This window comes from Bacillus tequilensis (assembly GCF_012225885.1).
Lineage (GTDB): Bacteria > Bacillota > Bacilli > Bacillales > Bacillaceae > Bacillus > Bacillus tequilensis.
This window is the reverse complement of record NZ_CP048852.1, coordinates 793,143-906,492: the sequence shown is the minus strand read 5'-3', so window position 1 is coordinate 906,492 and position 113,350 is coordinate 793,143. Positions and strand designations below refer to the sequence as shown.

Below are 113,350 nucleotides of genomic sequence, written 5' to 3'. Positions count from 1 at the left end.
ACGGACTGAATGTTCCAATACCCGTGCGCTTATCTTCTGAAAAGAAGATGCGCTCTACCTTCACGTCCTCAATTCTTCCTCTGTACTCGTCCTCAAGCCTCATGACATTTAAAGGAGAAAGACTTCCTTCTATTCGAATGCCGTATTCTCTGTAAAAGTCATCGCGCAAATGATAGGGGATTAAATGCAGAGGATCTTCGTGCATCGGGCAGCCTTTAATCGCATATACAGCGCCATTATCCGTCAGGGTATACGCTTCTAAACCTTTTTTAAGCATCGTAACCAGCGTTGATTTACCGCCGCTCACAGGTCCCATCAGCAATAGAATCCGCTTTCTGACATCAAGCCGTTTCGCGGCCGGATGAAAATACTCTTCCACAAGACGCTCTAGAGATTCTTCAAGCCCGAACAGCTCACGGTCAAAAAAGCTGTACGTCTTGCGTCCGTCATTCTCCTCTATCCCGCTGTCTTTTATCATATTAAAAACACGAGAATGAGCAGATTGCGCGACCATTGGATTTTCTTTAATGATCTCCAAATAATCGGCGAATGTTCCTTCCCATTTCAGCCGCTGCTCTTCCTCTCTGTACTGTTCAATTTTCTTTAATATATCCATAAGGACCTCCTCTATCATGTTTGATACGCTATGCAAATAAGGTACTTTAATTACACTCTATGCCGCCATCTCGTGATACATGCTTTGGTTTCTTAAAAATAAAGATACTTATACGGCGTTGACAAGGCAGACAGCGACCGTTCATAATAAAGAAACATACAAAATCATCCAGACTCGGACAGCACGGAAAAATTGAAGAGGAGGAGAGACGGTGAAAACAATCATTATGATGGGTGTCATTGTCACTTTTTTAGTATCAATTTTTACCGCAGGATACGAAAGCAAGCCGGGGAAAGAATAAAAAAAGGTGCTCCTGATAAGGGCACCCTTTTTTATAACAGAACAATGTTTTACAGCTTGTGTTTTTCTTTAATTTTTGAATGCTGATCACATTCGCATGTGTTTTTGTATTCAATCGTTCCGATGCTGCAGCCCGGCCCGATCACCACTTCTTTTCCTCTGACAACCGCGGCTTCTGTATTCTCCAAATAAATTTGATCTCCTTCAATGAGGTCGGCGATCAGTTTTACTTTCTTTCGGTTAAATAAGCCGGTGCGGCTTTTCACAGCAATTGAGGTTCCGCCGATTTCACGCACATAGCTTACATCATGGCCCAATCCAAGCTTGATATCACCCGCATTTAATAAACCTGATACATCAACACAGCCTGTGACATGGAACATTTCCGTTTCACAATTGCCTTTAACGTCGAGCTTCCCTTTCACATCGCACGATTCTCCAGTCATATTCCCGCGAATTTCAGTCAGGCCTTTCAGATTGAATTGATTAAATTGAAGTGAGCCGCTGACTTTCATTGTGCCGTAAATAGTGATTCTGCCGGCTGTCAGATCGCCTTTAAACTCACTTTCTCCGAATACGCGCAGCCGCTCAGTCTCTGCCTTTCCGAGAAAAAGCCCTGTTCCGAATACGCGGCAGCCCGCAGCAGACAGCCCTTCACCTACCACACCCTCGCCTTTGATGCTGACATGGTGATACGCGCCTCCTGCAGCGTGTCCGGCGCCATATAATTTTAAATTTCCCAGTTTTGTTATCTCCATTACAATCCTCCTCACATCTTCGTGCATGTTTCTACCGTTGCGCTCGGATCACAAGTATAGTCCCCGCTGTATTCAACAGTTTCAATCTGGCAATTCGGGCCGATTTTGACTTGATTTCCACGTACCGTTATCGCCTTTGTGTTTGTCAGTTCAATCACGTCACCTTCGATCAGTTCAGCTGTTAAAACAGGCTGGGGCATCAATCTCAGTAATGTCAGCATACCTTTTCTGGCGGTCACTTGAAGATGGCGGCAGCCGATCTCACGCACATAGCTTTCCCCGGAAGAAAGCTTAATGTTCACCTGGTCAGCGTTCAAAAGCCCGCTGATTTTGCATTTCCCTTCTGATTGAAAGGTTTCCGTTTCACAATCCGCTTCCATGACAGCTTTTCCGCTAATGTCAATGCCATCAGCCTTGACAGTGCCGCCAAATGTTGATGATCCAGCGATTTTCAATTGTTTTGCGGATACCTCTCCTTTAATAAAGCCGGTACCATGAATTCGAATTGATTCTGCTTCAACGTCTCCATGTATCTTTCCTGAACCGCTGATAGTTACCGCTTTCGCTTTGACGCTGCCGTCAGCTTTTCCAGTTCCATTAAAAGAAAAAGTATCACACTCCACGTCCCCGGCGACTGTTCCGCTGCCGTTAATCTCGACTGATTGAAATGTTCCGCCCTTTGAACTTCCCGATCCGTTTATCACCAGCTTTTCCATTACATCCATTGATGGCCCTCCTGCATATATGTTGTTTTTAATTCTTCTGATGCCTTTACTAGATCTACCCGTTCCACGACCTTGACGGACGATTCAAACAGAATGCCGTCCGCCGCAGCCGCTATAAAACAAGTGGTGACACCGAGCTTCCGCAGCACGATCAGCTCTGTCTGGCTCTTGATCTCTTCAGTGTCATGCTGCTTTAGCACCTCCGCAGCGATTTTCGCTTCTGCCAGACTGACATTTCCGGATTGCAGCAGCCCTTCAAGCACATAAAGCGAAAGCAGATCGCGGGAAGAAAACACCGAATTTCCCCCGCCTTCAGAAAAAACATCAAGAACAGACCTTGAAATTAAACCTTTCTGAAGCAATTCATCAGCGGTCATGCTGACATCCTTCATTTTTGGCGACAGCATTTCCCTCATTTCATCCAGAGACAAATTTTCCTTCATCTTTTGAATCATTGAAATGCGTTTTAACATATCCTCTCTCGGAAAAAACGTCTCCTGCCCTGTAAATGTGGATTTGCGAATAAACCATTCCTCGGGAATTAAGTTTTTCCGCTTCCATCGATACAGCTGACCGTATGAAATCGACGTTCTTTCTAATAATTCTTTTTTAGAGATTAATTGTTCATCCATAAGTCCAGCTCCTTTGATAGGTACATTGTAACATAACACTGTTACGTTGTTAAGTCCCGAAACAAAGCAGCACAAAAAAATCCGCCCATCATCATGAGCGGATTTTTTCCTATTTTAAATCACGGTAATTTTGCTGGCGCAGCGCTTCATAAACGAGAATCGCAGCAGTGTTGGACAGATTTAACGATCTGACGTGCTCTGTCATCGGAAGACGCAGGCAGCGGTCCATATTACTTTGAATTAAATCCTTCGGCAAACCGCTTGTTTCTCTTCCGAACACGAAGAAATAATCTTCATCAAGATCAGTGTAATCAAACGATGTATGAGGCTGCTGGCCGAATTTCGTTATAAAGAAAAACTGGCCTTTTTGATATTCCTCAAACAATTCTTCTAACGAATCATGATATACAACATTCACAAACTCCCAATAATCAAGTCCGGCACGCTTCAGCATTTTATCATCCGTTGAAAAGCCGAGCGGACGAATCAGGTGGAGCGTTGTATTAGTTGCTGCACAAGTGCGTGCAATATTCCCTGTATTAGCGGGAATTTCTGGTTGATATAAAACGACATGTAATGCCACAATGTTCACCTCTGTTTTTCTTATCCGCCCATCATTATATCATTAATTACTCTTTTGTCGTATCATCAACGATATGAAAAAAAGCATATCGTATTGACGGCGTGTATGCCGTAGAATCCTCATATGACCAATATCTCATCCGGCTGTCATAGGTCTGGGCGTTGACAAGCGGCATATTGCCTTTGTCTTTTGCCACGACAATGGTTGTATGATTAAACCGGCCGTCTCCTTCAAAATCATAGCAAATCACATCACCCGGCATCAGCTCTTCTGCAGATTTCACCCGCACCGCACGCAATCCGGCCTTTGAATTCGACAAGTACATTTTCATAGAATGAGCCACCGTCCAGCTGTAGCTCCATGAGCTTTGTTTCATCCACCAGCCTGACCCCCTGTTCGGGTGGCCGCGCATCGGCGCACTCCCCGCATGAAGACACTGAGAAATAAAATTCGTACAGTTATCACTGAAATTTTTATAAGCCGGATTGCGCTTGTTCCAATATTTCTCGGCATATTGCACAGCGCCGAGACGATCGTATTGAAAGGCTCTGCCAAATGCTTCTCTTTCCTCTTGAGAATAGTCAATAATACTGGTCCCTTCATGAAATCCAGCCGGCTTCTTCGCAATTTCCTGATCACTAATCAAAATATGATCATACAGGAAGGCCATTCGTTCCTCCATATGCTCTTCCATATACAAGCTGTCGTCCTGTTCCTTACACACGTATTCGTAATGGATGGTATACGTAAGACAGGTCGTTCCGTCATCCTCAACCTGCACATGACCGATGACGGCCTTTGCTTTTGCTTTTACGATGTCAACTTTTCGTTTTTCCAGAAGCTTCTTTTTTCGATCCATGACTTCAAGATCTCCAACTTCAGGATCCTGTCTCATCGCATGCCCGTTAACCAGATAGCATAGCCGCTCCTCCGCTAATTGTTCTAAAATGTGCTTCAAGGCTCACCCCACCCGCCATACTTTTTTATAGAGAAAAAACACTTGGATGATCTCAAGTGTTTTTTCCTTCTGTTCTATACGTATGTCAGGACAGGCCTTGTTTAGTCATGCCTGTAGCTTTTAGCAACTCAATTCCTTTTTCAATTTCCAGCTTTGCCTCTTCATCCGTCTCTTTTTCCAGTGCTTTCTCAAGCTCCTCTGCGTATGCGGGGTCTCCGATTTTCCCGATCGCCCATGCAGCTGTTCCTCTGATAACAGGACGCGGATCCTTATGCATCAGATCCGTCAATTCAGGCAGAGCGGAAGCATCCTTAAAGTGGGCAAGGGCGAGAATGGCGTTTCGCTGAATCGGTTTCTTCCCGCGCCAAGATCCTGAGACATGGCCGAATTTCTCCTTAAATTCACGGTTGCTGATGGTCAGGAGCGGCTTCAATAACGGTTTGGCTATCTCTGGATCAGGCTCCATTTCCGGATGAAGATGAAAGTCCTTCCCTTTATTGAGAGGGCACACCGTTTGGCACGTATCGCACCCGTACAGGCGGTTTCCGATCTTTGTCCGGAATTCATCAGGCAAAAATCCTTTCGTCTGGGTCAGAAAAGAGATGCAGCGCTGCGCGTTCAGCTGTCCCGGATTTACAAGTGCTCCCGTCGGGCAGGCATCCAGACATTTCGTGCAGGACCCGCACATATCTTCAATCGGCACATCAGACTCAAAAGGGATATTTGTGATCATTTCCGCCAAATACACGTAAGAGCCGTACTCAGGAGTAGTGATCATACAGTTTTTCGCGCTGAATCCGATTCCGGCCCGCTCTGCAACGGCGCGATCAGACAATTCACCTGTGTCAACCATAGACTTAGTTCTGATATCCTCATGCTTGCTTTTCAGAAATTCCTCCAGCAGATCGAGCTTTTCCCTCAGCACATCGTGATAGTCTTTTCCCCAGGAGGCTCTGCAAAAAATGCCCCTGCGCTCAGTTCTCGTGCTTCTCGGCGCGTCCTTCATTCTGGAAGGATATGCGAGAGCAATTGCCACAATTGATTTCGCTTTCGGCAAAAGCAGCTTCGGCGTCACCCTTTTCTCAATATCGGGCTCTTCAAAGCCCGAGAGATAGCCGAGTGATTCTTGAAGAATCAAACGGTCTTTTAAACTGTCAAAAGTATCAGCGGTCGTAAAACCAATCTTGTCCACGCCAATGCTTTTCGCGTATTCAATTAATTCTTCTTTGAGCTGATAAACGTTCATGTTTTGCACAGCCTCCTTTCTTTGTGATAAAACGATACAGCGTATATAATAGGTTGATATCATGTAACTGGAGTGAATGCTGGTGAATATCAAACTTGATTCTGTTATTACTGACCATGCGGACGGCTTGCTTGCGGCGGCCGTTGTGTATGAGAATATCGAAGTCGGCTCCTCTCCGCAAATGCTGAAAGGCAGGCTTCGCCTATTTCAGGAATCCCTGTTTTTTGACTATGCGGACGGCGGAATATCCAATGAACCCTTCGTCAAAGAATGGAGGGAACTCTTTAAACAGCTTAACCCTTCATTTGAGGAAGAAACAACCCCAATGGAGGACATGCTGATCCCGATATCCAACGAACAATTCATGGAAAGTAAGGATTCAGCCCATGATACCATTGATTTTTTCGCATTAAAATATTCTTTGCCCATTATGATTTATGATGCCGGCAAGCTTCATGAGCCAGTCCGCATCTCATTGGGAGAAAAAGAAAACATACTGATTTTCTCTGATGAAAACGGCATATTTGGCGATTTTAAAAACAGCATCAATCGCTATCCCGTTTCAAACGAGACCAGAAACATGCTCCAAATCATCTTTTTCCCGCCATCCATTGAAAAAAACAGCGCTGTTAAACTCTTATCATCATTAACGAAAATGTTTGAACAAATTCACGGCGGTACCCATACAGTACATTGGCTTACGTAAAAGAACACGAATGACGTGTTCTTTTTTACATAAAAAAACGCAATACTTCGTTTATCTGAGAAACGAAACACTGCGTTAATAACGTATGTATGGAGCGGGTGATGAGAATCGAACTCACGACATCAGCTTGGAAGGCTGAGGTTTTACCACTAAACTACACCCGCATTTGCGATTGTCAGAAACAGTACCGTTCTGACTTGTCTAATATTACACGTTTATTGATTTTTCGTCAAGGGAATGTGAAAATTTTGTCGAAAAAATATTACCTTTTCGTAAATTTGTTAAGTTGCATTTACATAATGTTAAGTATACTATACAATGTAATCAAATGAGATAGTGAAAGGGACAGACGTCATGATGAAAAATAAAGTAAAAGAGCTGAGGGCACGCTTGGGCTATTCTCAAGAAAAACTCGGAGAAATAGTCGGCGTCACAAGACAAACGGTGGCTGCAATTGAAAAAGGCGACTATGTTCCCTCACTGCTGTTAGCACTGAAAATCTGCAAAGCCTTCTCCATGAAAATGGAGGAAGTCTTTTGGTTAGAGGAGGAAAACTAAGATGAGCATGAAAACAAAAGCAGCTTTTCAACTTGTATTATTTGGCCTTGCATGCTGGACGCTGATTGCATACTTTGAAGCTTCAGAAGGCATTGCATCCTTTTTCCGCACAAAAAGCGGCGAGATGGCGTTTGAATTAAACCTCACCCCCTTTATTTTGTTTGTTGCGGCGTCTGCGGTTTATTTGCACTTACAGAAAAAAAAACGCCCTGCTGCCAAACAGCTTCTACTGCCTGATGAATTTGAAGAGCAGGACGAGAGAGAGAAGATGATGACGGCAAAAGCATGCCGCGCGTCATATATCGCCGTCTACTTCTCGCTGCCTGCCGCAGCGCTTCTTCTCATTTTTTATCCGCTTTTCCAAGCACGGATTCCGTTTTTCCCTATTATTATTGTGTTTATCATCATGATCATCCAGCACCTATCCTACGTCATCTCTTTCAAGAAAAACGAAAAAAACTCCGGCGCGCTGTAAGCGGCCGGAGTTTTTTCTTACCAGCTCGCTTTTTTCACACCGGGAATCTGGCCTTTATGGGCCAGCTCCCTGAAAGCGATTCTGGACATGTTAAACTTCCTCATATATCCTCTCGGGCGCCCCGTTACCATGCAGCGATTGTGGAGTCTTCCCGGTGCTGAATCTCTCGGCAGCTTGCTGAGTGCCTCGTAATCTCCTTTTTCCTTTAATTCACGTCTCATTGCAGCGTATTGTTCAACGAGCTGCTGGCGTTTTGACTCTTTTGCCACTTTAGATGTTTTAGCCAAGACATAGCCCCCTTCTTTAAATCGAAATGATTACGGTTTAAAATGTATCATGCACCATTCAAAAAGGCAAGCATAGCGCTTTGAAAAACAGACGGCCTGAAGCCGCCCGTTTCTAATGATGCAATTCCACATAATACAGCAACGCATCTTGATGCTTAATGAGCTCTTTTTTATGTTCAGACGTACGTAATCGCTCATCAGTCCCTTTTATACTACTGCCGATCAATACAGGTTTTTCGAAAGCAATTGATTCCGCTGATGAAATATTCTGAGTCATTTCCTGTGTTGCGCTCTCGTCACGTTTCACTGATGAATCAGCCGCTATATTTCCTTGTTTATCCACAATGCCAAAACGTATGGTGGTATGTTTATTCTTTCCTTCTCCCTCTTCATTCTCAAAATAAACAAATTGTATAGTATCGGGTTTCTTCTCTGAATAATCTGCACGAACCGGTCCAAGCCGCTCAACAAGTTTTCCCTTTTGATAATGTTCGATATACATGTCAGCTGAAGAAATGCCTTCACCGATATTGACGGTTTCGGCAGTGAATGCATGTGAAGCTGCAATACCCATTCTGTTTTTTTCAAGATCTGATATGTCCGCCGCTTTGATTTCCATCTGCTTTGATTGTCCGCATGCTGACAGCATGGCTATCAGGCAAATAGCTGCGGCGCTTATGAATATTTTCAGAAAAAACAGCCCCTTTTTTGAGTATCATATCATGTTCAGGGGCTGTATTTGCTTAAACTGACGCATTTTTCTCTTTGACAAAATAAGAGTTCCCGACCGCTTCTCCCCTTTTGTTCTGAAGCTTTCTCGTCCGCTCATTTTCAAATGGCAACAGCGGAAACACAAGCTCCGCAAAATAATACGCTTCTTCTAAATGCGGATAGCCGGAGAAAATAAACGATTCTATGCCGAGTGACTGGTATTCCGCTATCCGATCGGCAATCGTCTGCGGATCACCGACAAGAGCTGTTCCTGCCCCGCCTCTGACAAGGCCGATCCCCGCCCAAAGATTCGGGCTGATTTCAAGCTTTGTCCGAACGCCTTGATGAAGAACAGCCATCCGCTGCTGGCCTGAAGAATCATAACGGCTCAAAGCCGCCTGCGCTTTGGCAATGGTGTCATCATCTAAATGGCGGATTAAGCGTTCAGCAGCTTCCCAAGCCTCCTGTTCGGTTTCACGGACAATGACATGCAGCCTGATGCCGAAGCGAACCGCTCTCCCCTCTTTTTCCGCTTGCTTTTTGACTCTCTCAATTTTTTCTTTTACTTGTTTTGGCGGCTCGCCCCACGTCAAGTACACGTCTGTATGCTTAGCGGCTGCCTCAATACCCGCCTGTGACGATCCTCCGAAATAGATAGGCGGATGCGGCGCTTGCTGCGGCGGGAAAAGCAGATTGCTGTTTTCCACTTTTATATGCTTTCCTTCATAGGTAACCGTTTCTCCCTGTAAAAGTCCCCGCCAAACAGTTAAAAATTCGTCTGTCGCTTCATAGCGTTCGTCATGACTGATAAACAGACCGTCACCTGCCAGCTCGTAAGGGTCGCCTCCTGCCACAACATTGATCAGCAGACGGCCGTCTGAAATGCGGTCTAAGGTGGAGGTCATTCTGGCTGCCAGAGAAGGCTGCATTAAACCGGGCCTTACCGCGACTAAAAACTTTAAGTCCTTTGTTTCTCCTGCCAGCGCCGATGCTGTAAGCCACGGGTCCTCGCACGATCTTCCCGTCGGCAGAAGAACACCCGTATACCCCAGCCTGTCAGCTGCCTGTGCGACTTGTTTAAAGTAAAGATGATCCGCAGTCCGTCCACCGCTTTCAGATCCTAAATATCTCGTGTCTCCATGAGTTGGTATAAACCAGAGAATTTCCATATCCATCTCCCCTTTATGTTAACCTTCGTAACTGTTTCTCCACTTTAAAAGCTTTCGTTCAAGCAGCCTGACAAAGGAATCTGTCAGCTTGCCAACCACTGCAAAAATGATAATCCCGGCAAAGACTTTGTTCGTTTGTGAAAACTGTCTCGCATCCATAATCATATAGCCGACTCCTGAGCTTGAGCCCATCAGCTCTGCTACAACAAGCCCGAGCCATGCAATACCGAGCGATAAGCGAATGCCAAGCAAGATATTTGGCAGGGCTGCCGGCAGAATCACTTTGGAAATCTGCTGATGCCATTTAAATTCAAGCACCCGGGCGACCTCGAACAGTTTTGCGTCTACGCCGCGGATGCCGTTAAACGTATTGATATAGACAGGAAAGAAGGCGCCGAGCGCAATCAGCAAAATTTTAGCTGCTTCGTCAAATCCGAACCATAAAATAAACAGCGGTGTGACCGCCAGATGAGGTACGGTTCTAAGCATTTGCAATGACGGATCAAGGTACAGCTCCGTCCGTTTGGAGAATCCGGCCAAAATCCCGATGACCAAGCCGAGCCCAGCACCAAGCAAAAATCCAAGCGCCGCCCGGTAAATGCTGATTTGCAGATGCCCGAACAGCTCACCAGACAAAATAAGCTCTTTAAACGTCAGGACGATCGCAATGGGCGTGGGCAGCACTGTAGCTGACACCACCCCAAGGCTGCCGATGATCTGCCAGATGGCAATAATGACAGCGGGCAGCAAAAGTCCCTTCATCCAGCCGAATGTCATCCTTTGGGGCTTTTTTTGCTTCGTTTTCACATCCGTTTTCGGCAGCGAGCCTGCAGCCTCTGCTTTCATCATTGATCACCTCCTGCGGAACTTTCCTTTAACGCTTTTTTAATAAATGAGTTATCCACAACCTCTTTCACATTGATCTTCTTGTCTATCGCCTTCGCTTGATATTGAAAATCCGCTGTCTCCTGCTGTGCTTTCACAATGTCGTCACTAATGACCTCATTTAGAGGCTCAGTATTTTTCAGCACATTTTCAACGACCTTTTTATCGAGATCTTTAATGTCTGCATACAAGTCTGCTGCTTCATCCGGATGTTCCTTTTGCCATACAACGGCTTTATTAAACACCTTCAGAAAACGGACCACTTCGTCTGGATGCTCTTCAGAAAACTTTGTTCTTACTAAAGTAAAGCCCGGTGAATATAAATCTGTGCTTTCTCCGTTCACAAGGATCTTTGCTCCGTGTTTCATTGTTTCTAAGGACAAGTACGGCTCCCAAATGGACCAGGCATCAACAGATCCATTTTCAAACGCAGAAGCCGCTTCATCGGGCTGAAGCTGAATGATCGTCACATCATGAGCTGACAACCCCACTTGATCAAGCGCTTTATATAGAAAATCAAAACCGCTGCTGCCTTTGGCGACTGCGATTTTCTTTCCCTTTAAGTCCTTAACGTCCTGAATGCCGCTGTTTTGATTCACAAGGATGCCATTCGCTTTCAACCCATCCTGAGATAAACCAATTTCTTTAAAATCAATGCCTGCCGCCTGACCTGCGATCACAGGCGAATTGCCGACTTGAGAAAAATCAAGTTTGTCTGCCGCAAGGCCTTCAAATTGGGGCGGACCGCTTTGAAACTCCACCCATTTCACTTTGATGCCGTCTTTATCAAATGCATCCTCAAACCAACCTTTTTCTTTCGCAATCAAAAGCGGGCTCAAGCTTTGCTGAATACCGATTCGAATTTTTTTCAATGGTTTGTGATCACCGCTGGCTCCATTTGCTCCGCAGCCTGCCAGCAGAAATAAAGCAGTAATCAATACAATAAGTCCTTTTTTCATTTCTGCTTCCGCCCTTTCTATATCCCTGATCCTTCAGCGTACTCCAAATCTTCTGTTTTCTCGAATTCCGACAGCACTTTCTGTCTGATCGCTTGGAAATCCGGAGTTGTTCTGTTTCGCGGATACGCCAAATGGATGGGCATCAGCTTATGGATGTTTCCTGGCTTTGCTTTAAGAATTGCAAGCTCATTTCCTAAATAAACAGATTCATCTATATCATGAGTGACGAGAATCATAGTTGTTTTTTTCCTCCGCCATATATCCAGCAGCACGTCTTGCAAGTGTTTTCTTGTAAAAGCGTCGAGCGCGCCAAATGGTTCATCTAAAAGCAGCACCTCAGGCTCCCGCAGAAGGGCCCGTGCGATAGCGACTCTTTGTGACATACCGCCTGACAGCTCACGGGGGTATGCTTTCTCCGACCCTTTTAATCTGACAATCCCGATCAATTCGTCCACCTTCTGTTTGACTTTTGGATCTTTCAAGTTCAAATCGGCGGCAATATTTTGCTCTACCGTCAGCCATGGAAAGAGGCGGTGCTCCTGAAAAATAAATCCTTGCCGAATACCCGGAGCTGTTACGCTTCGTCCGTTAATCTCAACACTCCCGTCATAATCAGAATCAAGCCCTGCAATAATCTTTAACAACGTGCTTTTCCCGCACCCGCTCGGTCCAATGACTGTTAGAAATTCACCTGGTGCGATTGATAATTGAATGTTCTCTAAGACCGTTGTTTTGCGGCCCTCTTGATCAAATGCCTTTTCTTTGATACTGATGGTTACAGCCACTTTTATCCCTCTCTTTCTGCCAACCCGCCTTCTAAAAAACAAAAAGGCCCCCATCTCTGTTCTTGTAGAGATGAGAGCCTTCGGCGGTCCGATCAGCTGCCCATTTGTTTTTTGTTTGAATATCATGTTAATTCAAATTATTCCGATATGTCAACTCTTTTTTTTAGTGAGTTTTTTGTATCCTTGTTTATCACTTACTCTTCTTGTTTCGCAAATAGAGAAGAAAAAATATTACTTCAAAAAACTTTATTCTTCGTCATAAGCTGATATAACAAGGGTTTATCAAGATTTTCAATACTATATATCGCTTAATAGAGATAACTATTTTATAATAATTATAAAATAATATTGACTTTTTAATTAGAGATGATATTATATTTTTATAAATTCCAAGAGGTGATCACATGAGTTCAAATAAACTGACAACTAGCTGGGGTGCTCCGGTTGGAGATAATCAAAATTCGATGACTGCCGGTTCTCGCGGACCCACTTTAATTCAAGATGTACACTTACTTGAAAAATTAGCCCATTTCAATCGAGAACGTGTTCCAGAACGTGTTGTTCACGCCAAAGGCGCAGGCGCTCACGGATATTTTGAAGTGACAAACGATATAACAAAATACACGAAAGCCGCTTTCCTATCTGAAGTCGGCAAACGCACACCGTTGTTCGTCCGTTTCTCAACAGTTGCCGGTGAACTTGGCTCGGCTGACACAGTTCGCGATCCGCGCGGATTTTCTGTTAAATTTTATACTGAAGAAGGAAACTACGACATCGTCGGGAACAATACACCGGTATTCTTCATCCGCGATGCGATTAAGTTCCCTGATTTCATCCATACACAAAAAAGAGATCCAAAAACACACTTGAAAAACCCTACAGCTGTATGGGATTTCTGGTCCCTTTCACCAGAATCACTGCACCAAGTGACAATTCTGATGTCTGATCGCGGAATTCCTGCGACACTTCGCCACATGCACGGCTTCGGAAGCCATACATTCAAATGGACAAATGCTGAAGGCGAAGGCGTCTGGATTAAATATCACTTTAAAACAGAACAAGGCGTGAAAAACCTTGATGTCAATACGGCGGCAAAAATCGCCGGTGAAAACCCCGATTACCATACAGAAGACCTTTTCAACGCAATCGAAAACGGTGACTTCCCTGCATGGAAACTATATGTGCAAATCATGCCTTTAGAAGATGCAAATACGTATCGCTTCGATCCGTTTGATGTCACAAAAGTGTGGTCCCAAAAAGACTATCCGTTAATCGAAGTCGGACGCATGGTTCTAGACAGAAATCCAGAAAACTACTTTGCAGAAGTAGAACAAGCGACATTCTCACCTGGAACACTCGTGCCCGGTATTGATGTTTCTCCGGATAAAATGCTGCAAGGCCGGCTGTTTGCTTATCATGATGCACACCGCTATCGTGTCGGCGCAAACCACCAAGCGCTGCCAATCAACCGCGCACGCAACGAAGTGAACAACTATCAGCGTGACGGACAAATGCGCTTTGACAACAATGGCGGCGGATCAGTTTATTACGAACCTAACAGCTTCGGCGGTCCGAAAGAGTCACCTGAGGATAAACAAGCAGCATATCCAGTACAAGGAATCGCTGACAGCGTAAGCTACGATCACAACGACCACTACACACAAGCCGGCGATCTCTATCGTTTAATGAGCGAAGATGAGCGCGCCCGCCTTGTTGAAAATATCGTGAACGCTATGAAGCCTGTAGAAAAAGAAGAAATCAAACTTCGCCAAATCGAGCACTTCTACAAAGCGGACCCCGAATACGGAAAACGCGTGGCTGAAGGCCTTGGATTGCCGATTAAAAAAGATGCTTAATAGAGATGCAAAAACCCGCTGTCATTAGCGGGTTTTTTTATACTTGTTACGCACTGCCGTATGCTTCTCATCAATCTTCATATAAATTTCCTCCATGAGCTCCGCACTGTTCATAATCTCTCGTTTGTTTTTTTCGATCAGAAGCTCCAGCGGCAAAATCTGATTTCCGTATGTTTTTCGCTTCTTGAATCGTTTTCTCCCCTTCTCTTTTTTGATTCCCATCACTGTTCCCTCCTTTTTCATACAAAAAGGCCCTTATCTAAAAGATAAGAGCCTTCGGTGTCCCGATCGGCATATGCTGGAAATGTAGATTAGATCTATTAAAACGCAATCCATTTCGCCTGTCAATCTATTATGTATACAGCCGGCTGCCTTGATTCACAAATTCTTCGGCTTTTTCTTTCATCCCCTCTTGGATCGCATCCGAGTCACTCAGCTTTTTAGCCTTCGCATAATCCCGAATATCCTGAGAAATTCTCATGCTGCAGAACTTCGGTCCGCACATGGAACAGAAGTGAGCGGTTTTAGCTCCTTCTGCCGGGAGGGTTTCATCATGATATTCAAGCGCTCTTTCCGGATCAAGAGACAAATGAAACTGGTCCCGCCAGCGGAATTCAAAGCGGGCTTTTGATAACGCATCATCTCGGATTTGCGCTCCGGTATGCCCTTTTGCAAGGTCCGCAGCGTGCGCAGCAATTTTATATGTAATGACTCCTTCACGAACATCATCACGGTTTGGCAGCCCCAAATGCTCCTTTGGCGTTACATAACAAAGCATCGCTGTCCCATACCAGCCGATCATCGCCGCTCCGATCGCTGAAGTAATATGGTCATATCCCGGCGCAATATCTGTCGTCAGCGGTCCCAATGTGTAAAAAGGCGCTTCTTTGCAAATGTCCATTTGTTTATCGACGTTCTCTTTGATTTTATGCATCGGAACATGTCCAGGACCCTCAATCATCACCTGAACATCATGCTTCCAGGCAATTTGCGTCAGTTCTCCAAGAGTCTCTAATTCAGCAAACTGCGCCTCGTCGTTAGCATCTGCAATTGATCCGGGGCGAAGCCCATCTCCAAGAGAAAACGCAATATCATACGTTTTCATGATTTCACAGATTTCTTCAAAATGAGTGTATAAAAAGCTTTCCTGATGATGAGCCAGACACCACTGAGCCATAATCGCTCCTCCGCGTGACACGATTCCCGTTGTCCGTTTGGCGGTTAATGGCACGTACCGCAGCAAAACACCCGCGTGAATCGTAAAATAATCCACTCCCTGCTCTGCCTGCTCGATCAGCGTATCGCGATAAATCTCCCACGTTAAATCCTCCGCTACGCCGTTTACTTTTTCAAGCGCCTGATAAATCGGAACCGTTCCCACAGGCACAGGGCAATTGCGGATAATCCATTCACGCGTCGTATGAATGTCTTTTCCGGTAGAAAGATCCATCATCGTATCCGCTCCCCAGCGGATGGCCCACGTCATTTTTTCGACTTCTTCTTCGATAGATGACGTAACTGCTGAATTCCCGATATTCGCATTAATCTTCACATGAAAATTCCGGCCGATAATCATCGGTTCACTTTCAGGATGATTAATATTTGAAGGAATGATCGCCCGGCCGCTGGCTACCTCGTCTCTTACAAATTCGGGAGACACATGCTCACGTATTGCGATAAACTCCATCTCAGGCGTAATGATGCCTTTTCTGGCATAGTGCATTTGAGTGACATTTTGGCCCTCTTTCGCCCGCAGCGGCTTCCGCTGCAGCCCTGGATAGCTTATATTTGGATTTGCCTTTTTATAACCGTTATCTTCTGGTTTTATAGCTCGGCCTTCATATTCTTCAACATCGCCGCGCTCATTGATCCACTTTTGCCGGAGCGGCTTTAATCCTTCTTCAATATTAATCGTCACATCAGGATCTGTGTACGGCCCGCTTGTATCATAGACACGCACAGGCGCGTTTTTCTCTTCACCGAACGATCCTGTCGTCGGACTCAATTCGATCTCCCTCATCGGCACTTGGATGTCCGAAGTTGAACCCTCCACATATACTTTCTTGCTCCCCGAAAAACTCGACATAATGGAAATATTGGCTTGCTGCACTGAATTGTTTTGCATACTTATCCTTCCCCTCTCTTCGTTTGAAAGGACAAAATCAAGCCCATAACCAGCACAAAAAACCGGATTCAAATGAATGAACCCGGTTACAGTCAGAAAGTAACATATTATTGCCCAGCACGACAATAATAAAAGCAATTCCTCTACTTCCCCACGCTGGTACGAACCAGATCAGGTCCAAAGGGTTAAGAAGCTTACCTTCTCTCTCAGCCCGAAAGCGGGCACCCCCAGTAACTATTGATTTCGGACTCATCTTAACATAAAAGCATTCGAATAAAAAGAGGAATTTATAAAATATTCAGCTAATTCAACCCAAATATTTGACCGGCAGCGGGGTTTCCATGATTTCATGTTCACCCATCATCACCCGATATGCCTTTGCAACCAGTCTTGAACTCACTGCCTGAAACAGCTGATCATCTATGAAATGCAGAGCTGCTCCATCGTCCGCCGCATAGCCATCGCACAAAAACCCGTTAGCTATCAGCTGGTGGTATATCGGTCTTCGATCCTTTTCGCCGTCATAGTGAGGACAAAAGCTCCCTTGCAAAAACCCTAAACTTTTCATACTGGTCAGCGGCCCGGCGGAATCCGTCACACCTTCTTCAAACCAGCAGATCGCACCGGCACTTACTCCAGCTAAAATGACATCGTTCTTCCATGCTTCTCTGAGGATGAGATCCAGCCCCCACTCCTTCCACAACACAAGCATATTCCGCGTATTTCCCCCGCCGACATAAATCACGTCCTTTTCCATAAGAAAAGAAATTAAATCTGTTGACGGCGGCTTAAACAATGACAAATGAGACGGCACACAATCTAGTGATTGAAATGCAGTATAAAACCGCTGCACATAATTTTGAGAATCACCGCTCGCCGTCGGCAAAAAACAAATACGAGGCGACTTCCGCTCTGATTGATTGATGATATATTGATCGAGTGACAAATGGTCCGGCTCCATCGAAAACCCTCCGCCGCCCATCGCAATAATCTGTCTCATCATCCTACCCCCTGGAAACATTTGTTGTTCATTATAGCATTTTGTATAAATGCAGGGTAAATCCTTTCTGAACAGGGGAATCTACAAAATAAAGTCCACCTGACATTAATAGGAGATGAAGCCATTGAACGATTTCTCAGGCCAGATCATACCTGTAACAGTTCTTGATTGCTTAACAACAATCAAAACCAGCATTAAAAAGTATACTGCCGCAATAAAAGAAACCGCAAACCCGGGCCTTAGAACAGCGTTGCATGATCAATTAGATGCAGCTGCCCATCTGCATGGTGAACTGTCAGAATTCCTCTTGGAAAAAGGGTGGCTCATAGATAAACAATTTCAAATCGATTCGCTTTTATCTTGCAGAGAACTGGAACAAAGTCATACAAAAAAGACGATGTCTTGAGACACCGTCTCTTTATTTTATTGCTCCACTCTTCTTAAAGCCTCATTTACCGTTTCTTTTATAAACGCGTCTTCACCGCTTAATCGCTCTAAATTGAGATCGCCGTTTCTCAGTCTTTCAGAAATATTGTTTATATCCTCCTCTACCGTAATTTGCAGCTCACCGGCCAAAAACATTCTGTGTAATTCATCAGCAACCATACGTTCTTTATCCAATTCAATCCGCTCCTTTGCTTTCCATATTATTCTTAGTCTGTCCGAAAGCGGACAAATAATAGGAAAAAAGTATGAATCAAATGAATCTTTTTTCCTCCTTCTTACGTATATCTGTTGAAAAAAAGAAAAAGGGGAAATCTAACATGTCATTTTTTAAAAAGCTTGCGGCAAGTGCAGGAATCGGTGCCGCAAAAGTAGATACAATTTTAGAGAAAGACGCATACTATCCAGGAGAAGAAGTAAGAGGAACTGTCCATGTCAAAGGCGGGAAAATCTCTCAGGACATCCGCTATATTGATTTACAGCTTAATACACGGTACGTCATTGTAAAAGATGATGAAGAGCACCGGAAATACGCTACAATCCATTCTTTCCGGGTCACTGGTTCATTCACCATCCAGCCTGGAGAAGAGCATCAATTTCCGTTCTCATTCACCCTCCCTCTTGATACACCGATCACTGTAGGGAAAGTAGAGGTCGCCGTGGTGACAGACCTTGATATCCAAGGCGGTATCGATAAATCCGACCATGACCGCATTTTCGTTGAAGCACATCCTTGGATGGAAAGTGTGCTGGAAGCAATCGAAAACCTAGGCTTCCGCCTTAACGAAGCAGACTGTGAACAAGCGCCTTACTTCCGGCGCCGCCTACCGTTCGTTCAAGAATTCGAGTTCGTTCCGACTTCCGGATATTATCGTCAGATGCTTGATGAATTAGAGCTCATTTTCCTTTTAGACGAAGACGGTTTGGAAATCATTTTCGAAGTCGACCGCAGGGCAAGAGGACTGCGAGGATGGCTGGAAGAGATGTATAATGACAGAGAACAGCTCGTACGAGTCCGCTTCAGCCAATCAGAGCTTGAAGATACAGAAGAGCTTGAAGAGGTGCTAGGAGAGATCATAGACCAATACGCTGAGTAAATGAAAAAAAGAGCCTCAACTAGAATGGGCTCTTTTTCTTTGATAAAATAAAAAAACTCGTTTATATAAAACGAGTTTTCAGTATACCGGTGGTCGGGGTCGAACCGACACTCCAGAAGGAACACGATTTTGAGTCGTGCGCGTCTGCCAATTCCGCCACACCGGCAAGTTTTTCGTCGTATCTAACCGACGTCTATAAATATATCATGGTTCTTGTAATATGTCAACGTATTTCAAAAAAGTTTTTTTGGAAATATAAATTAAAGAGTGTTAGAAAGTTCTTTATCATCAATGTGTCATAACTTAGCCAGTTATGATAAATCTAAGCAATAAAAAAATGATCTACTTCAGTAGATCATTAATGTGATTAGTTATAATGACAAAACGCAAACACCAATTTCAACTTATCATGTAAGTAAAATTGGTGCCGAGGGCCGGACTTGAACCGGCACGGTAGTCACCTACCGCAGGATTTTAAGTCCTGTGTGTCTGCCAATTCCACCACCCCGGCAATAAGAAGGCGACACCCGGATTCGAACCGGGGATAAAGGTTTTGCAGACCTCTGCCTTACCACTTGGCTATGCCGCCATAATTGGAGCGGAAGACGGGATTCGAACCCGCGACCCCCACCTTGGCAAGGTGGTGTTCTACCACTGAACTACTTCCGCATCTTAAGGAACTTAATACATAATATGCAGTTAATATAAAAAATGAGACTGGGCTAGCTGGATTCGAACCAACGCATGACGGAGTCAAAGTCCGTTGCCTTACCGCTTGGCTATAGCCCAATGATAATATGGGGCGATTGATGGGAATCGAACCCACGAGTGCCAGAGCCACAATCTGGTGCGTTAACCACTTCGCCACAACCGCCATAATCTCAAGATGTCATAAATTTGGCAGGGGCAGTAGGAATCGAACCCACACCGGAGGTTTTGGAGACCTCTGTTCTACCGTTAAACTATGCCCCTATAAATGGTGGAGGGGGGCAGATTCGAACTGCCGAACCCTGAGGGAGCGGATTTACAGTCCGCCGCGTTTAGCCACTTCGCTACCCCTCCACAATGTTTTTTGAAAAACAGTGCCGGCAAGAGGACTTGAACCCCCAACCTACTGATTACAAGTCAGTTGCTCTACCAATTGAGCTACACCGGCATAAATGGTGGCTCGGGACGGAATCGAACCGCCGACACACGGATTTTCAGTCCGTTGCTCTACCAACTGAGCTACCGAGCCTTATTATTTAAATGGCGGTCCGGACGGGACTCGAACCCGCGACCTCCTGCGTGACAGGCAGGCATTCTAACCAACTGAACTACCGGACCATTTGTATATGTTTTTTTGGTTGCACCCTTCGGGCACTCCTTATTTCATAGATATAATTTGGTTGCGGGGGCAGGATTTGAACCTGCGACCTTCGGGTTATGAGCCCGACGAGCTACCGAACTGCTCCACCCCGCGATGATAATGGTGGAGGATGACGGGCTCGAACCGCCGACCCTCTGCTTGTAAGGCAGATGCTCTCCCAGCTGAGCTAATCCTCCATCATATAATGACCCGTACGGGATTCGAACCCGTGTTACCGCCGTGAAAGGGCGGTGTCTTAACCGCTTGACCAACGGGCCCAGACTTTTAATTGTAATTATGTATAAGTATCAGTGGCGGAGAGCAAGGGATTCGAACCCTTGAGACGGAGTTGACCGCCTACACGATTTCCAATCGTGCTCCTTCGACCACTCGGACAGCTCTCCAATAATGGCTCCGCAGGTAGGATTCGAACCTACGACCGATCGGTTAACAGCCGATAGCTCTACCACTGAGCTACTGCGGAATGAAGTCTGCCTGGCGATGTCCTACTCTCACAGGGGGAAACCCCCGACTACCATCGGCGCTGAAGAGCTTAACTTCCGTGTTCGGTATGGGAACGGGTGTGACCTCTTCGCCATCATCACCAGACAAATTCAGTGACATTTAACATTATACTATGTATCCTTGAGAAAATCAAGTGTTTTTCGAAAAAAACTTATTCTCTCAAAACTAGATAACAGGTGTGACATCATTCAACATGTGGTTAAGTCCTCGATCGATTAGTATCTGTCAGCTCCATGTGTCGCCACACTTCCACCTCAGACCTATCAACCTGATCATCTTTCAGGGATCTTACTTCCTTGCGGAATGGGAAATCTCATCTTGAGGGGGGCTTCATGCTTAGATGCTTTCAGCACTTATCCCGTCCGCACATAGCTACCCAGCGATGCCCTTGGCAGAACAACTGGTACACCAGCGGTGCGTCCATCCCGGTCCTCTCGTACTAAGGACAGCTCCTCTCAAATTTCCTGCGCCCGCGACGGATAGGGACCGAACTGTCTCACGACGTTCTGAACCCAGCTCGCGTACCGCTTTAATGGGCGAACAGCCCAACCCTTGGGACCGACTACAGCCCCAGGATGCGATGAGCCGACATCGAGGTGCCAAACCTCCCCGTCGATGTGGACTCTTGGGGGAGATAAGCCTGTTATCCCCGGGGTAGCTTTTATCCGTTGAGCGATGGCCCTTCCATGCGGAACCACCGGATCACTAAGCCCGACTTTCGTCCCTGCTCGACTTGTAGGTCTCGCAGTCAAGCTCCCTTGTGCCTTTACACTCTGCGAATGATTTCCAACCATTCTGAGGGAACCTTTGGGCGCCTCCGTTACCTTTTAGGAGGCGACCGCCCCAGTCAAACTGCCCACCTGACACTGTCTCCCCGCCCGATAAGGGCGGCGGGTTAGAAGGTCAATACAGCCAGGGTAGTATCCCACCGATGCCTCCACCGAAGCTGGCGCTCCGGTTTCCAAGGCTCCTACCTATCCTGTACAAGCTGTACCAACATTCAATATCAGGCTGCAGTAAAGCTCCACGGGGTCTTTCCGTCCTGTCGCGGGTAACCTGCATCTTCACAGGTACTATAATTTCACCGAGTCTCTCGTTGAGACAGTGCCCAGATCGTTGCGCCTTTCGTGCGGGTCGGAACTTACCCGACAAGGAATTTCGCTACCTTAGGACCGTTATAGTTACGGCCGCCGTTTACTGGGGCTTCAATTCGCACCTTCGCTTACGCTAAGCGCTCCTCTTAACCTTCCAGCACCGGGCAGGCGTCAGCCCCTATACTTCGCCTTGCGGCTTCGCAGAGACCTGTGTTTTTGCTAAACAGTCGCCTGGGCCTATTCACTGCGGCTCTCTCGGGCTTGCACCCTAACAGAGCACCCCTTCTCCCGAAGTTACGGGGTCATTTTGCCGAGTTCCTTAACGAGAGTTCTCTCGATCACCTTAGGATTCTCTCCTCGCCTACCTGTGTCGGTTTGCGGTACGGGCACCTCTCACCTCGCTAGAGGCTTTTCTTGGCAGTGTGGAATCAGGAACTTCGCTACTATATTTCGCTCGCCATCACAGCTCAGCCTTATGGGAAACGGATTTGCCTATTTCCCAGCCTAACTGCTTGGACGCGGATATCCAATACCGCGCTTACCCTATCCTCCTGCGTCCCCCCATTGCTCAAATGGTGAGGAGGTGGTACAGGAATATCAACCTGTTGTCCATCGCCTACGCCTTTCGGCCTCGGCTTAGGTCCCGACTAACCCTGAGCGGACGAGCCTTCCTCAGGAAACCTTAGGCATTCGGTGGAGGGGATTCTCACCCCTCTTTCGCTACTCATACCGGCATTCTCACTTCTAAGCGCTCCACCAGTCCTTCCGGTCTGGCTTCACAGCCCTTAGAACGCTCTCCTACCACTGTTCGAAGAACAGTCCGCAGCTTCGGTGATACGTTTAGCCCCGGTACATTTTCGGCGCAGAGTCACTCGACCAGTGAGCTATTACGCACTCTTTAAATGGTGGCTGCTTCTAAGCCAACATCCTGGTTGTCTAAGCAACTCCACATCCTTTTCCACTTAACGTATACTTTGGGACCTTAGCTGGCGGTCTGGGCTGTTTCCCTTTCGACTACGGATCTTATCACTCGCAGTCTGACTCCCAAGGATAAGTCATTGGCATTCGGAGTTTGACTGAATTCGGTAACCCGGTAGGGGCCCCTAGTCCAATCAGTGCTCTACCTCCAAGACTCTTACCTTGAGGCTAGCCCTAAAGCTATTTCGGAGAGAACCAGCTATCTCCAGGTTCGATTGGCATTTCACCCCTACCCACACCTCATCCCCGCACTTTTCAACGTGCGTGGGTTCGGGCCTCCATTCAGTGTTACCTGAACTTCACCCTGGACATGGGTAGATCACCTGGTTTCGGGTCTACGACCACGTACTCATGCGCCCTATTCAGACTCGCTTTCGCTGCGGCTCCGCATCTTCTGCTTAACCTTGCACGGGATCGTAACTCGCCGGTTCATTCTACAAAAGGCACGCCATCACCCATTAACGGGCTCTGACTACTTGTAGGCACACGGTTTCAGGATCTCTTTCACTCCCCTTCCGGGGTGCTTTTCACCTTTCCCTCACGGTACTGGTTCACTATCGGTCACTAGGGAGTATTTAGCCTTGGGAGATGGTCCTCCCGGATTCCGACGGAATTTCACGTGTTCCGCCGTACTCAGGATCCACTCAGGAGAGAACGAAGTTTTGACTACAGGGCTGTTACCTTCTATGGCGGGCCTTTCCAGACCTCTTCATCTACCTCGTTCTTTTGTAACTCCGTACAGAGTGTCCTACAACCCCAAGAGGCAAGCCTCTTGGTTTGGGCTGATCCCGTTTCGCTCGCCGCTACTCAGGGAATCGCATTTGCTTTCTCTTCCTCCGGGTACTTAGATGTTTCAGTTCCCCGGGTCTGCCTTCTCATATCCTATGTATTCAGATATGGATACCACTCCATTACGAGTGGTGGGTTTCCCCATTCGGAAATCTCCGGATCAAAGCTTGCTTACAGCTCCCCGAAGCATATCGGTGTTCGTCCCGTCCTTCATCGGCTCCTAGTGCCAAGGCATCCACCGTGCGCCCTTTCTAACTTAACCGTTAAAAAGAATCACTATGTGATATCTTGTCTTACTAATTGAATGTGATGTCTACTGTTATCTAGTTTTCAAAGAACACGTTTCGAAGGAATGATCCTTCAAAACTAAACAAGACAGGGAACGTTCTGTTTATAAGACCCAAGGTCTTATATTCCGTATATATCCTTAGAAAGGAGGTGATCCAGCCGCACCTTCCGATACGGCTACCTTGTTACGACTTCACCCCAATCATCTGTCCCACCTTCGGCGGCTGGCTCCTAAAAGGTTACCTCACCGACTTCGGGTGTTACAAACTCTCGTGGTGTGACGGGCGGTGTGTACAAGGCCCGGGAACGTATTCACCGCGGCATGCTGATCCGCGATTACTAGCGATTCCAGCTTCACGCAGTCGAGTTGCAGACTGCGATCCGAACTGAGAACAGATTTGTGGGATTGGCTTAACCTCGCGGTTTCGCTGCCCTTTGTTCTGTCCATTGTAGCACGTGTGTAGCCCAGGTCATAAGGGGCATGATGATTTGACGTCATCCCCACCTTCCTCCGGTTTGTCACCGGCAGTCACCTTAGAGTGCCCAACTGAATGCTGGCAACTAAGATCAAGGGTTGCGCTCGTTGCGGGACTTAACCCAACATCTCACGACACGAGCTGACGACAACCATGCACCACCTGTCACTCTGCCCCCGAAGGGGACGTCCTATCTCTAGGATTGTCAGAGGATGTCAAGACCTGGTAAGGTTCTTCGCGTTGCTTCGAATTAAACCACATGCTCCACCGCTTGTGCGGGCCCCCGTCAATTCCTTTGAGTTTCAGTCTTGCGACCGTACTCCCCAGGCGGAGTGCTTAATGCGTTAGCTGCAGCACTAAGGGGCGGAAACCCCCTAACACTTAGCACTCATCGTTTACGGCGTGGACTACCAGGGTATCTAATCCTGTTCGCTCCCCACGCTTTCGCTCCTCAGCGTCAGTTACAGACCAGAGAGTCGCCTTCGCCACTGGTGTTCCTCCACATCTCTACGCATTTCACCGCTACACGTGGAATTCCACTCTCCTCTTCTGCACTCAAGTTCCCCAGTTTCCAATGACCCTCCCCGGTTGAGCCGGGGGCTTTCACATCAGACTTAAGAAACCGCCTGCGAGCCCTTTACGCCCAATAATTCCGGACAACGCTTGCCACCTACGTATTACCGCGGCTGCTGGCACGTAGTTAGCCGTGGCTTTCTGGTTAGGTACCGTCAAGGTACCGCCCTATTCGAACGGTACTTGTTCTTCCCTAACAACAGAGCTTTACGATCCGAAAACCTTCATCACTCACGCGGCGTTGCTCCGTCAGACTTTCGTCCATTGCGGAAGATTCCCTACTGCTGCCTCCCGTAGGAGTCTGGGCCGTGTCTCAGTCCCAGTGTGGCCGATCACCCTCTCAGGTCGGCTACGCATCGTCGCCTTGGTGAGCCATTACCTCACCAACTAGCTAATGCGCCGCGGGTCCATCTGTAAGTGGTAGCCGAAGCCACCTTTTATGTTTGAACCATGCGGTTCAAACAACCATCCGGTATTAGCCCCGGTTTCCCGGAGTTATCCCAGTCTTACAGGCAGGTTACCCACGTGTTACTCACCCGTCCGCCGCTAACATCAGGGAGCAAGCTCCCATCTGTCCGCTCGACTTGCATGTATTAGGCACGCCGCCAGCGTTCGTCCTGAGCCAGGATCAAACTCTCCGATAAAGTAGTTTGACTGACTACGCACATCGCTGTGCGATTTGTTTAAAAATGAATTAACAGGTACGTTTTGTCTTGTTTAGTTTTCAAAGATCATTTCCGCTTCTTGTTGAAGCGACTTTATTAATATAACATTTTAACTTTCTTTTGTCAAATGTTTTTTCGATTATATCTCCGCCGCTGTGAGCTTGTTTTTTCAGAAGCGCATCAGCGACGTTTAATAATATATCACGGTCAAGAATCAGAGTCAACATCTTTTTTAAAAGAATATCCGCGGTGATAGACAGCCTGCCCTTTCGTTTCTATCTGACAAACGTCAATCATTCCCTTGTCCGTCAGGTAATCAAGCATAACACCAAGATCTTGGGTAAAGTGTTTTAGATCAGGATGCTGAAGAAGCTCACCGAATTGCCAAATGTCTTTTTCCTTCATTACTGCGAAAAGGTGGGCGGAACCGATCTCGGCTTTGGAATGGATGAGAAAATCATTTGCTAAGAATAATAATTCGAGTCTTTTTTCTAGGCTCTCGTGACTTTCAATCAGCTCTGAATATAATTTGTACACTTGCGGCTCTATCTGACGCACTTGGCTCCATACTGTTGTTTCCGGATGGAATCCTCTGTCAATCACTTCAATACGCGCTAAATGATGCAGCGCATGAACAACGGCGTTGTAAGCATCTAAAAATTGATTGGCTTCAAAAAAAGCTTTTCCTTCTACATATCTTCTGATTAATTTGCCGTATTCGAGTCCGATCTTCAGTTTGCGTTCAGCAAACGGAAATGTATTCAGCCTGTCACTCAGTTCTACTATGTATTCGTTACGGTCAAATAAAACTCTACCATTTATAATCCAATCTATGATTCTTCTATTCGTACCAAGCAAAATCCATTCTTGAATCTGAGAATCTGTTACCACATGTAATGAAGCTGTTTTTTGATCAAGTTCATAATGCTTTATAAAAACAGGCTCGTCAGCCTCTTTTACAATCACCAGCAAAGCAGCATCAAAGTTGTCTGTTAAGGAAGATGTTTTGTTTCTTCTCTCAATGATAATGACAGCCAATGTATTGGGATGACTTGCTCTTTCTTGGTAAATTGGACGGAGAAGATTATCCATCACCATTCCTCCAATGCAATTGTTCAAATTTTTTTATTCTCTATTTGATTCAATTCTATGATGAAAACGAAATTCCTTTTTTCTAAACACATTGAACTATTATAAACAATTTCTCAATAAGTCTCCATATGTAAATTCCATTCCAGTAGAAAACATGAAGAAAATCCCATCAGGTTTGTGCTATAGTTAGATCAAAGGGGGATGGACATGGCGAAATACTCCAGCAAAATTAATAAAATCAGAACATTCGCATTAAGTTTGGTTTTCGTTGGGTTTATCATTATGTACATCGGGATTTTTTTCAAAGAGTCAGTGTTGCTTTCTAGTTTGTTTATGATACTTGGGCTTCTATCCATTGGTCTCAGCACGGTTGTTTACTTTTGGATCGGGATGCTTTCGACCAAAGCGGTTCGCGTCATATGTCCGGGCTGTGAAAAAGAGACAAAGATTTTAGGAAGAGTCGATATGTGCATGCATTGCAGAGAGCCGCTCACTTTAGATAAAGGATTAGAAGGAAAAGAATTTGATGAGTCTTATAATAAAAAGAAAATATCCAGATAAAATAAGCTGACCGTTTCGTGCGGTCAGCTTATTTTTAATGGTTTTCTTTTTTCGAACACTCTTGACAGGCGCCGTAAATTTCTAAGCGGTGGTGGCTTACTTTAAAGCCTGTGACGTGGGCAGCCAGCTGCTCCACTTCGTCAAGACCCGGGTAGTGGAAGTCCACAATTTTACCGCAGTTTTCACAAATCGCGTGATAGTGATCGGATGTGACAAAATCGAATCTGCTGGAAGCATCGCCGTATGTGAGCTCTTTTACCAAACCGGATTCCCGGAACACACGCAAATTGTTATATACCGTCGCTACGCTCATGTTAGGAAATTTTCCTTCCAGAGCTTTATATATATCGTCCGCTGTTGGATGAGCCATAGAGTTAACGAGATATTCCAGAATCGCATGACGTTGAGGAGTGATGCGAACTCCGGTTTCCTTCAACGTTTCTAAGGCTTCTTTTAGTTCATGTGCAGCCATCCGTCATGCACCTCTCTTCTAAAAAAAATTCTTACATTGTAATGTTTATAATTAGTGTAACTCTTTCTACGATAATTTGTCAATTCATATCAGGGTAAAAGTAAGCATATCGTATGAGGCCGATAGACGAATTTACTTTTCAGACATATCTTTGAGAGTTTGGAGAGCTTCTGCTACATGGTCCTTCACTTTTACCTTTCTCCATTCTTTAATGAGCCGTCCTTCTTTATCGATTAAAAAAGTGGAGCGCTCAATCCCCATATACTCTTTTCCGAAGTTTTTCTTCAGCTTCCAGACGCCAAACGCCTCGGCCAGCTTGTGTTCATCATCAACAAGAAGCAGAAAAGGAAGGTTATGCTTCTCTTTAAATTTCCCGTGTTTTTCCTGGCTGTCCGGGCTGACGCCGATAATCACGGCATCCAGTTCAGCGAAGCTTTCGTGGCTGTCCCGAAAATCACATGCTTCCGTTGTGCATCCCGGCGTCATGTCTTTTGGATAAAAGTAAAGCACGATATACTTTCCTTTATAATCCGATAACGTTACTGTTTCCCCATGATCACCTTTTAACTCAAGGTCAGGCGCTTTTTGTCCGATTTCTATTGTCATTGCTTTACCTCCGGATGTTTTTTATTAAGCGTATCCAATTTTTGTCCAGATTACAACCATGCCCCCTGCATCTCAAGCCTGAATTCATTGTTCTTGTCCGGAAGCATGCTACAATAGAAAGGACGCATGGAGATATAGGAGGTTTTTATTCTTGCATACAAAATCAATTGAACTTCACAATGAGGCATTAAAGCACATTGTCGGCGGTGTAAACAGCCCGTCTAGATCATATAAAGCCGTCGGCGGCGGTTCACCCGTTGCAATGGAAAAAGCAAACGGCGCTTATTTTTGGGATGTGGACGACAATAAATACATCGATTATTTAGCGGCGTACGGTCCGATCATTACCGGACATGCCCACCCGCATATTACAGAAGCAATTAAAAAAGCAGCAGAGAACGGTGTATTGTATGGAACACCGACGAAACATGAAGTTACATTTGCAAAAATGCTCAAAGAAGCCATTCCCGCTATGGATAAAGTAAGATTCGTCAATTCGGGAACAGAAGCTGTTATGACGACCATCCGCGTGGCTCGCGCATATACAGGCCGAACAAAAATCATCAAATTTGCAGGCTGTTATCACGGGCATTCAGACCTTGTGCTTGTGGCTGCCGGCTCCGGCCCGTCTACTCTCGGCACGCCAGACTCAGCCGGTGTACCGAAAAGCATTGCAAACGAAGTGATCACAGTTCCATTTAATGATATCGAAAGCTATAAAGCGGCTCTTGATAAATGGGGCAGTGAAATCGCGGCAGTTCTCGTTGAGCCGATTGTCGGCAACTTTGGAATTGTTGAACCGAAGGAAGGCTTCTTAGAAAAAGTAAATGAATTGACTCACGATGCAGGCGCGCTTGTTATTTACGATGAAGTCATTACGGCTTTCCGCTTTATGTATGGCGGCGCGCAGGATCTGCTGCAGGTGAAACCGGATTTAACCGCTCTCGGAAAAATTATCGGCGGCGGACTTCCGATTGGCGCTTATGGCGGCAAAAAAGAAATCATGGAGCAGGTAGCTCCGCTGGGACCGGCTTACCAGGCTGGAACAATGGCAGGGAATCCCGCTTCCATCCTCTCAGGCATCGCTTGTCTGGAAGTACTTAAAGAGGAAGGCGTATATGAAAAGCTCGACCATCTCGGCGCAATGCTGGAGGAGGGCATTTTACAGCACGCAAAAACACACGGAATCACGATTACCGTTAACCGCTTAAAAGGTGCACTTACGGTTTACTTCTCTGATGAGAAAATCGAAAATTATGAGCAGGCTGAACGGAGTGACGGAGAAACATTCGCTGCGTTTTTCAAACTGATGCTGGAACGCGGCATTAATTTAGCGCCTTCTAAATATGAGGCGTGGTTTATTACAACCGCCCATACAGAGCAGGATATTAAAGACACGCTTGCAGCGGTCGAGGATGCTTTTAAACATCTAAAAAACTAGAATCAGACACCTTTGACAGGAGCAGCGGGCTCCTGTTTTTTATTAGTTCGTACATCGTGTAAGATTTTGGTCTTTTTCTTGAAAAATAGCTTGAATATTTGTAACGATCCCTGTATATTACTTAATTGTTTAGCAAATAAACTGACCGGGAATTTTAAGGATTAGCCATTTGCTATGTTACACAATTTACTATAGAAAGGAATGCACGCACAAACCAATGAAACTTGGTGCCCGCATTTTCAAAACCGGGATTGCGATTACACTTGCTCTTTATTTGGCTTCGTGGATCGGGCTTCCCGCGCCGATTTTCGCTGGAATTGCAGCGATATTTGCGATTCAGCCGTCGATTTACCGCTCTTTTCTCATTATTATTGACCAGGTTCAGGCAAATATTATCGGTGCTGTGATTGCCACAGTATTCGGCCTTATTTTCGGACCCAGCCCGATTATGATCGGGTTGACAGCAGTTATTGTCATTACAATCATGCTGAAACTTAAAATTGAACATACCATTTCGATTGCTCTTGTCACAGTAATTGCGATTTTAGAATCCGCCGGTGACGACTTTTTAATGTTCGCGCTGGTCAGAACAAGCACAGTCATATTAGGGGTGCTTTCTTCCTTTATTGTCAACCTTGTGTTTTTGCCTCCTAAGTACGAAACAAAGCTGATCCATAATACGGTCGAAAACACAGAAGAAATTATGAAGTGGATCAGGCTGTCCATGCGGCAGTCAACAGAGCATTCGATTTTGAAAGAGGATATTGAAAAACTGAAAGAAAAAATGATCAAGCTTGATCAGACTTATCTTCTTTATAAAGAAGAAAGAAGCTACTTTAAGAAAACGACTTATGTAAAATCAAGAAAGCTTGTCCTGTTCAGACAGGCCATCATCACCGCAAACCGAGCGCTTGATACATTGAAGAAGCTGCATCGCCTGGAAAACGACATCTATCATATGCCGGAAGAATTCCAGGAAACACTGACTGAAGAGCTTGATTACCTGCTTTACTGGCATGAACTGATTTTGATGCGGTTTGTCGGCAAAATCAAGCCGCATGATGATACAGATGAAGAAGGCATTCAATATAAGCAGCTTTTAACAAAGTCATTCTTAAAGAATCAGCAGAACACGGATGATGAACTGATTGATTACAACATGCTCAATATTATGGCAAGCGCTGTAGAATATCGCGAGCAGCTTGAACATTTGGAAACCCTCATCACAAGTTTTCAAACGTATCATCCGAAAGATTGCGAAATAGAAATAGAAGAGTAACTCGGTTAATCAGCCGGGTTTTTTCTATACAAAAAAATCTTATATCCTTCGTTAAAAGGATATAAGATTGATGTTTTAGTTCAAATTTTGAATGGTAAATAAGTGCTTATACTGACTGTCGTAGTCCATGAGGTCATCATGGGTTCCGATTTCGATGATTGTGCCGTTTTCCATGACAACAATCTTATCCGCATGTGTGATCGTTGATAAACGGTGGGCGACAACAAACGTTGTTCTGTCCTTCGCCAGTTTGTCCATCGCTTCTTGAATATAGTGCTCACTTTCCAGATCAAGAGCTGATGTCGCTTCATCTAAAATGAGGAGCGGCGGATTTTTCAAAAATACCCGCGCGATTGAAATCCGCTGCTTTTGTCCGCCTGACAGCTTAACGCCTCTTTCTCCCACCCGGGTGTCATACCCTTCAGGAAAACTCATGATAAATTCATGTGCATTGGCAGCTTTCGCGGCTTCGATAATGTCGTCAAGAGAGGCATCAGGTTTGCCGATTGCGATATTTTCCCGAATCGTCTCACTGAATAAAAAGGTATCCTGAAGCACCATGCCAACCTGGTTGCGAAGACTCCTCGCTTCATAATCGCGAATGTCTGTCCCGTCAATCAGCAGTCTTCCGCTTGTCACATCATAAAATCTCGGAATCAGGCTGACAAGTGTTGATTTGCCTCCTCCGCTCATGCCGACAAGCGCTACGGTTTCTCCTCTGTTTACTTTTAAAGAGACATCATGGAGAATGTTTTCTTTTTCCTTTTCATATTGAAATGAAACGTTTTGAAATTCCACTTCTCCGCGGATCTGTTCGGCCTTAATGGCATTTGGTTTATCAGTGAGTTCATAAGGCTCATCGATAAATTCAAACACCCTGTCCATTGATGCGATTGACTGTGTCAATGTTGTAGAGGAATTAATCAGCCTTCTAACAGGGTTGTACATTCTGTCAATATATCCGACAAACGCAACCATTGTTCCGACTGTCAGCGGCCCATTAATGACAAAATAGCCGGCGCACGCAATCACGATGAGCGGCGCCAAATCTGTAATCGTATTAACGACTGCAAAGGTTTTGGCATTCCAATTCGTATGGCGGATCGCTTTATCTAGAAAATGGCCGTTTTTCTCGTTAAAATGAGCCTGTTCATGATCTTCTATCGCAAAGCTTCTGATGACCGGCATGCCTTGAATCCGCTCGTGCAAATGCCCCTGCACTTGAGCAAGCGCCTGTGAGCGCTCCCTAGTCAGCTTTCTTAATCGGCCGTAAAAATATTTCACTGATATGCCGTATAACGGGAATAAAACGATCGAGATCAGCGTTAATTTCACGTCCAGTGTCAGCATGATAGAGATTACAATCAAAATCGTCAGCATATCGAGCCATATATTCATCAGACCTGTGATGACAAAATCCTTTGTTTGTTCCACATCATTGATCACTCGGGAAATGACTTCCCCTGTTCTCGTATTCGCATAAAATCGAAGGCTCAGTTTCTGTATATGGTCAAACAGCTTAGCTCTTATATCATAGAGCACCTTGCTGGCTGTCCACTGGGCAAAATATTGCCGATAATATTCAACAGGCGGGCGCAAAATTAAAAATAAGGCGAACATGATCGCCATAATGGTGAACAGTGAAGTTGTTTTGTCACTGGCCGTGCCGCCTCCTTGAATAATGTCGTCAACTACGTGCTTCAGAAGCAATGGGAGAGCAAGCGGAATGGAGAATTTTACAATCCCGATTAATACTGTAACGAAAATTTGCTTCTTATAAGGTTTGACGAATTGCATGTAGCGTTTCATAACCCCCACGCTGATTCCCCCTCTCTCTTTATCATGATGTGTGTGAGCCCATGTGAAAAACCTGTTGGCCCCGCAACAGGTTTTCACATAACCATTATTTTGTATAGTGCAAATACCGTTCATACCACATATCGACAAACTCGGGTGCAAACGGTCCCTTGCGCTGATGAATCCAATGAAGCAGCGTGTTTAAATAGTCTCTTAAAATACTGTCGATTTCTTTTGGGTAATTCATCGCTTTCCGATGATCATCATATTCGTCTTCATCGAGAATATTGTAGGTCATGTCAGGAAAAACCTTAACATCTAAGTCATAATCAATATATTTAATTGCTTCGCCATCATAGGCAAACGGAGAACTGATGTTGCAATAGTAATGAACCCCGTCTTCTCTCAGCATGCCGATGACATTAAACCATTGTCTTGCGTGAAAATAACAGATTGCGGGCTCTCTGGTTATCCATGTCCGGCCGTCTGATTCGGTTACCATCGTCCGGTCATTAGCTCCGATGACGCACATTTCTGTACTTTTTAAGATTGTTGTCTCATTCCAAATTCTATGAATTAGCCCATTGTGCTTATAGCTGTGAATTTGAATGGTTTCTCCTTCCTTGGGATAGCCCATATTTCTCCCCTACTTTCTATAAAGCCCTGCAGTTAGTATGTCCAAATTTGCTTACCGACAACGTCTTTTACCTATTATAACGTTACAAATTGAAAAATGAAAATAAAAGAGCCATTCCGGCCGGGGAATGGCACATTCCTGCTCTACACAAAGGAAGACGGCTTTTCTGAGCTGCGATAAGAACGAATCACCTGCTCTGTCTGCTTTTGAAACATATCCTGTATATCGGCAAGATGTTTCCGTTTTACCGCAATTTCATCCTGAATACCGCGCAGCCTTGCATCCCTTTCCAAATGCCGGAGTTCTGCTTCAATTTGTTTACAGCGATCGAGCTCTGATTGAAGCTCGAGAAGCTTGTCCATCGTTTTCATCTGTTCACTTACCAGCTTTTCAAATTCCGTCATTGGTTCCTCCTTCAGCCTTGTGTAAGTATAAACGATTCCTCCTTTAATCATTTCGATTCCAATGAAGCAAACCCTTTGACTCATTATGTAGACCTTCCACAAGTTTTGTCGTTTTCAAACAGAAAAAAGCACTTTCACCCGAGGATGAAGTGCTTTTTTCTGTTTCAGTGATTAGCTGTTTTGTTGTTTGTTTTGTTCAGCAGATTGGTTTTGCTGTCTTACCTGCTGAGCGTTCGTTTCACTAGCGAATTCAGTGCCGAATTGACCTTGTTGGCCGGCAGCTGATTGCTGGTTTTGTTTTCTGACTTGCTGAGCGTTTGTTTCGCTAGCAAATTCAGTGCCGAATTGACCTTGTTGGCCGGCAGCTGATTGTTGGTTTTGTTTTCTGACTTGTTGTGCGTTTGTGTTGCTGAAATTATTTGAGTTAGCCATTGTTATCACCTCCACGGTCTTTAGAATGTGCAGGTGATCGTATGGCTATTCCTCTTTTTTAAAAAATTTTCAAACGAGCAGTGAGCGTCCGCCGTCGACGATAATTGTCTGTCCGCGGATCATGTCAGCCTTGGAAGACACTAGAAATTCAACAGTGTCAATCATGTCTTTAATTTCGACCATGCGTCCCGCCGGCGTGTTTTGACGCGCATCCTCAAGCAGATCCTCTCTGTTCGGGAAATGTTTGAGGGCATCTGTATCAATCGCTCCGCCTGATACGGCGTTGACGATAATATGTTTTGGCGAAAGCTCAACCGCAAGATAACGGGTTAAAGCTTCTAATGCCGCTTTTGATACGCCAACTGTCGTGTAGTTTTCAAGGTAGCGGATCGAACCTAATGAACTGATGCTGACAATATGCCCGCCTCCGTTCTTTTCCATTAGCTTGGCCGCTTCCTGAGCACAGAATAGCAACGCTTTCGCATTAATGTTCATCGTCCAGTCCCAGTGTGTTTCTTCTAGTTCCATGACAGGTCTCAGAACGCCAGACGCCGCATTATTGACAAAAACATCAAGTCTGCCGAACGTTTCATCAATTTGCTGAAACATTTCTTTGATTTTTGCCGGCTGGCCCACGTTTGCTTTTACGACAAGCACTTTGACGCCAAGCTTTTCGATTTCTTCCGCTGTTTCCAAAGCTGCTTTTTTGCTGCGCGCATAGTTAATAACAATGTTATAGCCGTTTTCAGCAAGTCTGATCGCGGCAGCTTTTCCGACACCGCGGCTGCTTCCTGTTACGAGAGCGCATTTATTTTGTTCCATTTTTCCTCATCTCCTTGTAGCGTATAGTTCTTATATTTCCACAAACAATAATGGCAAGAACTTAAAAGGGGGTTTTCTGTTATGTATGTCGGACGTGATATGAGCGAATTAAACATGGTTCCCAAAGAAGATTGGAAGAACAGTGAACTCGCCTATTTTCATCATGCCTTTCAGCAAATTATGCCTTATTTGAACGAAGAAGGCCAATCAAAATACCGGGAATTAACGCAAGAAATTGAAGCGCGCGGCGGAATGAAGCGCAATGAAGCGGACTACAGCCACGGCACGCGCGTCTCCTACGATTAAGAGTGTTTACGGAGCAGCCGGATATGCGGCTGCTTCCACTGCCATCTTCCAGATTTTTTGATGTGATACCGGGAACGCAAATTGTTCGAGCTCTTCTTTCGTCACTCTTTTCAGGTCTTTGGCATCCGACACTTGTTTTACTTTACCGAAAAACACAGAAATATTCCATACCAGGTGGGTAAAAACGTGCTCAACAACACCTTGCAGATCACTGATGTCGGCTTGTATCCCATATTCGTTTTCTAAAAATGCAGTGAGCTGTTCACGCTCGGTTTTGATCCCTTTTTGTGTTTCAAGATTAGGGAATTCCCACAGGTTGGCGAGCAAACCTTTTGACGGCCGTTTGTGTATATACACTTGTCCGTCTTCATCAGTCAGTACGATCGCGGCCATTGTTTTAATCCCCGGCTTTTTCTTTTTGCTTTTTACCGGAAGCTCCCTTTCAGTGCCTTCTTCAAATGCCGAGCAATGCTGCTGAACTGGGCATAGCAGGCATGACGGTGATTTTGGCGTACAGATCAAGGCTCCAAGCTCCATCAGACCCTGATTAAATTCAGAGGGTTTTTCTTTGGAAATAAAAGCTCGTATGGCGTCTTCAAAGATCGTTCTCGTTTTTGGTTTGGCGATATCATCCCAAATGGAAAGAATTCTGGACATGACACGCATCACATTTCCGTCAACTGCGGGAATCGGTTTATTATAGGCGATGCTGAGCACCGCTCCCTTTGTATAAGGGCCGACTCCTTTTAAACCGCCAAACTGTTTCTCGTCTGGAGGAACAATCCCTCCGTATTCCTGTTTCACTTCTTTTACAGCGCTTTGCAGGTTTCTGACTCGCGAATAATAGCCGAGCCCTTCCCATGCTTTCAGCACTTTTTCTTCATCAGCATCAGCGAGCGCTTCCACTGTCGGGAATTGTTCCACAAACCGCAGAAAGTAAGGGATCACTGTCTCTACTCTCGTTTGCTGCAGCATCACTTCCGATACCCACACTTTATACGGATCCTGGTTCTCTCTCCACGGCAGAACGCGCTGCTCTCGTTCGAACCATGAGATTAAATCCTCGCGAAATTGCTGTATGTTTTTTTGTTTTAATTTGTCTTCAAGTACGTTCATATGTGTTTCTCCCCAGTCTTTTGCGCCCTGCTTTTCTTTAGACTGTTTTTTGTTGTACACTAAGGGCACAGTACGATAATATGTTACATTAAATAGAAGTAAAGAAAAAGCGGAAACATATGAGAACGATTGAATCGGTTTAAAAATTGGGTATATGAAAACGGGGAATATCTTACAAAAGTGAATGTGCAGGACACAACCCTGCAAGGAGGTCAAGTATGGATACGGGCACACATGTCGTGATGGGCATCGCACTTGGCGGCATTGCAACACTGGACCCTGTTGTCGGATCAGATCCGGCAATGGCTCACGCTATTATGATCGCCACGCTTGCGGGCTCTCAGGCTCCGGATATTGATACTGTGTTAAAGCTTAAAAATAATGCTGTTTATATAAGAAATCACAGAGGATTCACCCATTCCATTCCCGCCGTTTTGTTTTGGTCTGTCATCATTCCGTCAATTCTGTTTTTATTTTACCCGCAGGCCAATTTTCTGCATCTGTGGCTATGGACACTGCTGGCAGTCGTGCTGCATGTCTTTGTTGATATCTTTAACGCATACGGAACACAAGCCATACGGCCGTTTTCGAAAAAATGGGTCGCTCTCGGTCTGATCAATACGTTTGATCCGTTTATTTTTATCAGCCATCTGGCGGCTATCGCGATTTGGTATGCGGGCGGCAATCCCGGCATCACATTTCTCAGCTTATATATCATATTGGCAGGCTATTATTTGGTACGCCTGATCATGCAGCTGAGAATCAAACGGAAGCTTCATGAGATGATTCATGATGAGATCGAAAGCATTATCATTTCTCCAACGATGAAATTCCGGCAGTGGAGGATCGCCGTGACGACAGCACATGCTTTCTATGTAGGAAGAAGCATGGAAGGCCATGTAGTCATTCTCGATACATTTAATCGGGTGCCTGTTCCTGAAACTGACGTGATGCATGCAGCAAAGCAGGATGATAACATCGCGGCGTTTCTGTCATTTTCTCCGGTGTACCGGTGGGAAGTGGATACGTTTAAAGATCATTACGAGGTGAGATTCATTGACCTGCGTTATCGGAGCAAAGGCCATTATCCGTTTGTCGCCATCGTTCATATCGGCCATGATCTCACGATTCGGTCGTCTTATACAGGATGGATATTCAGCGAAGAAAAGCTTCAGAAAAAATTAAAGCTCGGCTCTGTTTAGAGCCGGGCTTTTTTTCGTCTTATATATAAAACAGCAAGCAGCAGACTGACGAGAGATATGAGTGCCGATATTTTAAAGTATGGCGGATAGTAGACCAGTTCAATGTGATTGTCTCCCTTTTGCGCCTTAAAGCCTATGAAAGCATAGTCCGCTTTTTCGATCGTCTGTGTTTTTCCGTTGATCTTCAGCTCCCAGCCTTTTTCATAAGGGATTGGAAGCATGATGTACTTGTCTTTTGAAAGATGATAGGAAAATGTCAGCTTATTTTTATCCCATTTCAGATTGTCTGCTTTATCTGTTTTGTTGCGCTGCACTGCGCTTTTCAGCGTTTTGTAGTTTTCTTCATAAAGCGCTATGTTTTTCAGCTCATACGTTCCTTTCGGAAGCTTGATTGAGATATCGTCTGATTTAGGCACTCTGACCGTTATATCATTTACTCCGGTTTTATAAATCGATTTGTTCGATTTCCTCGTTGTGACATAATCATTAACCTTTAACGTAAATCCTTTATCTTTTGCTTTGCTTTTCAAATAAAAGCTGACATAGTAGTCTCCCGGAGCGGATGAGGCATGTTTCGGGGTGATGATCAGTTCTCCTCCGTTTTCTCCAGTCACAGTGAGCAGTCCGTTTTGATAATCGGCATGCTTTGCGGTGATGTCCGACTCGGCCATGAGATTGGCCAGTTTTGGCGCCTGCTCCGTTTTCCCCGTTGCATCTGCTAATACAATTCCTTTTAGCATTGCCTGTTCTTTCGCAACAGCGGGCAATTTGTCCAGCTCGCTTTCGCTGTATACGGCCTCGGCTGTTTTGACGAAAGGAAGCATGTATTGATTTTTGTAAACTGCATAATGCTCCGATTCTACATCCTTTTTGAAGCCGTATGGCACGTTGGCTTCGTTTGTTTTTTCCGTCATGTAATATTTGCCGTAAAGCAGGCTGTATACATTCGCCCTGTCTCCCAATGACGCATAACGGCTGACGCTTTCCCTCCCCATATCGATATTCAGATCATTCCAATAGAAGGTCAGCAAATGCTGGTTTAAGATGCTGGAATATACGCTGAATCCATTAAATCCGTAAATGATTGGCGTATTATTGAAGACTCCGTTCATCCAGTCAATTCTCATGAGCGGATCATCGTCTTTCTTCTGTAAACGCCTGATGAGCTCAGAAGATTCTTGCCCTTTGTATTCCTCACCCGTGAGATATGCTTTTGTTACACTGTCCAGATCGCCTCCTTCTGAGAGCGCGTATTTTTGATAAATATTGGCGACAAACAGCGAAGAAAGAATGATCACACCGTACACAGCCGCTTTTGCCCGTTTTTTCGTGAAGGCTGCAGCAAATAGGGCGGCGATTGTCAGGAATAAGAGCAATAAGATGCTTTCATTCGCAGGCTTCCATATATCCAGCTCATACCTTTGGATATGATACAAGTAAAGAAGCAGGACAACAGCTATGGCCGGGAGCAGTTCTTTCCATTTCAGTTCAGACAGCTGTGACAGGCCCGCCGCAGCTGCTCCCGCAATGGTAAAGGCCAGAACATATTCAAACCGGTTTTGCGGAGCGGAAAAGCCGTTAAATGCGCTGGCCGCATACGGGCTGAAATGAAAAAGAATAAACAGCAGGCTCAATCCGGCAAAGAGACGAAACACGCGGTTTTTGTAAAAAGAAACAATAAACAAAAACAGCAGAAAGGCGGCCGGGACAATGATGATCCGGCTTGAAAATAAGATATTATCATCGAAATTCAGCCACTCTATTTTCTGGCTGTACGGGGGGCGCAGGTTGTTTAAATAACCGTATACCACTGGCACAAACGCCGCCGCACTGATTCCGAAAGAAATGATCCCTGACACCAAAAACATTCTGAGTTGGATCCATCTCTTCTCTTCATGCTTTTCCAGTCGAATCAGCCATCTGAACAGCACGTAGAGCCCAATGAATATGAGGTTTATATATGCAAAGTAAAAATTGTTGATTAACGTCAGCGAACACGCGACGATAAACCATGCCGGACGCCGCTCTCTCATGATTTTTTCCGCTCCGAGCACAAGCAGCGGAAGCCAAATCATTGTATCGGTAAAGAATTCCCAATACGCTTCGTGGCGGAAATAAATGATCGAGGCACCGTATAATACGGCTCCCGTAAACGACGCCGCTCTGTTCTTAAGAAGATAGTGAAAAACAGAAGCGGCAGTAAAAATGATCAGACTCAGTTTAAAAATACTGATAAAAACAGCTGACTCCGCCCAAAAAAGCGCATCCGCTTCTCCGATCAGCTGAATGGCTTGAAGCAGCCAGACGGCGGCGGATACCGCAAGAAAAAGAAAGGAGGCAGAAAAATAATAGCCGAGCTGACTGTATGTACCGCCGCCGAGTCCGAATGAATAATTGTAGAAAAAATTACCGTGTGTATATTGATCAAATAATAATTTTTTAAAGACGATCATTTGCGCAAGCCCGTCACCAGGACCTGTCATATATCTGCCGTCCGCCCACTCTTTCACAAAAAAAACGTGTGCCAGAACGGATACCAACAGACTGGCCGCATAGATCATGACATATTTTCTTTTCATATGAATTCTCCAGTCTTGCCTTTGAAATCGTAGACACGCAAAAAAAGCACTGCCAATGGCGCTTGGTGATTTCAGTGCATTTTTGTCAGACGCCGCATGTTTTCCAATTCGTTCGTTTCAGGCAGGTCTTTGTTCGGGATATTCGCTTCTTTAATCAAATAATGCGGGCGTTTTTTTGTTTCATAATAGATACGGCCAATATATTCGCCTATGATTCCGAGGCTTAACAGCTGTACTCCGCCGAGAAATAACACCGCCGAGATAATGGTGAAATATCCGGGCACAGAAATGCCGTTAGTCAGAATTTTAACGAATGTGGCAATGATATAAATGATGGAAAGCAGCAAGATGAAAATGCCTGTGTAAAAACATATTCTCAGCGGTTTATGATTAAATGAAACGACGCCGTCCATCCCGTAGTTAAACAGACTGCTGAACGACCATTTTGATGTGCCGTTTTTTCGTTCTACATTTTCATAAAATACAATTTTCTGATCGAAGCCGATCCAGCAAAACAAGCCTTTTGAGAAACGGTTGCCTTCACTCAGCTTCAAAAGAGCGTTGACAGCTTGCCGGCTTAACAGCCGAAAATCTCCGACACCGTCACGCAAATCAACCTCCACCGCTTTATTGATGAACTTGTAATACATAGATGACAGGAGTGAGCGGACAGGGCTGTCTCCTTTTCGGTTCCTTTGAGCAATGACTTGATCATAGCCTTCTTCGTAGCCTTTGATAAATTCCTTCAGCAAATAAGTCGGATGCTGCAGATCGGCGTCCATTACAATAACCGCCTCGCCTTGAACATGCTCAAAGCCCGCCAGAATCGCGGCTTCTTTTCCGAAGTTTCGAGAAAAAGATATGTATTTTACCCGGCTGTATTCGGCTGCCAAGTCTTTGATCTGCTGAAGCGTGTCATCAACACTTCCGTCATTTATGAAGAATATTTCATAGTCATAATGAATGCTTTTGAATTCCTTTATCAAAGATTCATGAATGAGTTTGACATTATACCCTTCATTGTAAGACGGGATAATAATCGAGATTAATCCTTGCTTCATTAAGGCACCTTCTTTTTATTATTCTTTTTTAAGTATTGCCTTAGGGGAGTTTTGCACAAATCTTCAGTAAGGCTATTCCTTTTTTTAAAGTCGTTTAAACCTGTTTTTTGTTACATTTTTATGGTGAAACATTCACGATTTTTAATGTTATTTTGTCATGTTTAAAACAGACTATGAAAAAAACACACAGAAAAAGTCTGCCATTATGACAGACGGATTGTAAATAAAACCTGACTTATTCGTTTGTAAGATATTCTAAAATCAGATGATTGACGATGGCTGGCTTTTCATGGTTAATCCAATGGGAGGCTTCATCAACAAAAATGAGATGTCCATTCGGGCAATGCCTTTCCGTCTCTTTCGCAAGCTTTCTGCTTAAAAAGCGGTCTTCCATTCCCCAGATCATCCGGTAGGGTGCTGTTTCGCAAGTGGTTTTCTCTGCACGGCTGCCTTTTCTGAGGGCTCTGTACCAGTTTAGCATAGCTGTCAGGGCACCGGGCTGTTTCCACGCTTCTTTGTATCTGCTGACATCCTCTGACGTAAAAAGCTCAGGACGGGATGATAATCCAATCGCCTTGTCTAAAGTTTCATAATCATTTTCCTTTAGCGAGGCCTCCGGTATATCAGGCAGCTGGAAGAATGCGATATACGAACTTTTCAGCCATTGCGGCGGATAAATTGGCGTTACGGTTTTCATGATGTGCGGGTGCGGAATGTTGATGGCGATCAGCTTTTCAACATATTCCGGGCTTGTTGAAGCCAAATGCCATGCGACTGCCCCTCCCCAGTCATGCCCGATGACAATTGCTTTTTCATCAGTGAACTGCGTAATAAGCCCGATGATATCATCTCTTAATGTATCAATCCGATAAGAATCAATTCCGTCCGGTTTGTCACTGAGATTGTAGCCCCGCTGGTCGGGAGCAATCACCCGGTAACCCGCATCGGCGAGCGGTTTGATTTGATTTTTCCAGCCGTACCAAAACTCAGGAAACCCATGGAGCAACACAAGCAACGGGCCATCCTCCGGTCCTGCGGCTGCAACGTGGAGCGTGATTCCGTTTGTTTTGACAAACTGGCATTTAACTCCGTCCACTTCTATCTCCTCCTTGATTGCACATCATGTTTTTCAGCCTTTTCTCCGTCAGCATAAACGTAATGACACAGGCGGCAAGCAGCAGGATGAGCTGAAGAATGATCAAGTTTGACTTCAGCAGCAAACCAAATGCCGCAATCACCAAGCCTGACAGGATCATCAATGATGCACTATAATTGTTCGCTTCATTCCATAATCTTTGATCTGACATTGAGCGTTTCGTTCTGTATCCGTATACACTGTTGATGGATGTGGGAGGAAACAGTTTGATCAATATACCTGCAATGACCATGAGCCCTCCGCCGACTTACCTGCCATATCATCATCTCCTCTCTCATTGTTACGTACGGAAAGAAGAAATGTTTCATGCATAGGCAAAAAGACAAGCCTCAGCCTGCCTTATTTATCGTGATTGCAAGTCCTTTGTCTTGATATAGCCCTTCACTCCGCCATCATCCACGAACGCCCAAGTGAAGTCAAAGCCGCCGTTTTTACTGAATCCCCACCCAAGTAATGTTACCTCTGTTCCTGAGGAGAGCTGTTTGGCTTTTCCATTTTCAGGTGTCGGCGCATAAAAAGCTGTCTGTTTTGCTGTTTTCGCTTGGCTTGCGGTTTTCATTAAGAAGTGTGTTGAAATATATGCTTTTTTTCCTTTGAAGTGAATCTGAGCCCAGTCGTCATTTGCAAATCCGTTGACTGTGATTTTTTGTTCTGACGATAAAGTGCCGAGAATGTCACCTTTATGATTTGGTTCAGTCCGGACATTCAGCTTTCCTGCTTTTATGATGTAAGTATCAGATGATGGCATACTGGCAGATATGTCGTGAAGGGGTGCAGCTTGTGCTGCGGGAGCGGAATAAAGTGCTGATAAACTCAGGCCTGCGGCAGCTGTTAAAGCGAGCAATACTTGTTTCTTTTTCATCTAAAGCTCCTCCTCGCATTTGACAAGATATAAGTGGTATTCCCTGATTGACCGGCTGGCGAAACCCTGTTTTTTTATTTTTTCTGCCTGTTAAGGTAATTTTAAGAAAATGAAAAAACCTGCCGGTCGATAACGGCAGGTTTTTTTAATGCAAAAGGCCTTTGCTTTGATTTAAGTAATCATTCACGTCATCACGGGGGCTTTGAAAAAGGTGGAGCTGGCCGCCATAGTTTTCAATCCATTGTGAGACGATTTTTTCGGTCATTTTTTCACCCTGATAGGCGTGTCCGGCTTTTGCATAGGTTGCTTCAAAGTCGCTCCATAGCAATTCCACCCATGTTTTTGCCTGTATATAGCTGATCATATCGTTCTTTTCCAGAAGCAGATTTGTCAGTTTCTCAATGTACGTATTCATGTGTGCAGTCTCCTTTCTTCAGGAAATAAATGACGCTTTAAAACGTTCTGTTCTCCATATACTAACCTTACGTCTTCAACTGGAAAGACGCAACTTTTTGATCTCGAACCTAGGGGGAAATGACATGGTCCGGAATAAAGAAAAAGGATTTCCTTACGAAAACGAAAACAAATTTCAGGGTGAACCGAGAGCAAAGGACGACTATGCTTCAAAGCGTGCTGACGGCTCCATCAACCAGCATCCTCAAGAAAAAATGAGAGCTTCCGGCAAACGGTAAAGAAGAACAGCTGCATGCCCTGCAGCTGTTTTTTTATCATTTATTGACTTGATACTCATAAACGCTCTTCTTTTCTGATACATGTGCGAAGGTCGAAAGCACGAGGCCGCCTGCGGTCATCAGCGCTCCGCCCGCAAACAGCCAGGAATAAGAGCCTGTTCCGCTTAAAATCATTCCTCCGATCCACGCACCGAGGGCATTAGCTAGGTTAAACGCCGATACGCTGACAGCGGCGGCAATGGTTGTGCCGCTCTCAGAAGAGGAAATGACCTTCGTTTGCAGCAGAGGCGGCGTGCCAAATGCACATGCCCCAAATAAGAACGTCGCAACAATGGCTGCGGCCGGGTAAACGGAGATATAAGGAAATACGGCCAGCACACCGATCAAACCGGCCAGCACGCCGATCATCGTCCGTGTCAGCAAAGGAAGCGGCACTTTTCCCGCAAAGAAATTCCCCGCAACGCCCCCTAATCCATATGCAAAGAGAGCGCCTGTAATGCCGATGGTGCCGAATCCGGCTGAATGTCTCAAAATCGGTTCAATAAAGGTGTAGGCGATAAAGACGCCGGAATAGCCTAAAATCGTAATTGCAAAGGAATACAGCACCTGTTTGTGTGTAAATACCCCCCACTCCTTCATAAGCATTGGGATCACTTTCGGTTTTCTGTTCGGCACAGCAGCCATGAGGCCGAGAAATCCAATAACGCCAAGTGCCGTAATGATGGAGAATACAGCTCTCCAGTTCAGGACATCTCCGAGATAAGAGCCGAATGGAACACCGAGCATCAGAGCAACAGTCAGCCCGCCGTTCATTGAGGCGGCGGCTGCAGCACGCTTTTCCGGCGGGACCATTTCACTGGCAAATACCATAGCGATCGCAAAAAAAGCCCCATGAATGGATGCAGAGAAAATTCTTGAAACGGCCAGCACCGCAAAATTCGGCGCCAGTGCGCTCATCAGATTGGAAAGGATAAAAATCGCCATCAGCCCAAGCAGCACAGGTTTTCTCGGGAGCTTGACGGAAATGATGGTGACGATCGGGCCTGTCAAACAGACGCTTGCCGCATAAGCTGTGACAAGTAGCCCCGCAGATGAAACCTGTATATGAAAGTCATTGGCAATCGACGTCAAAATCCCCATGACCGCGTATTCTGTGTATCCAATTGAAAATGTACAAATCATAAGAACAAATATTATAAATTTTACAGATGGGTTTTTGATACTCAACGTCATCGCCTCCTTTGATTTAAAAAACAACGAGGTTCATCTTAAAAGATTTTTGGAGGGAATTCAATGATTTTTTCTTTAAGGTTTCGTGTGAATGTGCTGCACAAAAAAAGAGGCTGATATTCAGCCTCCATGTTACGCTTGCTTCTTTTCTTTCAATACCGAGATTGGCAGCGCCTCCTCTTGATCAGGGGACGCGGTTCTGTATCCCCATGCGAAAACGCCATTTAAATAGCTGATGGTGAACTCGTCACCAGAGTCTTCCACACGATACGTAGCTCCCGGTGAGAAATCTTCCGGGTTCAGCAAATAGGCTTTTGCCATCGTGATTTTCCGTTCCAGCACTGCCAGTTCATTTATAATCCCATGCTGTTCGGCCTTTCTTGCTTTTTCAGAAAGTAACGCGATTTCGGTATTGAGTTCGTGCGGTGTCATTTGACTGTATCGTTTCTCCATTTTTCAGCTACTCCTCTTCCTGCAGAAATTGCTCGATTAAATCGAGTGAGAATCCTTTGCGGAATAAAAATTGTTTGACCTTCATGGCGCTTTCATAGGAGCCGTCATAGCGGTATTTTCTTATCGCTTTTTCCGCATGCAGGCGCAGCGCTTCTTTCTCTGTGTCTTCATCATTTTCGTATTCAATCTGCTCAAGCGCCGCGTTAATAACATCAAATGAGAAGCCCTTGCGCTGAAGCTGCATTTTGGCGCGCTGCTTGAGCTCTTTCGTCGAAAGCTTTTTATCTTTTTTGAGAAGCTTTTCTACATGCTTGACCGCTTCTCTCGTCTGATCTTCAAAGGAAAAGGAACTTAGCGCCTCCTTAATGGTATCGTCGTCGATCCCCTTCGCTCTCAGCTCTCTGAATAAAACGTCAGGGCCTTTTCCGTTCGTTTTTTTATGGGTGCTGACATAAGCCGCGGCAAATTCCTGATCGTTTAAGTACTTGTAGTCGTTGAGCTTATGGATGACTTCCGCAATGACGGGCGCCGAGGTTTCTTTTTTCTTTAAGTGGTCCTCAACTTCTTTCATTGACCTCATCCGGTAGGATAAAAATTCAAGTGCACGGTTGAAGCCTTTTTTCACCTCGTCTCCGTATTGAATCTCAACGATGTCAAGATCATCGAGCTCTTTTCCCTTTTTGAGATCAAATTTCACGAGCACGTCCGCATCCACACTAAAGGCATATTTTTCATCCAGAAAAATATTAAAGCGTTCCGTATTCTTTTTTTGCGCTGATATTTTTGTAATAAATGGCATCTTAATCTCCCTTCTCAGGCCTGACACTCGTTTTCTTTTCGGAATATAAGGTAAAGTATATGTATTAGAACGAATGAGGAGAGATGTTCATGAATATCGCAATGACGGGCGGAACCGGTTTTCTCGGTCAGCATTTGACAGGCGTTCTAACGCGCCAGGGACATCATGTTTATATTTTATCAAGAAACGCAAGGGAAACTGAACAAAAAAATATCACCTATGTCCAATGGCTGACGGAAGGAGCCGCGCCGGAGCAGGAGCTTCCTCATATTGATGTCTGGGTAAATCTTGCGGGAAAATCGATTTTTGGCCGCTGGACAGAAAAAACAAAACAGCACATTCTCTCCAGCCGGATCAATGCGACACGTGAGGTGCAGCGGCTTATTCATAAACAAAAGGAAAAACCGAAGGCGCTGATTCAGGCGAGTGCAGTGGGCATTTACGGCACAAGTCTTGAGAAAACCTTCACAGAGGATTCTCCAACGTCAGATGAGGATTTTCTCAGCCATACTGCACATATGTGGGAAAAGGAAGGACAGAACATTGAGGCGATGGGCATCCGGACGGTTTATGCGAGGTTTGGCGTAATGCTTGGAGAAAAGGGCGCTCTCCCGCTCATGGTTCTCCCCTACAAGCTTCTGGCCGGCGGAACGATCGGAACAGGCAGACAGTGGCTGTCATGGATTCATGTTGAAGATGCCGCCCAGATGATCCGATTCGCGATGGAAAACGCCGGCATCTCAGGGCCCATGAATGTCACCGCGTCCAATCCCGTGGAAATGAAGCCATTCGGAAAAACGATTGCACGGGTGAAGCGCCGCCCGCACTGGCTCCCTGTCCCGGAATTGTTTTTATCAAAAGCATTGGGTGAAATGAGTCTTTTGATTGTGAAAGGACAGCGCGCTCTCCCTAAAAAAGCGATCACCTCTGGATTTCGTTTTACATATTCAGATCTTGAATTCGCACTCTCACAGCTGATAACGGACGGAAAGGCTGTATAAAAACGGAAGGAAGCGTCAACCTTAAGAATAACATGGTTGAAGGAGGTCCTTTTTTATGGAAAAGAAGAGGGAGAAGCATCAGCAAGGCGCTAACCTAAAGAAAATGCAGGAAGTTCTTTATTCAGGCGAATTTAAAAAAGCGGAAAAAGCTGCTAAGCGAAAGTAGGAATACATAGCCTCTTAAAGCCAGATACTATGTTTGTTTGATATCACTTTTTAGGGGGAATTTGATATGGGCAGAAATCATATCCACAAAAACCGTGATAAAAACAAACAAAAGCTTCCTCAAGTTCCCGACGCATTAAAAAGGGAAACTGACGGCGTTTATGAAGAATATTCAAGCGAGCTTGCTGATGCGGATGACCGCAAAGCGCAAGAGCGTGCGAAAGCAGCCGACAACAGAGCGAAACAGAAATCCCGTTAATGAAAAACCCCTTGTCTCCGTTTGAGACAGGGGGTTTTTTACATCTCGGTGAACCGTTCTCGGATCGGCGTGCGTTTTTTCACTTCCGGCGCTTCGTCGGGATAGCCCGTTTGTATGATCGCGGCGAAGCGTTCATTATCCTGTAAACCAAAGGCCTGATGCACCTCTTTGTCGTAAAGGATTTTGCCGCTTTTCCAAACCATGCCGATTCCTTTTTCCCAGGCGAGCAGCTGAAGGTTTTGGATCAATGAGCTGGTTGCCGCAAAATCATCGTCTCGCGCTCTTTCGTTTTCATCTTGTTGGAATACGACGAGCAGAAATCCCGGGACACGCCCAAGTGTGTTTTTGAAATTTTGCAGCTTCTCCTCTGTCATATCCGGCTTTGCTTTTTGAGAAAATGAAGCAAATGTGTTGATCAGGCTGGCTTTTCCTGTCTCACTGGAAACGTAAATAAATCTCCACGGCTCTGTCACTCTGTGATTTGGCGCATATTTTGCCGTTTCAAGCATGTCAAGAATGACAGCTGAAGGCACTGGCTCTTGTTTGAATTTTCGAATTGACCTTCTGCTGCGTATGATGTCCCGCAGTGATGAATGTCGATGTATCTGTTCGGTTTGAGGCATACCGTTTCACCTTCCTAAGCAATTGAAAATGATTATCATTTATAATGATAACGGAAAGTGCATCTTGTTGTAAACCATCTTCCTAGATTTTCAGAATACGGGTTTCTGAGTACACGGCTGTTCCTGTCATGTTTACTTTCATATTGCCGCCTTCTTCACTGATTTCAATTTTCACTTTCCCGTCCTTTCCTATTTCCTGCCCTTGTTCAATGATAAATTCACGCTGATCGGCACGGCCGTACTGTTTCATATAAGCCCCCATCACGCCGGATGCTGTACCGGTCACTGGGTCTTCTATCGTTCCCGAATACGGGGATGAAAAGTGCCGTCCGTGAAGATGGCTGTCGGGATAAACAGTTTCAAAAGTAAACGGGTGGACTGAAGCCTTTGGCAGATCAACTAACACTTCCGGAAATTGTTTGTTGTCAGGCACCATTTTTTTGGAGGCCTCCAATGATCGAAGCGGAACGATGGCTGTCCATATGCCAGTGCTGCCAAAAACAATCGGAAGGTTTTCATGAAAATCTTCTTCCGTGATTCCCAGTGCGCCCGCAAGTTTTTCCCGATCGCCTGTAAATGGTTTGAACTGCGGAGAAGCCTGTTCAAGCGTGATATGGACTCGGCCTTTTTTTTCAGCAATTTTCACAGGCAGGATACCCGCTTTCGTTTGGATGCTGTACGTTTGACCGCTCTCCAGCATTCCTTTTTCACATAAAGCATAAAGAGAAGCGACAGTTGCATGTCCGCACAAATTCATTTCGTGCCCGGGGGTAAAGTAACGGAGTTCCAGATCAGCTGACTCGCTTTTCTTGATAAAGGTGGTTTCTGAATATCCGGCATGCTCAGCTATGGTCTGCATCTCTTCTACAGTGTAATCATCCCCCTGCAATACGACGCCGGCAGGGTTTCCTTTGCCGGGACTGCTTGTAAATGCTTCGTATTTTAATACCTCTATTTCTTTCACTTGTCTGCGCCCTTTCTTTATCAATGTCTCCTGTCAGTATAGCAAAAATAATTATGAATTTTCACCCAATTTAAAAACCCATTTTCTTTTGTTGGAAAATGGGATTCATGATCAAGAATTTCTCGTTTTATAAAGCAAATAAATAAAATAAGGGGCGCCGATAGCCGCTGTAAACACACCGGCTGGCACTTCCACCGGAGCAAATAAGGTTCTGCCGATAATGTCAGCAGTTAAAACGAGCAACGCCCCGATGAGTGCCGACACCGGGAGCAGCGCGCCATAAGACGAGCCAACGAGGCGCCTTGCAATGTGTGGTGCCATCAGCCCGACAAAACCGATTGTGCCGGCCACCGAAACCGCGCAGCCCGTAAGAGCCGTACTCAAAAGGAGCAAGAAAAAACGATTGCGCTGCACGGCGCTGCCAGCACCCGCGGCAATATCTTCGCCCAGCACCTGTATATTCATATTTTTCAGCGCGATAAAACAAATAAATAAGAGAATGACAGATAGGATAACTGCTATTTTTACATGCTGCCAGTTTGATCCATACACTGATCCAGTGATATACACATTGGCTTGTGACGCCCGGTAAATCGGGCCTTTGATCATCAGCAGAGTGGTCATGGCCTGCGCCGACATTGAAAATCCGATACCGATAAGCACCAGCCGGAATGTGGAGGCGCCATTTTTGTATGCCAGGAAATAGACGATGAGTCCGACAGCCGAGGCGCCGATAAATGCGGCCGCCGGAAGCCATGACAGACTGATCGCAAGTGAGCTGCTGCGGTCTGAAAAGAACATCATCACAAGCACGACCGCTACCGCCGCCCCTCCCGTTATTCCGATAATATCAGGAGATGCCAGAGGATTTCTGACGAGCCCCTGCAATATCGCGCCTGCCGCTGCCAAACAGACGCCGGCGCATAAAGCGGTCAAAATTCTCGGCATGCGGAATGACATGATCATCAGTTCATCCAGCTTGGAGCCAGCACCAAAGAATGTTTTTGCCACATCCCAAGGCGGAATAAACCGTTTTCCGAAACCGGCGCTTATCATCAGCACAGCCGCTGTTAATCCAAGCAGAGCCAAAAAAACGATCCATGCTTTCTTTTCAGCCGCGGTAACGCCAAAACGAAGTTTCATAGCTTTGCCCCCCTTCTTGCGATGTACACAAACACAGGCATGCCGATGATAGCCGTCATGACCCCGACCGGAACTTCCTGAGGCATAATGATATACCGCGCTCCGATATCTGAGGCAACAAGCAAAACCGCACCCAAAACAGCGGAAAAGGGCAGAACCCAGCGATAATCATTCCCGACGATAAATCGGGCAAAGTGCGGAATAATGATGCCGATAAAGGAAATCGGCCCGGCAATGGCCACAGCAGATCCGGCCAGCAAGACAACACAAAGGGCCATCACAAATTTCAGCAGACCCGTTTTCTGGCCGAGTCCTTTTGCCACATCTTCTCCCATAACGAGAAGATTGATTTTTTGGCCAAGAAAGAAACTGATGACAAGCGCCGCGGCCGCATATGGGAGCATCGTTATCAGCAGATCCAGACTCCTCCCCTGTACAGAGCCGGTCAGCCAAAAAAGCACTTGAGCAAGCTCGAGTTCATTAACAGAAAGCAAGCCTTGTGTCAGAGAAGAAAACATGGCTGCCATGGCCGCCCCAGCAAGCGTCAGTTTGATTGGGGTCAGCCCTTCCCTTCCAAGCGAGCCTGCAGCAAACACGATTGCAGCGGTAAATGCTGCCCCGAGAAACGAGCTCCATACCAGTGCCTGAGGTGATTGAATATGGAGAAAAAACGATCCGGCAACAATAAAAAAACCGGCACCGGCGTTAATGCCGAAAATCCCCGGTGACGCAAGCGGATTTTTAGTGAGTGCCTGCATGAGAGCACCCGCGGCTGCAAGCGAGGCACCGACAACTGTGGCAACTAGTGCACGCGGGAGTCTGACGTCTTTGATGATGACATGCTCATTTGTACCATTGTAAGAAGTAAACGCCTGAAAGACCTGTCCCCATGACGTACCTGTATAGCCATAAACAACGCTTGCGCAGACAGCCGCCAGTAACATCAAAATCAGACATATTAACACAATCCATTTTGAAGATGCCTTTTTGCAGATCATGGTCTCATTCTCCTAGTGATTTACTATGTATTGGTGATTTTGAGAATATTCCTCAATTAAGGATTGACACTCTCAACACTGCTTATTATGATCTAAATGATAATGAATTTCAATATCGGGAGGAAAAAGATGAAAAAGCATATCAGCATGCTATTCGTATTTTTAATGGCTGTTATCGTGCTTTCTGCCTGCAATAGTTCAGAAAGTTCAAGCAGCAGTGAGGGATCAAGCAGCAAAACTAGAACGGTCAAACATGCAATGGGGACATCAGACGACATTCCAGTCAGCCCAAAACGGGTTGTGGTTTTAACAAATGAAGGAACAGAGGCGCTCTTAGCGCTTGGCATTAAACCTGTCGGCGCCGTAAAGTCATGGAAGGGCGACCCATGGTATGACTATCTGAAAGATGACATGAAAGGTGTGAAAAACGTCGGTCTTGAAACAGAACCGAATGTGGAAGCCATCGCGGAATTAAAGCCTGACTTGATTATTGGAAACAAAGTGCGCCAGGAAAAAATTTATGACCAGTTACATGCGATTGCGCCGACCGTTTTCGCTGAATCTTTGGCCGGGAACTGGAAGGATAACCTGACTCTGTACGCCAACGCGGTGAATAAGGCGGACAAAGGCAAGGAAGTCATTGCCGATTTTGATAAACGCGTTTCTGATTTGAAAGACAAACTAGGCGATCAGACAAATAAAACTGTTTCTGTCGTACGCTTTTTATCCGGTGAGTCAAGAATTTATTATACCGATTCATTCTCGGGGATTATTTTAGACCAGCTTGGCTTCAAACGACCTGAAAAACAGGCGGAGCTGTTCAAGAAGCAGAAGGACCAATTTACGTTCTCAACAGACAGTAAAGAATCGATTCCTGACATGGATGCTGATGTGCTGTTTTATTTCACCTATAAAGCCGATCATGCAAAGGAAAATGAAAAATGGGCCAATCAGTGGACAAGCAGTTCACTATGGAAAAACCTGAAGGCTGTAAAGTCAGGTAATGCCCATGAAGTCGATGACGTCGTATGGACAACCGCAGGCGGAATCAAAGCCGCAAACGCTCTGCTTAATGATATTGAAACCTATTTCTTAAAAACGAAATAAAAAAGACTCCGTCTGGTTAGACGGAGTCTTTTTTGCTTTTACCGATCAGCCGCGTGACGAGGAACATGGTGACAGAAAGAGATCTGTTTTTCCGGTACGCCAAGTATTTGCCGCGCCACTCCGGTTTGTATTTTTCTTTAAAGGCTCTGAGGCCGCTGAAGCTGTACATGTATCTGACATTATTAAAAATGACAGCGGCAAATCTTTCGGACCAGAAGGATGTAAAGGCGGTGCCCACATTGGCCAAGGGCGCCATTCCCATGTTAAATGACGTGCAGCCTTCCTCCTTCGCCCATAAAAACATGCGGATGAACAATGCATCCATAATGCCGTTCGGGGCGTCGGCGCGGTAACGCATCAGATCGACCGATATCTCCCCTTCCTGATACATCGGCATGACATTTGCAAATGCGATGATCTCTCCTTCTGCATTTTTCATATAGGCGATCGGCGCTTTTTGTAAATATGACGGGTCAAAAAATCCGAGCGAGAATCCCTTCTCCTTTTTCGAGCCGAGCCATTCGTCTGAGATTTGTTTCAGCTCCTCCAAAAATGCATCTGAAAATGGGGGATGATCCACATGAAAGGTATATTCCTCTCGCTCAAAGCGGTTATTGATCGCCCGAAGGCCGGCTTTTTTCTTCCCAGTCAAGGTGAATGTGTTTAAATCCACATAGGCTTCCTCGCCCAGTTTGAAGAAGTTATAGCCAAAGTCGTGATACAGCGCCATGTCCTCTCGTTCAATTTGATAAAACAAAACGCTGAATCCCTTTTGATGCGCTTCGTTCAGAAACTCTTCCAGCACGAGCGGGAACGATTCTCTTTGGCCTGACGGATCGCCGAGCACAACCAGCCTTCTGGCGATTTTCCCAAACAGAAGCAGCGCATTACCGTCACTTGAAAAATAAAACCGCTTATCTCCGAGAAAACCGAGGTGGCTCAGCGCGTTGCCGCCTTTTTCATTAAGAAACGCAGCAAGACGATCAGGGTCAGCTTTCTCTCCAATTGGTTTCGTTCTTTTATGATACACCACTGTAAATATGAAGAAGAACAGCGGCACAATGATGATCGCCATGATGGTTGCATAGGTGATATGCGAGGTGCTGTGAACGAAATATTCGTGACGCAGCACCTTTTTCATCCGGTCCCAAATAAAGCCCGCGATCAGATTGTAGTTAAAGAGCGCCACAGTAAACAGCGCCACAGCGAATATCATTTGGCCAAGCGTATAGGATGCCTGTTCCCGGACAAATTGTTTTTTCAAGAGCACAAGCAATACGATAATCATTGGCAGTACAAATATCGCACTGATGTTGAGCCCTTTTAAGAAGCTGAACACAAACCCGCCGACAAGTGCTGTAATGGCCATCGTATAGGAACGTTTTGTCCGTTTATAAAGCTCGATCGGCAAAATCAGCAGAATGAGCGCTGAGCTTAGGGACAGGCCGTTGAACAGCAAAAGAGCCGGGCGCGGAATGTGCGGGATGACGGTCAGCCTGTCAATTGGCAAAGAGACTGAAGCCAGGACAATCAGACCGGCAACAAATACAATCAGCGAAAGCGAACCTTGTAAAATTCTCACTAATATCGCCCGCTGAACAACAAGCAGAACGTTTGTCGTCTCGATAGCCGGTGCGATGCGCGGGTTCGTTTCGAGCCGTTTCATGGTATTTTCGGTCAGGTCGCCGGCAGCAAAGAACAGCCCCAAAATAAACGGAATAAACGAATAGGCGATCCTGTACAAAACGATTGACGTAACAATCGCTTCCTGATGATAGCCAAGCTGCTCCATACCGAGCAAAAACAAAAGGTCAAACGAGCCGAAACCGCCAGGCACGAGGCTGATCATCCCGCCGATCGCCGCAATGACAAACACTCCGAATACATACCTGATATCAGCATGAATCCCCATAGCGAACAAAGCAAAATAGATGACGGCTCCAGCCATAAGCCATTCGGCTACAGAGGCGCCGATATAAGCGAAAATCGGATTTTTCACTTTATCCTCATTTTCTTCGTCTCCGGCTTTGCGGCCTTTTATTTTGGCCACCGCCAAGGATAGCGGCAAAATCAGCGCGAAACCGATAACGACTGCCCACAGCCAAGGCTTTTCTTGGATCACTTCATTCACTGGCAGCACCCGCGCAGCGACGAAAATGCTGAAAACAGATAACCCGAGCAGCATAGATGACGTAAGCCAGGCGATTCCTTTCACGAGCGCCTTATGGTCTTTCGTATGCTCCTTATAGAACATCATTCTTAACCCGACTCCGGCTAAACCGCCGAACCCGAGCACATTATTAAATGAATTGGCGATCCAGGAAACCCTGAATACCTTTCCGTTTGTCATCGAAAGGCGCAGCGAGTGTTTCAAGACGTAATCATACAGCGACATAGCCGCAACAGCCAGCAAGCCAATCAATACAAGGATGAATAAGTCCGTTCGTTCCAGCCCGTTGATGACCATGAGCGTGCGTTTGAATGACAGATTTGTCAGTTCTTTTTTTGATTGATAAATAACAAATAGTAAAACAGCAATAGGAAAAGCGATTTTTAAAATTGATAAAGCATTCTTTTTAATCAGCAATGGTCTCTCCAATCATATTCTTGTTCGATCATCTTCCCCCAATAATCTCCAACTCATTATACACTACCGTTATTTTTCGGACAAAGTCCCGAATGCAGTTTCTCCTTACTTTCTTTCAGTAGTGAAAATCGAGTAATATGATAAGTGGAGCGAATGATGAGGAAGTGATGATATGAAATATAATTTACATGATACAACGGTATTAAACGAAAACATTCTTTCATCTGAGGAACGGGAAATATGGGTGCTCTATATGAAAGTCTTAACTTCTGCCGGTCTCGGTGATGTGTCCGAATGGATGAAGCTGGATATGAGCATGCCGCAAATGAAAGTGCTGATGCTATTAAACAACCATGGAACATTGAAGGTCAGCGAGATTGCTGAAAAAATGGGGGCTTCCCTGTCGAATACAACAGGGCTGCTTGACCGCCTTGAGAAATCAGGGTTTGTCAAACGCTCACATTCTGAAGAGGACCGCCGCTCAGTAGTTGTTCAGCTGACAGAGAATGCAAAGAGGATTTTTCGGGGGCTTTATGAAAAGGGCCATCTGAAATTAAAGCGCTCATTGGAACTTCTGACTCCTGAAGAAAAGCAGGCTGTTTCCGAAGGGCTGTCTATCCTTTCCAAAGCATTGGAAAAAGCGAAAAAAGAATAAATCTTCAAGTCTGTCTAGGCAGACTTTTTTTATTTGACATTTAGTTCACTTTAAATGAATAATATATTCTAAGTGAACAAAAGGGAGTGATGAATATGTCTGATGCATTGGCAAAGCCAAAAAGCCAAAAATGGACGATCAGCCTGTTTACCATCGGGGTGTTTATGGCTGCGCTGGATAATGGAATTATTTCGGCTGCGTTAACAACGATAAATGAGTCGTTTGCCGTTTCCCCTTCCTGGGGATCATGGGGCATTACCCTTTATACGCTCGGTCTTAGCGTCAGTGTGCCAATCGTCGGGAAGCTTTCCGACCGCTACGGCAGGAAGAGACTTTTTCTGATTGAGGTTTGTCTGTTCGGACTTGGCTCTTTACTCGTTTCTTTAAGCCAAAGCTTCCCGATCTTTCTGATCTCACGTTTGATTCAGGCGTTTGGAGGCGGCGGGATTTTCATTATCGGCAGCTCGCACATTCTCGCGACCCTTCCAAAGGAAAAGCAGGGAAAGGCGCTCGGGCTGCTAGGCGCGATGAACGGGATGGCCGCTGTCCTCGGACCAAATATCGGAAGCTTTCTGCTTGATTGGACCGGTTCTTGGCATTGGCTGTTTTTGATTAATTTGCCGATTGCCGTGCTGTTGGTTGTTTTCGGTGCTTGTTTTATTGCGGAAACGAGAGCGCCTGAAGCTAAACGCCTCGATACGGCCGGAATCTTCCTTCTGTCCCTGTCGATTTTAGCTGTGATGTACGGCATGACGAATCTTGACGGAGCAAACCTTTTAAACAGTTTGGGAGATCCAAAAGTGTATGGATGTATTGTTTTTGGCATTCTCTGTTTCGCAGCGCTTATCTCGTTTGAAAAGCGGGTTGAAATGCGCGGGGGCGATCCGATTTTGGCGTATTCTCTGCTGCGGAACAATATGTTTCAACGTACGCTTATCATCGGTTTGTTATCCGGCGGACTCTTGGCGGCGGTCATTTTTATCCCGGCATATGTCGAGCAGTATTTGGGCGTCCCTGCCGCGAAAGCAGGCTATTGGATGACTCCGCTGGCGTTGGCTTCCGGAATCGGCGCTTGGCTCGGCGGAGCGCTCACCGACAAAAAAGGGCCGGTGAAAACCGTTGTTCTTTCGGGAATCATTTCATGTGCGGGATTTGCTTTATTTCCTCTCTGGGTGACGGAGAAATGGGAGTTTGTGATCGCAAGTGTGGCGGCTGGAATCGGTTTTGGCTTTTTGTTAGGCGCTCCGCTGAACGTTCTTGTATCAGAAGCGGCTAAAACGAATAAGGGCACAGCGCTCGGCACGCTTTCATTAGTAAGACAAATTGGACTGACATTGGCGCCTACTCTTTATGCCGGTTTTATCACAGCCGGGTTTGGCCAAATCGGTGATGAGATTAAGAGCCGCTTATCAGACAGCAGACAATCAGAGAAGGCAATGCACATGCTGCCTCAGATCGACAGCTCCAATGTGTCTTCTTTACAAGAACAAATCGAACGCATTCCTGTTCCTGAAGTCAAAACCGCGATAAGCGATGCCATTCATGCAAGTGTTGCCAGCGGTTACGGCCATTTATATGCTGCGGCGGCTGTGATCTCATTGCTGGTGATTGCGGCGATCAGCTTGCCGGCTTTACACCGGCAAAAGCCTTAAGACCACCCCATCCGTTTGGTAAGCTCCGTAATATGGGCGAGATGGTGATGTGAGTGCCAGACATACAGCCCGAGCGCGTTCTCCAAGGTTATGATCTCCTTTGAATCAGGATGATAAAAACCGCGTTGAAATTGCTTGTCCGTCAGAGTGCGGAGAAGAGCCGTCCATCTCCCGTGAAGCGCCTGCAAAAGCGCGAGTGAACCGCTCGGATCCGCTGTTTTCGAGTCCTTTAGCTCCGACCACGCCTTTTCATCATACGGACGGATGGCCGGCGTCTCTTCCGTCAAACACAATTTAAATCGAATATAGCTGTTCATATGACTGTCGGCCAGATGATGGACAACTTGCCGAACGGTCCATCCCCCGTCCCGGTACGGTGTGTCAAGCTGGCTGTCCGTCATGCCTTCAACGGCTTGCTTCAGCTTGGCTGGCACTTCTTCAAGCGCTTGAATCCATTTTACTTTTTGCTCCTTTGATACGGATTCCCTCGGTTTGTATTCCCCTATCGGGTAGCTTAGATTGGATGTTGTCATGGCTGTTCTCCCTTCTGTTCACGATTCTCTTTTATTTTACAAAAAAAAGATTGTATATGGCAGGTTTTTCCCCTACAATAAAAACGACACATGTGTCATTTTTATTTATTAGGAGGATGAATCATGGGAAAATCGTTGTTTCGCCATCACAAAGGATTGATGACACTATTAGCCTCGCAAACCATTTCTTCACTTGGAGACTGGCTTCACATTTTAGCCGTGCTAACGTTAGCCGCTTTTCAGCTGCACGCTTCTCCATTAGATATGTCGTTTTTAATGATGTCATTTGCCCTGCCTGTCATTGTACTCGGTCCTGTGTCAGGGTTGCTTGCCGACCGTTTTGATAGAAAAATGGTCATGTTTCTGTCTGAAATCGGCCGTTCCCTCACCGTTATCAGCTGCGTTTATGTCAGTGAGCTTTGGCAGCTTTACCTATTGCTGAGCCTTCAAAGCTGTTTTTCTTCGCTTTTTTCACCCGCTAAAAACGGAAAGCTTAAGGAATTGGCACCGGAAGCGCACATTCAACAAGCCGTTTCCATCAGCAGCATCATTGATAACAGCTCTAAAGTTTTCGGTCCTGCCCTCGGCGGCATGCTGATCGCCGCTGTCTCTTTACATTCTGTTTTCTATATCAACGCCGGGGCCTTTCTTCTTTCCGCTGTCATTTTGTTTTTCCTCCCGAGAGATGCTTTTTTACAAAAAGCCCTTACACCTCAAGAAAAAACGCCGGCACTTGCTTCGATGAAAGAAGGCTTTCAGTTATTGAAACGGATGCCGCTTCTTTTAACAGGCTTGCTCACTGCTTGTGTTGTTCTCTTTGTATTGCAGATTGGTGATTCGCAGGCAATCATTCTCATCCGTTCCTTTTCTGGCGCTCCTCCCGAGCTGGCTGGCTGGTGCATGGCCGTAAGCGGAGCCGGTATGCTCCTTACAGCCGTAATCGCCGGCAAACGGAGTATCACTTCTTATTTGCTTTATTTCTCAGCTGGGGCCTTTCTTCTTGGAATAGCGACTGGAAGTGCGCCGTTTCTGAGCGGCATGGGAATTGCCGGCATCATTCTTTTTATATTCGCTTTTTTCATCATGGGAGCTGCTTTCGGCCTTGTCCATATTCCATTTCAAATTCTCGTGCAGACAACAGTGCCTGTGGAATACAGCGGAAGGGTGTTTGGCGCCATTCAAAGCGCGACGACTCTCGCCTCTATTCTCGGCATGGCGGGCGGGGGCGTGCTTGCGGAATGGATCGGTGTATCACTTGCTTTTCTTGTCTGCGGCTGCTTGCTGATCATGGTCGGGTTGATTACACTTGTAGGTAAGAAAGTTGCAGAAAGCAGGCGATATCTTGTCACCGAAAGTAACAAAGGAACACAAGGATAAACGGCAGGCAGAGATTTTAGAGGCTGCCAAAACCGTTTTTAAACGAAAGGGATTCGAATTAACGACAATGAAGGACGTTGTGGAAGAGTCAGGCTTCAGCCGAGGCGGTGTCTATCTTTATTTTTCAAGCACCGAGGAGATGTTTCGCCGTATTATTGAAGCCGGCCTTGATGAAGGGCTCCGAAAGCTTGATGAATCTGCGCAGCATCGAAGTGTTTGGGATACCATTTCAAGCTATTTGGATGAACTGGCTGAAGGCCTTAGTGATGCAGCAGATACGCTGGCGCCGGTTCAATTTGAATATTTAGTGACAGCTTGGAGGAATGAAGAACGGCGGCTGTACTTGGAGAAAAGGTACGATCTTTTTATAGAAAGGTTTTCAAAGCTATTGCAAAAAGGAATCGAGCAAGGGGAATTTCAGCCTCTGCAGCCTCTCGCGACGATTGCGAAGTTTTTCCTAAATATGAATGACGGCATCATTCAAAGCGCCCTTTATTTTGATGAAGAAAAAGCTGATGTATCTGGACTTGCCGAATCTGCAAAGCTGTATTTAAAAACAGTGCTGCAAACGGATAGGAAATAAAACAAACGGCAGGAGCCTCTCTCCTGCCGTTTGTTTTCATCCTGCGTGATCACGCACTTCTGCTGTTGCTTTTTTCTGTTTTGGCTGATAAATTTTCCCCACAAATAAATAACCGTATTTGAATTTATTTAGTGCCCATGAGGTCAGGATCGGGCCGGCTATGCACACGGCAAACAATAGGAGAACTGCCGGTACGGCGGGAATTCCGGGTATGTTTGTAAGCAAAACGTAGCCTGCGATCATAAAATAAGCATGGAGCAGATAAATCGAAAAGGAATAGTTGCTGATAAACATCATGATTTTCGGCACGTGCTTCATTTTAGAAAACAAGTGAAAGCATAAGAAAATCATGCTTGTCGAATACAGCATGATATCAGGCCGTTTCGAGCTGATCATGCCGATTTCACCGACATAAGAAACAGTGACAACGAGCGCAGCAGAAGCAAGCGCGACTCCGTATATCACTAAGCGGTATTGATTCAGCAGCGCTAAAAAGCGCTTGTACTCTTTTCCGCAATAGTAGGCCAGACAAAAGTAGAAAAGCCAGCCTGCGAATGGAACCCAGAAGAATGGAAATGCCCCGCCCTCTTCTGTTACGGGAGCCGGGCTGACTGCTGAGAAATAGCTTAAATAAGCGGCTGTCACTACAAATGAGATGGACAGCACCCATTTCGGCGATGCTTTTTTCAAATACTCATGAAACATCATATGCAAAATGTAAAATTGAAAGATGACGAGAATGAAGTATCCGATAAAGTTTCCTAACAATACGTTCGCCAGATATTTTTGCACAAACGCGAGAAAGGTTACTTCTTCCCCCATTGCACTGGTCATCAGCAGCGCATCGATGGCTGCGATAAATAAAAAAGGAACGAAAATCACTTTTCCCCGCTTCTTTAAAAAACCGTCCGGCACCCCGCCAGGATAAGAATGGGCGAGTAAAAATTCTGAGATGAAAATGAAAGCGGGCGTGCTGAACATGAGGAGTGTGCGGAAAGAATCAACAGTGTGAGAAATATTTGCGAGAGCTTCTGCCTGAAGCATCAGAACCATTGAAATGATATGGAGCAAAACGACACTTAAGCAAGACATGCAGCGAATCATAAAAATTTCTTTAATTTGCATAACAGCACTCCTTTTATTTCAAATTTTTGAAATTAATGGTTGTACCTTAACATGCCTGTCCGCTTTCAAAAAGTGCCTGATGTCATAAATCCGGCTATGTATGATTGACTAAGATGTCATCAAAATCCCTGGCTTTTTGGTGTATTTTCTCAGACGAAATGGCTGGAAAAATGCAAAAAAACCAGCTGTAACGAAGACAGCCGATTTTTTTATGGATATCTTCAGCCCTTCTTTGATATAGCCGTTCACTTGGCTGTTAGAGAGCAAGCCAATATGACCGATGCCACAAAGCTGGATATGTCTCGCTTCTTGTAACCGAGACAAGCTGCTGAAGACAATTTCATCTGAAATCATGACATAGGTTGTGTTCCCTTTCTCCCTTTTCTATAATAAAGGGAATAGGCAGTTAGGATCACAGATGAGCACAGGCTCATCTTTTTTGTGAAACAGCCATAGACATGGAGGATTGCATGAGAGTATTAAAATACGCCATATTAGGGCTTCTGCGAAAAGGCGAATTGAGCGGATACGATATTACGAGTTATTTTAAAGAGGAGCTCGGCCAGTTTTGGAGCGCCAAACACAGCCAGATTTATCCCGAACTCAAAAAGCTGACGGATGAAGGGTTTATTACGTTTCGGACAACAATTCAAGGCACGAAGCTGGAGAAAAAGATGTACACCCTGACAGACAGCGGAAAACAGGAGCTTCATGACTGGCTGATCCGCCACCAGCCGATACCGGAGACCGTGAAGGACGAATTTATGCTGAAGGCTTATTTTATTTCTTCTCTATCGCGGCAGGAGGCTTCTGATTTATTTACAGACCAGCTTCAAAAACGCAAGGCCAAGCTGTCCGACCTGCAGAAAAGCTATGAAAAGCTTATGGCCTCAGCAAAGCCGATGTCGTTTTCTTCACCGGACTTCGGCCACTATCTTGTGCTGACGAAAGCGCTGGAGCGGGAAAAAAATTACGTTTCTTGGCTGGAATCAATAGTAGCCATGATCGATAAAGATTAACGGGGAGCGGCCTTGAGGCTGCTCCAATACTTAGCGGGGGTGGAACATGAAAGTGACATTGCATGAATTAATAGGTGAACATATCCGAGTGGTGCCGATGGACAAAAGCCATATTGAAGGTTTATATGAAGCTGCAAATGATGAAAACATTTGGGCCCATTTACCGAAAACCATCAGAACGCTGCATAATATGGAGGCTTTTGTTGAGGAAGCGCTGCAAGCTAAGGAATCAGGCGCGGAATTTCCATTCGTGATTATTCATCGTGAGACTGGCAAAATCGTCGGCACGACGCGGTTTCTATATATGTCATCCGCTTCAAAAAGTCTTGAAATCGGCTGGACGTGGTTCCATCCTTCAGTGTGGGGCACCTCGGTCAACACTGAATGCAAATATTTGCTGTTACAGTATTGCTTTGAACAGCTGAACACGATTCGGGTGCAGTTCAAAACGGATGAGCGGAATATCAGATCGCAAAAGGCGATTGAACGTCTGGGAGCAGTCAAAGAAGGCATATTGCGAAACCAAATGATTAGAAAAGACGGAACATTCCGCAATTCGGTCTTTTACAGCATTATCGACAGTGACTGGCCGTCAGTGAAACAGCATTTGGAACAGAGACTGCAGCTGACTTACACAGGGTGTGATAAAGGCGGCGTTCAGCCATGCCGCCCGGGTATTTAGCCGGCACAATGGTTTATAATATGCAAAAAACATCTGCCCTGAAGGCAGATGTTTTTTTAGGCTCGGAGCGCTTTCAGCCCCGCTGCGAATGTAATTGCCGCAAAAGCAAACAAAATGCCGCAGATGCCGAGAATATCTGTGATGTGCGCGCCGTTGGCGATAATCTCAGTCAGCCCGCTCATCGCCCACTTTTGCGGAAGAAATTCAGCGATGGACTGCATAAATTTCGGCTCAATATCTATCGGCCAATACATTCCGCTTACCATACACGTTGCGATAACGAATAAGTTGCCGAACGCAAGCTGCTGCTCCGGCGTTCTGACATTGGCCGCAACCACTAATCCGATGCCGACAACGGTCAGCAGAAAAAACGATAGTAACACAATAACCGCACCGGGATTGCCCCAGTTGATGCCAAACAGCCAATGGGTTGCGAGCAGCAATATGCCAAATTGAATCCATCCAATGACAAAGAAGGACAGCACATACCCGGCCCCGATTTCCGCCCGGCTGACGGAAGCCGTAAGCAATCTCGGCCAGACACCGTTTTTTCTAGCTTCTAAAATGGTTCCCGCCGCCCCCATCATGGTCAGCATGACAAACAGAATGGAAAAACCCGCTGCTGTGGAGGCTGTGTCACTTGCGCCCGCATTTTTTTCACTATCGCTGAATGTCTTTCGTTTTACCGCCGGTGCTGTATCTTTAGGATCTTTGGCGAAAAGCGTTTGATAAGCCGCCTTCCAGTTCTCCCCCGCTGCCTGAGCTGACGTTTTCGCCGCGGCAACCTGAATATTAAGCTTTGCCAATGTGCTTTCTGCATATTGTTTGGCCATCGGCGCTTCCGACAGGTCCGGGCCGTGCCGGAAGACTAGCTCAGGATGTTTTCCTTTTTCGAGCTGTGCCTGAAACGAGCGGGGTATGATGATGGTCCCGGCAATTTTCTTTTGTTTCAGCTTTTCTGACGCTTTGCTTTCAGACATGGTTTCAAATGTATACATATCATCGTGTGTTTTCAGCTGCCGAATATAATGCTGCGAGAGAATCGTGTCGTCCTGATCAATGACGGCAAGCCGCAGCTTGCCGTCATTGCCGCCGAGCATCCCTCCAAATACAAAGGTCAGCAAAAGCGGGGCAGCGAACATCATCAAATAGTTCTGCCGCTTCTTGAAAATGAGAGAAAGCTCAATGCCGCAAATGGCTAAGATTTTTTTCACTTGGTGTACCTCCTTATCTTGTATGAAGCCGTCTGATGCCAAGCACGAGTGAACAAAGGCCGATCGCCGCAAAAAGAAGCACAGGCTTTTGAAGATCAGCCCAGCCTCCCCCTTCCATTAAAGAAAGAAAGCCGTCAAGCGCCCATCGATTCGGAACCGCTTTGGATACAGACTGCAAGAAGTCCGGAAACTGGTACAGCGGCAGCATAGACCCGCCGAGAACCGCAAGCAATTGAATGCCGAAGCCGCCGATCGCATCGGCCGATTTCATATCGCTGATACACGACGCAAGCAGCACTGAAATGCCTGATACAGCCGCAGCATAAGAAAGCCCGAGTACACTCACAAACAGCAGATTGCCGCCCCAGTCCACACCGAATACATTGATCGTGACAATCAGAAATATGAAAAATTGTATGATGGCAAATAGATAGGTTCCGAGCCATTTTCCGATGAGAATGGCGTATTTTTGCGCAGGCGTCATCAGCATTCTGGCAAGCGTTTCCGTCTCCTTTTCCTGTAAAAAGGATTTCGCCCCGACTGTCATATGAAACAGCATAAACATGCAAAGCATTGCCGCCGAATAGTATTGAAAACTGGTAACGGCCTTGCTGCCAACTGATTCTTCCTTAATAGAAAGTTTGTCACCCGTTTCTTTTTCAAGCCTGTGGACTAGGTTGTCTGCAAAATGTGTAGGATCAAGTTTTCCTTGTTTGACAGCAGATGTTTTGCTTATGTAGTCCATTGATGCCGACGCAGCATCTTTTACCGCTTTATATTGGTCTATGAAAGATGCGGCGGCTGTTTCGATGATGGAGCTTTTTATGGTTTGATCGGGATCAGCATAAACAAGAGCTGACGTTTTGCCGGCTTCCCAATGTTTCGGAATGACGATGCCGACATCGATTTTCTTTTCAGCGAGCAGGTTCTTCATCTCATCTTCGCTGCTGGCTTGTGTGACCTTTAGCGACTTCATTTTTTTGAGCACGTCTGTTTTAAACATGTTCGCTTCATCCGATTGGTCTGACTGGACATACCCGACTTTGATGCCGTCAATCCGGCTGCCTCCGTCAACAACCGATCCGAGCGCCGCCCCTAGAATACAGGTCAGGATCAGCGGCATTAAAATAAGCATCATAAACCCTTTTCTGTCCGTGATTCTGATTTTGACATCTTTCCATGCGATCCATAAGCTTTTTTTCATTACCGTCCCTCCTAATCCCGTAAAGTGCGCCCGGTCAGATTCAGAAACAGGCGCTCCAGGTTTGGTTCCTGCACCTGGAGAGACAGCAGGTTGATATGATGGACGGCTGCTTCCGCAAGCAGACTTGTGACGACTTTCTCATGGTGAGCTGCAGAAATGTCAATTTTGAGCTTTGATTCATGTACTGTCACATCATTCACATGAGCCAGAGAACGGATTGCAAAAAGAAACGCTTCATCGATCCCGCTGACCGTGAGCTGAATGACGGTGTCTCCTCCAAGGCGGCTGCACAGATCGTTTTTTGTGCCGATCGCAATCATTTCTCCCTGATCGATAATGCCTATCCGGTCGCATAAATACTCGACCTCTTCCATGTAATGACTCGTATAGATCACCGTCATGCCCGTTTCATTGAGCTGTTTTACTGTTTCTAAAATATGATTTCTCGATTGAGGATCGATACCGACAGTCGGTTCATCCATGATCAGCAGCTCGGGCTTGTGCATTAAGGCGGCGCCAATGTTGATTCTCCGTTTCATTCCGCCTGAGAACGTTTCAATTTTATCTTTGGCCCGCTCAGTCAGGCCGACATATTCAAGAACCTCCGCCGATCTTTTTTTGGCCTCACCGTGCGTAAGCCCGTACATTTTCCCCCAAAACATCAGATTCTCATGAGCCGTCAGCGTAGGATATAAAGCGATTTCCTGCGGGACAACGCCGATTTTTTGTTTCGCTTTGGCCGTTTCTTTACCGATGATATAGCCGCCCACTGTGATATTCCCGCTGTCATGCGGCACGAGTCCGGATATCATCGAGATGGTTGTGGACTTTCCCGCGCCGTTTGGTCCGAGCAGACCGAATGACTCGCCCTTTTGGATGGAAAATGAAATGCCTTTCACGATTGTTTTTTTCCCATATGCCTTTTTGATGTTTTCTGCTTGCAGCACGTCGTTTCACTCCTTTTGTAATCCTATTGCCATTGTAGAAAAAAGAAAGTCGTTCGGCATGTAGCGCGGGATAGAATGTAAGGCATGAAAAAAAGGCCTGGAAAAGGCCTTTTCAGAGAAACGCATATGCAAAACGTCATATGTCAAAAGACAGATACACCATATCTGACCGAATAGATGGCAGCTTGGGTTCTGTCCCTGACAGAAAGCTTGCTGATAATGTTCGACACGTGATTTTTCACTGTGCCTTCTGTAATGAACAGCTTTTCGGCAATTTCTTTGTTATTCCGCCCGTACCCCAGCTCAGCCAAAACTTCGATTTCACGCTCGGTCAAGTCGAGCAGCTCCTTCGGTTTTTCTATCTCGTTTATTCCTTTCAGCTGTTTTTCACGCTTCCACTCATTCAGCATTTGAGCAGTCAGGTCCGGAGGGAGCACCATTCCGCCAGATTGAACCGTCATCACCGCTTTTACAATCGTATCGGCTGACATGTCCTTCAGCAGGTATCCGCTCGCTCCTTCTTCAAGCGCTTCTGCAATCAGCTCTGAATCCTTGAAGGTCGTCAGCATCAAAACCTTTACATCAGATAAAGAGTTTGTGATCAATTTTGTCCCTTCAACTCCGTTGGAGACCGGCATTCGGATGTCCATTAATACAATATCCGGATCAAGTTCTTTCGCTTTTTCGAAGGCTTCCTGCCCGTTTCGCGCTGTTGCGATCACATCAAGCTCTTCTCTAAGCTGAAGCAGTGATGCCAGTCCTTCTCTGACGATATCCTGATCGTCGGTAATGATGATCCTAATCATGATAAACTCTCCTTTTGCTGCGCAGGCCCGAAGCTCCATTTTTTATTAGCCAGTGAAAATTCAGCGATGACAGTAAACCCTTGATTCCGTTCACTCTCAAAGCGTATCATTCCGCCATGCTCCGCTGCCCGTTTTTTCATATTCAAGAGGCCAAATCCGAGTGCCGCCTCGGGATTTCCTTTTCCGTCATCCTTAATGACAAGGCTGATGCCGTCCGTTGTACAGGCAAGCCGGACCGAACAGGCGGTGGCGCCGCCGTGCCGTTTGGCATTGGTCAGTGCTTCCTGCACCGTTCTGACCAGAGTCGGATGAAGAGACAGCGGGATCAGCGCAGGATCGCCGCTGACCGTAAATTCTGTTGTGACTCCTGCATTTTTGTAAAAGTCCTCTGTCAGCTGTTTTAGCGATTCGATGACCGAAGGATCGTTTTCCGTTTGCAGGGTCCGCACTGATAAGCGGACATCGTCAAGCGCTTCACGGGCAAGCGTTTCACATATTCCGACTGTCTCCTCCGCTTTTTGGCTGTCTCTTTTTTGCCATTCACGCAAAAGCTGCAGCTGGACGAGAAGGGCTGTCATTTTGTGCCCGACTGTATCATGGATGTCCCTTGCCATTCTGTTTCGCTCATGAATGGCTGTCAGCTCTTCAACCTGCTTCGCATATAAATGCAGCTCCTCATGTGCAGCAGACAGCGCCAGATGGGATTCCGTCAATTCCTGAAACTGCTGATTTGCTATATCCTGCGCCTCCAGCAGCTTGCGGACTAATTTGCCGACGACACCGCAGAAGACAACGAATGTCATGCTGGTCAAATGATCGATGACAAATTCATTGCCGAACATCATATATGTACGGATGAGGACGATCAAAAACAAAATCAGGCATAGACATAAGACAAACCAAGCAGTTCTCTTTTGAAATCCCCGCAGAAAAAAGGCGACTGCAACCGGACAGAGCATGATAATGAACAAGCCGGTGCCGGGAAAGATGAACCCGAACGAAAAGCCGACGGCGATATCAATCAGACAAAACCAGAAGGCATTTGTCTCTTTTGTCAGTAAAACATGATTGGCTGCATACACGGCAGCACCTGCTGCAATCCATGCATATTCAAACCAGTTATTCTCTTTCACAATGGACAAATACATTAAACAGCTCACCATCAAGGTGAACATTCTCGTAAAAAACAGAGCCTTCACGCTCAATCACTCCCGTTACCCAATTCCCTTCTTATCATACCTGCCTCAGGTCATTTTTGACAGAAGTTTCTGGAAAACAAAAATCCCTCTGCCGTTTTTTCGGCAAAGGGATTACAGTCAAATCATAAAGACAATATATGCTCCTGACACAGGATCTTTCACCCGGAAGCTTTTTTCCGTTTCTTCGATTGAATATCCGGCACGTTTGACTCGGTCTGCCACTTGATCGAGTTCCTCTTGGTGAGGCAGGACAACCGTGTAATAGTCTAGTCCGCTGGCATTTGTCGGTTTAGGCGGCGCGTTTCTTCCCGCCCAAATGTTTAAGCCGATATGATGGTGGTAGCCTCCGGCTGAAACGAAAAGAGCGGACATGCCCGCATAGTTTCCGACAATGTCAAAGCCCAGCACATCTGTATAAAACGCTTTTGCTTCACTCAAATCACTGACATGGAGATGGATGTGTCCGATAATGGTATCGTTCGGAAGCGCTGCTTTCCGCTCATCTCCGGCCTCTTCAAGAAGACCCTCAATGTCAACAGCAGTTGTCGTCATCACATAGTTTCCTTCAGGATCACGCTGCCACGTGCTGCGGGGGCGGTCAGCGTACATTTCAATGCCGTTTCCATCAGGATCAGACAGATAGAGCGCTTCACTCACAGCATGATCCCCATGCCCAATCGCAATGCCGTGTTCAATCAGGCGGGCGAGCGTAATGCCAAGCTCCTTCCTGTTCGGAAGAAGAATCGCAAAGTGATAAAGACCCGTCACAGACCGTTCAGGCAAGACGACGGCGCTTGGATTTTCTTCAAGAATAAGCAGTGCGCGTTTCCCATCAGCCGTTAATTCAGCTTGGCGATCCGTCTTTTTTAAGACTTTGAAGCCGATGGCGTTACAGTAGAAACGAAGGGAACGCTCCAAATTGCGGATTGTGAGTTTGACATAGCCAATATTGGTATCCTCATGAATGCTGATCATGCTGTATGCCTCTTTTCTTATACTGATACGTTTTCGCTCTTTTTCGCCTTAAACACCAATGAGTCCAGGGCCAGGAATCGGCTTCCTGAAAGGGCCAGATGGATTGATGTCAAAAGCAGAAGGTAATCAAATTCTGCATTGCCCATGAAAGGCGCTTTCAGCTTGACTGTAATGATGGCTCCGATCAGCGTGAGGGCAAACAGAACACCCACAATACGAGTAGCCAAACCGAAGAAAACAAGCACTCCGCCAACGAGTTCAATCGCTGCGATAACATACGCCATAAAGCTTGGAAGGCCTATGCTGCCGAAAAATTGGATTGTGCCCTCCATCCCTTGAAACTTTGATAAACCGTGAACGAAAAAGATAATACCTGTAATAACTCTTAAAAGTAATGTGCCAACTTCAAATGATTTATTCATGTTATCCTCCTTGATAAATGTTATCACTTACTTAATGTAAGCTAGTATATATACATAACTTGTTTACGTCAAGTAATTTCATTACATTTTACGAAAATGAAATAAAAGTACTATAAACCTGTAACAAAAAAAGACCTCTGTGCAGGACAAAGGTCTATTTCTTAAATTGGCTTTCATATAAGTCACTGTAAAATCCTTTTTGCCGGATCAGCTCATCATGGCTGCCTTTTTCAATCATTTCGCCGTTTTTCAGCACTACAATCTGGTCCGCTCTTTGAATGGTGTTCAGCCTGTGGGCGATGATGACGCTTGTTCTTCCCTTCATTAAACGGGCGAGCGCCTCTTGAATGTTGACTTCTGTGACGGTATCAATGTTGCTTGTCGCTTCATCCAGAATGAGAAGAACCGGATCGGCAAGCACCGCCCTGGCTATGGAAATCAATTGTTTCTGTCCTTGGCTGATGCCTGATCCGTTTTGCGTCAGCACTGTGTCATATCCTTTTGGCAGCCTTTCGATAAAGCTGTGGGCGTTCGCTGTTTTTGCAGCGGCTTCGACTTCCTGATCAGAAGCATCAAGCCTGCCATAGCGGATATTTTCCTTGATCGTTCCCTGAAACAAGAACGAATCTTGAAGGACAAACCCCATGTTTTTCCTCAGGCTTGCTCTAGTGAGCGTTTTAATATCCGTTCCGTCAATCAAAATCGTTCCCTCATCAGGCTCGTAAAAACGGGCGAGAAGATTTGTGACGGTTGTTTTTCCCGCTCCCGTCGGCCCGACAAACGCGATAGACTGCCCGGCAGGCACGGTAAACTGTAAATGCTTCAGTGTCTGCTGCCCTTCATCGTAACCGAAGGACACATCGCGGAATTCAATGCTGCCTGTTTGGATCGGCTGATGCATGGCGTCTTTCTCATCCTCGCGCTCTTCTTTTTCATCAAGCACGTCAAACACCCGTTCAGCGCCGGCAATGGCGGACAGCATCGTATTAAACTGGTTCGCCAGATCGTTTAAAGGGCGTGTAAATTGTCTTGAATACTCTGCAAAGACGACGATGGAGCCGATCGAGAGCCAGCCTTTCAGCGCGAACAGACCTCCGATTGCGGCAATCAAGGTAAAGCTTAAGTTATTCAAAGAGTTCATGACTTTCGGGATAAACCCCGAAATCGTCTGAGCCCAGAAGCCCGACGTCTTGAGCGCAGCATTTTTTTCGAGAAATTCAGCTGTGATCTGCTTTTCACGCGAATAGGCTTTGATCACCTTTGCGCCCGAAACAGATTCCTCAATATATCCATTCAGCTCGCCAAGGTTTTTCTGCTGTTCTTTAAACAGCTTCCCCGTCCGGTTGGTGATCCATTTCAGGCTTACTGCCATCACCGGAATAATGGTCAGGGTAATCACTGTCAAGAGCGGGCTCATATACAGCATCACCGCAATCGTTCCGACAAAGGTGATGACACTTGACAAAATTTGAATGACCGACGTGTTTAAGGTCGAGCTGACATTTTCGATGTCATTCGTCACCCGGCTCATCAGCTCGCCGTGCCGCTGTTTATCAAAAAACGGAATCGGCAGCTCATGCAGATGGGTGAACAATTCGCTTCTCATTCTGAAGACCGTGCCCTGCGAGATTGTTATCATCCAATAGTTTTGAAACCATAGCGACAGGGATTGAATGATATAGATAGCGAGCAGAAGAAGCAAAACAGGAATCAGTCCGCTGACCGTTTTCCCCACAATAAAATGGTCGATGGCCTTTCCGATCACGAAGGGGCCGAGGAGCCCGAATATCGCGCTGATGACAACCATCAGCATGACAAGGATAAGCAGTCCTTTTCGTTCAGCCAAGTAAGACCAGATTCGCTTCAGTGTGCCGGTTGTGTCCTTTGCTTTTGCCCTTTTTTTCGCGCCTTCTTGATTGTCAATAGGCAGCTTGGGATATTGGAAAGGCTTGCGGATGTCTTTTAGCATGACTCGCCCCCCTCCCTTCCGAATTGCGACTCATAAATGCGCTTGTATAACTGTGATTCAGAAAGCAGCTCACTATGCGTGCCTTTTTCAATCAGTTCGCCATCGTCAAGCAGCAAAATTTGATCAGCTTTCATCGCCGTGGTCATTTTTTGCGTAATGATCAACGTTGTGCACTCATACGTGCTGATTGCCTCAAGCAGCTTCGCCTCCGTTTGCAGGTCCAGCGCGCTTGTGCTGTCATCTAAAAGAAGGATGGCAGGCTTTCGAATCAGCGCCCTCGCAATGGAAATCCGCTGCTTCTGGCCGCCAGACAGGTTGACGCCCCGTTGCCCCAGCACAGTGTCATAGCCATTTGGAAGCTTCCTAATGGTTTCATGAATTTGCGCATGTTTTGCTGCTTCTATTATTTCATCAAGTGAAGCATTTTCTTTGCCCCAGGCGATATTTTCTTTAATTGTGCCGGAAAACAGGAGCACTTCCTGCGGTACATACCCAATTTGCTTGCGAAGCCCTTCAGCCGGAAAATTTCGAATCGGCTTTTCATCGATATAAATGCTTCCTGAATCAGGCTGATAAAGCCGCGGAATGAGCTGAAAGAGCGTGGACTTGCCTGATCCCGTCGCACCGAGAATCGCGATCGTTTCCCTTGGCTTGACGGAGAATGAGACATTCCGGAGTGCTTCTCTGTCCATTTCAGGATAGCTGAAGGAAACATGCTGAAACGCAATCCGGCCCGACAAACGGTCAGATATGACGCCTGCCTCCCGCTCATCGCCTTCCGTTTCAAGCACCTCGCCTATTCTATCCCCGGAAGCCTTCGCCCGGGTGAAAATCATAATCAAAAACGGAAACATTGAAAGCGCGCCTGTCATTCGTGTTGCGTAGTTAATAATCGCGACAACATCACCGACCTGAGTGCCGCCGCTCGTGATACTGTAGGCCCCTGCCCACAAAATCAACAGGATGCAGAGGTTCATTAGCAGCATCAGCACAGGCATCGTAAATTCCACAAGCTGAAAGGCTGAAACGGTTTTTTCCATCAGCCTCGTGTTCGCTTTGATAAATCGTTTGACCTCGTGGCTGCCGCGGAGCAGCGCTTTGATCAGCTTGATCGCGGTTAAATTTTCCTGCATGACGGTATTCACCTGATCCAGCCGTTTCTGCACGGAGCGGAACAGCGCCCCGCCTTTCTTTAACACCCAAAGCAAAAACAAGATCAGGATCGGAATGGTCACAAGCAGAAAAAAGCCGAGCTTCACGTTAACGGCGAGCGACAGCACAATGCCGCCTGCAATCATTAACGGAGCCCGCAGCATAAACCGCAAACTCATAAAAATCATGTTTTGAACCTGTGTGACATCGTTTGTCAGCCTGGTGATATAAGAAGAGGACGAAAACTGTCCAAATGTAGAATAGGAGAAGGACTGGATTTTTTGAAAAAGGCCTTTTCTCGTATCATAAGAAAAACTTTGGCTGACATGTGCGGCATAAAAGGAATTCAGCATTCCCGCCGCAAATGATAATACCGTCAGTCCGATCATGACCGCGCCCCACGTCCACACATGCCGCAGATCCTGCTTCAAAATCCCATCGTCGATGATTTTTGCGATTAATAAAGGCTGCATCAGTTCAACCGCAAGCTCCGTCAACATGAGAACGAGCGCAATTCCCGCCAGCAATGAGTATGGTTTTAAAAACGATAAAGCCTTTCGCATGTAAAAGCCCCCAAACTCCTTTTTACTCGATTATCTCTTTCTTTACTTTACTATGACGGTCTTTTTGACGGCAAACGAAAACCCTCCCAAAAAGGAGGGCTGGCTTTATTGATTCAATATTTTTTCGACACGCTCCCGCATCTGCGGAACGCTCAATCCGATAATCACTTGAAATGCTTTCCCGTTCCTGACAACGCCGTGTGCCCCAAGCGCGCGGAAGACGCTGTCGGGTTCAACCTTTGTTTCATCCTTGACGCTGACTCTGAGGCGGGTGGCGCAGTTAGTGACTTCGGTGATGTTGTCTTTTCCGCCCAGCGCTTCAATATACAAAAAAGCGGTGTCATCCGCCGTTTCAGCTGCGGAGGCCGTTTCGTCCTTGTTTTTTCTTTCTCTGTATTCCTTTTTCGAATAGAGCTTTGTTTCCTGCTGTTCATCCTTTTCCCGTCCCGGTGTTGCGATGTTGAATTTGAGGATTAAAAATCGGAAGACGAAAAAATAAATAGCTGTAAAAGAAAGCCCGATCAAAATTTGATACACATACGTCATACCGTGGCTGCCGAAGAGCGGAATCCAATTCAAGGTCATCAGCTCGATCAGACCGCCTCCCATATTACCGACGACACCCGCCATATACATGACCGTCGACATTGTGGCGGCAAGAACGGCGTGAACCGCAAATAAGAAAGGAGAAATAAATAAGAAAGTGAACTCAATCGGTTCTGTAATACCCGCGACAATCGCCGTCAGCGTGACAGGGATCAATAGCCCTGCAACAAGTTTTTTCTTTTCCTTTCTAGCAGTGACATAAAACGCCAAAGCGATTCCCGGAATGCCGAAGATTTTCGAGTTGCCATGGAGCGCGAATCCGCCTTGCGGGAAGAGCTCCTTCAGCGGTTTGGCGCTTTGTGAATATTCGCCGAGATGCTGCGCCCAATACGTGACGATCCCGCCTTCCGCTACAGCGGGCCCATAAATAAACGGCGTGTAAATAAAATGATGAAGACCCGTCGGAATCAAAATCCGTTCCAAAAACGTGTAAATCCAAACGCCCACCGCTCCGGAAGCGACCAGGAAGCTTTGAAGCGAAGCGATTCCCGATTGAACCATCGGCCAAATGTAAGACACGGCGAGAGCGATCGGGATCATAATGAAAAAGGAAATCATCACGATATACGTTGAGCCTTGAAAGATGCCGAGAAAATCAGGCAGTTTTTTATCAAAATAGCGGTTATGCAAAAAGACCACAATCGAAGAAATGAAGATCGCTCCAATAATGTTGGTATCAAGTGTTTTAATACCCGCGATCATTGTTAATCCGCTCGTTCCGCCAGCCTCCTGGTTCATGTCGACGCCAAATGCGCCTCCCCATACCGTCAAGATTGAGCTGACAAAGTAATTGAACGTCAAATATACAGTAAGCGCTTCCAAGCAAGCGCGCGCCTGAGCTTTCTTCGCCAAAGCAACCGGAATGCCGATGGCGAATAAGAGCGGCATTTGATTAAAAACTGTCCAGCCCCCCTGCTCAATGATATACCAGCACTGATACCAAAGCCCGTCGGGATCGGCGAGCGGGCCCATGAGGGTTTTATTTTTAAAGAGCGTGCTGACACCGACGATAATGCCGGCGAACGCGAACAATAGAACAGGCACAAACATAGCGCTTCCAAAGCGCTGAATTTTTTGCATCATACCAGAACCCCCTGCTACTCAATGTCATTTTTTTCTGCCTCTTTGTAATCAACATATGCGCGGAACAATGCTTCGCCAACGAGAAAAAACGGTGCAAAGGCGACAATTTCCGTTTTATCGCTTAATGTCACAGGTTTGCTTGTCGCATAAAGATTGTGCGGAGTCAGCTGGGCAAGGACATTATTTTTCAAATTCGTGATGGAAATAAAGGGAATCCCCTTTGCAGAAAGCATTCTTGCCTGAGGAATCAGCTCCGGTGTTTCTCCGGAAAGAGAAATGATGATAAACAGATCGTTTCCTTTAAAATCATCGCGCATCAGATGAAATTCATTTGTGTCTTCAATCAAAATGAGATATCGATGGCGCGGAATAAACATTCTTTGCAGGTCGCGGGCGCATATTTTTTGCGCATTTCCCGATCCGTACACGAAAATGCGGTCGGCTTCATCAATCAGCTGGCACATGTCCGTCATGTTCTTTGTCCTTAGGAACTTCAAATTTGCTTCCATATCATCAAGCAGCTTTTGAAAACTCATACTCTCGCCTTCTTCCGGCTGATCTTCCCACTTTAAAAAAACGCGAAATTCACTGTAGCCGCTGAAACCGAGCTTTTGGGCAAGCCGCAAAATCGAGGAACGCGATACGCTGCAAGCTTTGGCCAGCGCGTCGATTCCAAGGCGATAGCACGTGTGCTTATGATTCAATATATATTTTAAAATATGAAAATCGTTGTCATTTAATTTGCTGTAGTGCTGATTAATCAGTTCTTCGAGCTGCATATCATATCCCCCCATTTTCTTTCTATTATATACAATTACAGATTCGAAAATGGGGGAATTTAGTTATGAAATACGGGTTGGGCTCTGATCAAGCTCTGGCCAATAGTCTTTGTTGGCCTCTGCTAAATCCTCGAGAATGAGCCTTGCCACACGTGCGTTTGGTACTGTTTTTGACAGGATCAGCGCCTGCCACAGTTTTTGGAACGATTTCTCCGCCCACGCTTCAACAGTCAATTTCTCAACAGAGACCTGCTGTTCCATCAGCCCTTTTTGGAATTGCGGAATGGTGCCGACGGTGATCGGCTCCGGCCCATTTGAGCCGACGATACACGGCACCTCGACCATCGCAGTCGGGTCAAAGTTCGCAATCGCTCCGTTATTTTCAACAATCAAGAGCATTCTTTCACCTGTGTTGTAGGCAATCGCCCGGGCGAGATCCACGATATATGATGCATGATCATCAATTTTGATTTCGCTGTTTTCTGAGGACTGCTCGCGTGTGATCATGTCACATTGGCTGAAAATAAAGGCTTCGCGCCCTTCCATCACTTCGTTTGCCCGCGTATGATTCGGATTCGATTTTTTCACCATGTCATCCGGGAACAAGTAATATTGCAAATACGTATTCGGCAGTGTGTCAGGATCTGCGGCCTGCACGTCACGCGCTTTAGCGAACGTATCATTCCAGCTCGCCTCCACAGCTTCAGCCTCCGTCTTCGGAATGTACCCATATTGAGATACATGTTCCCTCAGCTTCGGCATTAAATCGTTGCCCTCTTGATCCAGAATCGACGTCCACCAGCCGAAATGATTTAATCCGTAATAGCGGACCTTCATTTCTTTTCTTGAGGACAGGCCGAGAATTTGCGCCATTCGGTCTTCAATTCCAACCGGCATATCACAGATATTAAGAATTTTCGAATCCGGTCTGAGGCGTCTCGTAGCTTCCGCTACAATCGCCGCCGGATTGGAGTAATTAAGCATCCACGCATCTGGCGAGTATTTTTCCATGTAATCTAATATTTCAAGCACGCCGCCGATTGAACGCATGCCGTATGCGATACCGCCCGGTCCGCACGTCTCCTGGCCGACAACTCCATACTTCAGCGGAATTTGCTCATCAAGCGCACGCATCGCGTATTTCCCTACCCTGATATGCGCCATAACAAAATCAACATCTGTAAAAGCTTCTTCTGGGTCAGTCGTCGCTGTAAATTCAATATCCGGCGCTTTTTCTCTGATGAAAACGTCACAGGCGCCTGCTATGCGATCCTGTCTCTCCTTATCATTGTCATACAGCTTCAGCTTTCTGATCGGAAACTCCTCCAAATGATCCAAGAGCATCAAAACGATTCCCGGAGTGAACGTGCTCCCTCCGCCCGGTATTACGATTGAGAATGATTTTTTCTTCATACTGACGACCTCCTTGATAACGTTTACAATTCTATTTATACCATGAGAGAGCCCGTCCCGTAACACGTTTGGCGCACTTAGGTCATTTGATCAATTTTAGTGTTTTTTCCCATACAGCGGGAAATTTCTCGAGTGGCAGTGAATCCTTACAATAGGCAAAAATAACCGATCTAATAGACCCATTCACGCTTAATACCTCCATTAATTTAAAACCAATATAACAAAGAAATCATTATATTAATCTATATTTCCTATTTATCCATTACATACCATCATGTAACATTAGGAAAGTCTCCCTTTTATTTTAATAACAGTTCAAAAGTATTACATATTATGCGCAATGAGGTGTTTACAGTTGTTTGGTGAAATGTTGGGATTATCCTTTGTAAAAACACAACTAAGTTTAAAAAAGGAGAATTTAGAAGATCTCAAAGCTTGCAAAACCAACTTGAAAAATATTCAGCAAGAATTTTTGGAGTCAAAAGATAAAATAACTGAGCCAGCTCTGTCCTCGGATACATGGCAGGGAAGTCTAGCAAATAAATTCGAATTTATTCGAGACGAGATAAACACAGAATATCAAGATTTAAAAGGTAAACAATTAAATGAGGTTATAACTAAAATTGAAGACAAGATTAATACATTAATTGATGATATAGATGGGTTGAAAAATCAGATTACTTCTATTGAAAAAGAAATAGAAAAACAAAAAAATAAAAATTCACATCGATAAAGGAAGAGTTTGTATGGGGAATGAAATAAAATTTGATTTACATGAAGTTGAAAAAGCAATTACAAAATTAAAAAATGCCACTGAAGCTATTAAAGTATCTACTCCTACTAATTTAACGGACCACAATAACCTTGATGTCACAAAGAAACTGAATGCGCTGAATAACAAATTAAATAAACTGGCTGAGAATTATGCTTCTTCCTTAAACAAACAAATCTCACAAACAGAACAATTAGTTAGGTCTGTGCAAGAAACAGATGAAGTGCTCTCCAAATCAATAACTAATAAATAATGTAAAGAAGGAAGGAAACATTGTTTGAAAACTCTTGATGTACATTCATTTCTCATCTCTATAGACAAGACCATAAAACAATTAGATAAACAAGCTGAGAAATTAACAGATGTAATTAAAAGTACACAAGGAATTGCATCATTAGACGATTCCCTTAAAGGAGAGGGCGGAACTGCGATTCGAACATTTTTTAGTGAATGTCACACTCCCTTTCTTCTTTTTTATTCTTGTGTAATAAGTGATTATAAAGAGGTATTAAATAAAATAAAGAGTGCATTATATTCATTAGAACCAACAAACACAGGTTTTATTTCGCAAAGTTTTTTAGAGAATGATTTGAATAATGGATTAACAGCTACTAAGAGATCAATAATATCTCTAACAGATAAAGCAAATGAGGAGATTGAAAAAGTTAAGCACATTGTAAGTCTCAAAGATCTGAATGACGAAAATTTTGTCGAAAAAATAAAAAAGGCTGAAAGTAATATAGATGAAACATTGGAACATCTATATACCTTCGATCGTGAAAACACTAGTTCTCTAGAATCAGTCGATCAAAATATCACCACAATGGAAGATTATTTAAAACAACTTGATACAAAATACGGTGGTCCTCGAATTGAAATTAATAATTATATAAGTGGCTCAGTACTAAAACCCGAATTTGGCAACGATTCACCGAAAAGTATTAACAGTTCTACCGTTTTTAACAATGCACAAGTAGATAAAGACTCTCCGATGAGCAAAATGTTAAATAAAATTAATGCTAAAGATGAGAAAGAAATTATCGAATTTTTCGGTATTTCAAATTCAGATGATCCTTCAGTAGGAACTAAAAACATCGGCTCAAAGAGCAAAGCTGATCATGGTATTAATAAAAATAAAAGTGAAGATGAAGGCATTACTCAAGAAATTTATAACGCTTTTGATGCCATTAACAATTTAAAGTATGCTAAGAATAAAGAAATTAACGGAGCTATTTATAAAGGTTTCGGTAATGCATATGCCAATATAGATATAAGCAATCAAAAAGTGAATTTTAAAGCTGGCGCAAGTCTCATAGATACAAATAGTGCATATAAGGAAGAAAAGTTAGAATCTAAAGAATTATACTTTAGAATGGCTGAAGGTAATATAGAAGTGTCATTACCATATTTACAAAGTTTCACGGACTCTTTTTTATCTGGTGAGATGATTGGCGGTGTAGCAGAAGCTAATATAATTAATGCAAATTTTGATCATAAAAAATCTCCAGCCTTATTTAAGGTTAAAATTGGTCATGGTGAAACAAAAGCTGGCATTGAAAATTACTCGGTTGGTATAGGAGCATCAGCAAGTATTGCTGATGCAGAGCTTACCATACATCCATTTAATTGGTTTGGCTATGAACCACTTGAAGAGTGGTTTGGAATTGAATATGATCCTTATTTTGGGGTAACTGCATCTATTGGCGGCATCGGGATAGAGGTGAAAACAGGTCTTGAAAATGAACTTTATGCTGCAGAAGGTATTGGTTTAGGGATAAAATTCGGAGCTGAAAAAGATGACTAGGAGGTATATAATTGAGTGAAAAAAATGGGCTTTTACCAAAAAAAATTAATGAGGCACTATTAATAGGTTCTATTTTTCCAGTTCCTTTCGGTATCTTCAGTTTATTCATGCTATATTGGTTAATTGATAGTGAAACCCCTAAGGAAGTAGTATATTTAATTACTTTTATTATTTCAGTATTCACTTTTCTTATACCTTTATGCTTACATATTTTCAGACAAAAATTCTGGTTAAAAAAACATCCATACCTGCTTAAGAAAAAAAATAATTAATATGGAAAGAGTGAGGAATTAATGTCTAATACATTGCTACCTATCGGTAGTGTGGTAAAAATTTTAAATGTGCGAAAAATTGTAATGATTTATGGCAGAAATCAGCTTCAAACATCTTCACAAAAAAGGTACGATTATGTTTCAGTTCCTTATCCAGAAGGTAATATCAATGAAAATTATAATTTGTTCTTCAATCACGATATGATAGAAGAGGTTCTTTTTGAGGGATATCAAACACAAGAAGAAAAAGCTCTTCAAGAAACTTTTAAAGGCTAATAAAATGGAGTATTTAGTAGTACGATTTTGGAAAAAGTACAAAAAATCATTCATTTTACTATATTATCTGTTTTTCATGATCGGTATGACATTAATTACTTTTATGCTTCCTGGCATCCAAATCGGTATAAGGATCGTTTTACTTTTTTTATTGTATTTGATCACTACTGTAACAATCTATACGGGTTATAAAGTTACCAATAAGATGCTTTTAAAAAAACAAGGAGAAAGACAATGAGAAACACTTGGAATACATATAAGAAAAAAATCTTTTTCATTCTCTATTTGCTACCTATGATCGGCATGACACTCGGAATCTCAGCAGTCCCCGACATGACAATAAAACAAAAATTGATTTTACTGGTAATTATGTATGTGATGAGTGGCTTGTTTATATTCTTTGTTTATTTAGCAATAAATAAGATTATAAAATCTATTTTTAATGATTAGTAAACAATACCGCCTCCCTTTGCAATTTGTTTAGAGCCTATTTTAGGCTCTTTTTATATATTGTTACCTCGTAAACGTCCTTCTTCCAAACGAAAAAACTCCTGATATTAAGTTAACTCCCTCTTACAGATTCTTTTTTTTACCTTTTTTGTAATCTTAAAGTCTCAACAACTGTGAATTTTGAGTGAATATACACCCTTCCAGTTCTTATGAAAAGGTTCTTTTGTACGATTCGGATACATGCCGAATTATTTATAATCATTTATATAAAACATCCAATTGTGCGTGAATTTAGAAAAGGCAGGGGACAAAAGTTGGACTCATATAAAGTCATTGCGCTAGCAAACAAGTACAGTGCGGCCGCGGATCAGGTCAGAAGCTCTAAAATGCTGCTTGAATCCCGATTATCCGCATTGGGGGATGCTTGGCAGGGAAAAGCAAGAGATTCGTTCGACCAGGATTTTGAGGAAACAAAAGCCGCCTACGATCAATTCGAACAGGAGCTGCTTGAAACTAGCCAAGAACTGAAGACAGCCGCCGTCAAAATAGAAGAACGAAAAGCTGAAATTGCGAGAATGGAAGAACTGGAACGTAAAGCCAGAGAGGAAAGACATAAACTCGGGAGGTGAACGGAGTGTCAGGAAACATTGCAGTTGATCCGGATAAGCTCGAACAGCTGGCAAATGATGTTGTCACTGAATTAACTGATATGGAAAACAAATATAAGGACCTGCATGCGGAGCTGGGACAGATGATTTTGCAATGTGATCCCCGCTACAGCAGCTGTTTCTCCGGAGTCGGCGATGCTTGGAGCTCAGGAAAAGCGCTCGTCACCAAGCTGAGTGACAATGAAATATTCATCAGAAAAACGGGCGATCAATTTGTGGAGCAAGATGATATTTTGCGAAAGCTCTACAATGCCTACGACAAATACGGAACGATGACAAGCTTAACTGCCCTTATGCTGACGCAAGGAAAATACTACGGATTAGGGCTGACGAAGTTTGAGAAACAGACAAGCGGATTACATAACGCCCGGCACTCAAAACTGCTATTGGATATTTCCAGAGCTGTTGACAGCTCACGTTATCAAAAAGCAGCCAGAGTGCTTTTGAACCCTAAATACTTGTTTAAAAAGACAAACCGCCCATTTTCGGATTTGGTCCATAAAAAGTTTACGAAGTACTTCCCTCAGGATACGGTGGATTTTTCAAACAGCGTCAGGAGCTACACAAAAGGAATTCTGAATGAAGCCGGCGTACGCTCAACCTTAAAAGATGTCGGAAAAACGGGATTGAAATTCGCAAAAGGAAATGCCATTACTGCCACACTGATTACTGGTGCGACCGAAACGTTCGGAGCAGGCTTGAAAATAGCTGAAAATTACGCAAAATACGAAGACAAACCGGAAGTTCTCAAGCGTGAAAACGCCAAGGCCGTCGGAAATGCGGTGAATAATACGATTTTCATCGCAGGAGGAGCAACGGCAGGCGCTGTCGTCGGCGGTGCCCTTGGAAGTGTGTTAGGCCCTGTTGGCACAGTTGTCGGTGGCACAATCGGCTCAGCCGTAGGAGGTTTGGTTGGAGAAAAAATCGCAAAATTCACCTCAGGATTTGCTGAAAAAGCAGCTGTAAAGCTGAAGGAGCCGATTCACGCTGTCGTTGATACTGCCAAGAAAGGACTGGAATCAGCAGGCAAAGTCGTCAAATCAGTAAATGATGGGATAGATGCGGCGAATCAAACCATACATAAAGGAATGGAAACAGCAAAGAAAACAGCGGATTCGCTCATACACGGCGCAACCCATTTCCTTAAAGGGAAATTTTCATTCGGATAGGAGAATAATCAATGAAGCAGTTTACAATTAGCATAGAAGAGCTTTTATTTTGTTTTTACAGCGAAGGTTTTTTTGAACAGGGGATGGCCTTGAAGCAGGCTTATTTTCCAGAGATAGAAGATGAACAGCTCGGCGCTTTGTTTGAAGCGGCGTGCCGCTCACTATTAGCCAAAGATGCCGCGGAGTTTCGGAATCATCAATATCGGCTGAAGGACGAGTACTGCCCGTTTATCCATGTATTGAACGACGCTGACTATACAGTAAAGCTCTCTAAATTTGACGAGCAAGACGCCGAACTGAATGTGTCCTGCCATGTATCAAAATTCGGCACCTACTCTCACGAACTCCTTTTTGACGAGCAAGTCCACCGCGTTACAAAATTAGAATCGGCTGAAGGACTGCTTACGAAGACAGATGAATTTTTACATATCGTAGAGACGGAGAACAAAAGTGATTTGCTTCTAAGACTGACCTCAAATGAATTTGAGAAGCTCTTGGAGGGCGCTTCAGACACCCCCTCATCCCTAAAGGCATTCCTTGAAAAGCATGACCACCAAGAGGACGTTACCCGATTTGTAAATGATCTGGCTTTGCGAAAAGGGAAAATGGATACCCTGATGCGCCTTGTTTATGACAAAGACAACTCGCCGGAAGTGGCTGACATGGCTTTCGTCTTACCTGGCAGCCGTCATACTTGGCTGGTAACAGGCATTACTCAAAATGAATTTTCTATTGTACCAGCAAATAAAGATGTGATAAAAGGTATACTTTTTTGCTAAAGAGCGATAAAGGAGAATAGCAATTGAAAAACAATGAAGTCATTCAGGTCAAAAGCAGAATGTTTTTTAGAATATGGCTGTTCCTCGCCACAGGGGGCGCCTTTATTGCAGGGATGTGGCTTGTGTCTGAAGCTCTTACATTTCAATCTAAGTATGCCCTGCTGTATTTGGGCGTCGGTTTAATGGCGATTGTTTATGGGCTGATCACACTTTTTATGGCTTTTCCAGCGTTCACAAGCCGGGGCAATGTTATTTTCAGCGTAAAAACAGGGCCAGATGGCGAAATCTTCTCGAGAAAGCGCAGCGTGCGTTTTCCTGAGATCAAACGGATGTATATGGGACGGCATCGTTACAGTCTAAAGGGGATCTTTTTTGAGGATATTATCATCGAAAAAATAGACGGCAAGGTCGTTCGCCTCCCAACCTGGAACATTATCGCACATCCGTTGTTTTTTGAAGCTGTTGAATGCTATATCCTCCCTCATCTGAAGGAAGAGGCAAAAAGCAATTGGATCAGCCAGTTTACAGAGGTTCAGCGAAACGCGTATTTGAAGGAATTTGAGAATAACCCGAAGCTTTAATAGCTCTCCTCCTTTATAATTAAAAAGGAAAAAGCAACCTGAGGAGTGCGAGTCATGCTGATTACGATTCTTTTATTTCTCGCGGCGGGACTTGCCGAAATTGGCGGCGGGTATTTGGTTTGGCTGTGGCTGAGAGAGGCAAAGCCAGTTGGCTATGGAATTGCCGGGGCACTGATCCTGATTGTCTACGGCATTCTTCCGACGTTTCAGTCCTTCCCTTCCTTTGGCCGTGTATACGCCGCTTATGGCGGAGTATTCATCGTGCTGGCGGTTCTGTGGGGATGGCTTGTTGACCGAAAAACACCCGATCTGTATGACTGGGTCGGTGCATTCATTTGCCTCATTGGCGTCTGTGTCATCCTATTTGCGCCGCGCGGATAACAAAAATGGCCTGCTTATGAAGCGGGCCATTTTTGTTTAATCCTCTTTTAAGCTGGTCAGCTGCACTTCATGCTCCTGCTGCGGTTCGTCGAGCGGATATATTCTCGCTGTTCCGTTCTCTTCATTCACGTGCTGAATGTAAATAGGAACTCCGTTGTATGTTACTTTTTTAATGTCGGGGGATTCTACAATTTCTTTCGCCCTTTGAATATTCATGCTAACACCCTCCTTCATACATAACGTTTCCATTTCCTGAAGGAAGTATGCTTTATGATTCAGCGGTCAAGTTGAATTTTTTCAAGCGTTTGTAGAAAGTGCTTCTCGGTATCCCGCTGATTTTGGCGGCTTGAGAAACGTTTCCTTTTGCGGATTCAAGCGCTTTGATCATCATATCTTTTTGGATTTGCTCACGAAGAGCCAGCGCGCCGGCGGCAGCCGGCTTTTTTTCTGCCGGGCTGAACGGCAGTCCTGCAGCTTCCAGTAAAGCGGGAAGCGGCTCATCCCTCATCCGGCCGTCCGGATATCTGATGAAAAGACGCTCAAACACATTGAACAGCTCGCGAATATTCCCCGGCCACCTCCACTCTTTCAGCACATCCAAAAAATCAAGGGGAAGCTCGCCAGGCCAATGATTTTTCTGTTTGTAGTACTGAAAAAGATCAGAAATATCCTCGGGGCGCTCACGTAAAGGGGGAAGCTCAATCGGATAAACATGAAGGCGGTAAAACAGATCTTCTCTGATTTTTCCGCTTTCGGCAAGCTCGCGCAAATCACAATGGGTGGCGGCAATGACTCTGATATCAACTGGAATTTCATTCGTCCCGCCGACCGGCGTGATTTGGCGTTCCTGAAGCACCCGCAAAAGCGCAACTTGCATCGAGTGGGAAATTTCTCCGATCTCATCTAAAAATAAAGTGCCTCGATTCGCTTTTTGAAAGGCGCCTTTATAGCCGTTTCGTTTCGCTCCCGTAAAAGCGCCCTCCGCATAGCCAAACAGCTCGCTTTCAATCAAGTCAGACGGTATCGCTCCGCAATTGACAGCAACAAACGGGCCATGCCGACGCTCGCTGTTCTCATGAAGCGCGCGGGCCGCGACTTCCTTCCCCGTACCGGTTTCCCCCGACAGGCAGACTGTTGCATCCGCCGCCGCAGCCCGTTCAAGGTTCTTCAGCATTGCTTGCGATCGTCCGCTTCGCCCGATGACTCCATTGAATCGAAATGCCGTCTTTTTCTTTTGCTCCGAGAGATAAAAACAAGTGCCGCCATCTCCCATGGTGACGGCTTTTTCGATTGAGAAGCCCCTTTCCTTCAGCTCATACAGGTGCCGGCCCTGCCAATCCGGTATTGAGGTTTGAATCGGTACGCTTGCGCTGATGATGTGCTGTTTGGTATTGCAGAGCACCATCGGCACATGGGATGCAGCCCTCTCTCCAAAACGTCCGATCAGCTCAAGCTCTTTCTCACGGCTTTTCGATGCCAGTTCCCGTTCCGCGGCATAGGCGATCGCTGTGGCAATACCGAGCATATGAGGATGCGCGCCTGCTCCCGGACACGATATATCAATTAAACCTGCAAGGCTGCCATCCTCATGGTGAATCGGTGCGGCTGAACAATTCCAGTGATGGGATGCGACGGAGTAATGTTCTGACCCTTGTATGGCAACCGGCTCACTAATATGGAGCGCCGTGCCGATCGCATTTGTTCCAACAGCCGTTTCCGTCCAGCATGCGCCTTCGACAAAGTTGATGCGTTTGGCTTCATAAAGTGCGCGAGGATGGCCGTCCAATGCCAAAACAACGCCGTCTGAATCAATTAACAGTGCCATCATTTCCATTTCTTTTATGGCGGGCAGCAGTTTGTCAAGGTAAGGCTGTGCGGTCGTCAGGAAGAATGAATGCTTTTTCGACTGGTGATCCAGCTCGGTTTGCTGTAAAACCTTCGGGCCTTTTTCTAAATAAGGATTGACCTCAGCTTTTTTGCAGCGATGCCATGACTCGGCGATCCGTTTTCTTAATCGGGCTTCGTCAAGCACACCGTCTTTCACAAAACGTTTCCAGGTTTGCAAATCGTTTGGGATCGAATTCATTTCCTTGATCGCTCCTCCCTTACACGCCGTTTCCATCTATTGTAGGGGAAAAATAAAGCGCTTTCAACAATAAAAAAGCAGACGCTTTGTATTCCCTGCGTCTGCTTTTTCCCGCGTTATGCGTGCACTGCAAGCCCGATCGTACTTAACAGCGCCTCGTGCAATGTTTCAGACAGTGTCGGATGGGCGGCGATAAAATGCTCCGCCATATCAGCGGTCATCTCACCATTCATGATCGCAGCCGCCTGGCCGATAAGTTCGGTCACATCAGGGCCAATCATCGAGACACCGACGATTTCGCCGAATTCCGGCTCTGCCACGATTTTGACCTTCCCTTCCGCTTGCTGTTTAATAAGCGCCTTGCCGTTTGCGGAAAAAGGAAATTCGCCAATCTTCACATCCCCGTATACGGTTTTTGCCTGTTGTTCTGTCATTCCGATGCACGCGATTTCCGGTGATGTATAGATGCAGCGCGGCACATGTTTCTCATTGATTTTGACATCCCTTCCGGAAGCATGTGAGGCAGCAACGATGCCTTCATGGAAAGCCGCATGCGCCAGCTGAATGCCTCCGATTGCGTCTCCGCACGCATAAATGTGAGACCTATTGGTTTGCATGTGTTCATTCACAGGAATGCCTTTTGGAGAAAAATCAATGCCGGCCTGTTCCAGCTGCAAGCCGTCAAGACGGGGTTTTCTGCCGATCGACACCAGTACATAATCGGCCTTCGTTTTAAACTCTCGCTGCCCGCTTTTCCATATTGCCGTTTTGGCCGTTTGATCCACCCGCTCTAACCGGGATGAGGTAAACACTTCCACACCGTCTTCCTCGAGCTTCTCTTGAAAGAGCCGGGCAATATCTTCATCTTCAGACGGGATCAGCTGGCCGGCTGTTTCGATGATGGTCACCTTCGATCCCAGTCTGGCAAACAGTCCGGCATACTCACAGCCGATGACACCGCCGCCGACAATGACAAGCGAAGACGGAATCTCAGAAAGAGAAAGCGCATCCTTGCTGTCAATGATCCATTCGCCGTCAAACGGGGCGAATGGCAGCTCGATCGGCTCTGATCCGGATGCAATTAATATTTGGTCCGCCTCTCTGATTTCTTTTCCTTTCTCTCCTTCTATCAGGAGCTTTTTGTCAGAAAGAAAGGAGGCCGTCCCCTTCACGACCTGTATTTGGTTTTTCTTCATTAAGTACTGAACGCCTTGGACGAGCTGGCTGACAACCTGCTGTTTGCGGGTCTGCATTTTGTTCCAATCAACCGATATCGCACCTGCCGGAAGTTCGATTCCAAAGCGGTCAGCATGCTTGATTTTATCAAGAACGTTTGCGCTTTCTAACAAAGACTTTGTCGGGATGCAGCCTTCATTGAGGCAGGTGCCCCCAAGGCGGACTTTGTCAATCAGCAGCACGTTCCTGCCCTGCTGTGCCGCGGAGACTGCAGCTGCATAGCCTGCAGGTCCGCCGCCGATAATGGCTAGTGTCATGTCATTTTCACCTGCTTTTCCTATAAAATTAAAGCTGCCGGTTCTTCTAAATACGTTTGAATCGCCTTCAGAAAGGCAGCGGCAGGGGCGCCGTCACAGGCTCTGTGATCAAATGTCAGGCTGAGCGGCAGGATCGTGCTTCTGACGATTTCCTCACCTTGATACACTGGCGTGTCATAGCTTGCTCCGATGCCAAGGATGCCTATTTCCGGCGGATTTAATATCGGTGTGAAATGCTCGACGCCAAAAGCGCCAAGGTTTGTAATAGAGAAGGTTGAGCCTTGCAGTTCTTCACTTCCGGCACGTCCCTCGCGTGCTGTTTTGGCGTTTTCCGAAATGGATTGAGCCAGTTCAATCAGTGATTTCTTTTCAGCATGGCGGATCACAGGCACAACTAAGCCATTTTCCAAGGCTACGGCCATGCCGAGGTGCACATAAGGATGTGTGATGATGCGCTCATTTTTATAAAAGCTGTTCAGCACAGGATAAGCCTGCAGGGCGAGAACGGCCGCTCTTGACACCAAATGAGTGATCGTCAGCTTCGTGCCGTACCGCTCTTCCGCAGTTGGCGAAAGCTGTTTCTGAAGGGCTGTCAGCTTGGTGATATCAGCCTTCATCGTAATTGTCAGTTGCGCACTGTTTGCCAGGCTTTCCTGCATTCTCGCCGCAATGACTTTTCTCATGCCTGCCACCGGTGTTTCCTGCGCCCTCTGCTCAGAAACCGGCTCTGCCTGATCTTTTTTCTGTTCAGCAAGCGCCTTTGTTACATCGTCTTTCACGATTCGCCCGCCTGGTCCTGTGCCTTTCAGCTGTTTCACGTCTAATCCTGCTTTTTCCGCGATTTTCCTGGCGACTGGAGATATTTTGATTCGTTCTTTTTTAGTAGCTGAAGGTTTGCTTTCTGGTTTTGCGGGCTCGACGACTGGCGGCTCACTGTCTGCTGCAGCAGGCTCTTTCGCCTCTTCCTGCACCGATTCACCGGCGTTCCCGATATAGCAGATCGCTGTGCCGGGCGGAACCTCTTCCCCCTCTTTCACCTTGATATCGATCAGCGTTCCATTTTCAGGCGCCTCGATGTCCATTTCAATTTTCTCCGATTGAATGCTGGCAATGCTTTCTCCCTTTTCAACCGGGTCGCCTACTTTTTTATTCCATATCGATACTTCCCCTTGTTTCATCGCCATTCCCAATTTCGGCATCACTACTTTTACCGCCATTTGTGTCCCCCCTTTAATTCATTGCCGGCTCGCCAAGCAGTTCAAGCGTGACGCTGACAATTTGATCTGGTGTTGGTAAATATTGATCTTCAAGCACTGGCGAAAACGGCACCGGTGTATGCGGCGCTGTAATTCGCTTTATCGGCGCATCAAGCAAATCAAAGCCCTTGTCAGCGACAATCGCAGCAATATCTGTGGCGATGCTGCAGCGCGGATTGGCTTCATCAACGATGATCAGCCGGTTTGTTTTTTCTAACGACGTGAAAATCGCTTCCTCATCCAAAGGAGATAAACTGCGGGGATCGAGCACCTCGGCTTCGATGCCTTTTTCTGAAAGCTTTGACGCCGCTTCAAGCGCGGTATTAACCTGCTTGCCGACTGCAAACAGCGTGATGTCGCTGCCTTCACGTTTGATGTCCGCTTTTCCGAGCGGGATTGTATAATAATCTTCCGGCACCTCGCCCTTCATGCTGTAGGACGTCTTATCTTCAAAAAAGAACACCGGATCGTTGTCTTCGATTGCCGCCAGCAGCAGTCCTTTGGCATCATACGGATTGGACGGAACAACCGTCTTCAGGCCCGGGATGCTGGTAAACAGGCCATACAGCGTCTGCGAATGCTGAGCGGCGGCCCGGAATCCCGCTCCGTATGTGGTGCGGACAGTAATCGGCACTTGCGCTTTTCCGCCGAACATATAGCGGAATTTTGCCCCTTGGTTGATCACCTGGTCAAAGCATGTGCCGATAAAATCATTAAACATCAGCTCGGCAATCGGCCTCAGACCGGTAGATGCCGCAGCCATGGCCGCACCCATGTAGCCCGCTTCAGAAATCGGTGTATCCAGCACTCGGCTGCGCCCGAATTCCTGTACAAGACCCTTTGTAACCCCCAATACACCGCCCCACGCTTCATCATCCTGCAAATGATCGACCGCCGCTCCCCCGGCGACATCCTCACCGATCAAAAGCACATTCTCGTCTCTTCTCATCGCAAGCTTCATTGCTTCATTGATTGCGTCTGACATGCTTATGACTCTCGCCATCTCACATTCCCCCTTTTTCATATGACACGTAGACGTCTGCCAGCAGCTCTGATTCTTTTGGATATGGACTGTCTTCACTGAACGAAACGGCTTTGTCAATCGATTCGCTGACACGCTGTTCAATGTCTGACAGCTTTTTGGCATCTGTTTCTTTTAACAAGTAATTTTTAAAGCCTTGAATCGCATCCTTTTCCTTCAGATGCTCAGTTCTCTCATCTTTGGTTTTATAGGTTTGGGCATCTCCTTCGAAATGGCCGTAGTTTCTGTAGGTCATACATTCAATTAAAGACGGACCTCCGCCGTTTCTTGCTCGTTCTATCGCTTCCTCGGCTGCCTGGTAAACTGCTAAAATATCTTTTCCGTCCACCGTGACTCCCGGCATGTTATAGGCGGCCGCCCGGTCGGCGATTGAATCACAGGCTGACGCGTACTCAAATGGGGTGGCTTCGCCATAGCCATTATTTTCAGCAACAAATACGACAGGGAGGTTCCACACTTTTGCTAAGTTCATCCCTTCGTGGAAGGAACCTTGGTTGTTTGCTCCGTCGCCAAAAAAGCAAACGCTTACATTTTTAGTCTGTTTATATTTAGCGGTGAGCGCTGATCCGCATGCGAGCGTAAATCCGCCACCGACGATTCCATTTGCCCCTAACATGCCTTTATCGAGATCGGCAATATGCATAGAGCCGCCTTTTCCTTTGCATAGTCCGGTCGCTTTCCCGAAAATTTCCGCCATCATGCCGTCCAGATCACAGCCTTTGGCGATACAATGGCCATGCCCTCTGTGCGTGCTTGTAATGCTGTCGTCATCATGTAAATGAGCGCACACCCCTACCGCTACCGCTTCCTCACCGGCATACAAATGAACGAATCCGGGAAGCACTCCCTGCGCGAACAGTTCATGCACTTTGTCTTCAAATCCCCTGATTTCCAGCATCTTTTGGTACATCCACAGCGCTTTCTCCTCAGTTAATGACAAGCCTTCTCGTTTTAACAATTCCATTTTGTGCGCCTCCTTCTATTTAGGGTTCACATTTATAAATGCAAGAAGTGTGCCAGCCTTTTGAGCCCGTAAAATCAGTCTTCTCGTTTTCAAATTGGAGACAGTTTGAGACAAGTGTCTCATTTTGTCTCGATCTGATCCATTTGTCTCGTTTTATGGCATACAAAAAAGACCGGGCCTCACCCAGTCTTTGACAATGATCGACGTATTTATTTCCTCGGAAATCTTTTCACTGCTTCATTCTTCTGCATCGTTTGTCTGAATGGCTGTTTTCGGAAGAAAATCAATTGAATATTTGACATAACCGAAACCGCCGTCCCCGTCCTTCTCCATACAGTCTATCGTGCCGTTTGAGTATGTATATCCCTTTTCATTTAGCGTTTTTCTAACCATTTCGGCCAGCTGTTCGGCATCTGTTTTAGATTCTCCGCTGGCATCTAACTGAATCGTCATGCTCATAGGCGCTTTTTCGGCCAGCTGTTTGTTCCATTTTGTATCTAATGTGAACTGGCCCTTTTCAATGCTGATAGCAGCGTCAGCTTTTATAACTTGCGGAACCGCTTTTTTCAGATCGGCTTCGATTTCCTTTGATGCTTCTTGGTTTAGATATTTTGCTACTGATTCGGTATACGCTTCTTCAATGCCATCGCAGGTGACCTTAGGATGAAGATACCCCTTCGTACACATTGGATAACGATGAGATTGGGTGTTTGCTTGGAACACATATTCAGAGGTTTTAACGTCATATACCCCATCTGTGATCTTGATGTCCTTTTTGGGGTAAGTTTGTTTCACATAAGAAATAAGCTTCTGCTCTGCGGTATTTTTCGCAAGTGGATCACCGAACCATACATGATAGATATATAGTCCGCAACCGAATACCGCAATGACAAGCGCAATCCAATCACAAGTTTTTTCATGTTCACTCTCTTTTCTTCAGATGTACGTGCTGCAATTCATGCTTTTCTTCAACCGCCCGGTTCAGCGCTTGAAGCATGTAGCCAATGCCTTTGTACGATGACAGCGGCCAGCTGATTCGCTGATGCTCTCCGATGACCGCGTTTAGGACGCTTCGGTATTTTTTCCCGCCAAGCATGACAAGCTCTTCGATGTCAGAAAAGCCTTTGTCATGAAATTGACGGCACAGCTCGTCCGCTGCCATGATGTCTGAATGAGCGGTTCCAAAAGTGACATCGTAATTTTCGGGAACGATATCATCTGGACGCAGGAACCCATGCTTCGCCGACAAAATCACCCACTCATCGAAAAATGCTTTCGCATAACGCTCGCACGCCTGATGAAACGGGCTGAGATAAGCGTCTTCCGCTCTTACCGGCCCTTTATCTGGATGGATGTCCCATATTTTTTTCTTGCCGCAGGGGATGATGCATAGTCGTTTCATTTTTTTCTCCTTCATGATGTATCTTCTATCAATGTACCATTTTTCTCCTGTTTCTGCATGAATAAACAATAAAAGAGAGATCGTCCGCTCCAGCGTCTAGACACTTTTCAGCAGACCAGAAAACCTTGGCGAATCTATAAATTGATTCTCCGAAAAGAGAAGGAAGATAACTTCAAGAAAAGACAGGCTGGTTAAATTCTGCACACAAAAAAGACCTGGAAATCATACCGAAATCCAGGTTGGATGAGGAATTGTTTATTTCACTGCTGTTACTCTGCCCCATCAAGATACTTTCTCTCAAAGTCATCAAGCAATGCACGCACTTCATCTGTTGACTTTGTGTTCATGCATTGATTTCGTAATTCACCTGCTCCTCGGAATCCGCGGAGATAAATTTTGAAAAAGCGAGGAAGAGGCTTGTATGCTCTAGCTTCTTCTTTTGAATATTCATCATGAAGATCCAGATGCAGTCTCAAAAGATCAAGCAATTCTTTACTGCTGTGCTCTTTCGGCTCCTTTTCAAAGGCGAAAGGATTGGTAAAAATGCCGCGCCCTATCATAATGCCATCAACACCGTATTGTTCAGCAAGTTTCAAACCGGTTTGGCGGTCAGGAATATCACCGTTTATTGTCAAAAGTGTATCTGGTGCCACCTCATCACGAAGTTTCTTAATCTCTGGGATGAGTTCCCAATGCGCATCTACTTTACTCATTTCCGCTCTTGTACGCAGATGAATGGAAAGATTCGCAATGTCTTGCTTCAATATGTGTGTCAGCCAGCCGCGCCATTCGTCTATATCCGTGTAGCCAAGCCTGGTTTTCACACTTACTGGCAGTCCTCCTGCTTTCGCTGCTTGAATTAATTCGGCTGCAACTTCAGGACGGCAAATCAGGCCGCTTCCTTTTCCATTCCCCGCCACATTAGGCACAGGGCAGCCCATATTGATATCTAGGCCTTTAAATCCTAACTCTGCCATGCCAATGCTCATTTTACGAAAGTTTTCAGGCTTATCTCCCCAAATATGAGCAACCATTGGCTGTTCATCCTCTGTAAAAGTCAAACGGCCGCGCACACTATCCTTCCCATCTGGGTGACAATAGCTTTCCGAGTTTGTAAACTCTGTAAAAAACACATCCGGTCTGCCAGCTTCACTCACGACATGGCGGAACACAACATCTGTCACATCTTCCATCGGTGCCAGTACAAAAAAAGGCCGTGGCAGTTCACGCCAGAAATTATCTATCATAACCAATTCAAATCCTTTCAATATGGATACAAGACTAAATATTATTCCAAAATGAAAAAGCAAAATGTTCTTTTACACTTATAGCATGCTGAAGCCCTTCTTATCAAACGATAGTGAATTTTGAACATTGAAACCTTAACTATGTTAACAAAAAGCAACTTGGATCATAGGGATACAGGTTTCTATTGTATGTCCCGGAAAATTTCTTATCAATAGCTGGGGTTCTGTTCATGCCTATATAAAAGACAACAGGCCGCCACTGTGCATGAAAAAGACCCGGAAATCGGCGATGTGCATTTTGCCGAAATCCAGATCTGATTAGGAATCATTTTTTTAATGAGACGATTTTAATACAAGCTTCGCCACAGCTTCCACATGGGCCGTCTGCGGAAACATATCCACAGGCTGAATATATTCGACGCGGTAGTCCTTCGACAGTGCCTGCAAATCTTTCGCAAGTGTGGATGGATTGCAGGAAACGTAGACAAAGCGTTTCGGTTTGACTTTTTTGATCGTGTCCAGGAATGTGCTGTCACAGCCGGTTCTTGGCGGGTCAACGATGACGACGTCCGGACGGAAGCCTTCTTTCGTCCATTTCGGGAGCCAGTGCTCGGCTGTTCCTGTTTCGTATGTGGCATTTGCCATGCCGTGTTTTTTAGCGTTTTTCTTGGCATCATCAATTGATTCCTTGATGACGTCCATGCCGCGGACTTCCTTTGCTCCGTCCGCTACCCACATGCCGATCGTGCCGACGCCGCAATACGCGTCAACAACTTTTTCTTTTCCTGTCAGCTGCGTCGCTTTTTTCACTTCGTCATACAGCTTGACGGTTTGCTCCGGATTGAGCTGGAAGAAGGCGCGTGCGCTCAGTTCAAAGGATACGTCGCCGAGCACCTCTTGGATCACTGTTTTTCCGGCAAGCGGCTTTGATTTTTCACCGAAAATGACTGAGGTTTTCGCTCCGTTTACATTTTGGATAATGGACTTGACCTCTGGCAGGCGCTTTTGGATCGCTTTGACGATTTCTTCCTTGTGAGGAAGGGTTTCTTTTGCGGTTACAAGCACGACCTGCACTTCTCCTGTTTCAAAGCCGACTCTCGTCACAATCGTGCGAACGTCGCCTTTTCGTTTTCTTTCATTATAAACAGACACATTGAAGTCCTCTAAAATGCGGCGGACAATGCCTGTTGTTTTGTTTGTTGCCGGATGCTGGACGACACAGTCTTTAATCGGCACGATGTCATGGGATTCAAGGCCGTATAAGCCGGCGATGATGCTGCCGCTTTGCGAGCGACCGATTTGGAATTGGCTTTTGTTGCGATAATTCCACGGGTTATCCATGCCGATTGTTTCTTTGATTTCCATGTTTTCCACTTTAAACTTCGTATGGCGCTCAAGAGACTGGATGACGATGTCGCGTTTTTCCCGAAGCTGTTGACTGTATGCAAGGTGCTGAAGCTGACAGCCGCCGCACTGTTCGTATACAGGACAAGGCGGTGTTACGCGATGCTCCGACGCCTTGCGGATCTTCTTGATGCGGCCCTCCGAAAACTTCGGCTGAACCTTTGTGGCTTGGACAACAACCTCCTCACCGGGAAGCGCGCCGGGCACAAAAACGACTTTTTTCTTAAAGTAGCCGACACCTTCGCCGTTAATGCCGAGACGCTTAATCGTCAGCGGAAAGGTTTGTCCGACTTTCAGTTCGACGGGCGCCTGTTTCTTTTGTTGGTTCACGTTGTTCTCTCCGTTTCTATATGAAGCTTTCTGCAGATGGCAGAAAGTGAAATGTTTTTTTCACATCTTTCTAGTATAACACGCTTATCTGGATTCCTTCATATTTTTCAAAAACATTTCCAATTTTACTCAATAATCGTTCAAGACAGCCGATACAGTTTATGACTATTACATAAAAGAGGGATAAAATGAAGAAATTTCTAACCGCTGTCTGCGCATTAGGATTATTATTCAGCGCGGCAGGATGCGGAAACGACAACAGTGCGGCTTCTGCAAAAACAGAAAAAACAGCAGAAGACGAAAGCAAAAATCTAGATTTGCTGAAAAAGGACTTTAACAGTATCACCAAAGAAGATTGGAAAAAAATCCACATTTCCAAAAAGGATTTGAACGGCGCGTTTGAAAAAATGACAGAAACCAATTCCGATGGAGAAAAAGTGGTTAAAAAAGTGGAAATAAAAAACAATACCGTGGTTATCACTTTTAACAACTCAGACGGAAAATCGATGGAAAACGGTCTCTTGGCAATTCTCTTTGATCAGTTTCTTCGTGCATTGTATAAGCATTCCTCTTATTATGAAGGAAGTGAACCGACCATTCGATTTGTTGATTTGGACAACCAGCTGGTTCAGGAAAGCAATAAACCATTGGATAGCGACAATGAAACAGATGGTTCAAGCCAAAACAGCGGAAAAAAAATCTTGACCAAGCCTGGTGAAACATCCACTGAGGACAATGGAGAAATTGTTACATTAGACAAAATTGCCGATGTTCAGAAACAAGCAGCAATGAAGCCCTTAACGATTACTGTCGATCAAGTCAAATTACTGGCGCGTACCAATATCAGCCCTTACCAGCTGAAGCTCTTTAAAAGAATGACAGATCAAAAAGTGTCTGAACCGCTCCGGTACATTCAAATCACTTATAAAGCAGAAAATACAGGAGACACACAAGTTGATTGGCAGGGTATTGAATCAGTAGAAACAGATGACGGGCAAAAGCTGAAAGTTGCTGATAATAATATCTTGAAGGACAATGAGCACGTTTTCGCTCCGCACACAGAAAACGAAGGTGTAATAGGAGCTGTATACAGCGGCAAAGCGGAAGATATTCATCAATTAAAAATTGCGTTTTCCCCTGTTAAAAGTGCCGATTCAGGCCAAAGCATCACAGTGAAGCTCGATTAATCACAGCGGCTGCCGAAAAGGCAGCCGTTTTCTATTCAATACTCCTCCATAAATACAGAGACGCATAGCTCAAATAAGGCTCCCACCCCTTGCTCATCGCCAGCATGACATCCTTTGCAGGCTTGTCGTCCAGCTGAAAATGGCGCTTGATTGCGTTTTGAAGACCGATATCGGCAAGCGGGAATAAATTTGGGCGGCCAAGGCCGAACATAAGGACGTTTTGCACGGTCCACGGGCCGATGCCCCTGATTTTGATCAATTTCTTCATGATGCCTTCATCCGTCATATGCGGCAGCTCTGATAGGTCGAGTGTGCCTTCTGCAATCATCCTTGATGTATCAATGGCGTATTCCGCTTTTCGCATGCTGAATTGCAGATCGCGCAAATCCTGATAATCGAGTTCCGCAATCGTTTCCGGCTTAGGATAGCACCACACGCCGTCCTTCTGCTCGCCAAACGTATGGACAAACCGTTCTGTCAGCGTGTAAGCGAAGGAAATATTGAGCTGCTGGTGGATGATGCATTTCATCATGCAGTTGTACAAACTGTAGTCTAATACAAGCGGCGTGCCGGCATGTTCTTCAAAAATGGCGGACAGGCTCGTTTTCGAAAAATGGTCGAGAACGTGCTGTAAATCATTTTCCCATTGAAAAATCCGTTTGATCTCCTTCATCATTTCTTCCTGATCTGTTTCCCCGCTGACGAGGAACTCGGGCTCATCGACATGTCCTACCGCCTGTACCTTTACAATACATACGTCTCCCGCTTGGTTTCTGATCGGCACGCGAATGTTCCGCGCTTCTCTATCTGCCGCATTGAGGGGGTCTAAAGACAGTCTGTCCAGTACGCGGTCAAAGTGATACGGAGGTGTGACGGATATGTTTTCCTTCCACATGAAATTCACCCTTTTTTCCGTTTTTTGTTCAGTATAACACGCCGCTGGAAATAGGCAGAGAACACCGTATACTTTTCTCAAAAAGGCCCCATGATATAATGTCAGGTGGGGGGTTGTCTATGATCAACATTACCGCAATAACAACAGAGCATCAGCTGCTGAAAAATATACCGATCGAACGAGTGGAACAGCCTGATATCGCATGGTACTGGGTTGATTTTTACGGCCCGGAGGATACGGAAACGGCGTTATTGAGAGATTTTTTTCATTTTCACCCGCTTGCCATTGAGGATTGCTTCCAGCATATGCAGCGGCCAAAGCTTGACCATTATGACGGCTATCGCTTTTACGTCATTCACGCGCTGAATCATGAAACGCTTGCAACGGAGGAAGTCGATATTTTTCAAGGCGAAAAATTTGTCGTTACCTTTCATTTGCACGAAACGCCCGGTATTGCCAAAGTCCGAGAGCGTTTATATTCTTCACCGGACATATTGAAAAAAGGCCCCGGGCATATTTCTTATATGATCATGGATCAGCTGGTCGATGAATATTTTCCCCTCGTTTACAAAATTGAAGACCGGCTGAACGAAATTGAAGAAAGCCGTCCTCACAAAACGTATGGAACGCTGATGAATGAGGTGTTTGAACTCAGGACAGATCTTTTGCATCTGAGACGGACGATCATTCCGATGCGTGATTTGCTCTATCGGATTTTAAGCCTAGACCATGTGAAAGAGCAGCGGGAAACGAAAGCCTACTTCAGCGACATATACGATCACTTGTTAAAATTGTCTGAGATTGTGGAATCCAATCGTGACATGACGTCCGACTTGCGCGACAGCTACGTGACACTGAACTCAAACCGCATGAACGCGATTATGATGACATTGACGATCGTTTCGACCATTTTCATCCCGCTCACTTTTATTGCCGGTGTATACGGCATGAACTTCGACAACATGCCGGAGCTTCACTGGGAATACGGGTATTTCGCCGTGCTCGGCCTGATGGCTGCGCTTGTGATTGGCATGCTGATGTGGTTTGTACATAAAGGATGGTTCAATATATTTAAATGAGGACAGCAGAAAGCTGTTCTTTTTATGTTGGCAAGCACATTCCCATGCATACGATGTTCATTTTGTTTATAATGGAAAAAACGTTCAGGGAGTGATCACATTGAAAATTGCTGTCATCGGACTTGGCAATATGGGACAGCCTATTGCCAGAAACGTGCTTCAGGCAGGCTACAATTTGACTGTATATAATCGGACGAAACAAAAGACGGAAGAACTTGTATCAGAAGGAGCACAGGCAGCTGATACGCCGCGCCAGGCGGCAAAGACCGCTGATATTGTCATCACGATGCTTTCAGATGACGATTCTGTCAGCGCCGTGACCTTCGGAGAGAACGGGCTGATTGAAGGATTGGCAGAGAACGGCATTCACATCTCGATGAGCACGATCAGTGTTGAATTCTCAGAAAAACTCGCTGCGGCTCATGCAGAGAAAGGACAATTCTTTCTCGCCGCTCCCGTCCTTGGCAGACCGGATGCCGCCGCAAAAGCCGCGCTTCGCATCATAACAGCCGGACCGGCGGAAGCGAAGCAAACCGCCAAGCCTCTTCTTGACAGCTTGAGCCAGCAGGTATTTGACGTCGGCGAAGAAAGCAAGACGGCAAATGCGGCCAAAATCAGCATCAATTTCTTGCTCGTGTCCATGCTGGAAGCGTTATCTGAATCCTTCTTAATGATGGAAAAGTACGGCTTAGAACAAAAACAATTTTTAGAAATCGCCAGCGCGCTCTTTGGCTCTCCAGTCTATCAAAATTACGGAACCATCATGGCTGAGCAGACATTTGAGCCGGCCGGCTTCAAAATGTCTTTAGGGCTGAAGGATACCAATCTGGCACTCGCCGCCGCAAAGCAGGTTTCTGCAAATCTCCCTCTTGCCGAGCTGGCTAAGAGCCATTTTGAAAGCGGGCTCGAACAAGGCTTTGGAGATCTTGATTGGGCCGCGCTGATTAAATGTATTAAATAATAAAAGGAGCCTCTCCTTTTTTAGGAGTGACCCCTGTCAGGTAGACAGTGTTAAAAAGGCACTAAGCAGCCTGAGTCCTGTATTGATATGAGCTCAGGTTGTTTAACTTCTTTTGGAATCGTTGATGGTTGTAAAAATGAATATATTTACATACTGCTAACCCATCCCATCATTGAGATGAAGATCAACAATTTTTTTCTTAAAGTGAATATCTAAGTTTTCCTTATTTTCCTTATAAAAAAATCCCCTCCATAGGTCTACTATGAGGGGGATCATATCATATGAGAAGGGCATTTTGGGCGAGGGTATTACTTTTACCTTCCTCTATAAAAGATCTATCATACTATTTTTTAGTAAAAACAAAAGAATAGTATCCATCAGCTTCTCCAGTTTTCAACTTAATTGCTGATCTTCCGTAGGCTGATTTGCTACTGATTTTACCATGCATTGTAGAATACTGCGTTAAGGTACCTGTAGACTTTCTTTTGTATGGTTTAAAAGCTATATATCCTGATTGACCTTTTTTTATTGTAAAGGAATATGTACTAGAACTAGATTTTGCTGACGTAAAATTAAAACTAGCACCATAGTTTATAGCTTTAATTTCAGATGAAGCATTAACACTGTAAGACTTAGATACAGTAGCTTGCCATTGTTTATCTACTCTACACGATGATGAAGTACACTTAATTGATGCTGAAACTTTAATAGGATCTCCATAATATTTAGTGGCTGATTTCTCTTTATAATGCCAAGTTCTAATATCAACGTCAGCATAGGCATTAAATTCTGGCTCGACGTTATTTTCCTCAGAAACAACAAACTCATTCTCTAAATCTTCGTTTTCTGTTGTTTTAGTCGCTTTTTCATATTCCTCTTTTGAAACAGGTACAAGACCATTTTCGGTCGCTTTGAATGGTGCAATTACTGCATTTTGTTCCTCATCATAAAATTTCTCAACATTTGAATCAGATAGATTGATAGTATTTTGCTCAGCTGCAAATCCTTTCGTAGGATTTCCAAAAATCATCAAACATACCACACAAACAGCAATCAAAAATGCAACTTTCCTTTTCATATACACCCTCCTTATTTTAATAACACATTAAAAACGTTACCAAACAAGGGTTATTTTGTAAACCGAATATAATCAATTTATACTAGGAATTAACAAATAATATATTCCTGATTTCTTATCCACATGAGGAGTTACATTATCATCTGTCTGAGTTTCAATTTTTAGATTTTTTGTTTTCTTAACTCCTGCATATAATTTATACTTTTTACCCGAATAAGACTTTACATCACCTGAAATATCAGCCTTATTATTCTTACTATCAATTACTATATCATTCCCGTTCTTTACCCACGTCACTTTTTTATCTTTCCATGCCAATGTTCCTGTTCCTATACCCATTTGTTTATTTTTTTCAAATGTATATATCACAACTTTTTCATTATCAATTTCCTTTGTTTCATCTATAAAGTCAGTAATATAAGGTGATTCTTGTTTAGCATGCTGTAAGGCTTCCTGTTCAGTATTAAATTTTTTCATTGAATCAAGAGTTTCATTATTTTTATTTTTAATAAAATAAAAGCCAACTATGAAAATAACAGAGATGGCCAATAAACAAATGATGATCTTTTTCCCTTTCATAACAATAGTCCTCCAATTCAGAAAATATGTTAGTTATTAGTATAACAATCTTAGAGTAATAAAATAAAGATCTTATCAATTTAATTACAAAATAGTCAGTCATTAACTTTCGTTACTTAAAAGTATTCTTCAAACACTAGTTAAAAGCCCCTCTCTATAAGAAGACTCAGACTGTCGAGAAAATCTCGACAACCTTTATTTTCCCCTTAAAATATCCATTTCCCTGTAATAAAATAAAAGAAAGACTGAAAAGGACGGTGTCTTTCTCATGTCCCACACAAGAAACTCTTCTCAAAACACAGCCGAATTTGTTCTGCTTGACCAACTCGTCGAAGAGGATCACCTGCTTCGAAAAATTGATCAATACATAGACTTTTCTTTCATCATTGAAAAGGTTAAACCTTACTACAGTGAAAACAAAGGCCGCCCCTCACTTGATCCGCTTATTTTATTTAAAAAGAAAAAATAGAGCGAAGCTTGCAGATTCAAAACAACTGCATGGGCTTCGCTATTGCAGATTGAGGGGAAAACGAAATGTGAGTGAACAAGTCTTCTCACAGACGCATGCCCGACAAAGCTTGTAGAAAAAACATCGTTTTTTCTACAAGCCGAAGCCTCTCCATTTCAAGAGAGGCTCTTCTCGTTATAAAGACGGCAGCTTCATTTCTTTCTCAAACATCAGATCATCAAGGCTTTTAAATGTGTAGCCGTGTTTTTTCAGGTCTGTAATCGCGTCATCGAGTGCTTCGGCATTGTCCCTTGATACGGTGTGAAGCAGGTAAATGGCTCCTGGGTGGGCCTGCTTGATCATATGATCGTAAGCGTATTTCTTCCCCTTTTGGTTGTTGATCTTCCAATCAACAAAAGCGACCGACCAGAAAACGGTTTGGTAGCCGAGGCGTTTCGTTTCTTTCAGCACGTACTCACTGAATACGCCGCGCGGCGGCCGCAAATACAGGTTGTCCTGCTTTCCCGTAATTTTGTAAACCTCTTCGTTGACTGAATCAAGCTCGTCTTGAATCTGGTCAGCTGTTTTTGTCGTCAGATCCGGATGGTGAAAGGAATGGTTGCCGATAATATGGCCTTCATCTGACATTCGTTTGATCAGCTGAGGCTGGTCCTTTACGAAATGCCCGGTGACAAAAAACGTTCCTGTTACGCGATGCTTTTTTAAGACATCAAGCACTTTTGGCGTATAGCCATTTTCATAGCCGTTATCAAACGTTAAATAAATCGTTTTTTCTTTTGTATTCCCTAAATAAAACGCGTCGTATTTTTCAATTAAACTGTTCAGCTGCTTTCCGGCATCTGGCGGCTGATGATTGACACTTCGTTTAAAGCCCCAATTGATCGGCTCATTCGTCACCGCTTCCGCTTGCGCCGCGCCTCCGGCAAACAAGACGGCGGCACAGCATATTGAACACATCCACTTCATGGCCAGCGCTCCTTCTGCATTTTTTCTTATTTTACAGATAGGGGCTTTGTTTTATACTGTTGCTTTATGCCAATATAAAAAACCGCGGCGGACGCGGTTTTATTCCCAATCTTTTTTAAAGCGTTCGTATTTGGCTTCCAGATCATCAAGCATGCTGATGAGCCTGTCTATATCCTCAACGTCGGTTGCTTCAGGGTCTAATGAATCGATGACGTTCATAAACATGTCAAGTCTGTTCTTTAAATAATCAATCTGCTGATCTTTATTGTTTACGGCGTTCCCCATTGTGTTCCTCCATTCATTTTTTATTATGGTAGCTCATTTTTTGCCGTTTTTCAATTGCTCCGCTACTTGCGAACTTGTTAAATCAGGTCTAAAATTAACTGTTGGCAGCGTTAGTATGCCCATTTATAAAGGAGTTAGATAGTCATGACACAAAACACGAAGCTGCGGCCGATTACACCCGAGTTTGACCCTTGGGAAGCCTATATGGATGTTGACCAGTATGGAGACATGCAGCTGACAAACGTTGAATTCACAACGACGACACTGTGCAATATGAGATGCGAGCATTGCGCTGTAGGCTATACATTGCAGCCTAAAGACCCGAATGCTCTGCCAATAGATCTTCTGTTAAAACGGCTGGAGGAAATTCCGCGCCTCAGATCCATCAGCATTACAGGCGGAGAGCCGATGCTTTCATTAAAATCAGTAAAGGAATATGTCGTGCCGTTATTGAAATACGCCCACGAACGCGGTGTGCGGACACAAATCAATTCCAACCTGACTCTTGATATTGAACGATACGAATGGATTATTCCGTATCTTGATGTCCTGCATATTTCTCACAACTGGGGCACAGTTGAGGATTTTGCCGAGATCGGCTTTGCCATGATGGACAGAAAACCGACCTTCGAGCAGCGCGCGCGCTATTTTGAAAAAATGATCGAAAACAGCCGCACGCTCGTGGATGCCGGGGTAATGGTATCTGCGGAAACGATGCTGAATAAACGAACACTTCCGCATATTGAGCATATTCACCGCCAAATCACAGAAGATATGAAATGTCAGCGTCACGAAGTCCATCCGATGTATCCGAGCGATTTCGCGAGCGCTCTTGATTCTCTCAGCCTCAAAGAGATGAGACAGGCCATTCACCGCTTGCTGGATATTCGTGATGAAAAGACGTGGATGCTGTTCGGAACACTGCCGTTTTATGCCTGCAGTTCGGACGAAGAGGATCAAAAGCTGCTTCGCCGGCTTCGCGCGGCGAAAAACGTCACAGTGAGAAATGACCCTGACGGCCGTTCCCGACTGAATGTGAATATTTTTGACGGAAACATTATCGTGACCGATTTTGGCGATACACCGCCGCTTGGCAATATTCAGACGGACAGCCTCCCTTCCGCCTATGAAAAATGGAGAGAGACGAAGCTTGCGAAAGAGCTGAATTGCCACTGCCCGAATGTCCGATGCCTCGGGCCGAATGTTCTTGTCAAAAACAGTTATTATCAGGATACGGATTTCACAAAACGTCAAGCCAGGAGTTAGATGTGGATGAAAGAAACACTTACGGAGATTTTCCAGAATAAAATCGTCGATATTCTCCTCGTTGCCGTTATCCTTTGGATCGGGGTTTTTATCATTAACCGGCTGGTACAGCTGTTTTTTAAACGGACGGACTTTATTGAAGAAAAAAAGGAACAAACGATTGAAAGCTTGGTCCGTTCTGTCACCCAGTATACGGCGACGATTGGTTTTATCTTTTATGTTATTTCTTTATTTGTGCATGATTTCGGCAAGATATTAGCCGGGGCGGGCGTAGCAGGTATCGTCATCGGCTTTGGCGCCCAATCTCTGATTAAGGATGTACTGGCAGGTGTGTTCTTAATTTATGAACGTCAGCTGCACAAAGGCGATTATGTCACCGTCAACAATTTGTTTAACGGGACAGTCGAGGAAATCGGCCTTCGCTCGCTGCAAATCCGGGAATGGAGCGGGAAGCTGCTTACCATCAGCAACGGTGAGGTCAGACAGATAGAAAATTATAATATCGATTTTATGAGGATCACCGAATCCTTTCTCATCAGCTTTAAAGAAGATCCCGACCGCGTGTACAGCGTATTGGAAGAGGCTTGTGACATGCTGAATGAAGAGCTTCGGGATTCATTGAAACGGGATGAATTCGGCAATCCGACAGAACCGTTTCAAATCCACGGCATCACCGCATTGAATAAAATCAACCGCGGCGTCGAATTTACGGTTAAAGGCATGGTAAGAGATGAGGATTATTTCAGAGCCAGCCTTGCTGTGAGACGGGTTCTCGTTCGCCAGCTGTACCAAAACAATGTGCAAATGCTTGAGGAAGCGGTCCGAATCGAGAGAACCCAATAAACAAAAAAACTGATTCCGAGTGGGAATCAGTTTTTTGTTTATTTTGGCAGTGAGGAAAGCTGAAAGCCATATGTGACGTGGTCTTGAACTGGAATCCAGGCGCCGATCCCCTGTGATGTTACATTTTTCACGACAAGTTTTCGTTTATTCCCTTTCAGCACTAAGTACACTTCTCCGTATGTTACTTTTCCTTTTTCATTCACTGCCGGTGCGTATGCGTTTAGATAACCGAGTTTCTTAGGTGCGACTTTATAAATTTGATCCCGTTTTGTGCCCGCTCCGACGACCGTTTCAAATGCAAGCGGAAGGTTTGTTTTTTTCATCGCTTCCATCATCATCATGCTTTTGACATCTTCAGCATTTGGAACCTTAGCCGTCAGGCCGCCCTTCACTTTGTACTGCTGTTCTTGAACATAATGCATTTCAGCTGTTTCTTTTCCGCCGCGGTTATCCGCGCGGTTTGTATTGATTTTTTTATACTCCCAATTCGCCACTGTTTCATTTGATTCATAGCCGAGCGCCCACTTCCCAAGAAATATTGTCGCCCGATAGCCCACCGCAAGCGGTGTGCCGGATATGTTAGATTCATTCAGCATTTTGATGAGATGAGGGTTTTCAATCTTCACCTCGGAATGCTCGAGCAATTCCTTCGCCAGCTTGCTCGGCTGAAGCATCGGCTGATCCTGTGAAGCGTTCGGATACGTGTTTTCCTTCGAAATGCTCGCGACAGAATTAGGAACCTTAAACTGCTTTTTCGCGTGGATGGGCTGAACGCCGAAAAAACTAAAGAATAACAACACAATAAGTGTGGAATGAAATAGCTTTTTCATCATATCACTCTTTCTATGGCATTTTCCCTTAGTCTTTTCATCCCGCTTTGTTGTTATCCATCATTTTTTCAGGTTAAAGAAGGAAAAAGCCGATCGCGACAATCACATATGCGGCAAGCAGTGTCGCCCCTTCAAACCAGTTGGAATCCCCGTCATTCGAAATCGCGATCATCAAGAGAACCGATGATACCATCGCCACAAGCTCTGGCAGTGTAAATACAAGCGGCATGCTTACCGGGAAAAAGATGGAACAGATGACGAGAACCGGTGCGACAAACATAGCAATCTGCAGTGTGGAACCGACTGCGATTTCAACCGCAATGTCCATTTTATTTTTATAGGCCATGATGATGGCTGACGCGTGCTCCGCGGCATTTCCGACAATCGCAACGATAATAACCCCGATAAACAGCTCACTCCAGCCGAACTGTTCAGCCACTGAGTGGAACGTGTGGACCAGGTTTTCGGATATGTATGCCACGACAATCGTTGCCGCAAACAAAACAATCGTCGCAACCTTCCCTGACCATTCCGGCTGCTCCTCTTCTTCATTCTGGACAGCATTGTTCGGCTGATAAACGCCGCGGTGCGTGACGAGTTTAAAATACAGCGCCGCGACATATAACAGAATCATGATGATGCTGATGCCGATGCTTAAATTGAGCTTGCTCGCGTCTCCCATTCCAATAGAAAATACTTCGGGAATCACGAAGGCGACAATGATGGCAAAAATCAAAAGTCCTGAATTATGGCGCGCGTCATGGATATTAAACTCCTGCCGCTTATATTTTAAACCGCCGATAAAAAACGATAAGCCCGCGACCAGCAAGAGGTTCCCCAGCACTGAACCGGTTAAAGAGGCAAGCACGATTCCGGTCAGGCCTTCCTTTAATGCAAAAAGGGAAATAATCAGCTCAACCGCATTTCCGAAGGTGGCGTTCAACAAACCGCCGATCCGCGGTCCTGCAATGATGGACAGTGATTCTGTCGCCCTTCCCATATAGCTTGCAAGCGCGATAATCGTTATGCAATAAACGGCAAAAAGAACCGCCGAAGGCCAGTGCATGAAACTGCCAATCACAGAAAGCGGAACACCCGCCGCCACTAAAATAAAAAAGATACGATTCATGGTGATATGGCTCCTTTTTTATGACTTGTTTTATTTTATTCTTCACAAAAACCTTGATGATTACACGAGGGCAAATGTTCACCGTGATATAGGCTTTTTTCAGGTTGCCGGCTTTTGGAAAACATTGTACGATCAACAGAGATACCACATAAGGAGAACTGACACGATGTCACGATTTCATTTCTTTATCCTTGTCTTGCTCGTTTCCATTTCCGGGTTTTCACAGGGCATGCTGCTGCCTGTCATCTCAATTATTTTTGAAACAAACGGGGAATCGGCCGCCATCAACGGCCTGCATGCGACCGGGCTGTATATCGGCGTGCTTTTGGCTTCGCCATTTATGGAAGCGCCGCTCAGAAAGCTCGGATTCAAGCCGCTGATCGTCATTGGCGGGAGCGTAGTCATTTTGAGCTTGTTCGGATTTATTTGGCTTCAGTCGGTTTGGATCTGGTTCCTGCTTCGTCTGTTCATCGGAATTGGCGACCACATGCTTCACTTTTCCACACAAACGTGGGTGACCTCCATGTCATCAAAACAAAATCGTGGTAGAAACCTGTCGATTTACGGGCTCTCCTTCGGCCTTGGTTTTGCTGCCGGCCCGTTTATGGTTCCTCTTGTCAAGCTGAGCCCGGCATTGCCTTTTCTCGTGTCCGGCTGCTTCAGCCTGTTTGCGTGGCTTTTTGTTTTCTTTCTACAAAATGCATACCCGGAAACCAGCCCTCACGAAACAAAAGCAGACAACAGCTTCAGGCGGTTTTATCAAGCCATGCTGTTTGGCTGGGTGGCCTTTATGCCTACATTCGGCTACGGCTTTCTGGAAACGGCGCTGAACGGCAGCTTTCCGGTATACGCGCTCAGGCTTGGAATATCAGTAGACGCGGTGGCACTGATCCTTCCCGCATTTGCGATCGGAAGCATTATCTTTCAGTTTCCGCTCGGCATCCTCAGCGATAAATACGGGCGGCGGAACGTGCTGCTTGTGATATTGCTGACAGGGGCGATCTGCTTTTTCATCGCCGGCGTATTCCCTTCCCCTTACGTAATCGGCAGCTGCTTTTTTATTGCAGGCATGGCTGTCGGATCAACCTTTACACTGGGTATCAGCTACATGACAGATCTGCTTCCTCCCCATCTGCTGCCGGCAGGAAACCTGCTTTGCGGCATTACATTCAGTCTCGGCAGCATCCTTGGGCCGATCGCCGGCGGCTGGTATATGCAGGCATTTGACAGCGCAAACTTGTTTTATTTCATTACCCTCACGCTTAGTGGTGTGTGGCTTGCCCTTGTGCTTGGCAAACCGAAATGCTGGTCACAGGCTGACACCTATTCTTCATCCTCTTAATTAAAAAGCCTCCTGACATGGTGTCAGGAGGCTCTTATGCTAATGATAGCCGTTTTGTCCGTTGGCGCTTCCGCTTGTTTTGTTGCCTGATTTGCTTTTCGAATTTTGTTTATTGTGGCTTCCGCCTTTTTTCGTATGCTTGGTCATCACGATAGCCCCCCGACTTCTTTTTGAACTGAAGTTCTTTTATAGGATGCGCTAATGATAGGGATTTTCATCAGGAAGCTTTTTACGTTTATGTAAAAGAGCGTTGAGTTCTCCTCCCAGAATAATTAAAATTCCGCTTAAGTAAAACCAAATCATCAGGACGATAATTCCCCCGATGCTCCCATATGTTGCGCTATAGTTCGCAAACGTGCTGACGTAAAATGAAAACAGTGTGCTGACCACGATCCAGCCGATGGTCGCAAAAACCGCACCCGGCATGACAAACCGGAGAGACAGCTTTTTGTTCGGCGCAATCACATACAGGGCGGAAAAAACAATCAGAAGGATAAGCGGGCTGACACCCCAGCGAATTGCGGCCCACACGGATAAAAACAGATCCGACGCGCCGACAAAGTCAGAAGCGAGCCTTCCAATCTCCCGGCCGAACACCGGCAGAAGCAGGGCCACTAAAATCGTAAATACCATGGCGATCGTCAGGAAAATTGAGGTTAGACGAACAATGATAAAAGAGCGGTTTTCTGCCACATCATACGCGTGGTTTAACGATCGGACGATGGCGTTCATTCCATTAGACGCAGACCATAAAGCCGCGATAATCCCGAATGACAGCAATCCGCCATTTCGATTATTTAACGTTTGATGGGTAATGGATTCAACGAGGGACATCGCGCTGCCGGGAGCGTATTGTTCGACAACTCCCAGAACATCATCGGTGGAAATCGGAAGATACGCGGTGAGCGTCAGCATAAAAATCAAAAATGGAAACAGCGACAATAGAAAAAAATACGCCAGCTCCGCTGATTTGCTTTGCCCCTCATGAAGGGTGTATCTGCTGAAAAGCTCTTTCAAAAAGTTCATGTCGTCTCACCTCGCATGTTTGCTCATTTTTTTGAAAAATGCTCTTTCGTTTCTTGTACAAGCTCCATCACTTGCGGTGTGGTTTTCTTCAGCTCTTTCACCTGCTGATTCACAAAGCTGACTTCCTCTGACAGCGTTTGGGCCAGCTTCTTGGCCTCATCCACTTTTGTGATGACGTTGTTTTTCAACAGTTCCGGATTGCTTTTGTACAGTGAAAGTTTATGCTTGCATGTCAGCCATCTCATGCCGCATGCCTGTCTTGTCGGCTTATGGAGCAGTGATAGCGCCGCGCCTGCCGCAGCTCCGAGAAATATTCCTTTCAGCATTAAACGTTCGTTGTTCATGCAAATTCTCCTTTCACTTACAATTGTTTTTCTTTTTGAATGGACGCAAGCAGATGCTCACAGCCCGATTTGATTAATCGGCTTACCTCTTCAAAGTTCCCTGTGTAGTAAGGATCGGGAACGTCAGCCAGATCTGAATCTTCAACATAGTCCAAGAGCCTTTTGATATTCGACGTGTTCTTAAAACCCGCCATGCTTCTGAGGCTCCCGATATTTTCTGTGTCCATCGCAACGATATAATCAAAATCGGCCAGATCCTGTTCGCTGACTTGGCGCGCCAGCATGCCCTCAAAGCTGATCCCTTCCCTTCGCAATATCTCCTGCGTTCCTTGATGCGGCGGATTGCCGATGTGCCAGCCGCCGATACCGGCTGAGTCCGTCTTGATTTTCCCCTCTAATCCTTTTTTGACTGCCAAGTCCCGAAAAATCGCTTCTGCCATCGGAGACCGGCAAATGTTTCCTAAACAAACAAATAACACGCTTACCATGCTGTACAACCTCCTTATTCTTTGCCCATATTTCTTTAAAAAGAAACCTTCATGAATATCTTAGTAGGATGTTCATTTCCTTTTCAACTGATGTCTCCACTTTTTTGCAATCAACGACCTGCTTTTAGAATAGGGTTTTTTTCTGATCGAATTCTGTTAGAATAAAACTTATCGAATAACGCGAAAGAAAGGATGGAACCACTTGTCCAGCCCAAATACAGAAACATTAACTCAAATGATTGAAGAGATTTCCCAAAAGCTGAACATGCTGAACGTCGGCGTGATCAAGGCGGAGGATTTCAGTGATGAAAAGATTGAAGACCTCACGTACCTTCACAGCATGGTGATGAAAAAACAATCATTCAGCCCAAGTGAAATGCAGGCAATCGCACAAGAATTAGCCTCACTTCGTAAATAATTGGAGACTGGCCGGGAACTCGGCGAGTCTTTTTTATCATTGCGTAATTGAACATCAGACACATGTTCGAATAAGATTTGAAGGAGTACAAGCATGAAAACGACATCTATCAAAACAGCATCCGGAATGTATATCAACTACTTCTTTCTGGGCATGGTCAACATCATTCTCGCATCCAATATGTCCTCTCTAACAAAACAGTGGAATACCGATCCGACCGGCATCAGTTATGTCATTGCCGCTATCGGGTTCGGCAAGCTTCTGACATACGGCATTTCCGGGGTTTTATCAGATAAAATCGGCAGAAAGCCGCTTGTTGTCGCTTCTGCGGGAATTATGGCCGTTTTTTTAGTCGGTATTCCTTTATCACCGAGCTATGAATTGGCGTTTGTGTTTGCCCTATTAGCCGGAATCGCTAATTCAGCAATGGACGCCGGAACATATCCGGCCTTAACCGAGCTCTTCCCGGCCGCTTCCGGCTCGGCGAATGTCTTGGTTAAAGCCTTTATGTCTGTCGGAGCCGCACTTTTGCCGCTTCTGATCACATTTTTAGCAGACAACAGCCTGTTTTACGGATTTGCTTTTTATCTGACGGCAGCGGTCTATGCGCTGAATATCGTTTACTTATCAACACTGTCGTTCCCTAAGAAACAGAAGAAGCCGGCTAGCAGCGGCAAACAGGCATCTTCCGCTTTCTTGTCTAAGCCTGTTTTTCAGAAAGAAGGCATCGCACTGATCATCATCGGTTTTACGTCAACGGCTCTATTTACCGTTTCACAAATCTGGCTCCCAAGCTACGCGCAAAAGGCAGCCGGTCTGGCTGAATCAGCATCCGTGCAATTACTGAGCTATTACAGCATAGGATCTCTGACATCCGTTTTATTATTAGCCCTTCTGCTGAACAGATGGGTAAAGCCAGTCATGATTACGCTCTTTTATCCTATTATTACTTTATGTACGCTCGCGGTCATGCTGACGGTTCACGTGCCAGTTGTGCTGGATATCACCGCCTTTTTCTTAGGTTTTTCGACCGCGGGTGTGTTTCAAATTACCATTACGCTTATGACAGAGCTTTTCTGGAAGCGAAAAGGAACCGTTACCGGAATTGTAGCGACCGCTTCAAGCATCGCATCGATTCTGCTGCCGATTGCCACCGGGCTCATCGCAAAAGCGGGAGGCATCGCCCATATTTTTATGTTCGACTTTGGCATAGCAGTCATCGGAACGGCCGCGGCCGCCTTCTTGTATTACAGATACAAGAAACTGACAGGTGTCGAAGCTTAAGCAACAAAAAAACGGACGCCCGGGAGCGTCCGTTTTTCTTATTTCTCAAGCAATGCCAAAGATTCGCGATTAAATGCCGGAATGTCGTCCGGTGTTCGGCTTGTCACCAGCTGATTCTGGCAAACGACAACTTCCTTGTCCACAACGTCGGCGCCCGCGTTTTCCATATCAATCCGAATGGACGTATAACCTGTCGCTTTTCGGCCGTCGAGCGCTTTCGCGTTGATTAAGAGCTGCGGACCGTGACAAATCGCAAATACCGGTTTTTTGTCAGTCATAAATGCTTTTGTAAATTGGACGAAACGGTCATCCGCACGAAGCTGGTCTGGTGAAAATCCTCCGGGAATCAAAAGCGCGTCAAAGTCGGAAGGGTTCACGTCGTCAATGGACGCGTCAACTGTCACTTCCGCGTTCCCTTGCTTGCCTTTTACTGTTTTTCCTTTTTCATTTTCGATCACAGTCAGCTCATGTCCCGCTTCTTTAAAGGCTTTCGCCGGCTCAGTATACTCACTGTCCTCAAAATAATCTGTCAAAACAACTGCAATTTTTTTCCCCATGATTCATTACCTCCTGCTTTAATATGTCTACATAAAACACTCTACCCCAGCCACACTAAAATAAACATTCCTCAGATCCGGCAAACGATAAGCATAAATACCCAACACCTGTCGTTTGATGCTGATACATAATACTCATTTTCCTCCCTTTTACAATAATCATAAAGAAACACCTACAAATAGTTACAAAATATTCTTACAATAGGAGCTGTAACACAAATTTCGTTGAAAGGTGGAAAACTGGTGAGAATACAGAAAAGACGAACACACGTCGGTAACATTCTCCGTATTCTTTTGCCCCCAATTATGATACTTAGCCTAATCCTCCCAACCCCACCCATTCATGCAGAAGAAAGCGCGGCTCCTCAGGTGCAGCTGAGTATTTTGGCCACGACTGATATTCATGCCAACATGATGGATTATGATTACTACAGCGACAAAGAAACGGCGGATTTCGGGCTGGCGAGAACGGCCCAGCTGATCCAAAAGCACCGTGAGCAAAATCCAAACACCCTGCTCGTCGATAACGGCGA

Annotated in this window: 114 protein-coding genes, 17 tRNA genes, 3 rRNA genes, 5 pseudogenes and 1 riboswitch (2 of these 140 only partly in view); of the genes and pseudogenes, 42 read left to right on the top strand and 97 right to left on the bottom strand. The window is 45.4% G+C overall.

Annotation, left to right across the window (positions count from 1 at the left end; genetic code table 11):
* The 7 genes and pseudogenes from prkA to queG all read right to left on the bottom strand — a co-directional run.
* On the bottom strand, positions 1-616 hold the 5' end (the start) of the coding sequence (prkA, locus tag G4P54_RS04800; RefSeq protein ID WP_167871945.1) for a serine/threonine protein kinase PrkA. It extends 1,280 nt beyond the left edge of the window; the window shows 616 of its 1,896 coding nt (coding positions 1-616); its start codon is at positions 614-616; its stop codon lies off the left edge, out of view.
* Positions 617-966: 350 nt separating this feature from the next.
* Positions 967-1,674, bottom strand: coding sequence for a hypothetical protein (locus G4P54_RS04795; protein WP_167871944.1), 708 nt, complete (start codon positions 1,672-1,674; stop codon positions 967-969).
* A gap of 11 nt (positions 1,675-1,685) precedes the next feature.
* Entirely contained in the window at positions 1,686-2,399 is a 714-nt protein-coding gene (locus G4P54_RS04790) for a bactofilin family protein (protein WP_167871943.1), read from the bottom strand.
* Entirely contained in the window at positions 2,390-3,031 is a 642-nt protein-coding gene (locus G4P54_RS04785) for a YhbD family protein (protein WP_167871942.1), read from the bottom strand. Before G4P54_RS04785 ends, G4P54_RS04790 begins: the two co-directional genes overlap by 10 nt.
* Before the next feature lie 109 nt (positions 3,032-3,140).
* Positions 3,141-3,623, bottom strand: a complete 483-nt coding sequence (gene trmL / locus G4P54_RS04780) for a tRNA (uridine(34)/cytosine(34)/5-carboxymethylaminomethyluridine(34)-2'-O)-methyltransferase TrmL (protein ID WP_081719844.1) — start codon at positions 3,621-3,623, stop codon at positions 3,141-3,143.
* Between the two features lie 37 nt (positions 3,624-3,660).
* A pseudogene (locus G4P54_RS04775) lies at positions 3,661-4,591 on the bottom strand (amidase domain-containing protein).
* A gap of 66 nt (positions 4,592-4,657) precedes the next feature.
* Positions 4,658-5,818 (bottom strand): tRNA epoxyqueuosine(34) reductase QueG, encoded by a 1,161-nt coding sequence (gene queG / locus G4P54_RS04770; protein WP_167871940.1) that lies wholly within the window; start codon positions 5,816-5,818, stop codon positions 4,658-4,660.
* An 82-nt stretch (positions 5,819-5,900) separates the two neighbouring features.
* Here queG and G4P54_RS04765 point away from each other — a divergent pair, with 82 nt between their 5' ends.
* A complete protein-coding gene (locus tag G4P54_RS04765; RefSeq protein WP_167871939.1) occupies positions 5,901-6,524 on the top strand; it encodes a B3/B4 domain-containing protein in 624 nt (207 codons plus the stop codon).
* A gap of 90 nt (positions 6,525-6,614) precedes the next feature.
* Here G4P54_RS04765 and G4P54_RS04760 read toward each other — a convergent pair.
* Positions 6,615-6,688 (bottom strand) — tRNA-Gly (locus G4P54_RS04760).
* A gap of 193 nt (positions 6,689-6,881) precedes the next feature.
* Here G4P54_RS04760 and G4P54_RS04755 point away from each other — a divergent pair.
* Positions 6,882-7,082 (top strand): helix-turn-helix transcriptional regulator, encoded by a 201-nt coding sequence (locus G4P54_RS04755; protein ID WP_167873823.1) that lies wholly within the window; start codon positions 6,882-6,884, stop codon positions 7,080-7,082.
* 1 nt (position 7,083) lies between these two features.
* The gene (locus G4P54_RS04750) at positions 7,084-7,557 is read left to right on the top strand and encodes a hypothetical protein (RefSeq protein ID WP_167871938.1); all 474 of its coding nucleotides are present in this window, start codon (positions 7,084-7,086) and stop codon (positions 7,555-7,557) included.
* A gap of 17 nt (positions 7,558-7,574) precedes the next feature.
* Here G4P54_RS04750 and rpsN read toward each other — a convergent pair whose 3' ends face one another.
* From rpsN to G4P54_RS04720, 6 genes are all read right to left on the bottom strand, one after another.
* Complete coding sequence (rpsN, locus tag G4P54_RS04745; RefSeq protein WP_024714762.1) at positions 7,575-7,844, bottom strand: 30S ribosomal protein S14; 270 nt, start codon at positions 7,842-7,844, stop codon at positions 7,575-7,577.
* Positions 7,845-7,956: 112 nt separating this feature from the next.
* Positions 7,957-8,493 carry a YgaN family protein gene (locus tag G4P54_RS04740; protein WP_167871937.1) on the bottom strand — a complete coding sequence of 179 codons (537 nt, stop codon included), beginning with the start codon at positions 8,491-8,493 and terminating at the stop codon, positions 7,957-7,959.
* A 94-nt stretch (positions 8,494-8,587) separates the two neighbouring features.
* Complete coding sequence (ssuD, locus tag G4P54_RS04735) at positions 8,588-9,724, bottom strand: FMNH2-dependent alkanesulfonate monooxygenase (protein WP_167871936.1); 1,137 nt, start codon at positions 9,722-9,724, stop codon at positions 8,588-8,590.
* Between the two features lie 18 nt (positions 9,725-9,742).
* Positions 9,743-10,573, bottom strand: a complete 831-nt coding sequence (locus tag G4P54_RS04730; RefSeq protein WP_167871935.1) for an ABC transporter permease — start codon at positions 10,571-10,573, stop codon at positions 9,743-9,745.
* Positions 10,570-11,568, bottom strand: a complete 999-nt coding sequence (locus G4P54_RS04725; RefSeq protein WP_167871934.1) for an aliphatic sulfonate ABC transporter substrate-binding protein — start codon at positions 11,566-11,568, stop codon at positions 10,570-10,572. Before G4P54_RS04725 ends, G4P54_RS04730 begins: the two co-directional genes overlap by 4 nt.
* A gap of 17 nt (positions 11,569-11,585) precedes the next feature.
* Positions 11,586-12,353 carry an ABC transporter ATP-binding protein gene (locus G4P54_RS04720; protein WP_167871933.1) on the bottom strand — a complete coding sequence of 256 codons (768 nt, stop codon included), beginning with the start codon at positions 12,351-12,353 and terminating at the stop codon, positions 11,586-11,588.
* Positions 12,354-12,757: 404 nt separating this feature from the next.
* On the opposite strand from G4P54_RS04720, the gene katA reads away from it, so the two are divergent.
* Positions 12,758-14,209 carry a catalase KatA gene (gene katA / locus G4P54_RS04715; RefSeq protein WP_024714768.1) on the top strand — a complete coding sequence of 484 codons (1,452 nt, stop codon included), beginning with the start codon at positions 12,758-12,760 and terminating at the stop codon, positions 14,207-14,209.
* Positions 14,210-14,233: 24 nt separating this feature from the next.
* Here the strand turns inward: katA and G4P54_RS04710 are convergent, their stop codons facing one another.
* The 3 genes from G4P54_RS04710 to G4P54_RS04700 form a co-directional block, all read right to left on the bottom strand.
* On the bottom strand, positions 14,234-14,431 hold the full coding sequence (locus G4P54_RS04710) for an FbpB family small basic protein (protein WP_024714769.1): 198 nt from the start codon (positions 14,429-14,431) through the stop codon (positions 14,234-14,236).
* A gap of 130 nt (positions 14,432-14,561) precedes the next feature.
* On the bottom strand, positions 14,562-16,334 hold the full coding sequence (gene thiC, locus G4P54_RS04705; protein ID WP_167871932.1) for a phosphomethylpyrimidine synthase ThiC: 1,773 nt from the start codon (positions 16,332-16,334) through the stop codon (positions 14,562-14,564).
* 131 nt (positions 16,335-16,465) lie between these two features.
* Positions 16,466-16,573: riboswitch (TPP riboswitch) on the bottom strand.
* A gap of 68 nt (positions 16,574-16,641) precedes the next feature.
* Positions 16,642-17,334, bottom strand: coding sequence for a Type 1 glutamine amidotransferase-like domain-containing protein (locus G4P54_RS04700; protein ID WP_167873822.1), 693 nt, complete (start codon positions 17,332-17,334; stop codon positions 16,642-16,644).
* Between the two features lie 124 nt (positions 17,335-17,458).
* Here G4P54_RS04700 and G4P54_RS04695 point away from each other — a divergent pair, with 124 nt between their 5' ends.
* Positions 17,459-17,740 carry a spore coat protein gene (locus G4P54_RS04695; RefSeq protein ID WP_240939740.1) on the top strand — a complete coding sequence of 94 codons (282 nt, stop codon included), beginning with the start codon at positions 17,459-17,461 and terminating at the stop codon, positions 17,738-17,740.
* 17 nt (positions 17,741-17,757) lie between these two features.
* Here G4P54_RS04695 and G4P54_RS04690 read toward each other — a convergent pair whose 3' ends face one another.
* Positions 17,758-17,961, bottom strand: coding sequence for a hypothetical protein (locus G4P54_RS04690; RefSeq protein ID WP_024714773.1), 204 nt, complete (start codon positions 17,959-17,961; stop codon positions 17,758-17,760).
* 137 nt (positions 17,962-18,098) lie between these two features.
* On the opposite strand from G4P54_RS04690, the gene spo0M reads away from it, so the two are divergent.
* Complete coding sequence (gene spo0M / locus G4P54_RS04685) at positions 18,099-18,875, top strand: sporulation control protein Spo0M (protein WP_167871930.1); 777 nt, start codon at positions 18,099-18,101, stop codon at positions 18,873-18,875.
* Between the two features lie 84 nt (positions 18,876-18,959).
* On the opposite strand, the gene G4P54_RS04680 is transcribed toward spo0M, so the two are convergent.
* The 20 genes from G4P54_RS04680 to G4P54_RS04585 form a co-directional block, all read right to left on the bottom strand.
* A tRNA-Leu gene (locus G4P54_RS04680) sits at positions 18,960-19,041 on the bottom strand.
* Between the two features lie 256 nt (positions 19,042-19,297).
* Positions 19,298-19,386 (bottom strand) — tRNA-Leu (locus G4P54_RS04675).
* 7 nt (positions 19,387-19,393) lie between these two features.
* Positions 19,394-19,464 (bottom strand) — tRNA-Cys (locus tag G4P54_RS04670).
* A gap of 5 nt (positions 19,465-19,469) precedes the next feature.
* Positions 19,470-19,544, bottom strand: a tRNA-Gly gene (locus G4P54_RS04665).
* A 48-nt stretch (positions 19,545-19,592) separates the two neighbouring features.
* Positions 19,593-19,664: transfer RNA gene (locus G4P54_RS04660), tRNA-Gln, on the bottom strand.
* A 9-nt stretch (positions 19,665-19,673) separates the two neighbouring features.
* Positions 19,674-19,749, bottom strand: a tRNA-His gene (locus G4P54_RS04655).
* A gap of 24 nt (positions 19,750-19,773) precedes the next feature.
* Positions 19,774-19,847 (bottom strand) — tRNA-Trp (locus G4P54_RS04650).
* A 5-nt stretch (positions 19,848-19,852) separates the two neighbouring features.
* A tRNA-Tyr gene (locus G4P54_RS04645) sits at positions 19,853-19,937 on the bottom strand.
* Between the two features lie 21 nt (positions 19,938-19,958).
* Positions 19,959-20,031 (bottom strand) — tRNA-Thr (locus G4P54_RS04640).
* Positions 20,032-20,036: 5 nt separating this feature from the next.
* Positions 20,037-20,112, bottom strand: a tRNA-Phe gene (locus G4P54_RS04635).
* Between the two features lie 12 nt (positions 20,113-20,124).
* Positions 20,125-20,201: transfer RNA gene (locus tag G4P54_RS04630), tRNA-Asp, on the bottom strand.
* A gap of 59 nt (positions 20,202-20,260) precedes the next feature.
* Positions 20,261-20,337 (bottom strand) — tRNA-Met (locus G4P54_RS04625).
* Positions 20,338-20,344: 7 nt separating this feature from the next.
* A tRNA-Val gene (locus G4P54_RS04620) sits at positions 20,345-20,420 on the bottom strand.
* 9 nt (positions 20,421-20,429) lie between these two features.
* Positions 20,430-20,501 (bottom strand) — tRNA-Glu (locus G4P54_RS04615).
* 34 nt (positions 20,502-20,535) lie between these two features.
* Positions 20,536-20,627, bottom strand: a tRNA-Ser gene (locus G4P54_RS04610).
* 5 nt (positions 20,628-20,632) lie between these two features.
* A tRNA-Asn gene (locus tag G4P54_RS04605) sits at positions 20,633-20,707 on the bottom strand.
* Between the two features lie 9 nt (positions 20,708-20,716).
* Positions 20,717-20,832: ribosomal RNA gene (gene rrf, locus G4P54_RS04600) — 5S ribosomal RNA — on the bottom strand.
* A 111-nt stretch (positions 20,833-20,943) separates the two neighbouring features.
* Positions 20,944-23,871 (bottom strand): 23S ribosomal RNA (locus G4P54_RS04595).
* Between the two features lie 169 nt (positions 23,872-24,040).
* Positions 24,041-25,590: ribosomal RNA gene (locus tag G4P54_RS04590) — 16S ribosomal RNA — on the bottom strand.
* Together the 16S, 23S and 5S rRNA genes with 16 tRNA genes alongside form the textbook arrangement of a ribosomal RNA operon.
* A 228-nt stretch (positions 25,591-25,818) precedes the next feature.
* Positions 25,819-26,703, bottom strand: a complete 885-nt coding sequence (locus tag G4P54_RS04585; RefSeq protein WP_167871929.1) for a nucleotidyltransferase-like protein — start codon at positions 26,701-26,703, stop codon at positions 25,819-25,821.
* Between the two features lie 207 nt (positions 26,704-26,910).
* Here G4P54_RS04585 and G4P54_RS04580 point away from each other — a divergent pair, with 207 nt between their 5' ends.
* Positions 26,911-27,264: a YgzB family protein gene (locus G4P54_RS04580; RefSeq protein ID WP_167871928.1), complete on the top strand. Its 354-nt coding sequence runs from the start codon at positions 26,911-26,913 to the stop codon at positions 27,262-27,264.
* A 34-nt stretch (positions 27,265-27,298) separates the two neighbouring features.
* On the opposite strand, the gene perR is transcribed toward G4P54_RS04580, so the two are convergent.
* Together perR and bcp are read right to left on the bottom strand one after the other, a co-directional pair.
* Entirely contained in the window at positions 27,299-27,736 is a 438-nt protein-coding gene (perR, locus tag G4P54_RS04575; RefSeq protein WP_124073275.1) for a peroxide-responsive transcriptional repressor PerR, read from the bottom strand.
* A 132-nt stretch (positions 27,737-27,868) separates the two neighbouring features.
* Positions 27,869-28,342 (bottom strand): thioredoxin-dependent thiol peroxidase, encoded by a 474-nt coding sequence (bcp, locus tag G4P54_RS04570; RefSeq protein WP_024715664.1) that lies wholly within the window; start codon positions 28,340-28,342, stop codon positions 27,869-27,871.
* Positions 28,343-28,493: 151 nt separating this feature from the next.
* Between bcp and G4P54_RS04565 the strand changes: the two genes are divergently transcribed.
* Positions 28,494-29,783, top strand: a complete 1,290-nt coding sequence (locus tag G4P54_RS04565) for a glutamate-1-semialdehyde 2,1-aminomutase (protein WP_167871927.1) — start codon at positions 28,494-28,496, stop codon at positions 29,781-29,783.
* A gap of 217 nt (positions 29,784-30,000) precedes the next feature.
* Positions 30,001-31,062 carry an aromatic acid exporter family protein gene (locus G4P54_RS04560; protein ID WP_024715666.1) on the top strand — a complete coding sequence of 354 codons (1,062 nt, stop codon included), beginning with the start codon at positions 30,001-30,003 and terminating at the stop codon, positions 31,060-31,062.
* A 75-nt stretch (positions 31,063-31,137) separates the two neighbouring features.
* Here G4P54_RS04560 and G4P54_RS04555 read toward each other — a convergent pair whose 3' ends face one another.
* From G4P54_RS04555 to fabL, 5 genes are all read right to left on the bottom strand, one after another.
* Positions 31,138-32,880 carry an ABC transporter ATP-binding protein gene (locus tag G4P54_RS04555; RefSeq protein WP_024715667.1) on the bottom strand — a complete coding sequence of 581 codons (1,743 nt, stop codon included), beginning with the start codon at positions 32,878-32,880 and terminating at the stop codon, positions 31,138-31,140.
* 85 nt (positions 32,881-32,965) lie between these two features.
* A complete protein-coding gene (ntdP, locus tag G4P54_RS04550) occupies positions 32,966-33,496 on the bottom strand; it encodes a nucleoside tri-diphosphate phosphatase (RefSeq protein WP_024715668.1) in 531 nt (176 codons plus the stop codon).
* A gap of 143 nt (positions 33,497-33,639) precedes the next feature.
* On the bottom strand, positions 33,640-33,900 hold the full coding sequence (locus G4P54_RS04545) for a YgaB family protein (protein ID WP_024715669.1): 261 nt from the start codon (positions 33,898-33,900) through the stop codon (positions 33,640-33,642).
* 171 nt (positions 33,901-34,071) lie between these two features.
* On the bottom strand, positions 34,072-34,332 hold the full coding sequence (gene sspE, locus G4P54_RS04540; protein ID WP_024715670.1) for a gamma type acid-soluble spore protein SspE: 261 nt from the start codon (positions 34,330-34,332) through the stop codon (positions 34,072-34,074).
* Between the two features lie 69 nt (positions 34,333-34,401).
* Positions 34,402-35,154: an enoyl-[acyl-carrier-protein] reductase FabL gene (gene fabL / locus G4P54_RS04535; protein WP_024715671.1), complete on the bottom strand. Its 753-nt coding sequence runs from the start codon at positions 35,152-35,154 to the stop codon at positions 34,402-34,404.
* 81 nt (positions 35,155-35,235) lie between these two features.
* Between fabL and G4P54_RS04530 the strand changes: the two genes are divergently transcribed.
* Positions 35,236-35,460, top strand: a complete 225-nt coding sequence (locus tag G4P54_RS04530; RefSeq protein WP_167871926.1) for a mother cell protein YfhS — start codon at positions 35,236-35,238, stop codon at positions 35,458-35,460.
* A 6-nt stretch (positions 35,461-35,466) separates the two neighbouring features.
* On the opposite strand, the gene mutY is transcribed toward G4P54_RS04530, so the two are convergent.
* Complete coding sequence (mutY, locus tag G4P54_RS04525; RefSeq protein WP_167871925.1) at positions 35,467-36,576, bottom strand: A/G-specific adenine glycosylase; 1,110 nt, start codon at positions 36,574-36,576, stop codon at positions 35,467-35,469.
* Between the two features lie 218 nt (positions 36,577-36,794).
* On the opposite strand from mutY, the gene G4P54_RS04520 reads away from it, so the two are divergent.
* Positions 36,795-37,778, top strand: coding sequence for a metal-dependent hydrolase (locus G4P54_RS04520; RefSeq protein ID WP_167871924.1), 984 nt, complete (start codon positions 36,795-36,797; stop codon positions 37,776-37,778).
* Here the strand turns inward: G4P54_RS04520 and G4P54_RS04515 are convergent.
* The 6 genes from G4P54_RS04515 to G4P54_RS04490 all read right to left on the bottom strand — a co-directional run bounded on the left by G4P54_RS04515 (position 37,775) and on the right by G4P54_RS04490 (position 43,851).
* The gene (locus tag G4P54_RS04515) at positions 37,775-40,357 is read right to left on the bottom strand and encodes a YfhO family protein (protein WP_167871923.1); all 2,583 of its coding nucleotides are present in this window, start codon (positions 40,355-40,357) and stop codon (positions 37,775-37,777) included. The two genes, G4P54_RS04520 and G4P54_RS04515, sit on opposite strands and share 4 nt — an antisense overlap.
* Before the next feature lie 71 nt (positions 40,358-40,428).
* Positions 40,429-41,418 (bottom strand): glycosyltransferase family 2 protein, encoded by a 990-nt coding sequence (locus tag G4P54_RS04510; protein ID WP_167871922.1) that lies wholly within the window; start codon positions 41,416-41,418, stop codon positions 40,429-40,431.
* Positions 41,419-41,653: 235 nt separating this feature from the next.
* Positions 41,654-42,514: an alpha/beta fold hydrolase gene (locus tag G4P54_RS04505; RefSeq protein ID WP_167871921.1), complete on the bottom strand. Its 861-nt coding sequence runs from the start codon at positions 42,512-42,514 to the stop codon at positions 41,654-41,656.
* On the bottom strand, positions 42,501-42,806 hold the full coding sequence (locus G4P54_RS04500) for an SdpI family protein (RefSeq protein WP_167871920.1): 306 nt from the start codon (positions 42,804-42,806) through the stop codon (positions 42,501-42,503). Before G4P54_RS04500 ends, G4P54_RS04505 begins: the two co-directional genes overlap by 14 nt.
* Before the next feature lie 111 nt (positions 42,807-42,917).
* Positions 42,918-43,436: an SH3 domain-containing protein gene (locus G4P54_RS04495; RefSeq protein WP_167871919.1), complete on the bottom strand. Its 519-nt coding sequence runs from the start codon at positions 43,434-43,436 to the stop codon at positions 42,918-42,920.
* Positions 43,437-43,581: 145 nt separating this feature from the next.
* The gene (locus G4P54_RS04490; RefSeq protein ID WP_167871918.1) at positions 43,582-43,851 is read right to left on the bottom strand and encodes a YfhJ family protein; all 270 of its coding nucleotides are present in this window, start codon (positions 43,849-43,851) and stop codon (positions 43,582-43,584) included.
* Between the two features lie 124 nt (positions 43,852-43,975).
* Between G4P54_RS04490 and G4P54_RS04485 the strand changes: the two genes are divergently transcribed.
* The gene (locus G4P54_RS04485; RefSeq protein WP_010330867.1) at positions 43,976-44,128 is read left to right on the top strand and encodes a small, acid-soluble spore protein K; all 153 of its coding nucleotides are present in this window, start codon (positions 43,976-43,978) and stop codon (positions 44,126-44,128) included.
* A 36-nt stretch (positions 44,129-44,164) separates the two neighbouring features.
* Here the strand turns inward: G4P54_RS04485 and G4P54_RS04480 are convergent, their stop codons facing one another.
* The 3 genes from G4P54_RS04480 to recX form a co-directional block, all read right to left on the bottom strand.
* Positions 44,165-45,355 (bottom strand): MFS transporter, encoded by a 1,191-nt coding sequence (locus tag G4P54_RS04480; RefSeq protein ID WP_167871917.1) that lies wholly within the window; start codon positions 45,353-45,355, stop codon positions 44,165-44,167.
* A gap of 135 nt (positions 45,356-45,490) precedes the next feature.
* Positions 45,491-45,811: a YfhH family protein gene (locus G4P54_RS04475; RefSeq protein ID WP_167871916.1), complete on the bottom strand. Its 321-nt coding sequence runs from the start codon at positions 45,809-45,811 to the stop codon at positions 45,491-45,493.
* Positions 45,812-45,818: 7 nt separating this feature from the next.
* A complete protein-coding gene (recX, locus tag G4P54_RS04470) occupies positions 45,819-46,610 on the bottom strand; it encodes a recombination regulator RecX (protein ID WP_167871915.1) in 792 nt (263 codons plus the stop codon).
* 89 nt (positions 46,611-46,699) lie between these two features.
* Between recX and G4P54_RS04465 the strand changes: the two genes are divergently transcribed.
* From G4P54_RS04465 to G4P54_RS04455, 3 genes are all read left to right on the top strand, one after another.
* Positions 46,700-47,611: a TIGR01777 family oxidoreductase gene (locus tag G4P54_RS04465; protein ID WP_167871914.1), complete on the top strand. Its 912-nt coding sequence runs from the start codon at positions 46,700-46,702 to the stop codon at positions 47,609-47,611.
* A 55-nt stretch (positions 47,612-47,666) separates the two neighbouring features.
* On the top strand, positions 47,667-47,777 hold the full coding sequence (locus G4P54_RS04460; RefSeq protein ID WP_003223230.1) for a YfhE family protein: 111 nt from the start codon (positions 47,667-47,669) through the stop codon (positions 47,775-47,777).
* Between the two features lie 66 nt (positions 47,778-47,843).
* Complete coding sequence (locus tag G4P54_RS04455; protein WP_167871913.1) at positions 47,844-48,035, top strand: YfhD family protein; 192 nt, start codon at positions 47,844-47,846, stop codon at positions 48,033-48,035.
* A 38-nt stretch (positions 48,036-48,073) separates the two neighbouring features.
* Here the strand turns inward: G4P54_RS04455 and G4P54_RS04450 are convergent, their stop codons facing one another.
* The 4 genes from G4P54_RS04450 to G4P54_RS04435 all read right to left on the bottom strand — a co-directional run bounded on the left by G4P54_RS04450 (position 48,074) and on the right by G4P54_RS04435 (position 51,763).
* The gene (locus tag G4P54_RS04450) at positions 48,074-48,658 is read right to left on the bottom strand and encodes a nitroreductase family protein (RefSeq protein ID WP_167871912.1); all 585 of its coding nucleotides are present in this window, start codon (positions 48,656-48,658) and stop codon (positions 48,074-48,076) included.
* An 82-nt stretch (positions 48,659-48,740) separates the two neighbouring features.
* Positions 48,741-49,622, bottom strand: coding sequence for a PhzF family phenazine biosynthesis isomerase (locus tag G4P54_RS04445; protein WP_167871911.1), 882 nt, complete (start codon positions 49,620-49,622; stop codon positions 48,741-48,743).
* 111 nt (positions 49,623-49,733) lie between these two features.
* Positions 49,734-50,765, bottom strand: a complete 1,032-nt coding sequence (locus G4P54_RS04440) for a FecCD family ABC transporter permease (RefSeq protein WP_167871910.1) — start codon at positions 50,763-50,765, stop codon at positions 49,734-49,736.
* Positions 50,762-51,763, bottom strand: a complete 1,002-nt coding sequence (locus tag G4P54_RS04435; RefSeq protein ID WP_167871909.1) for a FecCD family ABC transporter permease — start codon at positions 51,761-51,763, stop codon at positions 50,762-50,764. The genes G4P54_RS04440 and G4P54_RS04435 overlap by 4 nt, the downstream gene beginning before the upstream one ends.
* 129 nt (positions 51,764-51,892) lie before the next feature.
* Between G4P54_RS04435 and G4P54_RS04430 the strand changes: the two genes are divergently transcribed.
* Positions 51,893-52,870 (top strand): ABC transporter substrate-binding protein, encoded by a 978-nt coding sequence (locus G4P54_RS04430; protein ID WP_167871908.1) that lies wholly within the window; start codon positions 51,893-51,895, stop codon positions 52,868-52,870.
* A gap of 16 nt (positions 52,871-52,886) precedes the next feature.
* Here the strand turns inward: G4P54_RS04430 and mprF are convergent, their stop codons facing one another.
* Complete coding sequence (mprF, locus tag G4P54_RS04425) at positions 52,887-55,457, bottom strand: bifunctional lysylphosphatidylglycerol flippase/synthetase MprF (protein ID WP_024715690.1); 2,571 nt, start codon at positions 55,455-55,457, stop codon at positions 52,887-52,889.
* A 172-nt stretch (positions 55,458-55,629) separates the two neighbouring features.
* On the opposite strand from mprF, the gene G4P54_RS04420 reads away from it, so the two are divergent.
* Both G4P54_RS04420 and G4P54_RS04415 read left to right on the top strand, forming a co-directional pair.
* Entirely contained in the window at positions 55,630-56,112 is a 483-nt protein-coding gene (locus G4P54_RS04420; protein WP_167871907.1) for a MarR family transcriptional regulator, read from the top strand.
* Positions 56,113-56,207: 95 nt separating this feature from the next.
* Complete coding sequence (locus tag G4P54_RS04415) at positions 56,208-57,764, top strand: MFS transporter (protein ID WP_167871906.1); 1,557 nt, start codon at positions 56,208-56,210, stop codon at positions 57,762-57,764.
* Here G4P54_RS04415 and bstA read toward each other — a convergent pair.
* Positions 57,761-58,297 carry a bacillithiol transferase BstA gene (gene bstA / locus G4P54_RS04410; RefSeq protein WP_167871905.1) on the bottom strand — a complete coding sequence of 179 codons (537 nt, stop codon included), beginning with the start codon at positions 58,295-58,297 and terminating at the stop codon, positions 57,761-57,763. The two genes, G4P54_RS04415 and bstA, sit on opposite strands and share 4 nt — an antisense overlap.
* A gap of 123 nt (positions 58,298-58,420) precedes the next feature.
* On the opposite strand from bstA, the gene G4P54_RS04405 reads away from it, so the two are divergent.
* Positions 58,421-59,674: an MFS transporter gene (locus G4P54_RS04405; RefSeq protein ID WP_167871904.1), complete on the top strand. Its 1,254-nt coding sequence runs from the start codon at positions 58,421-58,423 to the stop codon at positions 59,672-59,674.
* On the top strand, positions 59,640-60,257 hold the full coding sequence (locus G4P54_RS04400; RefSeq protein ID WP_167871903.1) for a TetR/AcrR family transcriptional regulator: 618 nt from the start codon (positions 59,640-59,642) through the stop codon (positions 60,255-60,257). Before G4P54_RS04405 ends, G4P54_RS04400 begins: the two co-directional genes overlap by 35 nt.
* Before the next feature lie 36 nt (positions 60,258-60,293).
* Here G4P54_RS04400 and G4P54_RS04395 read toward each other — a convergent pair whose 3' ends face one another.
* Both G4P54_RS04395 and G4P54_RS04390 read right to left on the bottom strand, forming a co-directional pair.
* Positions 60,294-61,382, bottom strand: a complete 1,089-nt coding sequence (locus G4P54_RS04395) for an acyltransferase family protein (RefSeq protein WP_167871902.1) — start codon at positions 61,380-61,382, stop codon at positions 60,294-60,296.
* A gap of 222 nt (positions 61,383-61,604) precedes the next feature.
* Positions 61,605-61,727 (bottom strand): annotated as a pseudogene (locus tag G4P54_RS04390) (esterase); the annotation flags it as partial.
* Between the two features lie 125 nt (positions 61,728-61,852).
* Between G4P54_RS04390 and padR the strand changes: the two are divergent.
* A complete protein-coding gene (gene padR / locus G4P54_RS04385) occupies positions 61,853-62,401 on the top strand; it encodes a transcriptional regulator PadR (RefSeq protein WP_167871901.1) in 549 nt (182 codons plus the stop codon).
* Between the two features lie 46 nt (positions 62,402-62,447).
* Positions 62,448-63,083: a GNAT family N-acetyltransferase gene (locus G4P54_RS04380; RefSeq protein ID WP_167871900.1), complete on the top strand. Its 636-nt coding sequence runs from the start codon at positions 62,448-62,450 to the stop codon at positions 63,081-63,083.
* 56 nt (positions 63,084-63,139) lie between these two features.
* Here G4P54_RS04380 and lnrN read toward each other — a convergent pair whose 3' ends face one another.
* From lnrN to glvA, 12 genes are all read right to left on the bottom strand, one after another.
* A complete protein-coding gene (lnrN, locus tag G4P54_RS04375) occupies positions 63,140-64,297 on the bottom strand; it encodes a linearmycin resistance permease LnrN (protein ID WP_167871899.1) in 1,158 nt (385 codons plus the stop codon).
* Between the two features lie 13 nt (positions 64,298-64,310).
* On the bottom strand, positions 64,311-65,501 hold the full coding sequence (lnrM, locus tag G4P54_RS04370; RefSeq protein WP_167871898.1) for a linearmycin resistance permease LnrM: 1,191 nt from the start codon (positions 65,499-65,501) through the stop codon (positions 64,311-64,313).
* Positions 65,502-65,512: 11 nt separating this feature from the next.
* Entirely contained in the window at positions 65,513-66,448 is a 936-nt protein-coding gene (gene lnrL / locus G4P54_RS04365) for a linearmycin resistance ATP-binding protein LnrL (protein ID WP_167871897.1), read from the bottom strand.
* 143 nt (positions 66,449-66,591) lie between these two features.
* The gene (gene lnrK / locus G4P54_RS04360; protein ID WP_167871896.1) at positions 66,592-67,254 is read right to left on the bottom strand and encodes a two-component system response regulator LnrK; all 663 of its coding nucleotides are present in this window, start codon (positions 67,252-67,254) and stop codon (positions 66,592-66,594) included.
* Entirely contained in the window at positions 67,251-68,453 is a 1,203-nt protein-coding gene (locus tag G4P54_RS04355) for a sensor histidine kinase (RefSeq protein ID WP_024715704.1), read from the bottom strand. Before G4P54_RS04355 ends, lnrK begins: the two co-directional genes overlap by 4 nt.
* Before the next feature lie 117 nt (positions 68,454-68,570).
* Positions 68,571-69,428 (bottom strand): catechol 2,3-dioxygenase, encoded by an 858-nt coding sequence (gene catE / locus G4P54_RS04350; RefSeq protein WP_167871895.1) that lies wholly within the window; start codon positions 69,426-69,428, stop codon positions 68,571-68,573.
* Between the two features lie 17 nt (positions 69,429-69,445).
* Complete coding sequence (catD, locus tag G4P54_RS04345) at positions 69,446-69,850, bottom strand: DoxX family oxidoreductase CatD (RefSeq protein ID WP_024715706.1); 405 nt, start codon at positions 69,848-69,850, stop codon at positions 69,446-69,448.
* Between the two features lie 154 nt (positions 69,851-70,004).
* Positions 70,005-71,819, bottom strand: coding sequence for an ABC transporter ATP-binding protein (locus tag G4P54_RS04340; protein ID WP_024715707.1), 1,815 nt, complete (start codon positions 71,817-71,819; stop codon positions 70,005-70,007).
* The gene (locus G4P54_RS04335; protein ID WP_167871894.1) at positions 71,813-73,534 is read right to left on the bottom strand and encodes an ABC transporter ATP-binding protein; all 1,722 of its coding nucleotides are present in this window, start codon (positions 73,532-73,534) and stop codon (positions 71,813-71,815) included. The genes G4P54_RS04340 and G4P54_RS04335 overlap by 7 nt, the downstream gene beginning before the upstream one ends.
* 105 nt (positions 73,535-73,639) lie before the next feature.
* Positions 73,640-75,223: a PTS maltose transporter subunit IIBC gene (gene malP / locus G4P54_RS04330; RefSeq protein ID WP_167871893.1), complete on the bottom strand. Its 1,584-nt coding sequence runs from the start codon at positions 75,221-75,223 to the stop codon at positions 73,640-73,642.
* Between the two features lie 14 nt (positions 75,224-75,237).
* A complete protein-coding gene (glvR, locus tag G4P54_RS04325; protein WP_167871892.1) occupies positions 75,238-76,002 on the bottom strand; it encodes a MurR/RpiR family transcriptional regulator GlvR in 765 nt (254 codons plus the stop codon).
* A gap of 63 nt (positions 76,003-76,065) precedes the next feature.
* Positions 76,066-77,415, bottom strand: a complete 1,350-nt coding sequence (gene glvA, locus G4P54_RS04320; RefSeq protein ID WP_167871891.1) for a maltose-6'-phosphate glucosidase — start codon at positions 77,413-77,415, stop codon at positions 76,066-76,068.
* Positions 77,416-77,770: 355 nt separating this feature from the next.
* Here glvA and G4P54_RS04315 point away from each other — a divergent pair, with 355 nt between their 5' ends.
* The 10 genes from G4P54_RS04315 (at position 77,771) to G4P54_RS04270 (ending at position 84,567) form a co-directional block, all read left to right on the top strand.
* On the top strand, positions 77,771-78,148 hold the full coding sequence (locus G4P54_RS04315; protein ID WP_167871890.1) for a YwqH-like family protein: 378 nt from the start codon (positions 77,771-77,773) through the stop codon (positions 78,146-78,148).
* 13 nt (positions 78,149-78,161) lie between these two features.
* A complete protein-coding gene (locus tag G4P54_RS04310; RefSeq protein ID WP_167871889.1) occupies positions 78,162-78,440 on the top strand; it encodes a DUF5344 family protein in 279 nt (92 codons plus the stop codon).
* Positions 78,441-78,464: 24 nt separating this feature from the next.
* Positions 78,465-79,991 (top strand): LXG domain-containing protein, encoded by a 1,527-nt coding sequence (locus tag G4P54_RS04305; RefSeq protein WP_167871888.1) that lies wholly within the window; start codon positions 78,465-78,467, stop codon positions 79,989-79,991.
* A gap of 11 nt (positions 79,992-80,002) precedes the next feature.
* Positions 80,003-80,263, top strand: coding sequence for a hypothetical protein (locus G4P54_RS04300; RefSeq protein WP_167871887.1), 261 nt, complete (start codon positions 80,003-80,005; stop codon positions 80,261-80,263).
* A 21-nt stretch (positions 80,264-80,284) separates the two neighbouring features.
* A complete protein-coding gene (locus G4P54_RS04295) occupies positions 80,285-80,539 on the top strand; it encodes a DUF4176 domain-containing protein (protein WP_167871886.1) in 255 nt (84 codons plus the stop codon).
* Positions 80,540-81,303: 764 nt separating this feature from the next.
* On the top strand, positions 81,304-81,618 hold the full coding sequence (locus G4P54_RS04290) for a WXG100 family type VII secretion target (RefSeq protein ID WP_167871885.1): 315 nt from the start codon (positions 81,304-81,306) through the stop codon (positions 81,616-81,618).
* Between the two features lie 5 nt (positions 81,619-81,623).
* Positions 81,624-82,826, top strand: coding sequence for a tape measure protein (locus tag G4P54_RS04285; RefSeq protein ID WP_167871884.1), 1,203 nt, complete (start codon positions 81,624-81,626; stop codon positions 82,824-82,826).
* Positions 82,827-82,837: 11 nt separating this feature from the next.
* The gene (locus tag G4P54_RS04280; protein ID WP_167871883.1) at positions 82,838-83,605 is read left to right on the top strand and encodes a YfjC family protein; all 768 of its coding nucleotides are present in this window, start codon (positions 82,838-82,840) and stop codon (positions 83,603-83,605) included.
* 23 nt (positions 83,606-83,628) lie between these two features.
* Positions 83,629-84,186 carry a YfjD family protein gene (locus G4P54_RS04275; RefSeq protein ID WP_167871882.1) on the top strand — a complete coding sequence of 186 codons (558 nt, stop codon included), beginning with the start codon at positions 83,629-83,631 and terminating at the stop codon, positions 84,184-84,186.
* A 54-nt stretch (positions 84,187-84,240) separates the two neighbouring features.
* Entirely contained in the window at positions 84,241-84,567 is a 327-nt protein-coding gene (locus G4P54_RS04270; protein WP_167871881.1) for a YnfA family protein, read from the top strand.
* A gap of 36 nt (positions 84,568-84,603) precedes the next feature.
* Here G4P54_RS04270 and G4P54_RS04265 read toward each other — a convergent pair whose 3' ends face one another.
* From G4P54_RS04265 to rlmD, 10 genes and pseudogenes are all read right to left on the bottom strand, one after another.
* The gene (locus tag G4P54_RS04265; protein WP_024715717.1) at positions 84,604-84,783 is read right to left on the bottom strand and encodes a small acid-soluble spore protein H; all 180 of its coding nucleotides are present in this window, start codon (positions 84,781-84,783) and stop codon (positions 84,604-84,606) included.
* 52 nt (positions 84,784-84,835) lie between these two features.
* Positions 84,836-86,653 (bottom strand): acetoin dehydrogenase operon transcriptional activator AcoR, encoded by a 1,818-nt coding sequence (acoR, locus tag G4P54_RS04260; protein ID WP_167871880.1) that lies wholly within the window; start codon positions 86,651-86,653, stop codon positions 84,836-84,838.
* A gap of 116 nt (positions 86,654-86,769) precedes the next feature.
* Entirely contained in the window at positions 86,770-88,146 is a 1,377-nt protein-coding gene (gene lpdA / locus G4P54_RS04255) for a dihydrolipoyl dehydrogenase (protein ID WP_167871879.1), read from the bottom strand.
* Between the two features lie 20 nt (positions 88,147-88,166).
* Positions 88,167-89,363 carry a dihydrolipoamide acetyltransferase family protein gene (locus G4P54_RS04250; RefSeq protein ID WP_167871878.1) on the bottom strand — a complete coding sequence of 399 codons (1,197 nt, stop codon included), beginning with the start codon at positions 89,361-89,363 and terminating at the stop codon, positions 88,167-88,169.
* Between the two features lie 13 nt (positions 89,364-89,376).
* Positions 89,377-90,405 (bottom strand): acetoin:2,6-dichlorophenolindophenol oxidoreductase subunit beta, encoded by a 1,029-nt coding sequence (gene acoB, locus G4P54_RS04245; protein ID WP_024715721.1) that lies wholly within the window; start codon positions 90,403-90,405, stop codon positions 89,377-89,379.
* Position 90,406: 1 nt separating this feature from the next.
* Positions 90,407-91,408 (bottom strand): acetoin:2,6-dichlorophenolindophenol oxidoreductase subunit alpha, encoded by a 1,002-nt coding sequence (acoA, locus tag G4P54_RS04240; RefSeq protein WP_167871877.1) that lies wholly within the window; start codon positions 91,406-91,408, stop codon positions 90,407-90,409.
* Between the two features lie 237 nt (positions 91,409-91,645).
* Positions 91,646-92,328 (bottom strand): annotated as a pseudogene (locus tag G4P54_RS04235) (YfjL-like protein).
* A gap of 2 nt (positions 92,329-92,330) precedes the next feature.
* Positions 92,331-92,810, bottom strand: a complete 480-nt coding sequence (locus G4P54_RS04230; RefSeq protein ID WP_167871876.1) for a DUF6884 domain-containing protein — start codon at positions 92,808-92,810, stop codon at positions 92,331-92,333.
* A 269-nt stretch (positions 92,811-93,079) separates the two neighbouring features.
* Positions 93,080-94,057, bottom strand: a complete 978-nt coding sequence (locus G4P54_RS04225; protein ID WP_024715725.1) for a tRNA dihydrouridine synthase — start codon at positions 94,055-94,057, stop codon at positions 93,080-93,082.
* A gap of 333 nt (positions 94,058-94,390) precedes the next feature.
* Complete coding sequence (gene rlmD, locus G4P54_RS04220; protein WP_167871875.1) at positions 94,391-95,791, bottom strand: 23S rRNA (uracil(1939)-C(5))-methyltransferase RlmD; 1,401 nt, start codon at positions 95,789-95,791, stop codon at positions 94,391-94,393.
* A gap of 188 nt (positions 95,792-95,979) precedes the next feature.
* Here rlmD and G4P54_RS04215 point away from each other — a divergent pair, with 188 nt between their 5' ends.
* Positions 95,980-96,978 (top strand): hypothetical protein, encoded by a 999-nt coding sequence (locus tag G4P54_RS04215; protein WP_167871874.1) that lies wholly within the window; start codon positions 95,980-95,982, stop codon positions 96,976-96,978.
* A 31-nt stretch (positions 96,979-97,009) separates the two neighbouring features.
* On the opposite strand, the gene G4P54_RS04210 is transcribed toward G4P54_RS04215, so the two are convergent.
* A complete protein-coding gene (locus G4P54_RS04210; protein ID WP_167871873.1) occupies positions 97,010-97,873 on the bottom strand; it encodes a DNA-3-methyladenine glycosylase family protein in 864 nt (287 codons plus the stop codon).
* A gap of 119 nt (positions 97,874-97,992) precedes the next feature.
* On the opposite strand from G4P54_RS04210, the gene corA reads away from it, so the two are divergent.
* Together corA and G4P54_RS04200 are read left to right on the top strand one after the other, a co-directional pair.
* Positions 97,993-98,952 (top strand): magnesium/cobalt transporter CorA, encoded by a 960-nt coding sequence (gene corA / locus G4P54_RS04205; protein ID WP_024715729.1) that lies wholly within the window; start codon positions 97,993-97,995, stop codon positions 98,950-98,952.
* A gap of 100 nt (positions 98,953-99,052) precedes the next feature.
* Positions 99,053-99,913, top strand: coding sequence for an NAD(P)-dependent oxidoreductase (locus G4P54_RS04200; protein WP_167871872.1), 861 nt, complete (start codon positions 99,053-99,055; stop codon positions 99,911-99,913).
* A gap of 61 nt (positions 99,914-99,974) precedes the next feature.
* On the opposite strand, the pseudogene G4P54_RS04195 reads toward G4P54_RS04200, so the two are convergent.
* From G4P54_RS04195 to G4P54_RS04185, 3 genes and pseudogenes are all read right to left on the bottom strand, one after another.
* Positions 99,975-100,061, bottom strand: a pseudogene (locus G4P54_RS04195) (IS3 family transposase); the annotation flags it as partial.
* A gap of 195 nt (positions 100,062-100,256) precedes the next feature.
* The gene (locus tag G4P54_RS04190) at positions 100,257-100,991 is read right to left on the bottom strand and encodes a DUF6060 domain-containing protein (RefSeq protein ID WP_167871871.1); all 735 of its coding nucleotides are present in this window, start codon (positions 100,989-100,991) and stop codon (positions 100,257-100,259) included.
* 72 nt (positions 100,992-101,063) lie between these two features.
* On the bottom strand, positions 101,064-101,570 hold the full coding sequence (locus tag G4P54_RS04185; protein ID WP_167871870.1) for a hypothetical protein: 507 nt from the start codon (positions 101,568-101,570) through the stop codon (positions 101,064-101,066).
* A gap of 268 nt (positions 101,571-101,838) precedes the next feature.
* Between G4P54_RS04185 and G4P54_RS04180 the strand changes: the two are divergent.
* Positions 101,839-102,027, top strand: a pseudogene (locus G4P54_RS04180) (transposase); the annotation flags it as partial.
* A 186-nt stretch (positions 102,028-102,213) separates the two neighbouring features.
* On the opposite strand, the gene pdaA reads toward G4P54_RS04180, so the two are convergent.
* Together pdaA and G4P54_RS04170 are read right to left on the bottom strand one after the other, a co-directional pair.
* Positions 102,214-103,005, bottom strand: coding sequence for a delta-lactam-biosynthetic de-N-acetylase (gene pdaA / locus G4P54_RS04175; RefSeq protein WP_167871869.1), 792 nt, complete (start codon positions 103,003-103,005; stop codon positions 102,214-102,216).
* A 99-nt stretch (positions 103,006-103,104) separates the two neighbouring features.
* Complete coding sequence (locus G4P54_RS04170) at positions 103,105-103,290, bottom strand: SE1561 family protein (RefSeq protein ID WP_003223132.1); 186 nt, start codon at positions 103,288-103,290, stop codon at positions 103,105-103,107.
* A gap of 144 nt (positions 103,291-103,434) precedes the next feature.
* Between G4P54_RS04170 and yfkAB the strand changes: the two genes are divergently transcribed.
* The gene (yfkAB, locus tag G4P54_RS04165) at positions 103,435-104,556 is read left to right on the top strand and encodes a radical SAM/CxCxxxxC motif protein YfkAB (protein WP_024715735.1); all 1,122 of its coding nucleotides are present in this window, start codon (positions 103,435-103,437) and stop codon (positions 104,554-104,556) included.
* Positions 104,557-105,399, top strand: a complete 843-nt coding sequence (gene mscC, locus G4P54_RS04160; RefSeq protein ID WP_081719905.1) for a mechanosensitive ion channel protein MscC — start codon at positions 104,557-104,559, stop codon at positions 105,397-105,399.
* A 38-nt stretch (positions 105,400-105,437) separates the two neighbouring features.
* On the opposite strand, the gene G4P54_RS04155 is transcribed toward mscC, so the two are convergent.
* Both G4P54_RS04155 and cax read right to left on the bottom strand, forming a co-directional pair.
* Positions 105,438-106,232, bottom strand: coding sequence for a YfkD famly protein (locus G4P54_RS04155; RefSeq protein ID WP_081719906.1), 795 nt, complete (start codon positions 106,230-106,232; stop codon positions 105,438-105,440).
* Between the two features lie 70 nt (positions 106,233-106,302).
* Positions 106,303-107,358 (bottom strand): calcium/proton exchanger, encoded by a 1,056-nt coding sequence (cax, locus tag G4P54_RS04150; RefSeq protein WP_167871868.1) that lies wholly within the window; start codon positions 107,356-107,358, stop codon positions 106,303-106,305.
* Between the two features lie 148 nt (positions 107,359-107,506).
* Here cax and G4P54_RS04145 point away from each other — a divergent pair, with 148 nt between their 5' ends.
* The gene (locus G4P54_RS04145; protein WP_476693169.1) at positions 107,507-108,700 is read left to right on the top strand and encodes an MFS transporter; all 1,194 of its coding nucleotides are present in this window, start codon (positions 107,507-107,509) and stop codon (positions 108,698-108,700) included.
* A 198-nt stretch (positions 108,701-108,898) separates the two neighbouring features.
* Here G4P54_RS04145 and G4P54_RS04140 read toward each other — a convergent pair whose 3' ends face one another.
* Genes G4P54_RS04140 through G4P54_RS04130 form a run of 3 tightly spaced genes read right to left on the bottom strand, consistent with a single transcriptional unit; the run spans position 108,899 to position 110,558 of the window.
* Entirely contained in the window at positions 108,899-109,726 is an 828-nt protein-coding gene (locus G4P54_RS04140; protein WP_167871866.1) for a YihY family inner membrane protein, read from the bottom strand.
* 23 nt (positions 109,727-109,749) lie between these two features.
* Complete coding sequence (locus tag G4P54_RS04135; protein WP_167871865.1) at positions 109,750-110,070, bottom strand: hypothetical protein; 321 nt, start codon at positions 110,068-110,070, stop codon at positions 109,750-109,752.
* Positions 110,071-110,087: 17 nt separating this feature from the next.
* Positions 110,088-110,558: a low molecular weight protein-tyrosine-phosphatase gene (locus G4P54_RS04130; RefSeq protein WP_167871864.1), complete on the bottom strand. Its 471-nt coding sequence runs from the start codon at positions 110,556-110,558 to the stop codon at positions 110,088-110,090.
* 202 nt (positions 110,559-110,760) lie between these two features.
* Here G4P54_RS04130 and G4P54_RS04125 point away from each other — a divergent pair, with 202 nt between their 5' ends.
* Positions 110,761-110,976 carry a DUF1128 domain-containing protein gene (locus tag G4P54_RS04125; RefSeq protein WP_003223104.1) on the top strand — a complete coding sequence of 72 codons (216 nt, stop codon included), beginning with the start codon at positions 110,761-110,763 and terminating at the stop codon, positions 110,974-110,976.
* A gap of 93 nt (positions 110,977-111,069) precedes the next feature.
* Positions 111,070-112,260, top strand: a complete 1,191-nt coding sequence (locus G4P54_RS04120) for an MFS transporter (RefSeq protein ID WP_167871863.1) — start codon at positions 111,070-111,072, stop codon at positions 112,258-112,260.
* Positions 112,261-112,298: 38 nt separating this feature from the next.
* On the opposite strand, the gene yfkM is transcribed toward G4P54_RS04120, so the two are convergent.
* On the bottom strand, positions 112,299-112,817 hold the full coding sequence (gene yfkM, locus G4P54_RS04115) for a general stress protein 18 (RefSeq protein WP_024715744.1): 519 nt from the start codon (positions 112,815-112,817) through the stop codon (positions 112,299-112,301).
* 243 nt (positions 112,818-113,060) lie between these two features.
* On the opposite strand from yfkM, the gene G4P54_RS04110 reads away from it, so the two are divergent.
* On the top strand, positions 113,061-113,350 hold the start of the coding sequence (locus tag G4P54_RS04110; protein ID WP_167871862.1) for a multifunctional 2',3'-cyclic-nucleotide 2'-phosphodiesterase/3'-nucleotidase/5'-nucleotidase. Its footprint extends 4,099 nt past the window's final position; 290 of the gene's 4,389 nt are visible here — the first part of the coding sequence; it begins with the start codon at positions 113,061-113,063; the stop codon falls past the right edge of the window.

Excerpts from the sequence above, each read along its gene's own strand:
- G4P54_RS04795 (WP_167871944.1), bottom strand. The coding sequence starts at position 1,674 with ATGGAGATAACAAAACTGGGAAATTTAAAATTATATGGCGCCGGACAC.
- G4P54_RS04790 (WP_167871943.1), bottom strand. The coding sequence starts at position 2,399 with ATGGATGTAATGGAAAAGCTGGTGATAAACGGATCGGGAAGTTCAAAG.
- G4P54_RS04785 (WP_167871942.1), bottom strand. The coding sequence starts at position 3,031 with ATGGATGAACAATTAATCTCTAAAAAAGAATTATTAGAAAGAACGTCG.
- queG (WP_167871940.1), bottom strand. The coding sequence starts at position 5,818 with ATGAACGTTTATCAGCTCAAAGAAGAATTAATTGAATACGCGAAAAGC.
- G4P54_RS04755 (WP_167873823.1), top strand. The coding sequence starts at position 6,882 with ATGAAAAATAAAGTAAAAGAGCTGAGGGCACGCTTGGGCTATTCTCAA.
- G4P54_RS04750 (WP_167871938.1), top strand. The coding sequence starts at position 7,084 with ATGAGCATGAAAACAAAAGCAGCTTTTCAACTTGTATTATTTGGCCTT.
- G4P54_RS04740 (WP_167871937.1), bottom strand. The coding sequence starts at position 8,493 with ATGCTGTCAGCATGCGGACAATCAAAGCAGATGGAAATCAAAGCGGCG.
- ssuD (WP_167871936.1), bottom strand. The coding sequence starts at position 9,724 with ATGGAAATTCTCTGGTTTATACCAACTCATGGAGACACGAGATATTTA.
- G4P54_RS04730 (WP_167871935.1), bottom strand. The coding sequence starts at position 10,573 with ATGATGAAAGCAGAGGCTGCAGGCTCGCTGCCGAAAACGGATGTGAAA.
- G4P54_RS04725 (WP_167871934.1), bottom strand. The coding sequence starts at position 11,568 with ATGAAAAAAGGACTTATTGTATTGATTACTGCTTTATTTCTGCTGGCA.
- katA (WP_024714768.1), top strand. The coding sequence starts at position 12,758 with ATGAGTTCAAATAAACTGACAACTAGCTGGGGTGCTCCGGTTGGAGAT.
- G4P54_RS04710 (WP_024714769.1), bottom strand. The coding sequence starts at position 14,431 with ATGGGAATCAAAAAAGAGAAGGGGAGAAAACGATTCAAGAAGCGAAAA.
- thiC (WP_167871932.1), bottom strand. The coding sequence starts at position 16,334 with ATGCAAAACAATTCAGTGCAGCAAGCCAATATTTCCATTATGTCGAGT.
- G4P54_RS04700 (WP_167873822.1), bottom strand. The coding sequence starts at position 17,334 with ATGAGACAGATTATTGCGATGGGCGGCGGAGGGTTTTCGATGGAGCCG.
- spo0M (WP_167871930.1), top strand. The coding sequence starts at position 18,099 with ATGTCATTTTTTAAAAAGCTTGCGGCAAGTGCAGGAATCGGTGCCGCA.
- G4P54_RS04585 (WP_167871929.1), bottom strand. The coding sequence starts at position 26,703 with ATGGATAATCTTCTCCGTCCAATTTACCAAGAAAGAGCAAGTCATCCC.
- G4P54_RS04580 (WP_167871928.1), top strand. The coding sequence starts at position 26,911 with ATGGCGAAATACTCCAGCAAAATTAATAAAATCAGAACATTCGCATTA.
- perR (WP_124073275.1), bottom strand. The coding sequence starts at position 27,736 with ATGGCTGCACATGAACTAAAAGAAGCCTTAGAAACGTTGAAGGAAACC.
- bcp (WP_024715664.1), bottom strand. The coding sequence starts at position 28,342 with ATGACAATAGAAATCGGACAAAAAGCGCCTGACCTTGAGTTAAAAGGT.
- G4P54_RS04560 (WP_024715666.1), top strand. The coding sequence starts at position 30,001 with ATGAAACTTGGTGCCCGCATTTTCAAAACCGGGATTGCGATTACACTT.
- ntdP (WP_024715668.1), bottom strand. The coding sequence starts at position 33,496 with ATGGGCTATCCCAAGGAAGGAGAAACCATTCAAATTCACAGCTATAAG.
- G4P54_RS04545 (WP_024715669.1), bottom strand. The coding sequence starts at position 33,900 with ATGACGGAATTTGAAAAGCTGGTAAGTGAACAGATGAAAACGATGGAC.
- sspE (WP_024715670.1), bottom strand. The coding sequence starts at position 34,332 with ATGGCTAACTCAAATAATTTCAGCAACACAAACGCACAACAAGTCAGA.
- fabL (WP_024715671.1), bottom strand. The coding sequence starts at position 35,154 with ATGGAACAAAATAAATGCGCTCTCGTAACAGGAAGCAGCCGCGGTGTC.
- G4P54_RS04530 (WP_167871926.1), top strand. The coding sequence starts at position 35,236 with ATGTATGTCGGACGTGATATGAGCGAATTAAACATGGTTCCCAAAGAA.
- mutY (WP_167871925.1), bottom strand. The coding sequence starts at position 36,576 with ATGAACGTACTTGAAGACAAATTAAAACAAAAAAACATACAGCAATTT.
- G4P54_RS04520 (WP_167871924.1), top strand. The coding sequence starts at position 36,795 with ATGGATACGGGCACACATGTCGTGATGGGCATCGCACTTGGCGGCATT.
- G4P54_RS04515 (WP_167871923.1), bottom strand. The coding sequence starts at position 40,357 with ATGAAAAGAAAATATGTCATGATCTATGCGGCCAGTCTGTTGGTATCC.
- G4P54_RS04510 (WP_167871922.1), bottom strand. The coding sequence starts at position 41,418 with ATGAAGCAAGGATTAATCTCGATTATTATCCCGTCTTACAATGAAGGG.
- G4P54_RS04500 (WP_167871920.1), bottom strand. The coding sequence starts at position 42,806 with ATGGTCATTGCAGGTATATTGATCAAACTGTTTCCTCCCACATCCATC.
- G4P54_RS04495 (WP_167871919.1), bottom strand. The coding sequence starts at position 43,436 with ATGAAAAAGAAACAAGTATTGCTCGCTTTAACAGCTGCCGCAGGCCTG.
- G4P54_RS04490 (WP_167871918.1), bottom strand. The coding sequence starts at position 43,851 with ATGAATACGTACATTGAGAAACTGACAAATCTGCTTCTGGAAAAGAAC.
- G4P54_RS04485 (WP_010330867.1), top strand. The coding sequence starts at position 43,976 with ATGGTCCGGAATAAAGAAAAAGGATTTCCTTACGAAAACGAAAACAAA.
- G4P54_RS04475 (WP_167871916.1), bottom strand. The coding sequence starts at position 45,811 with ATGGAGAAACGATACAGTCAAATGACACCGCACGAACTCAATACCGAA.
- recX (WP_167871915.1), bottom strand. The coding sequence starts at position 46,610 with ATGCCATTTATTACAAAAATATCAGCGCAAAAAAAGAATACGGAACGC.
- G4P54_RS04465 (WP_167871914.1), top strand. The coding sequence starts at position 46,700 with ATGAATATCGCAATGACGGGCGGAACCGGTTTTCTCGGTCAGCATTTG.
- G4P54_RS04460 (WP_003223230.1), top strand. The coding sequence starts at position 47,667 with ATGGAAAAGAAGAGGGAGAAGCATCAGCAAGGCGCTAACCTAAAGAAA.
- G4P54_RS04455 (WP_167871913.1), top strand. The coding sequence starts at position 47,844 with ATGGGCAGAAATCATATCCACAAAAACCGTGATAAAAACAAACAAAAG.
- G4P54_RS04450 (WP_167871912.1), bottom strand. The coding sequence starts at position 48,658 with ATGCCTCAAACCGAACAGATACATCGACATTCATCACTGCGGGACATC.
- G4P54_RS04440 (WP_167871910.1), bottom strand. The coding sequence starts at position 50,765 with ATGAAACTTCGTTTTGGCGTTACCGCGGCTGAAAAGAAAGCATGGATC.
- G4P54_RS04435 (WP_167871909.1), bottom strand. The coding sequence starts at position 51,763 with ATGATCTGCAAAAAGGCATCTTCAAAATGGATTGTGTTAATATGTCTG.
- G4P54_RS04430 (WP_167871908.1), top strand. The coding sequence starts at position 51,893 with ATGAAAAAGCATATCAGCATGCTATTCGTATTTTTAATGGCTGTTATC.
- G4P54_RS04420 (WP_167871907.1), top strand. The coding sequence starts at position 55,630 with ATGAAATATAATTTACATGATACAACGGTATTAAACGAAAACATTCTT.
- G4P54_RS04415 (WP_167871906.1), top strand. The coding sequence starts at position 56,208 with ATGTCTGATGCATTGGCAAAGCCAAAAAGCCAAAAATGGACGATCAGC.
- bstA (WP_167871905.1), bottom strand. The coding sequence starts at position 58,297 with ATGACAACATCCAATCTAAGCTACCCGATAGGGGAATACAAACCGAGG.
- G4P54_RS04405 (WP_167871904.1), top strand. The coding sequence starts at position 58,421 with ATGGGAAAATCGTTGTTTCGCCATCACAAAGGATTGATGACACTATTA.
- G4P54_RS04395 (WP_167871902.1), bottom strand. The coding sequence starts at position 61,382 with ATGCAAATTAAAGAAATTTTTATGATTCGCTGCATGTCTTGCTTAAGT.
- padR (WP_167871901.1), top strand. The coding sequence starts at position 61,853 with ATGAGAGTATTAAAATACGCCATATTAGGGCTTCTGCGAAAAGGCGAA.
- G4P54_RS04380 (WP_167871900.1), top strand. The coding sequence starts at position 62,448 with ATGAAAGTGACATTGCATGAATTAATAGGTGAACATATCCGAGTGGTG.
- lnrM (WP_167871898.1), bottom strand. The coding sequence starts at position 65,501 with ATGAAAAAAAGCTTATGGATCGCATGGAAAGATGTCAAAATCAGAATC.
- lnrK (WP_167871896.1), bottom strand. The coding sequence starts at position 67,254 with ATGATTAGGATCATCATTACCGACGATCAGGATATCGTCAGAGAAGGA.
- catE (WP_167871895.1), bottom strand. The coding sequence starts at position 69,428 with ATGATCAGCATTCATGAGGATACCAATATTGGCTATGTCAAACTCACA.
- catD (WP_024715706.1), bottom strand. The coding sequence starts at position 69,850 with ATGAATAAATCATTTGAAGTTGGCACATTACTTTTAAGAGTTATTACA.
- G4P54_RS04340 (WP_024715707.1), bottom strand. The coding sequence starts at position 71,819 with ATGCTAAAAGACATCCGCAAGCCTTTCCAATATCCCAAGCTGCCTATT.
- G4P54_RS04335 (WP_167871894.1), bottom strand. The coding sequence starts at position 73,534 with ATGCGAAAGGCTTTATCGTTTTTAAAACCATACTCATTGCTGGCGGGA.
- malP (WP_167871893.1), bottom strand. The coding sequence starts at position 75,223 with ATGATGCAAAAAATTCAGCGCTTTGGAAGCGCTATGTTTGTGCCTGTT.
- glvR (WP_167871892.1), bottom strand. The coding sequence starts at position 76,002 with ATGCAGCTCGAAGAACTGATTAATCAGCACTACAGCAAATTAAATGAC.
- glvA (WP_167871891.1), bottom strand. The coding sequence starts at position 77,415 with ATGAAGAAAAAATCATTCTCAATCGTAATACCGGGCGGAGGGAGCACG.
- G4P54_RS04310 (WP_167871889.1), top strand. The coding sequence starts at position 78,162 with ATGGGGAATGAAATAAAATTTGATTTACATGAAGTTGAAAAAGCAATT.
- G4P54_RS04295 (WP_167871886.1), top strand. The coding sequence starts at position 80,285 with ATGTCTAATACATTGCTACCTATCGGTAGTGTGGTAAAAATTTTAAAT.
- G4P54_RS04280 (WP_167871883.1), top strand. The coding sequence starts at position 82,838 with ATGAAGCAGTTTACAATTAGCATAGAAGAGCTTTTATTTTGTTTTTAC.
- G4P54_RS04270 (WP_167871881.1), top strand. The coding sequence starts at position 84,241 with ATGCTGATTACGATTCTTTTATTTCTCGCGGCGGGACTTGCCGAAATT.
- G4P54_RS04265 (WP_024715717.1), bottom strand. The coding sequence starts at position 84,783 with ATGAATATTCAAAGGGCGAAAGAAATTGTAGAATCCCCCGACATTAAA.
- acoR (WP_167871880.1), bottom strand. The coding sequence starts at position 86,653 with ATGAATTCGATCCCAAACGATTTGCAAACCTGGAAACGTTTTGTGAAA.
- lpdA (WP_167871879.1), bottom strand. The coding sequence starts at position 88,146 with ATGACACTAGCCATTATCGGCGGCGGACCTGCAGGCTATGCAGCTGCA.
- G4P54_RS04250 (WP_167871878.1), bottom strand. The coding sequence starts at position 89,363 with ATGGCGGTAAAAGTAGTGATGCCGAAATTGGGAATGGCGATGAAACAA.
- acoB (WP_024715721.1), bottom strand. The coding sequence starts at position 90,405 with ATGGCGAGAGTCATAAGCATGTCAGACGCAATCAATGAAGCAATGAAG.
- acoA (WP_167871877.1), bottom strand. The coding sequence starts at position 91,408 with ATGGAATTGTTAAAACGAGAAGGCTTGTCATTAACTGAGGAGAAAGCG.
- G4P54_RS04230 (WP_167871876.1), bottom strand. The coding sequence starts at position 92,810 with ATGAAACGACTATGCATCATCCCCTGCGGCAAGAAAAAAATATGGGAC.
- G4P54_RS04225 (WP_024715725.1), bottom strand. The coding sequence starts at position 94,057 with ATGATAGATAATTTCTGGCGTGAACTGCCACGGCCTTTTTTTGTACTG.
- G4P54_RS04215 (WP_167871874.1), top strand. The coding sequence starts at position 95,980 with ATGAAGAAATTTCTAACCGCTGTCTGCGCATTAGGATTATTATTCAGC.
- G4P54_RS04210 (WP_167871873.1), bottom strand. The coding sequence starts at position 97,873 with ATGTGGAAGGAAAACATATCCGTCACACCTCCGTATCACTTTGACCGC.
- corA (WP_024715729.1), top strand. The coding sequence starts at position 97,993 with ATGATCAACATTACCGCAATAACAACAGAGCATCAGCTGCTGAAAAAT.
- G4P54_RS04190 (WP_167871871.1), bottom strand. The coding sequence starts at position 100,991 with ATGAAAAGGAAAGTTGCATTTTTGATTGCTGTTTGTGTGGTATGTTTG.
- G4P54_RS04185 (WP_167871870.1), bottom strand. The coding sequence starts at position 101,570 with ATGAAAGGGAAAAAGATCATCATTTGTTTATTGGCCATCTCTGTTATT.
- pdaA (WP_167871869.1), bottom strand. The coding sequence starts at position 103,005 with ATGAAGTGGATGTGTTCAATATGCTGTGCCGCCGTCTTGTTTGCCGGA.
- G4P54_RS04170 (WP_003223132.1), bottom strand. The coding sequence starts at position 103,290 with ATGGGGAACGCCGTAAACAATAAAGATCAGCAGATTGATTATTTAAAG.
- yfkAB (WP_024715735.1), top strand. The coding sequence starts at position 103,435 with ATGACACAAAACACGAAGCTGCGGCCGATTACACCCGAGTTTGACCCT.
- mscC (WP_081719905.1), top strand. The coding sequence starts at position 104,557 with ATGTGGATGAAAGAAACACTTACGGAGATTTTCCAGAATAAAATCGTC.
- G4P54_RS04155 (WP_081719906.1), bottom strand. The coding sequence starts at position 106,232 with ATGATGAAAAAGCTATTTCATTCCACACTTATTGTGTTGTTATTCTTT.
- cax (WP_167871868.1), bottom strand. The coding sequence starts at position 107,358 with ATGAATCGTATCTTTTTTATTTTAGTGGCGGCGGGTGTTCCGCTTTCT.
- G4P54_RS04140 (WP_167871866.1), bottom strand. The coding sequence starts at position 109,726 with ATGAACTTTTTGAAAGAGCTTTTCAGCAGATACACCCTTCATGAGGGG.
- G4P54_RS04135 (WP_167871865.1), bottom strand. The coding sequence starts at position 110,070 with ATGAACAACGAACGTTTAATGCTGAAAGGAATATTTCTCGGAGCTGCG.
- G4P54_RS04130 (WP_167871864.1), bottom strand. The coding sequence starts at position 110,558 with ATGGTAAGCGTGTTATTTGTTTGTTTAGGAAACATTTGCCGGTCTCCG.
- G4P54_RS04120 (WP_167871863.1), top strand. The coding sequence starts at position 111,070 with ATGAAAACGACATCTATCAAAACAGCATCCGGAATGTATATCAACTAC.
- yfkM (WP_024715744.1), bottom strand. The coding sequence starts at position 112,817 with ATGGGGAAAAAAATTGCAGTTGTTTTGACAGATTATTTTGAGGACAGT.